This window comes from Paenibacillus tritici (assembly GCF_013204885.1).
GTDB classification, from domain to species: domain Bacteria; phylum Bacillota; class Bacilli; order Paenibacillales; family Paenibacillaceae; genus Paenibacillus_AQ; species Paenibacillus_AQ tritici.
This window is the reverse complement of sequence record NZ_JABMKX010000007.1, coordinates 286,170-383,609: the sequence shown is the minus strand read 5'-3', so window position 1 is coordinate 383,609 and position 97,440 is coordinate 286,170. Positions and strand designations below refer to the sequence as shown.

General features: G+C 49.5%; 85 protein-coding genes, 1 tRNA gene and 1 rRNA gene. 63 read left to right on the top strand and 24 right to left on the bottom strand.

The genetic code is table 11. The features are described 5' to 3' along the window. From HQN87_RS15230 to gyrA, 3 genes are all read right to left on the bottom strand, one after another. Positions 1-124 (bottom strand): 16S ribosomal RNA (locus HQN87_RS15230); the annotation flags it as partial. 373 nt (positions 125-497) lie between these two features. Further along, positions 498-1,598, bottom strand: a complete 1,101-nt coding sequence (locus HQN87_RS15225; protein ID WP_173134734.1) for an HD-GYP domain-containing protein — start codon at positions 1,596-1,598, stop codon at positions 498-500. 163 nt (positions 1,599-1,761) lie between these two features. After that, positions 1,762-4,302: a DNA gyrase subunit A gene (gene gyrA, locus HQN87_RS15220; RefSeq protein WP_173134731.1), complete on the bottom strand. Its 2,541-nt coding sequence runs from the start codon at positions 4,300-4,302 to the stop codon at positions 1,762-1,764. A gap of 297 nt (positions 4,303-4,599) precedes the next feature. Here gyrA and HQN87_RS15215 point away from each other — a divergent pair, with 297 nt between their 5' ends. Next, positions 4,600-5,499: a YheC/YheD family protein gene (locus HQN87_RS15215; protein WP_173134727.1), complete on the top strand. Its 900-nt coding sequence runs from the start codon at positions 4,600-4,602 to the stop codon at positions 5,497-5,499. Positions 5,500-5,564: 65 nt separating this feature from the next. Here HQN87_RS15215 and gyrB read toward each other — a convergent pair whose 3' ends face one another. The 6 genes from gyrB to dnaA form a co-directional block, all read right to left on the bottom strand. Next, positions 5,565-7,475: a DNA topoisomerase (ATP-hydrolyzing) subunit B gene (gyrB, locus tag HQN87_RS15210; protein WP_173134724.1), complete on the bottom strand. Its 1,911-nt coding sequence runs from the start codon at positions 7,473-7,475 to the stop codon at positions 5,565-5,567. 46 nt (positions 7,476-7,521) lie between these two features. Beyond that, positions 7,522-7,770, bottom strand: a complete 249-nt coding sequence (gene remB, locus HQN87_RS15205; protein ID WP_036728071.1) for an extracellular matrix regulator RemB — start codon at positions 7,768-7,770, stop codon at positions 7,522-7,524. A 16-nt stretch (positions 7,771-7,786) separates the two neighbouring features. Further along, positions 7,787-8,905, bottom strand: a complete 1,119-nt coding sequence (recF, locus tag HQN87_RS15200; protein WP_173134721.1) for a DNA replication/repair protein RecF — start codon at positions 8,903-8,905, stop codon at positions 7,787-7,789. Positions 8,906-8,928: 23 nt separating this feature from the next. Continuing rightward, the gene (gene yaaA, locus HQN87_RS15195; protein WP_173134718.1) at positions 8,929-9,156 is read right to left on the bottom strand and encodes a S4 domain-containing protein YaaA; all 228 of its coding nucleotides are present in this window, start codon (positions 9,154-9,156) and stop codon (positions 8,929-8,931) included. A 47-nt stretch (positions 9,157-9,203) separates the two neighbouring features. Next, positions 9,204-10,346, bottom strand: coding sequence for a DNA polymerase III subunit beta (dnaN, locus tag HQN87_RS15190; RefSeq protein WP_173134714.1), 1,143 nt, complete (start codon positions 10,344-10,346; stop codon positions 9,204-9,206). A 196-nt stretch (positions 10,347-10,542) separates the two neighbouring features. Continuing rightward, positions 10,543-11,889 (bottom strand): chromosomal replication initiator protein DnaA, encoded by a 1,347-nt coding sequence (gene dnaA, locus HQN87_RS15185; RefSeq protein ID WP_173134711.1) that lies wholly within the window; start codon positions 11,887-11,889, stop codon positions 10,543-10,545. Positions 11,890-12,630: 741 nt separating this feature from the next. On the opposite strand from dnaA, the gene rpmH reads away from it, so the two are divergent. The 12 genes from rpmH to HQN87_RS15125 all read left to right on the top strand — a co-directional run bounded on the left by rpmH (position 12,631) and on the right by HQN87_RS15125 (position 24,355). After that, on the top strand, positions 12,631-12,765 hold the full coding sequence (gene rpmH, locus HQN87_RS15180; RefSeq protein WP_039295761.1) for a 50S ribosomal protein L34: 135 nt from the start codon (positions 12,631-12,633) through the stop codon (positions 12,763-12,765). A gap of 395 nt (positions 12,766-13,160) precedes the next feature. Then, positions 13,161-13,511 carry a ribonuclease P protein component gene (gene rnpA / locus HQN87_RS15175; protein WP_173134708.1) on the top strand — a complete coding sequence of 117 codons (351 nt, stop codon included), beginning with the start codon at positions 13,161-13,163 and terminating at the stop codon, positions 13,509-13,511. Between the two features lie 87 nt (positions 13,512-13,598). Continuing rightward, a complete protein-coding gene (locus HQN87_RS15170; protein WP_173134705.1) occupies positions 13,599-14,522 on the top strand; it encodes a YidC/Oxa1 family membrane protein insertase in 924 nt (307 codons plus the stop codon). Next, complete coding sequence (gene jag / locus HQN87_RS15165) at positions 14,519-15,253, top strand: RNA-binding cell elongation regulator Jag/EloR (protein WP_173134703.1); 735 nt, start codon at positions 14,519-14,521, stop codon at positions 15,251-15,253. The genes HQN87_RS15170 and jag overlap by 4 nt, the downstream gene beginning before the upstream one ends. Before the next feature lie 112 nt (positions 15,254-15,365). After that, complete coding sequence (gene mnmE / locus HQN87_RS15160) at positions 15,366-16,742, top strand: tRNA uridine-5-carboxymethylaminomethyl(34) synthesis GTPase MnmE (protein WP_173134700.1); 1,377 nt, start codon at positions 15,366-15,368, stop codon at positions 16,740-16,742. Positions 16,743-16,758: 16 nt separating this feature from the next. Beyond that, positions 16,759-18,645, top strand: coding sequence for a tRNA uridine-5-carboxymethylaminomethyl(34) synthesis enzyme MnmG (gene mnmG, locus HQN87_RS15155; protein ID WP_173134698.1), 1,887 nt, complete (start codon positions 16,759-16,761; stop codon positions 18,643-18,645). Between the two features lie 3 nt (positions 18,646-18,648). Beyond that, positions 18,649-19,371, top strand: coding sequence for a 16S rRNA (guanine(527)-N(7))-methyltransferase RsmG (rsmG, locus tag HQN87_RS15150; protein ID WP_173134696.1), 723 nt, complete (start codon positions 18,649-18,651; stop codon positions 19,369-19,371). 341 nt (positions 19,372-19,712) lie between these two features. Beyond that, positions 19,713-20,528 (top strand): nucleoid occlusion protein, encoded by an 816-nt coding sequence (gene noc, locus HQN87_RS15145; RefSeq protein WP_173134695.1) that lies wholly within the window; start codon positions 19,713-19,715, stop codon positions 20,526-20,528. 206 nt (positions 20,529-20,734) lie between these two features. After that, entirely contained in the window at positions 20,735-21,496 is a 762-nt protein-coding gene (locus HQN87_RS15140; RefSeq protein WP_173134694.1) for a ParA family protein, read from the top strand. After that, complete coding sequence (locus HQN87_RS15135) at positions 21,489-22,331, top strand: ParB/RepB/Spo0J family partition protein (protein ID WP_173134693.1); 843 nt, start codon at positions 21,489-21,491, stop codon at positions 22,329-22,331. The genes HQN87_RS15140 and HQN87_RS15135 overlap by 8 nt, the downstream gene beginning before the upstream one ends. A gap of 93 nt (positions 22,332-22,424) precedes the next feature. Next, positions 22,425-23,588, top strand: coding sequence for an aminotransferase class V-fold PLP-dependent enzyme (locus HQN87_RS15130; protein ID WP_173134692.1), 1,164 nt, complete (start codon positions 22,425-22,427; stop codon positions 23,586-23,588). A 266-nt stretch (positions 23,589-23,854) separates the two neighbouring features. After that, positions 23,855-24,355, top strand: a complete 501-nt coding sequence (locus HQN87_RS15125) for a DUF4446 family protein (RefSeq protein WP_173134690.1) — start codon at positions 23,855-23,857, stop codon at positions 24,353-24,355. On the opposite strand, the gene yyaC is transcribed toward HQN87_RS15125, so the two are convergent. Beyond that, positions 24,327-24,935, bottom strand: coding sequence for a spore protease YyaC (gene yyaC / locus HQN87_RS15120; RefSeq protein WP_173134688.1), 609 nt, complete (start codon positions 24,933-24,935; stop codon positions 24,327-24,329). The genes HQN87_RS15125 and yyaC overlap by 29 nt on opposite strands. Before the next feature lie 200 nt (positions 24,936-25,135). On the opposite strand from yyaC, the gene HQN87_RS15115 reads away from it, so the two are divergent. The 4 genes from HQN87_RS15115 (at position 25,136) to HQN87_RS15100 (ending at position 26,818) form a co-directional block, all read left to right on the top strand. Then, the gene (locus tag HQN87_RS15115; protein WP_173134685.1) at positions 25,136-25,411 is read left to right on the top strand and encodes a putative Se/S carrier protein; all 276 of its coding nucleotides are present in this window, start codon (positions 25,136-25,138) and stop codon (positions 25,409-25,411) included. Further along, positions 25,404-26,438, top strand: a complete 1,035-nt coding sequence (locus tag HQN87_RS15110; protein WP_173134682.1) for a mechanosensitive ion channel domain-containing protein — start codon at positions 25,404-25,406, stop codon at positions 26,436-26,438. Before HQN87_RS15115 ends, HQN87_RS15110 begins: the two co-directional genes overlap by 8 nt. Next, on the top strand, positions 26,438-26,650 hold the full coding sequence (locus HQN87_RS15105) for a DUF951 domain-containing protein (RefSeq protein WP_173134677.1): 213 nt from the start codon (positions 26,438-26,440) through the stop codon (positions 26,648-26,650). Before HQN87_RS15110 ends, HQN87_RS15105 begins: the two co-directional genes overlap by 1 nt. Positions 26,651-26,727: 77 nt before the next feature. Next, a tRNA-Ser gene (locus HQN87_RS15100) sits at positions 26,728-26,818 on the top strand. 371 nt (positions 26,819-27,189) lie between these two features. Here HQN87_RS15100 and HQN87_RS15095 read toward each other — a convergent pair. Continuing rightward, positions 27,190-27,387 (bottom strand): YjzC family protein, encoded by a 198-nt coding sequence (locus tag HQN87_RS15095; protein ID WP_173134674.1) that lies wholly within the window; start codon positions 27,385-27,387, stop codon positions 27,190-27,192. Between the two features lie 247 nt (positions 27,388-27,634). Here HQN87_RS15095 and rpsF point away from each other — a divergent pair, with 247 nt between their 5' ends. The 21 genes from rpsF (at position 27,635) to HQN87_RS14990 (ending at position 50,938) form a co-directional block, all read left to right on the top strand. After that, a complete protein-coding gene (rpsF, locus tag HQN87_RS15090; RefSeq protein WP_036699842.1) occupies positions 27,635-27,919 on the top strand; it encodes a 30S ribosomal protein S6 in 285 nt (94 codons plus the stop codon). Between the two features lie 49 nt (positions 27,920-27,968). Continuing rightward, positions 27,969-28,484, top strand: coding sequence for a single-stranded DNA-binding protein (ssb, locus tag HQN87_RS15085; RefSeq protein WP_173134671.1), 516 nt, complete (start codon positions 27,969-27,971; stop codon positions 28,482-28,484). A gap of 21 nt (positions 28,485-28,505) precedes the next feature. Then, entirely contained in the window at positions 28,506-28,778 is a 273-nt protein-coding gene (rpsR, locus tag HQN87_RS15080) for a 30S ribosomal protein S18 (protein WP_036699837.1), read from the top strand. A gap of 170 nt (positions 28,779-28,948) precedes the next feature. Next, positions 28,949-29,323 (top strand): VOC family protein, encoded by a 375-nt coding sequence (locus HQN87_RS15075; RefSeq protein WP_173134668.1) that lies wholly within the window; start codon positions 28,949-28,951, stop codon positions 29,321-29,323. A 465-nt stretch (positions 29,324-29,788) separates the two neighbouring features. Further along, positions 29,789-31,750, top strand: coding sequence for an endonuclease MutS2 (locus HQN87_RS15070; protein ID WP_173134665.1), 1,962 nt, complete (start codon positions 29,789-29,791; stop codon positions 31,748-31,750). Positions 31,751-31,980: 230 nt separating this feature from the next. Beyond that, positions 31,981-33,702 carry an oligopeptide ABC transporter substrate-binding protein gene (gene opp4A / locus HQN87_RS15065; RefSeq protein WP_173134662.1) on the top strand — a complete coding sequence of 574 codons (1,722 nt, stop codon included), beginning with the start codon at positions 31,981-31,983 and terminating at the stop codon, positions 33,700-33,702. Between the two features lie 394 nt (positions 33,703-34,096). After that, positions 34,097-35,149: an LCP family protein gene (locus tag HQN87_RS15060; RefSeq protein ID WP_173134659.1), complete on the top strand. Its 1,053-nt coding sequence runs from the start codon at positions 34,097-34,099 to the stop codon at positions 35,147-35,149. A 189-nt stretch (positions 35,150-35,338) separates the two neighbouring features. Beyond that, on the top strand, positions 35,339-35,764 hold the full coding sequence (locus HQN87_RS15055) for a CBS domain-containing protein (protein WP_173134656.1): 426 nt from the start codon (positions 35,339-35,341) through the stop codon (positions 35,762-35,764). Positions 35,765-35,971: 207 nt separating this feature from the next. After that, positions 35,972-36,274 (top strand): MazG-like family protein, encoded by a 303-nt coding sequence (locus HQN87_RS15050; protein WP_171717780.1) that lies wholly within the window; start codon positions 35,972-35,974, stop codon positions 36,272-36,274. Positions 36,275-36,301: 27 nt separating this feature from the next. Next, a complete protein-coding gene (locus HQN87_RS15045) occupies positions 36,302-37,198 on the top strand; it encodes a DUF2232 domain-containing protein (protein WP_367272727.1) in 897 nt (298 codons plus the stop codon). Positions 37,199-37,209: 11 nt separating this feature from the next. Continuing rightward, positions 37,210-39,213 (top strand): DHH family phosphoesterase, encoded by a 2,004-nt coding sequence (locus HQN87_RS15040; protein WP_173134650.1) that lies wholly within the window; start codon positions 37,210-37,212, stop codon positions 39,211-39,213. Continuing rightward, positions 39,210-39,656, top strand: a complete 447-nt coding sequence (gene rplI, locus HQN87_RS15035; protein ID WP_173134647.1) for a 50S ribosomal protein L9 — start codon at positions 39,210-39,212, stop codon at positions 39,654-39,656. Before HQN87_RS15040 ends, rplI begins: the two co-directional genes overlap by 4 nt. Position 39,657: 1 nt before the next feature. Then, positions 39,658-41,019: a replicative DNA helicase gene (dnaB, locus tag HQN87_RS15030; RefSeq protein WP_036699821.1), complete on the top strand. Its 1,362-nt coding sequence runs from the start codon at positions 39,658-39,660 to the stop codon at positions 41,017-41,019. A gap of 287 nt (positions 41,020-41,306) precedes the next feature. Continuing rightward, the gene (locus HQN87_RS15025; RefSeq protein WP_173134644.1) at positions 41,307-42,593 is read left to right on the top strand and encodes an adenylosuccinate synthase; all 1,287 of its coding nucleotides are present in this window, start codon (positions 41,307-41,309) and stop codon (positions 42,591-42,593) included. Positions 42,594-42,808: 215 nt separating this feature from the next. Then, positions 42,809-43,477, top strand: coding sequence for a hypothetical protein (locus HQN87_RS15020; protein ID WP_173134641.1), 669 nt, complete (start codon positions 42,809-42,811; stop codon positions 43,475-43,477). Between the two features lie 247 nt (positions 43,478-43,724). Beyond that, positions 43,725-45,278, top strand: coding sequence for a M23 family metallopeptidase (locus HQN87_RS15015; RefSeq protein ID WP_173134638.1), 1,554 nt, complete (start codon positions 43,725-43,727; stop codon positions 45,276-45,278). 156 nt (positions 45,279-45,434) lie between these two features. Then, positions 45,435-46,166, top strand: a complete 732-nt coding sequence (gene yycF / locus HQN87_RS15010) for a response regulator YycF (protein ID WP_173134635.1) — start codon at positions 45,435-45,437, stop codon at positions 46,164-46,166. After that, on the top strand, positions 46,166-47,998 hold the full coding sequence (walK, locus tag HQN87_RS15005; RefSeq protein ID WP_173134632.1) for a cell wall metabolism sensor histidine kinase WalK: 1,833 nt from the start codon (positions 46,166-46,168) through the stop codon (positions 47,996-47,998). The genes yycF and walK overlap by 1 nt, the downstream gene beginning before the upstream one ends. Next, positions 47,995-49,287, top strand: coding sequence for a YycH family regulatory protein (locus tag HQN87_RS15000; RefSeq protein ID WP_173134629.1), 1,293 nt, complete (start codon positions 47,995-47,997; stop codon positions 49,285-49,287). The genes walK and HQN87_RS15000 overlap by 4 nt, the downstream gene beginning before the upstream one ends. A gap of 87 nt (positions 49,288-49,374) precedes the next feature. After that, on the top strand, positions 49,375-50,115 hold the full coding sequence (gene yycI, locus HQN87_RS14995; protein ID WP_173134626.1) for a two-component system regulatory protein YycI: 741 nt from the start codon (positions 49,375-49,377) through the stop codon (positions 50,113-50,115). Positions 50,116-50,131: 16 nt separating this feature from the next. After that, on the top strand, positions 50,132-50,938 hold the full coding sequence (locus HQN87_RS14990; RefSeq protein WP_173134623.1) for an MBL fold metallo-hydrolase: 807 nt from the start codon (positions 50,132-50,134) through the stop codon (positions 50,936-50,938). Here the strand turns inward: HQN87_RS14990 and HQN87_RS14985 are convergent. After that, positions 50,907-51,113 (bottom strand): hypothetical protein, encoded by a 207-nt coding sequence (locus tag HQN87_RS14985; protein WP_173134620.1) that lies wholly within the window; start codon positions 51,111-51,113, stop codon positions 50,907-50,909. The genes HQN87_RS14990 and HQN87_RS14985 overlap by 32 nt on opposite strands. Positions 51,114-51,469: 356 nt before the next feature. Between HQN87_RS14985 and HQN87_RS14980 the strand changes: the two genes are divergently transcribed. The 7 genes from HQN87_RS14980 (at position 51,470) to cydC (ending at position 59,837) form a co-directional block, all read left to right on the top strand. Continuing rightward, positions 51,470-52,717 (top strand): S1C family serine protease, encoded by a 1,248-nt coding sequence (locus HQN87_RS14980; protein ID WP_173134617.1) that lies wholly within the window; start codon positions 51,470-51,472, stop codon positions 52,715-52,717. Between the two features lie 393 nt (positions 52,718-53,110). Then, a complete protein-coding gene (locus HQN87_RS14975; RefSeq protein ID WP_019914582.1) occupies positions 53,111-53,311 on the top strand; it encodes a cold-shock protein in 201 nt (66 codons plus the stop codon). 91 nt (positions 53,312-53,402) lie between these two features. Beyond that, complete coding sequence (locus HQN87_RS14970) at positions 53,403-53,633, top strand: cold-shock protein (RefSeq protein ID WP_173134614.1); 231 nt, start codon at positions 53,403-53,405, stop codon at positions 53,631-53,633. A 233-nt stretch (positions 53,634-53,866) separates the two neighbouring features. After that, positions 53,867-55,255 carry a cytochrome ubiquinol oxidase subunit I gene (locus HQN87_RS14965; RefSeq protein WP_173134611.1) on the top strand — a complete coding sequence of 463 codons (1,389 nt, stop codon included), beginning with the start codon at positions 53,867-53,869 and terminating at the stop codon, positions 55,253-55,255. A gap of 3 nt (positions 55,256-55,258) precedes the next feature. Then, positions 55,259-56,272: a cytochrome d ubiquinol oxidase subunit II gene (cydB, locus tag HQN87_RS14960; protein WP_173134608.1), complete on the top strand. Its 1,014-nt coding sequence runs from the start codon at positions 55,259-55,261 to the stop codon at positions 56,270-56,272. After that, positions 56,272-58,041: a thiol reductant ABC exporter subunit CydD gene (gene cydD, locus HQN87_RS14955; protein WP_173134605.1), complete on the top strand. Its 1,770-nt coding sequence runs from the start codon at positions 56,272-56,274 to the stop codon at positions 58,039-58,041. Before cydB ends, cydD begins: the two co-directional genes overlap by 1 nt. Beyond that, positions 58,038-59,837 carry a thiol reductant ABC exporter subunit CydC gene (gene cydC / locus HQN87_RS14950; RefSeq protein ID WP_173134602.1) on the top strand — a complete coding sequence of 600 codons (1,800 nt, stop codon included), beginning with the start codon at positions 58,038-58,040 and terminating at the stop codon, positions 59,835-59,837. Before cydD ends, cydC begins: the two co-directional genes overlap by 4 nt. A 215-nt stretch (positions 59,838-60,052) precedes the next feature. Here the strand turns inward: cydC and HQN87_RS14945 are convergent, their stop codons facing one another. Next, a complete protein-coding gene (locus tag HQN87_RS14945) occupies positions 60,053-61,390 on the bottom strand; it encodes a DUF2252 domain-containing protein (RefSeq protein ID WP_173134599.1) in 1,338 nt (445 codons plus the stop codon). Between the two features lie 228 nt (positions 61,391-61,618). On the opposite strand from HQN87_RS14945, the gene HQN87_RS14940 reads away from it, so the two are divergent. Together HQN87_RS14940 and HQN87_RS14935 are read left to right on the top strand one after the other, a co-directional pair. Beyond that, positions 61,619-63,406, top strand: a complete 1,788-nt coding sequence (locus tag HQN87_RS14940; protein WP_173134596.1) for a M3 family oligoendopeptidase — start codon at positions 61,619-61,621, stop codon at positions 63,404-63,406. Positions 63,407-63,509: 103 nt separating this feature from the next. After that, positions 63,510-63,677, top strand: coding sequence for a CxxH/CxxC protein (locus HQN87_RS14935; RefSeq protein WP_063776434.1), 168 nt, complete (start codon positions 63,510-63,512; stop codon positions 63,675-63,677). Positions 63,678-63,795: 118 nt separating this feature from the next. Here HQN87_RS14935 and HQN87_RS14930 read toward each other — a convergent pair whose 3' ends face one another. After that, a complete protein-coding gene (locus HQN87_RS14930; RefSeq protein WP_173134593.1) occupies positions 63,796-65,208 on the bottom strand; it encodes an MFS transporter in 1,413 nt (470 codons plus the stop codon). Positions 65,209-65,378: 170 nt separating this feature from the next. Here HQN87_RS14930 and HQN87_RS14925 point away from each other — a divergent pair, with 170 nt between their 5' ends. After that, positions 65,379-65,732, top strand: coding sequence for an ArsR/SmtB family transcription factor (locus HQN87_RS14925; protein ID WP_173134590.1), 354 nt, complete (start codon positions 65,379-65,381; stop codon positions 65,730-65,732). A 151-nt stretch (positions 65,733-65,883) separates the two neighbouring features. Here the strand turns inward: HQN87_RS14925 and HQN87_RS14920 are convergent, their stop codons facing one another. Both HQN87_RS14920 and HQN87_RS14915 read right to left on the bottom strand, forming a co-directional pair. Continuing rightward, complete coding sequence (locus tag HQN87_RS14920; protein WP_173134587.1) at positions 65,884-67,557, bottom strand: type 2 periplasmic-binding domain-containing protein; 1,674 nt, start codon at positions 67,555-67,557, stop codon at positions 65,884-65,886. A gap of 12 nt (positions 67,558-67,569) precedes the next feature. Then, on the bottom strand, positions 67,570-69,915 hold the full coding sequence (locus HQN87_RS14915) for a helix-turn-helix domain-containing protein (RefSeq protein WP_173134584.1): 2,346 nt from the start codon (positions 69,913-69,915) through the stop codon (positions 67,570-67,572). Positions 69,916-70,130: 215 nt separating this feature from the next. Here HQN87_RS14915 and HQN87_RS32740 point away from each other — a divergent pair, with 215 nt between their 5' ends. The 5 genes from HQN87_RS32740 (at position 70,131) to rlmH (ending at position 77,339) form a co-directional block, all read left to right on the top strand. Further along, positions 70,131-72,707 carry an S-layer homology domain-containing protein gene (locus HQN87_RS32740; protein ID WP_436836470.1) on the top strand — a complete coding sequence of 859 codons (2,577 nt, stop codon included), beginning with the start codon at positions 70,131-70,133 and terminating at the stop codon, positions 72,705-72,707. A gap of 238 nt (positions 72,708-72,945) precedes the next feature. Next, complete coding sequence (locus tag HQN87_RS14905; protein ID WP_173134802.1) at positions 72,946-73,353, top strand: BlaI/MecI/CopY family transcriptional regulator; 408 nt, start codon at positions 72,946-72,948, stop codon at positions 73,351-73,353. 2 nt (positions 73,354-73,355) lie between these two features. Beyond that, on the top strand, positions 73,356-75,443 hold the full coding sequence (locus HQN87_RS14900) for a M56 family metallopeptidase (RefSeq protein ID WP_173134581.1): 2,088 nt from the start codon (positions 73,356-73,358) through the stop codon (positions 75,441-75,443). Positions 75,444-75,533: 90 nt separating this feature from the next. After that, complete coding sequence (locus HQN87_RS14895) at positions 75,534-76,691, top strand: DUF4179 domain-containing protein (protein ID WP_173134578.1); 1,158 nt, start codon at positions 75,534-75,536, stop codon at positions 76,689-76,691. Positions 76,692-76,859: 168 nt separating this feature from the next. Further along, positions 76,860-77,339, top strand: a complete 480-nt coding sequence (gene rlmH / locus HQN87_RS14890; protein ID WP_173134575.1) for a 23S rRNA (pseudouridine(1915)-N(3))-methyltransferase RlmH — start codon at positions 76,860-76,862, stop codon at positions 77,337-77,339. A gap of 137 nt (positions 77,340-77,476) precedes the next feature. Here the strand turns inward: rlmH and HQN87_RS14885 are convergent, their stop codons facing one another. Beyond that, a complete protein-coding gene (locus HQN87_RS14885) occupies positions 77,477-78,466 on the bottom strand; it encodes a PD-(D/E)XK nuclease family protein (RefSeq protein ID WP_173134572.1) in 990 nt (329 codons plus the stop codon). Positions 78,467-78,641: 175 nt separating this feature from the next. On the opposite strand from HQN87_RS14885, the gene HQN87_RS14880 reads away from it, so the two are divergent. The 3 genes from HQN87_RS14880 (at position 78,642) to HQN87_RS14870 (ending at position 81,477) form a co-directional block, all read left to right on the top strand. Continuing rightward, positions 78,642-79,424 (top strand): hypothetical protein, encoded by a 783-nt coding sequence (locus tag HQN87_RS14880; RefSeq protein WP_173134568.1) that lies wholly within the window; start codon positions 78,642-78,644, stop codon positions 79,422-79,424. Then, positions 79,402-80,550: a helix-turn-helix domain-containing protein gene (locus tag HQN87_RS14875; RefSeq protein ID WP_173134565.1), complete on the top strand. Its 1,149-nt coding sequence runs from the start codon at positions 79,402-79,404 to the stop codon at positions 80,548-80,550. Before HQN87_RS14880 ends, HQN87_RS14875 begins: the two co-directional genes overlap by 23 nt. Before the next feature lie 102 nt (positions 80,551-80,652). After that, positions 80,653-81,477, top strand: coding sequence for a hypothetical protein (locus tag HQN87_RS14870; RefSeq protein WP_173134562.1), 825 nt, complete (start codon positions 80,653-80,655; stop codon positions 81,475-81,477). Positions 81,478-81,794: 317 nt separating this feature from the next. Here the strand turns inward: HQN87_RS14870 and HQN87_RS14865 are convergent, their stop codons facing one another. Continuing rightward, entirely contained in the window at positions 81,795-81,950 is a 156-nt protein-coding gene (locus tag HQN87_RS14865) for a hypothetical protein (RefSeq protein WP_216857304.1), read from the bottom strand. Between the two features lie 65 nt (positions 81,951-82,015). Further along, the gene (locus HQN87_RS14860) at positions 82,016-82,636 is read right to left on the bottom strand and encodes a recombinase zinc ribbon domain-containing protein (protein WP_173134554.1); all 621 of its coding nucleotides are present in this window, start codon (positions 82,634-82,636) and stop codon (positions 82,016-82,018) included. 395 nt (positions 82,637-83,031) lie between these two features. Here HQN87_RS14860 and HQN87_RS14855 point away from each other — a divergent pair, with 395 nt between their 5' ends. From HQN87_RS14855 to HQN87_RS14840, 4 genes are all read left to right on the top strand, one after another. Then, positions 83,032-84,597, top strand: a complete 1,566-nt coding sequence (locus HQN87_RS14855) for a DUF6119 family protein (protein ID WP_173134551.1) — start codon at positions 83,032-83,034, stop codon at positions 84,595-84,597. A 62-nt stretch (positions 84,598-84,659) separates the two neighbouring features. Then, on the top strand, positions 84,660-84,974 hold the full coding sequence (locus tag HQN87_RS14850) for a hypothetical protein (RefSeq protein WP_173134548.1): 315 nt from the start codon (positions 84,660-84,662) through the stop codon (positions 84,972-84,974). 257 nt (positions 84,975-85,231) lie between these two features. Continuing rightward, positions 85,232-86,470: a Shedu anti-phage system protein SduA domain-containing protein gene (locus HQN87_RS14845; protein ID WP_173134545.1), complete on the top strand. Its 1,239-nt coding sequence runs from the start codon at positions 85,232-85,234 to the stop codon at positions 86,468-86,470. 237 nt (positions 86,471-86,707) lie between these two features. Continuing rightward, on the top strand, positions 86,708-86,968 hold the full coding sequence (locus HQN87_RS14840) for a hypothetical protein (RefSeq protein ID WP_173134543.1): 261 nt from the start codon (positions 86,708-86,710) through the stop codon (positions 86,966-86,968). 103 nt (positions 86,969-87,071) lie between these two features. On the opposite strand, the gene HQN87_RS14835 is transcribed toward HQN87_RS14840, so the two are convergent. Both HQN87_RS14835 and HQN87_RS14830 read right to left on the bottom strand, forming a co-directional pair. Further along, positions 87,072-87,800, bottom strand: a complete 729-nt coding sequence (locus HQN87_RS14835) for an SDR family oxidoreductase (protein ID WP_173134540.1) — start codon at positions 87,798-87,800, stop codon at positions 87,072-87,074. Between the two features lie 145 nt (positions 87,801-87,945). After that, complete coding sequence (locus HQN87_RS14830; RefSeq protein WP_173134537.1) at positions 87,946-88,848, bottom strand: helix-turn-helix domain-containing protein; 903 nt, start codon at positions 88,846-88,848, stop codon at positions 87,946-87,948. A 301-nt stretch (positions 88,849-89,149) separates the two neighbouring features. Between HQN87_RS14830 and HQN87_RS14825 the strand changes: the two genes are divergently transcribed. Further along, the gene (locus tag HQN87_RS14825; RefSeq protein ID WP_367272729.1) at positions 89,150-89,320 is read left to right on the top strand and encodes a hypothetical protein; all 171 of its coding nucleotides are present in this window, start codon (positions 89,150-89,152) and stop codon (positions 89,318-89,320) included. A 70-nt stretch (positions 89,321-89,390) separates the two neighbouring features. On the opposite strand, the gene HQN87_RS14820 is transcribed toward HQN87_RS14825, so the two are convergent. The 3 genes from HQN87_RS14820 to HQN87_RS14810 form a co-directional block, all read right to left on the bottom strand. Further along, positions 89,391-90,233, bottom strand: coding sequence for a sialate O-acetylesterase (locus tag HQN87_RS14820; RefSeq protein WP_173134534.1), 843 nt, complete (start codon positions 90,231-90,233; stop codon positions 89,391-89,393). 736 nt (positions 90,234-90,969) lie between these two features. Beyond that, positions 90,970-91,686, bottom strand: coding sequence for a hypothetical protein (locus HQN87_RS14815; RefSeq protein WP_173133736.1), 717 nt, complete (start codon positions 91,684-91,686; stop codon positions 90,970-90,972). 388 nt (positions 91,687-92,074) lie between these two features. Next, positions 92,075-92,995 (bottom strand): helix-turn-helix domain-containing protein, encoded by a 921-nt coding sequence (locus tag HQN87_RS14810; protein ID WP_254075509.1) that lies wholly within the window; start codon positions 92,993-92,995, stop codon positions 92,075-92,077. A 229-nt stretch (positions 92,996-93,224) separates the two neighbouring features. On the opposite strand from HQN87_RS14810, the gene HQN87_RS32075 reads away from it, so the two are divergent. Both HQN87_RS32075 and HQN87_RS14800 read left to right on the top strand, forming a co-directional pair. After that, positions 93,225-95,699 (top strand): glycosyl hydrolase family 8, encoded by a 2,475-nt coding sequence (locus tag HQN87_RS32075; protein ID WP_216857303.1) that lies wholly within the window; start codon positions 93,225-93,227, stop codon positions 95,697-95,699. Positions 95,700-95,766: 67 nt separating this feature from the next. Continuing rightward, positions 95,767-97,350 carry an AraC family transcriptional regulator gene (locus HQN87_RS14800; protein WP_173134528.1) on the top strand — a complete coding sequence of 528 codons (1,584 nt, stop codon included), beginning with the start codon at positions 95,767-95,769 and terminating at the stop codon, positions 97,348-97,350. Positions 97,351-97,440: the final 90 nt, after the last annotated feature.

The window sequence follows — 97,440 nt, the reverse complement described above, 5'->3', positions numbered from 1 at the left end:
CGTGTTACTCACCCGTCCGCCGCTAAGTTAATCCGGAGCAAGCTCCTTCATAACTCCGCTCGACTTGCATGTATTAGGCATGCCGCCAGCGTTCGTCCTGAGCCAGGATCAAACTCTCCAATTAGTATTAGAAAGAGCGATTGCTCATTTTGAAACATCTGACGAGAATTTACATTCTCTATTTTGGATCTCACCGAAGTGATTTCCGATACTCACTCGTTGTTCAGTTTTCAAAGATCAAGCTCGTTGTCAGCGCCGCTTACTGCGTCACCAGCAACTCTTATAATATATCACATCCAACCGATCAATGCAAGCTCTTTTTTTCAACTTCTTGTTCGAGCTCGGCGTTGATGTTTCGCGGCCAGAAATAGAATATATCACGGATAGAGGTTCATTGCAAGCATTATTTTGAAGCTATCATCCAAGCTATGCTCATCATAACCGTCCTAAGAGGCATCAAGTTAGCATAGCTCTCTGATGATCTGCCAGTAAAGTACTTAAGCAATGATCTCCTGAATATGCAGCTCCCGTTCATTGACCAGATTTACGATGTTCCCCTCCACCTGAACCATGGGTCTTGTCGGGTTATTGCGGTCGGTAAATATGATTTCCCCATGACGTCCGTCACTGAGCCGTATTCTTGTACCGTTGTATAAATCTGTTGTTTTCTGAATGAAGGTTTGTACGATAACCGGATCGAGCTTACCGAAGCTCTCCTTCTGAAGCTGCTCCAGTACCAGATAAGGCGACTGTGCTTTTCTGTAGGCTTTCCCGAGCGTCATGGCATGGAAGATATCGGCGACTGCAACAATTTTGGCGTAGAAATGAATTTGGGTGCCATCCAGCCTAAGCGGATAACCTGAGCCGTCTATTTTCTCATGGTGCTGCAGAGCGGCTAACCGGACTCCTTCGTTAATGGCGGTGACATTGCGCAGTAACTGATAACCGTAGGTTGTATGCCTGCGTACTTCGTCTATCTCTGTGCCGCTTAGAGGAGTAGGCTTCTGCAGCAAAGCTTCATCCACCTTAATGTTACCTATATCATGCAGCAAGCCGGCGAAGGCAGCCTGCATCCAGTCCTTCTGCGGATATCCGCACCACTGGGCAATTCTATATGAAGTTAGGGCAGACAATACAGCATTATGATAATTATATTCCTGGTCAAGCAGCACACGTGGAGCAAACTTTAAGACATGGTAATCCTTCAAATGGGTAATTAACAGCTCAAGCTGGCTTCGTAATTCAAAGATCGGAAGAGCAGCGGCGGCAGCCGCGCGATAGCTCTGCTTAATAAGCACCAGCATCTTCTCATATTCATCATGAAGCGGAGAATTACTTTTGGCCAGGACCGATTCATTGATCAGGGCACCTGTCTTGGCTGCTTGCTGCTTCACTGACGGCTTGGACCCCTCTGGTGCCTTGTCCTCCCCTTGAGCGCCTTCCACTTCAACCTGCCCGATCAAAAAAGCCTGCAGGATCTCAATATCCCGAGGAAGAATGATCTTGCCTTTGCCGAATAATACTCCTCCTAAAGGAGTGATTACATCCTTAATAATCTTTGACCCCGCTTTAATCTCTCCAACGGATATGTTTGGCATAAGTCCAGCCCCTTTATTTCGGTGACACCTGTAATTCTCTAATTATAGTACGGAACCCGGGAAGCGGCTAGATAGCAAGTCGAAGGATAAGTTATCGTGTGAACATATAGAAAAGAGCATGGGCTTCTGAAAATCAGAAACCCATGCTCTCCCTGTACAAGGATTATTCGAGATTGCCGTCTTCATTTCCGGCATCCGCTTCAGGCTGGCTAACTTCGCCATCGCCTTCAACCGGAGTTTCTTGCATTTCTTCGCCGTCCTCAAGCTCTGACAGTTCCTCGTCCTCTTTATCCGCTCTACACAGCGTAGCCACTGCATCATCCTCACGGATGTTAATCAGTTTAACCCCCTGCGCGTAACGGCCCATCGTAGAAATCCCGTCCATACTGGTCCGGATCAGGGTACCGCTGGTCGTAATGATCATCAGGTCCTCGTCCCGCTTGACAACCTTCAGCCCGACAACCGGCCCATTCTTGTCTGTAAGGTTAATGGTCTTGATGCCCTTACCGCCGCGAGTCTGGGAACGATAATCGCTGGCAGGTGTCCGCTTACCATAACCCTTAGTGGTTACAATCAGCACCTCAAGCTCCTGGTCCACGCAGTCCATACCAATGACATGGTCATTGCCATCAAGCGTGATGCCCTTAACCCCGGTAGCGCTGCGGCCCATAGAGCGGACATCATTCTCCGAGAAGGTAATGGACATTCCGCGTGCCGTACCGATAATCAGGTTCTGCTCACCGTCCGTCAGCTTCACTTCAATCAATGAATCTTCTTCACGGAGATTAATTGCAATCAGGCCGCCCTTACGGATGTTGTTGTAGTCTTCCAGAGGCGTCTTCTTCACGATTCCCTCACGGGTAGCGAAGAACAGGTATTTGTCGCTGTCCGCTTCCTCTACCTGGATAACCGCACTGATCTTCTCACCCTGTTCAATCTGGATCAGGTTGATGATCGGTGTTCCCCGGGCGGTGCGTCCAAGCTCCGGAATCTCATAGGCCTTAATCCGGTACACCTTACCCTTATCGGTGAAGAACATCAGGTAGTTATGGGAGTTACTCACGAAGAGATGCTCCACAAAGTCCTGGTCCTTGGTGTCCATCCCGATTACACCGCGGCCGCCGCGCTTCTGGCTGCGGTAGGTGTTGACCGGAAGACGTTTGATATAACCGGTATGAGTAATTGTGATAACAACCTCTTCACGCGGAATCAGATCCTCGTCGAGAATGCTCTCTTCCCCAACCGTAATTTCCGTGCGCCGGTCATCGGAGTATTTATCACGAATCTCCTGCAGCTCATTGCTGATGATATCCAGCACAAGATGCTCGTTAGCCAGGATCTCACGGTATTCAGCGATCTTGGCCAACAACTCGTTATATTCATTCTCGATCTTCTCGCGTTCCAGACCGGTCAGGCGCTGCATCCGCATATCGAGAATCGCTTGCGCCTGCTCCACGCTTAGACTGAAGGTCTCCATCAGGCCTTCCCGGGCAATATCGGTTGTGCGGGAGGCGCGGATCAGGGCAATAACCTCATCCAGATGATCCAGGGCAATACGCAGACCTTCGAGAATATGCGCCCGTGCTTCAGCCTTCTTAAGGTCGAAGATGGTCCGGCGGCGGATGACTTCAATCTGATGCTGCAAATAGTGATACAGCACATCACGCAGGTTCAGAATCTTCGGTTCTTTGTTGACAATAGCCAGCATGTTGATCCCGAAGGTTGACTGCATGGAGGTATGCTTGTAGAGATTGTTGAGTACGACACTTGGATTCACATCCCGTCTCATTTCAACCACTACGCGCATTCCGTTACGGTCAGACTCATCACGCAGATCCGTAATCCCTTCGATACGTTTCTCACGCACCAGTTCAGCAATCTTCTCCACGAGCCGGGCTTTGTTGACCTGATAAGGAAGCTCATGCACAATAATCCGCGCTTTGCCGTTATTCTCTTCAATTGTCGCTTTGGCACGCATCGTAACCGATCCGCGTCCCGTGCGGTAAGCCTGACGGATTCCTTCCCGACCCAAAATAAAACCAGCCGTCGGGAAATCCGGGCCTTGAATATATTCCATAAGCTCCATAGGCGTAATATCAGGATTCTTGATCATCGCCTGTACACCATCAATGACCTCACCCAGATTATGGGGAGGAATGTTGGTGGCCATACCAACCGCAATCCCGCCTACTCCATTAACAAGCAAGTTGGGATAACGGGCAGGCAATACTACAGGCTCGTTCTCTTCGCCGTCATAGTTGGGAGCGAAATCAACCGTTTCCTTGTTCAGATCGCGGAGCATTTCTCCAGCAATTTTGGATAGGCGCGCTTCGGTATAACGCATCGCAGCTGCCATATCTCCGTCAATGGAACCAAAGTTACCGTGACCGTCTACAAGCATATAACGCATGGAGAAATCCTGAGCCATACGTACCATTGTTTCATAGACCGCTGAGTCACCGTGAGGGTGATACTTACCGATAACCTCACCGACGATTCTCGCTGATTTCTTGTGAGGCTTATCCGAGGACATTCCAAGTTCCGACATCGCAAACAAAATGCGTCGGTGAACAGGCTTAAGTCCGTCCCGCACATCCGGCAAAGCCCGGCTTACAATGATGCTCATTGCGTAATCCATAAAGGATTCGCGCATTTCCACGCCAATGTCCCGATCCCTGATTTGCGGGTTATTTTGTTCAGCCATGAGTTGGTGGACCTCCTTCAGTTAAAAACCGCTACCCTATATTATATTACTTTCACAAAAGCAGCACAATTAAACATGATAGCCTATTATCATCTATATTGATTTTCTTTTAGTACGGATAAGGGTATACGCCCTGTCCGCTGATGTCTTCAGTACATAGACTGTTAAAGACAAGAAGAATGGCTTCATGACCCTGTTTTCGTCCCAAAAAGCATAATCTCATATCCTTATATTATAACATTATTTAGTTAGCTTGTCCTGAAAATTCGCTATGCGTAAAAGAAACGGAGGCACAAAATGAGAATTCAACGCGTATCCAGCAAGTGGGCTAAAACGAAAGTGATTCTGCAGAACCGTCAACTCTCGGTCTTCATTCCGGAAACGCGCAAATACAGCCTGAATGATCTGAAAGAACTGCTGAATCTATACCACACCGTGTATATTAAACCGGACCGCGGTACCTATGGCAGCGGAGTGATGCGGGCTGAACAGCGGGTAGTTCATTTGAGCCCCAGTGAGCAGCAGCCGGAGTTCTTCAATCCTTCAGATCCGGTAGCCAGCGACAGTGAATCAGAAGCACCAGCTGAGCCCATAGAGCCGAAGCTGATGTATATTCTGAGATATGCGAAGGATGCCGAGGTTTTTAATACACCTGAGGAGCTTCACGCAGCTCTATTGCCCCGGATCAAAGAGCGCACATATCTGGTACAGCAAGGCATTGATCTGCTCCGGCATCAGGACCGGCCCTTTGATCTCCGGGTGCTTACGCAGAAGAACCTTCAGGGGAGCTGGGAGACCACAGGCATGCTCGGCCGGGTAGCCGCACCGCAAAAGGTAATCACGAATTATCACAGCGGAGGCAGTGTTTTCCCGGTAGAGGCCCTGTTCAAAGAGCATATGACGCCAGACGAAAGGAATGTAACCCTTCAGGAGCTAAAATCACTGGGAGTCAGAATTGGGGCCCAGCTTGAAACGGCTTACCCCGGCCTTAAAGAGATTGGACTAGATGTAGCTATAGACCAGCATCACGATCTGTGGCTGCTTGAAGTGAACACCCTGCCGTCCATCATTGTTTTCAAAATCTTCCCGAACAAAGCGATTTACCGCAAAATCTACCGTTATGCTGTAGCCTATGGGCGTCTGAAGCGTACCCGGACCGTTGTTCCCCGCCGCCGTAAGCGAACATCCAGCCTGTAGACTTATTGTAAAAAAACCTCCGGCCTCACCCGCAAGGGATGAACCGGAGGTTCGCTGTAGGTTGCTTAAATATCAAGATTCTTAACAGATTGCGCATGCTCCTGAATGAAGTCGCGGCGCGGCTCTACATTGTCCCCCATCAGTGTATCAAAGATGCTGTCAGCCAGCATAGCATCCTCAATGGTCACCTGCAGCATGGTGCGGGTCTCAGGGTCCATGGTAGTATCCCATAGCTGGGCAGCGTTCATCTCACCCAGACCTTTGTAGCGCTGAACGTTAACTTTCACATTCTCACCGAAGGTCGCGATAATCTCATCGCGTTCCCTCTCGCTCTGTGCATAGCGGACGACCTTGTTGCGCTCGATCTTGAACAGCGGCGGCTGGGCGATATAGATATACCCTGCATCAACAATCTTCCGCATGTAGCGGTAGAAGAAGGTCAGCAGCAGCGTTCTGATGTGGGCACCGTCAACGTCCGCATCGGTCATGATGACCACCTTGTGGTAACGCGCCTTCGAGAGATCGAAGTCATCGCTGATCCCGGTTCCGAGTGCAGTGATAATTGCCCGGATTTCCGCATTGGACAAGATCCGGTCCAGCCGGGCCTTCTCTACGTTCAGAATCTTACCGCGCAGCGGCAAAATCGCCTGGAAATGACGGTCCCGGCCTTGCTTCGCTGATCCGCCCGCCGAGTCACCTTCGACGATGTACAGCTCACTGATCGACGCATCCTTGGAGGAGCAGTCCGCCAGCTTACCCGGGAGGGCGCTGACTTCAAGCGCACTCTTGCGGCGGGTCAGCTCACGGGCCTTTTTGGCCGCTTCACGGGCACGGGAAGCCTGCAAGGACTTCTCCAGCACCTTACGCGAGACAGCAGGGTTCTCTTCAAGGAACTCCTGCAGCTTCTCGCCGAACAGCGATTCTACAATCCCGCGGACTTCACTGTTGCCGAGCTTGGTCTTGGTTTGGCCTTCGAACTGCGGCTCGGGGATTTTGACGGAAATAATCGCCGTCAGACCTTCACGGACATCGTCCCCGGTCAGATTCTGGCTGCTATCCTTGATCACGCCAGCCTTGCGTGCGTAATCATTAATGATCCGCGTCAAGGCGCTCTTGAAGCCGGATTCATGCGTTCCGCCCTCGTGGGTATTGATATTGTTGGCGAATGAATAGATATTCTCTGTATATGAATCGTTATATTGGAGAGCTACTTCAACCGCAATCATATCCCGTGAGCCTTCCACGTAGATCGGATCCTCATGAAGAGCTTCTTTTTTCTCGTTAAGGTATTTCACATACTCCACAATACCGCCTTCATACTTGAACGTATTGTTAACTCCGGTCCGTTCATCCAGCAGTGACAGCTCAATGCCCTTGTTCAGGAAGGCCAGCTCCCGGATACGGGTAAGGAGCGTGGAGTATTCAAAAGTAGTGGTTTCGGTAAAAATATCCGGGTCCGGGTGGAAGGTGGTAGTGGTCCCCGTCTCCTCTGTATCCCCGATCACTCGGATGTCATATTGCGGCACGCCGCGGTTGTACTCCTGCTGGTAGACATGCCCGTCACGTTTGACAGTGACAACTACCTTTTCGGACAAGGCATTAACCACAGAGATGCCAACGCCGTGAAGACCGCCGGACACCTTGTAACCCCCGCCGCCGAACTTACCGCCTGCATGCAGGACAGTCATGACCACTTCAAGCGTGGACTTCTTCAGCTTGACGTTCTCACCGACAGGAATTCCCCGCCCGTTGTCAATAACGGTCACACTGTTATTCTCAGTAATTATGACTTGAATCCGGTCGCAAAAACCTGCCAGCGCCTCATCGATACTATTATCGACAACCTCCCAGACCAAATGATGCAGACCTTTGGCGCTAGTGGAGCCAATGTACATGCCGGGACGTTTCCGAACTGCTTCCAGCCCTTCCAGTACCTGAATCTGGCTCTCATCATATGTCGGTTGATTCATTGACATGCCTTCACCTACTTCTTTCAGATTATCTCATGTAACTTGTGGAACCTTATATTTCTAACAAGATTTTGGCTCTTTTTTTGAGAGTGGAGGAGGAGATAGGGGAGTAGTAGACAGTATTCCTGGTTACGACAATAGACTTCGCTTCCTCTTCACCAATGCGTTCCAGCTTCTTATCCTGCTGGGAATGAGTCATAAATTGCTTCGATACCTTGGAGGATTTCTCAATCGATATATCAAATATAGCAATCAGCTCTGAGGATCGAATAATTTTTTCTCCGCCCAAATGAATATACATGGTCTTCCTCCGCTCTTTATAGCTCCACTTTACCGCCATGAACATGATACAGGACTGCACCCTTTAATTTGTCAGCATTCAGCCCCTCTACACCGGTGGCGGTGATGAAGGTCTGCACCTTACTCTGAAAGGTCTCGATAAGCTGGGTCTGACGATAGGGGTCAAGTTCGGACAAAACATCATCAAGAAGCAGCACAGGATATTCTCCGATCTCCTCATGAATCAGTTCAATTTCCGCCAGCTTGAGCGATAAAGCTGCCGTACGTTGCTGTCCCTGGGAACCGTAGACCTGAGCTTCTCTTCCGTTGATAAAAAAGGACAGGTCATCCCGATGGGGACCCGTCAGCGTCATGCCGCGCCTGATTTCCTGATCTCTTGTTTGTGATAACTTTAACATAAAATTGTCTAATAAGACAGCTTCATCTTCCTCTTCACGCTCACCGAACGAGGGAACATAGAGCAGTTTGAGCTCTTCTCCGCCGTTTGTGATGCCCCGGTGGATGCTTTCTGCCCATATTTGCAGCTTCTTTATGAATTGTTTCCTTTTTTTGACGATTTTAACACCATGTTCTACAAGTTGGGCATCCCATATGTCCAGAAGCTCCCTGCCGCCAGCCTCTTTGCCCCACAGCTGCTTCAGCAGATTGCCCCGCTGAACCAGAATCTTCTGGTACTGCTGCAGATGAAACAGGTAGCTCGGCTGAACCTGGCCAATCTCCATGTCGAGGAACCGGCGCCGGATTCCCGGAGTGCCTTTGACAATCTCCAGATCCTCCGGAGCGAACATCACCACATTCAGCGATCCAACGAATTCACTTAGCCGGCGCTGCTCAAGTCCGTTGATTCTGGCTTTTTTGCCCTGGGGGGACAGGGTTAGCTCCAGCTTAAGGTCCCCGTATTTACGCTCCACTTCGGCCACAATCTGAGCAGAGCCTGACGGGGCATCAAAGGAGATAAGCTCCTTTTCCTTGGAGGTACGATGGCTTTTGGTCATGGCCAAGACAAACAATGCCTCCATGAGATTGGTTTTGCCCTGGGCATTCTGGCCGAGAATGAGATTCACATCGCCCAGATTCGTAAGACGCAGCAGCCCATAGTTGCGATAATCCTGCAGACCGATATTTTTGACAAACAATCCCCTGTTCCTCCTTGGGTGAACTACTCTTTGACTCCGCCGCCTTCAACTTCGAACACGCCGTTATCCTGTACCTCTACTTTATCACCCGGATAGAGCTTCCGGCCACGGCGTTCTTCTGGTTCCCCGTTCACGAGTACATGACCTTCCTGCAGCAGCGCCTTCGCCATCCCGCCTGTGGATACACAATCGGAGAGCTTCAGGAACTGGTCGAGCTTAATATATCCACTGTGGATAACTATTTTTTTCATGATTTTAGTCCTTTCCGCCACTTATCCACATGTTCATGAACCGGGCGTTAATTAGTTGTCCGATACGGCAAAATAACATACAGGCTGCGGCTCTCATCGAGCGGCCGAAGAATGATCGGGCTCATCATGCCGGTGAAGGCGATTACGAGCTGCTCGCTCTCTACAACCTTCAGCACATCAAGCATATATTTGGAGTTGAAGGAGATCCGCAGCGGCTCGCCTTTGAAATCAATCACTTCCAGCTCCTCACGGACCTTACCCAGCTCTGACGAGCTGGAGGAGATCTCCACATCGCCGTTCTCCAGGGTCTGCATCCGAACGATGTTCGTTTTTTCTTCACGGGACAGCAAATAAGCGCGGTCAATCGATTCGCTTAATTTTTTTGTGTCCAAAGTTAGTTCTGTTTTGTAGGTGGTTGGAATAATTCTAGAAGTATCCGGATAAATGCCGTCCAGGATGCGCGAATAGAACAGCACTTTGTCGATTTTGAACAGGACCTGATTATCGGCTACGACAATATCCACCAGCATATTCTGATCGGGGATGATTTTGCTGAGCTCGTTCAGCGTTTTGCCGGCGATGACAATATTCGCAAACTGGATACTCTCCGTGCCTTCCAGATGTGCAGCTCTGGTCGCCAGCCGGTGGCGGTCGGTCGCAGTGAACTTGAATTCATTGTCAGCCAGATTCCACAGAATGCCGGTCAGAATCGGTGTTGTCTCCTGTGTAGAGATGGAGAAGGCGGTTTGTTTGATCATATTCTTCAGCAGGTCACCAGGCATGGAGATGGTCTCATTCTCCTCAATGCTTGGAAGAACAGGGAACTCTTCAGGGTCAAGACCGACAATCTGAATCTCCGTAGAGCCGGAAGAGATGTAGGTCTGGAAGCCTTCTTTTACTTCCATGTGTATTTCTTTGGAGGGAAGCTTCTTGATAATCTCGACGAAGAATTTGGCGGGGAGCACGACACTGCCCGGCTGTTCTACCTTGACGATCGTCTGGCTGTCATTCTCGGCAGGGATGAAGGATTGGATAGAAATATCCGTATCGCTTGCAGTCAGAGTAACTCCCTGGTGGCTAACCTCAAACTTAATTCCTGTCAGAATAGGGATTGTTGTTCGGCTTGAGATCGCCTTAGAGACATGTCCTATGGATTCGTTGAGTTCGTTTTTGAGAATGCTGATTTTCATGATTTCACTCCTAGCTGAAAAATTGGGAAATGGGTGTACGTAATTCCTCTTTGAAACGTGCTCTTAGAAGATGAATTATTATAGTTATTTAATAGTATTAGTAGTAGGGGCTCCGTTTATGTGGATAAGTCGCAAAACAGCATAAAATTAAGCCTACCCACATGTGTATAGATTGTGTATAGGCTCTTTGTTCCTCTTAGGAAGGATTTTTAATTTTCTCCGCAAGATTATTTACCACTTTATAGAGCTCCTGGTCCACCTTTAATTGCTGCGTAATCTTCTCATGGGCATGAATAACAGTCGTATGATCGCGTCCCCCGAAGGCTTCACCGATCTTAGGCAGCGAATAATCAGTTAATTCACGGGAGAGATACATGGCAATCTGCCTTGGAAAAGCAACAGCCTTCGTGCGTTTCCGCGCTTTGAAATCCTCCATGCGCAAATTGTAGTATTCGCCGACTTTTTGCTGAATATCGTTCATGGTGATCATCTTCGGACGGCTGGAAGGAATGATATCCTTCAGCGCTTCCGCCGCCAGATGCGTCGTCACATCCTGATTGGTCAGCGATGAATAGGCTACAACACGAATCAGTGCGCCTTCCAGCTCCCGGATATTCGTATCGATCTGATTGGCGATATACATCATCGCTTCGTTCGGGATGTCCAGGTTCTCCGCTTTGGCCTTCTTACGCAGAATGGCAATCCGTGTCTCCAGATCCGGAGGCTGAATATCAGTGATCAGACCCCATTCAAACCGGGAACGCAGCCGTTCCTCCAGCGTGGGAATTTCCTTGGGAGGCCGGTCGCTTGAGATGATGATCTGTTTGCGTTCTTCATGAAGTGCATTGAACGTATGGAAAAATTCCTCCTGCGTCGACTCCTTGCCAGCCAGGAATTGTATGTCATCAATCAGCAAAATGTCAACATTGCGGTACTTGTTACGGAAGCTCTCGCCGCGGTTATCACGGATGGAGTTGATGAATTCATTCGTGAATTTCTCGGACGAGATATAGATAACCTTATTGTTGGGGTTATGCTCCAGCACATAATGGCCGATCGCATGCATCAGGTGAGTTTTGCCGAGACCTACGCCTCCATACAGAAATAAAGGGTTATAAGCTTTGGCCGGCGCTTCGGCTACAGCCAGTGAGGCTGCGTGCGCAAAACGGTTGCCCGAACCGATCACGAACGTATCGAAAGTGTATTTGGGATTGAGCAGATGCGTCTGTGCTTCTTCGCGTGAAACGACAGGAGAGGGTGCGCTTTGTTGAACAACCGGCTCTGAGGGCTTGTTCTCCTCAATTACAAATTTGACATCAACCTGCTGTCCGGTGACTTCATATACCGTTGCTCCTACCAGTTTGGTATAGCGACTTTCCAGCCATTCTACGGCAAAGGTTGTTGGCGCCGAGATGATAAGAGCCTGGGAATTGAACGTCATGGCCTTGGTGGCCTTGAACCAGGTATCGAAGCTCGGCTTGCTTAATTTGGTCTGAATAATCGATAATATTTGCTGCCATAATTCGGAAGTATGGCTGTCCACAGACTGTCACTCCTTTAAATCTTCCAAATGTGGCATCAGCCATGAGTGGAAATGTCGAAGAAAATGGGTTGGTGCTGAATCTTATCCCCAATGTGCAAGATCAAGAGACAAAAAAATATGGATAAATTTGAATTGTTCACAACTTTATCCACAGCTTGTTGATAAGATATTGAACAATCAAATCTATTCACATTCAAAAGTAATACTATCATAGCAAAACGCCCCTTGTTTTTCAATGAGCCACGCCATTTTATCCACAAATTCAATCACTTGTGTATAATTTTTAGGCACACCACTACATATTGTTGATAATTTGTTTACCGTTCGACAGATTCTGCAATTGCTCCGATATTTTTATACACAGGTTGTACTCACCTGTGAGCAACCTGCATCACTTTTTAATCACAGGTGGATAACTATCCGGGCCTGTGGATTATTATTTTTGAAGTGCCGGAGTGTGGATAAGCTGTTTCAGTGATCATTTTGAAGGCCGGGTGCAGCCTGGGGATAAAATTTCGGAGGTCAAGGTCAGAGGCTGAGAAATTTAAAAAAGAGGGAGGAAGCCAACAAGGTTGACTTTTGCCTGAATTATGTGTTTAAATATATAAAGGTGTTTTCTGTGAGGATATGTCTCCAAATTTAATTGATAATACTTGTAGATACTGTCCCTACTCTAAGGGCGGCTTAGTCCGTTTCTGCTTATATGACAGTAATTAAGTTCCTGTAAGGGAGGTGCAATACATGAGACCGACGTTCAGACCGAATGTGAGCAAACGCAAAAAGGTGCATGGTTTCCGCAAAAGAATGAGCACGAAAAACGGCCGCAAAGTGCTGGCAGCCCGCCGCTTGAAAGGCAGAAAAGTTTTGAGTGCGTAAGTTAGGCCACTTAGGGACCACTGCGGTGGTCCTTTTTTACGCTGAATTTGTTCAACTATAAGGGATGTAATGAAACGGAGACCGTCTTTTTATTAGAAGAAGGCGTAACCGTTTCTGCTTCTCTTCTATATATAGCGCAGATTTGGATGCTGCTCCGTGAGCGGACAACCAGCCATTGTATCTGCCGCTGCAACAAGATAAATGATCGGCTCTGCAGGGGATGTTAACGCTACTGCGGGGCTTTTTTTAAATATAAGTATTTATACTTCATTTAGCGGGGTGTCCCGAAGGCCGTAACAGCTGCCGTTTATGGCATCCCTTGAATGACTATACTAATTAGAAGATGAAATACCGGGGCCTGGAGACATTCCGGTATTTGAATAGGAGATTTTCCCGTGCACAAAAGTTTACGATTACGAAACCGTGCCGACTTCAGCCGCGTATACCGCCATGGGAAGTCATTTGCGAATCATCAGTATGTGGTGTATTGGTTCCCCAGAAGAGAGGTGGAACGTTTCCGTGTAGGCATATCCGTCAGCAAGAAGGTCGGGAACGCCGTGGTCCGCAACCGGATGAGACGGCTGGTTAAGGAAATTGTCCGCCACCATGAGCCGGAAATTGCAGGGGGGCTGGACATCGTGTTCATCGTAAGAAAAGGAGCGCTTTCCAAGGATTACGCCGAGCTTGAAAAAAGTGTGCTGCATGTGCTGCGCAAAGCCAAGCTGCTAAAGGCTTTACGCAAGTAAAAGGGCCGGAAGAGGGCTTGTTTATTTGTATCCATAATTATGTTATGATTTACGGTGCAATGGAATGTTTATGAGAGGGGTTTTGAAGTGTCTCTAATGAAGACTAAGCGAGGAAAAATGTTTCTTCTCCTCGGGTTAATGGTTCTAATGATCGCTGTTCTGTCGGGATGCTCTCCGTCTGCGGCAACAGTGACGCACACTACGGAGGATTTGAAAAATGGAGGCTTCTGGCAGAGTAATGTAGTCTATTATTTCGCCATTGCCCTGGATACTTTCGCGAAGTGGTTTGATGGCCAGTATGGATTAGCCGTTCTTGTAATGGTTATCATTGTCCGTACGCTGATTCTGCCGCTTACAATGAAGCAAGTGAAGAGTTCACGTGCGATGCAGGCGATCCAGCCGGAACTTGAGAAGATTAAGAAAAAATATAAAGATGAGCCTGAAAAGGTACAACAGGAAACGATGCGCCTGTTCCAGGAGAACAAGGTTAACCCGATGGCGGGCTGTCTGCCGCTGATCGTGCAAATGCCGATCTTTATCGCACTATACAATTCAATCTACTACAACCCGGATCTTAGACTTCATGACTTCCTGTGGCTGCAGCTTGGCAAGCCCGATCATCTGTTCATCCTGCCGCTTCTTGCAGCTGCTACGACATTCATCCAGACCCGTATGATGACCAAAATGAACCCGGTACAACAGCAGGGTCCAATGCAGTTCATGATGATGGTATATCCGGTTCTGATCTTCATCATGTCCTACAACTTCCCGTCTGCACTTCCGCTGTACTGGTTCTATAGCAATCTGTACACTATTATTCAGAACTACTTCTTGTACCGCAACAATGATAAGCACAAAGCGGCAATTGCTGCCTCCAGTGCTGCTGTAAGCGCCAAAGAAGTGAACCTGACGAAGAGCAAGAACAGCAACTCTAACGCCCGCAAAGATGTTACTCCTAATGCAAGAGCCAACGGCAGCAAAGGGAAGAAGGGGGTCAAAAAGTCAAAATGAGCAAAGTCGTCGCAACAGGGAAAACCATTGAAGAAGCTGTAGAACGCGGACTTAACCAGCTTGGAGTTCACAAAGACCGGGTAACGGTCAACGTACTTGAACAGCCGTCAAAAGGATTCCTTGGATTGATCGGTGCGAAGGGAGCCAAGGTAGAATTAACCTTGATCTCTGAAGCCGCACCGGCATCAGCGGCGAGTGCTCCGCTACTGTCTCAGCAGTCAACCAGAGAGAGCCATATAGAGGCGATCAGCGGCGTACCGCGCCAGGATTCCGGACACCCGGTGGAGGAAGCTTACGGACAGGCCGTTCAGTTCATTGTAGATGTCGCCAAGAGCATGGGGCTTGAGGTGGAAGTTGAAATCGTTCATTCCAAGGAATCAACTATTCTGCAAATATCCGGTCCGGATCTGGGGCTGCTGATTGGCAGAAGAGGACAAACTCTCGATGCTCTGCAGTATTTGGCTAATATTGTGGCCAATCGTTACTCAGACAGCTTCATCCGGCTTGTGCTGGATGCGGAGAACTTCCGTGAACGCCGCAAGAAGACGCTCGAGGAACTGGCTGACCGTCTGGCTGGGCGTGTGGTGAGGACCCGTAAAGAGGTTGTCCTTGAACCGATGTCCCCGCAGGAACGCAAGATTATTCATTCCAGATTACAGGATCACCGGCAGGTTAACACTCTCAGCAAGGGTGAAGAACCGAACCGCCGCGTCGTTATAACTTTGAAGTAGAACCATATGCCGCAATGACTCCTTGACCTATGCGAGGAGTCATTGTTTTTTTGAAATATAAGGATATTAATAAATTACGTTGACATAGATCAAGCCAGAGGTGAATAACAACATGCTTAGTGACACTATTGCTGCTGTATCAACGGCCCTGGGTGAGGGGGGGATTGCCATCATCCGGGTTAGCGGACCGCAGGCGATCAGCCAGGTGGCCCCCTTGTTCAAAAGCCGGACCCCCTTAATGGAAGCTGAATCCCATACGGTACATTATGGACATATCGTAAGTCCGCTGGACGGGGAACAGCTCGAAGAAGTACTGGTGACGGTAATGAAGGGACCGCGTTCGTTTACAACGGAGGATGTGGTAGAGATTAGCGCCCACGGCGGTGTGATCTCTGTAAGAAGAATAATGGATCTGCTGCTGCAGCAGGATATCCGGCTGGCCGAGCCGGGGGAGTTCACCAAACGCGCTTTTCTGGGCGGGCGGATCGATCTGTCACAGGCGGAGGCCGTCATTGACCTGATTCGTTCCAAGTCAGACCGGGCATTCTCGGTTGCGCTCAAGCAGGTTAGCGGATCATTATCCGCACGTATTCATGAGCTTCGGCATACCCTTATCGAGACCCTGGCCCATATTGAAGTAAACATTGATTATCCCGAACATGATGTGGAATCCTTAACGTCCGAGTTCATCAAGGATAAGAGCCGGGAAGTAATGACAGGCATTGATAAGCTGCTGCGAACCGCCAATGAAGGAAAGATTCTGCGCGAAGGCATTACCACGGCGATTGTGGGCCGGCCCAATGTAGGCAAGTCCTCACTGCTTAACGCGCTTGCCCGTGACAACAAGGCGATTGTAACCGATATTCCGGGAACAACACGTGATGTAATAGAAGAGTATGTAACGATTAATAATATCCCGCTGAAGCTGCTGGACACTGCCGGAATCCGTGAAACAATGGATGTGGTGGAAAAAATCGGTGTGGAGCGCTCGAAGGCTGCCTTCAGCGATGCGGATCTGATTCTGCTGGTGCTGAATGCAAATGATGAGCTTCATGAGGATGAATTGGCACTTATGGAACAAATCCACGGTAGACAAGCCTTGGTCATCATGAATAAAATGGACTTACCGTCCCGTCTGGACACGGGGAAGCTGCGCTCATTTTTTGATGAAGCCAGTATTGTCCCAATGTCTGTACTGGAAGAGGAAGGACTGGATAAGCTGGAAGAGGCGATCTCTGCACTCTTTTTCGGAGGCAAGCTGGAATCGGGTGATCTGACTTACGTAAGTAATGTAAGACATATAGCACTGCTTAAGAAGGCGCATAGATCCCTGCAGGATGCCTATGAAGCGGCGGAGATGCTAATTCCTATAGATATGATACAGATTGATGTACGTCTGGCTTGGGAGCAGCTCGGGGAGATTATTGGAGATACGGCTGCCGATTCTCTGCTGGATCAGATTTTCTCACAATTCTGTCTAGGTAAATAAAAAGGAGGGAACAGATATGAATTATGATGGAGGCAGCTATGATGTTATCGTCATTGGCGCCGGACATGCCGGCTGCGAAGCGGCTCTGGCTGCTGCACGGATGGGCTGCCGCACACTAATGATCACAATTAACCTGGATATGGTGGCCTTCATGCCATGTAATCCATCCATTGGCGGACCCGCCAAGGGCCATGTGGTACGTGAAATTGATGCCCTGGGCGGTGAAATGGGCCGCAATATAGATAAGACATTCATTCAGCTGCGGATGCTTAATACAGGCAAGGGACCTGCTGTGCACGCATTGCGTGCCCAAGCGGATAAGTTCCTCTATCAGCATGCGATGAAAGAAACGATGGAAAAGACCCCTAACCTGACTCTGCGCCAGGGCATGGTGGAGGAGCTGATTGTGGAAGACGGACGCTGCGCCGGAGTGGTCACGAAGACCGGAACGGCATACCACAGCAAGACTGTTATTCTGACGACCGGAACTTATCTGCGCGGCAAAGTGATTATGGGTGAGCTGACGTATGAGAGCGGGCCGAATAATCAGCAGCCGTCCGTACGGCTGTCCGAGAATCTGCGTGAGCTTGGATTCGATCTTGTCCGCTTCAAGACAGGAACACCGCCGCGGGTACACAAGGATACCATTGACTTCTCCAAGACGGAAATTCAGCCGGGGGATGAGAAGCTTAAGTTTTTCTCTTTTGAAACGAAGTCATCGAATAATGAACAGCTGCCATGCTGGCTCACCTACACCTCACCGGTCACCCACCAGATTATTAATGACAACCTGCACCGTGCACCGATGTTCACCGGAATTATTGAAGGAACAGGTCCGCGTTATTGTCCATCCATCGAAGATAAGGTCGTCCGGTTCAGCGATAAATCACAGCATCAGATCTTCCTGGAGCCGGAAGGTAAAAACACATCGGAATACTATGTTCAAGGTCTGTCTACGAGTCTTCCGGAGGATGTACAGCTGGCGATACTGCGTTCTATCCCCGGTATGGAGAAGGTAGAGATGATGCGCAACGGCTATGCTATTGAATATGATGCGATGGTTCCAACACAGCTCTGGCCGTCTCTGGAAACCAAACGTCTGCCCGGACTATTCACAGCGGGACAGATCAACGGTACCTCTGGATATGAGGAAGCTGCGGGACAGGGTATCATTGCCGGCATCAATGCCGCGCGTAAAGTACAGGAGAAGGAACCGGTGGTGCTTGACCGTTCGCAAGGGTATATTGGTGTTCTGATTGATGATCTGGTCACCAAAGGAACCAATGAGCCTTACCGTCTGCTGACTTCACGTGCAGAATACCGGCTGCTGCTCCGTCATGATAATGCGGATCTGCGCCTGACTCCCATCGGATATGACATCGGACTTATTCCAGCGCAACGGTATGAAGCCTTCCTCGATAAGAAAGAACGGGTGGACCGCGAAATCATCCGCCTGCAGGAAACGAAGGTGAAGCCTGTTCAGGTGAATGAAGCTCTCGCCGGTTATGGATCAGCACCGATTGTTGACGGAAGCAATCTGCTGACTCTGATGCGCCGTCCGGAGATTGCCTATAGCTTCGTAGATATGATCTCACCTTCTCTGGAAGAACTGGATGAAGATATGAAGGAACAGGTTGAGATTCAGATTAAGTATGCCGGATATATCGAGAAGCAGCTCCTGCATGTGGAGAAGCTGCAGAAGATGGAGAAGAAGAAGATTCCTGAGGATATCAACTATAACGAGATTCATGGACTGGCGATGGAAGCCCGGCAAAAGCTGACCAAAATCGCTCCAATCTCCATAGGCCAGGCTTCCCGTATCGGGGGAGTTACACCGGCGGATATTTCGATTTTGTTGGTATATTTGGAGCATTACAACCGTGTCACAGCGGCGAAAGGATAATCTATGGATAACACGACAGCCCAGTTCACTGCTCTGCTCAAGGAGCATGGACTACAGCTCTCAATGAAGCAATTAGAACAATTTGAACTATATTTTCAGGAACTGATCTCCTGGAATGAGAAGATGAATCTAACGGGGATAACAGAGCGGAGCCAAGTCTATACGAAGCATTTCTACGATTCTTTGTCCTTAGCTTTCTACATTAATATGGATGAGACGAAGAGTCTTGCCGATATTGGTTCAGGGGCGGGATTCCCTGGAATCCCGCTGAAAATATGCTTCCCTCACCTAAAGCTGACGATTGTGGATTCACTTAGCAAACGCATCTCATTCCTGCAGCATGTATGTGATACCCTGGGGTTGACCGGTGTACAGCTTATTCATGGCCGGGCAGAGGATGTTGCCAGACAGTTTGTTCATCGTGATGCTTATGATGTTGTAACTGCCCGTGCAGTTGCCCGCCTATCGCTCTTAAATGAATTTTGTCTGCCGTTCACCAAGAAAGATGGAATCTTCGCCGCGATGAAGGGCAGCGACCCGACTGAGGAATTGGCAGAGGCCAAACGCAGCTTCAAGGAACTGCGTGCAGAACTGCATAAGGTTGAATCCTTTAGCCTGCCTGTGGAAGAATCTTCCCGCCACCTTATTCTCGTTCGTAAAACTGGAGCAACACCCTCCAAATATCCGCGCAAACCAGGTGTTCCTGCCAAATCGCCGCTGATCTAATGTTTCACGTGAAACAAAGAATTGGCAGCGTTAGGTTTAAGATCAAGCTCATGATGATATGAGCTTGATCTTTTTTTTGTTATCATTCTCACCGGATAGATTCCTCTATATAAGATGAAATGCAGGAAAAATAGGTCACTATGGAGAATAGGATTATTAGCAGAAAAGTGATAGAATACTATAGTAAGACTTTCAATAGATATGAATGGCCGTTAAGGCCAACAACCGGGTATATCGTTTGTATCAATACTGGATATACTTTCTTACGCTGTACGATTAGCTTTTCGCAGGAAAGGTTTATGAGGATCGTACTATAACGAAATTAGGTGGTTATGAACGGAATGAAAGAACAATTCACCAAGCTTTTTGGATTTACCGAGCGGAGCAGCGGAGAAGAGATCAAACAAATCCCGGTTCATGAGGTCATCAGCAGCCCGTATCAGCCGCGGACCATTTTTGATGATGACAAGATAGATGAGTTATGTCAGACTATCAAAACTCATGGAGTTATCCAGCCGATCGTTGTGCGTATGCGTGATTCCCAGTATGAGATTATTGCAGGTGAGAGACGCTGGCGGGCGGTCAAGAAGCTGGGCATGGAGACGATTCCAGCGCTTGTCCGGGAGTTCAATGATTCACAGGCAGCTTCCATTGCACTGATTGAGAATCTGCAGCGTGAGGGCTTAACTTCTATAGAAGAAGCCATTGCCTATCAGAAGCTCATTGATCTACATCAATTGACCCAGGAAAGTCTAGCACAGCGGCTTGGCAAAAGCCAATCCACGATAGCCAACAAAATCCGCTTGCTGAATTTGCCGGAGCAGGTCAAGACTGCATTGATGGAAAGAAAAATCACGGAGCGTCATGCACGTTCGCTCTTATCTCTGGACAGCGAAGAGATGCAGCTTAAGGTTCTGGCTGAAATCATCTCCAAAGAGTTAAATGTTAAGCAAACGGAAGCACGTATCGCCTTCTATAAGGCCGTTACCCAGACCAAAAAATCAAAACGGACCTCCTATACCAAAGATGTTCGTCTCGCTCTTAATACAATTCGTCAATCTATAGACATGGTGACCGGTTCAGGCATGGAGATCAAAACCTCCGAGAATGATCGTGGCGATCATTATGAGATTGTTATCCAAATTCCAAAAAGATAAATGGTTTCAAAAGCTGAAGGCGGCCCTGAGGTGTTGGCCGCCTTTTCTATGACCAGCCCCAAACGTTATCACACATACATTCTAAGAATTAGTTTATGTATATTTGTCAACATTTCGCAAATGTGATGCCGTAGATCCAGATGATTATGCCGTCAACAGCTATGAACTACAAGATGATTCTTTCTAAACAATTCGAGGTGAAATAAGTGTCCAAGATTATTGCCATAGCAAATCAAAAAGGCGGGGTCGGTAAAACAACAACCTCTGTGAACCTGGGTGCCGGTATGGCTACTCTGGGGAAGAGAGTGCTGCTCGTTGATATTGACCCCCAAGGCAACACTACGAGCGGCGTTGGCGTCAACAAAGCGGATGTAGCAAATTGCATTTATGATATTCTAATTAATGAAGTAGACCCGCAGGAGACGATATTGGAGACCCGGATCGAAGGTCTTCATATTATTCCGGCAACTATTCAACTGGCAGGAGCCGAGATCGAACTGGTCTCCACGATTTCCAGAGAACTGAAGCTGAAGAAGGCACTGAATGCAGTTAAGGCCAACTATGATTATATTATCATTGATTGCCCTCCATCCTTGGGTATTCTTACCATTAACTCTCTGACAGCAGCAGATTCAGTGATCATTCCTATCCAATGCGAATACTATGCGCTTGAAGGACTAAGCCAGCTTCTCAATACCGTACGGCTGGTCCAGAAGAATCTTAATCCGCATCTCAAAATAGAAGGCGTATTGCTTACCATGCTTGATGCCCGCACCAATCTGGGGATTCAAGTTATTGAAGAAGTGAAGAAATATTTCCAGGAAAAGGTATACAGAACGATTATCCCGCGTAATGTACGCTTAAGTGAAGCTCCTTCACACGGACAATCCATTATCACTTATGATTCCCGTTCCAAAGGGGCGGAAGTATATTTAGAGCTGGCAAAGGAAGTGATCTCTTATGAGTAAGCGTTTGGGGAAAGGCTTGGATGCATTGATACCTTCTCTGTCGATAAACGAGGATGACAAGGTGGTTGAAATTCCGCTGACGCAGCTGAGAGCCAATCCCTATCAGCCGCGGAAGGACTTCAATGAAGAGGCTATCCAGGAGCTTGCAGAATCCATAAGACAGCATGGGGTAATTCAGCCAATCATTGTTCGTAGTGTCTTAAAAGGGTATGAGATTATTGCCGGGGAACGCAGATTCCGGGCATCGCAGTATTGTGGTAAAGCTACTATTCCAGCAGTGGTACGCAGTCTCAGTGATCAGCAGGTTATGGAGATAGCTCTGATAGAGAATCTGCAGCGTGAGAATCTCAACGCCATGGAAATCGCAGTAGCCTATCAAGGCTTAATGGATCAATTCTCGCTGACCCAGGAGGAGCTATCACTTAAGGTCGGAAAGTCCAGATCACATATCGCTAACTTTTTGCGGCTGCTTAGTCTGCCGGAGGAAGTGAAGGATTATGTTTCACGTGGAACAATTTCAATGGGACATGCCCGGGCGATTGTCGCTCTGAAAGACCCGGAGATGATCAAGCAACTAGCTGAGCAGTGTGTAGAGCTTCAATGGAGTGTTAGAGAGCTTGAAGAGGTAGTGAAGAATCTTGACCGCAAACCGGCTAACGGAATCAAGGCAAAGGTCGTCAAACGTGATCCTTATATTGATAATGTTGAGGAAGTATTGCGGGAGCGCTTCAAGACAACGGTCAAGATCAAACAAGGCAAGGAAAAAGGGAAAATCGAATTAAACTATTACAGTGCCCAAGACCTGGAAAGATTACTGGAGCTGCTGGGGAACTGATGTGGATATTTGTGCCGAAAACATATCCTGAGATATCCTTAATACGGATATGGAGGGATATGTTTTTTAAACCGGAAAAACGGAGGTGGAGAAATGGACAGGCTGGTATATCTCGATCATGCAGCTACTTCATGGCCTAAGCCGCCTGAGGTGGCGGCAGCGATGATGGAAGCCTTGCAGCAGTCAGGAGCAAATGCCGGACGCGGAAACCATTCGCTGGCTATTGGAACGGGAAGGGTGCTGGTGCGAGCCCGGGCGTTCCTGGCAGAGCTGTTCGGTGTATCTAATGCCCAGGATATTGCCTTTACTCATAACACTACTATGGGGCTAAATATGGCTATTAAGGGTACACTTCAACCAGGGGATCATGTCATCTCCACGATGACGGAGCATAATTCTGTACGCAGACCTTTGGAATATTTGCGCCGGACGATCGGGATTGAAGTGGATTATGTACAGGTAAGCCCTGAGGGTCAACTCGATCTACAGGAGCTTCAGCGTTCTCTACGGCATAACACCCGGATGGTGATCTGCAACCATAGCTCCAATCTCCTTGGAAGTATTCTGCCTATCGGGGATATTGGTGATATTGTGAAATTACATGGGGCGGTATTTCTGGTCGATGCTGCGCAGAGTGCAGGGGCGCTGGATATTGATGTGTCCGCAATGAATATTGATCTGCTGGCATTTCCGGGACACAAAGGGCTGCTGGGACCGCAAGGGACCGGTGGTCTGTATATATCTCCCGCGCTGGATCTGGAGCCTCTAATGCATGGAGGGACGGGCAGCCAGTCAGAGAACAGTGATCAGCCAAGTGTTCGTCCAGATCGTTATGAGGCGGGGACACAGAATGCAGTGGGGATAGCCGGATTACTGGCTGGCGTGAAGGCAGTCAAGGTTTTGGGAATAGAACAGATTCATAAGCAGGAATGGAAGCTCACGCAGCTGCTGATGGAGGGACTAGCTGCTGTTCCGGCCATTCGGATTCTCGGCCCGGCGCCGGGTGCTCAGCGCAGCGGAATTGTCGCTTTTACTATTGAAGGACAAGAATCGGCCAATATTGCGCATCGCCTGGACCGCGAATATAATATTGCCGTGCGTGCCGGTATGCATTGTACGCCGCTGGCTCATAAAGCTGCAGATACCTTGGATAGCGGGGCGGTAAGAGCCAGTGTCGGAGTGAGTTCAACGGAAGCGGATGTGGATAGGCTGGTAACGGCCGTGAAGGAGATGTTCGGCGTATTACGTGCAAAATAACAAGCTATATAAGAAGTGCTAAAGAAATAAACAAAAAGCAAAAGAAGCGGAGGGGGAATTTGGAACTGGAGGAGCGGTAGCGACCGCCTTTGTCACCGGATTTCCACCGCGAAGAGCGGAATAAATCGAGAAATCTGGGGACAACAGCGGCCGAAAGTCCAAATGTTCACCGCAGTGACGATGAAGCTTCAAGTTCAATCTTAAGTGCGTCTTATATATCATGTGAAACCAACGAATTCTTATATTTGTATAAAGGATGATCCATAATGTCGGAACTAAATGAAATCATAAGTGAACAATTATCATTGTTCATCATGGGGTTTGCCGTGGTAATCGTGCTGATGGCGGTGATGATTATTGTCCAGGGAGCAAGGCTTCGCAAAATGCGGCGGAAATATGAAGCAATGATGAGCGGCAATGGTATAGAGGATCTGGAGAGTCTTCTGGTCAATCTGAAGAATCAGGGAGATATGCTGGAGGAGGCGCAGCAGGAGCAGAAGGTGCTTATTGAAGCGGCACACGCCAAAATGCGCGGCATGAAATCGAAGGTGGCGATTAAGCGCTATAATGCTTTTGGAGAGCGCGGCAATGACCTGAGCTTCTCGCTTGCCATACTGGATGACAACCATAGCGGAATTGTGCTGAGCAGTCTGCACAACCGCGAGAACTCATATATCTATGCCAAGCCCCTTGAAAAAGGGGAGTCGCCATACCCGCTGTCTCCGGAGGAGAAGGAAGTTATTGCTCTCGCGTTGCAGCAGATTTAGAGTGAAGATTCCATTGCTTCAAGGCTGAGTAGAGGCTGGAGGCAATGATATCCGACAATCGCATCACAAGGCTTAATCTTGTGTTCTGTAATACGAAGTATTCCATGAATCCCCCGACATTTACAATACCCGTCAAATGGATATCCCCAACCGGCGGAAGCTGCTTATTGACCCCCGCGCCCGGCCGTAGAGGCCCTTCAACGACTTGAATGCAGCCGACACTGGTGGATTGGCCCAGACAGGCATCAATGGCGATGATGAATGGGTTATGGTGCTTCTCATACACGAGGGAGAGGGTCTCTTCCAGGTTAATGGCATGTACCGGATCTTCCAGCGTTCCATAAAGATGGAACAGGGGGCTGTGAAAGCGGGCCAGGGTAGTGCCGACCAGCGGGCCGAGTGAATCGCCGGTAGAGCGGTCCGTTCCCACGCAGATAATCACAATGGGCGTATCGGGACGGGTCCTTGAAATGTGAAAAAGCAGCCGATGGGTAATAGCAGAATAGATATTGGGGTCAGCATGTGATATTTTTAAACAGGATGGCTCTGGCAATGACGGAGCTTTAGAAGAGAAATTCATATAATCGTCCTTTCTGAGGCGGCGACTGCGAATTACGGGAAAGATCAGCTGATGAAGAGGCTGGCAGCAAGGCTGCTGATCACGCAAAGTTTAAGTCCGCGGAAGAGATTTCTGATGATCCTAGTATATGGATAAGAGTGGTTTTTTATACTATGGCAGCAATAGATAGGACGAATAGCCCAGAAGGAGGCGGCCTGAAGTTGGAAGAGGAATTGTTGATAGCCTTTGATTCGACCCAGCAGGCGCTGCGCGCTGAGATGCTGCTTGAATATGCGGAGATTGAAATTGATATATTTCCTACACCCAAGGAGATCACTGCCGGCTGTGCGATGTCGATCCAATTCTACCGGAATGCTCTGGAAGAGGTACGGGTCCTTGTGTCAGAGCAGAATATAGAAATCCGCGGAATCTATGCCAAAGCCGCTCATGGTGATGGTTATGTAGAGGTGGAGGAGAAGGAGGGGTTCGATGAATAACTGGATACTGGAAACAACTGGCGGAGAAGCCCTCAAGGATGCAGTCCGCTTCAAGGATAGAATATGGGACTGGATAACCAATATGGATATGTGGGCCGCCGTGCTGTTTGCGGGGATACGGATTCTCCTGATCTTCATTCTGACCCGGGTGATTATCAGAGTGGTCTCGGGCGTTATTGACCGTTCCCTGGAGCGGGAGACGAGGGGGAGAATGTTAGCAAATAACCGCCGTTTCTCCACGGTAGGCGGGCTGATGAAGAATGTGGTTAGCTTCTTCTGTAACTTCACCATGATTCTGCTGGTTCTGTCGGAGTTCAACTTCGATCTGAAGCCGCTGCTCGCCGGGGCCGGGGTTGTCGGACTGGCTATAGGGTTCGGCGCGCAAAGTTTGGTCAAAGATGTGATTACCGGATTCTTTATCATTTTTGAGGATCAATTTGCAGTCGGCGATGTCATCCAGAGCGGAACCTATAAGGGGACGGTGGAGATGATTGGCCTGAGAACGACAAGGCTGCTAAGCGCTACGGGAGAGGTACATATCATTCCCAATGGCACGATTGTTAATGTCACGAATTATTCGCTGGCGAATGCACTGGCAGTAGTCGATGTTCCGGTCAAAATAGAGCGGGGACTTGAAGCTACCCTCTCATTGATCGGTGAGGCGCTTCAGGGAATCGAGGAGCGGAGTTCAAGCGTCATTGCCTATCCTAACATTCTGGGAATCCAGTCGATGAGCACATCGGAGTATGTCATCCGGGTAGCGGCGAATTGTATGCCTAATGCCAGGGATGCGGCTGAACGGCAGATTCAGAATGATATTAAGCAGGCGCTGGAGAAGCAGAGTGCCCTGGAAGCGGCTAAGGCCGAGCAGGAGGCCCGTGAGCAGGCGGAAAGAGAAGCAAGGGAGGCACAAGCGTTGCGTGAGCAGGAACTCGCAGATGACGCCCGCAGAGCCCGTGAGGAGCATGAGGCAGGCCCCAGAAGACAGGTGGCTGCTGCGCAAGAGGGAGAAGAGGGGGAAGAGTGATGGAACGCAAAGTATTCGGGCTGGGTGATATAGTACAGATGAAGAAGCAGCATCCCTGCGGAACGAACGAGATGGAGATCATCCGTATGGGGATGGATATCCGGATTAAGTGTACAGGCTGTCAGCATAGTGTCCTCATTCCCCGGGCCAAATTCGAGAAGAATATGAAGAAGGTTCTGCATTCAGCGGAGGGCGGAGCAGAGAATAATTAAGCTTGCCGCAGGAGGCGAAACGTTAGTACAATAAGCTTGCAATTGTAATGCTGGCATGATACAATAATTCTTGCTGCGGAGAGGTACCCAAGAGGCCCAAGGGGGCTGACTCGAAATCAGTTAGGCGTGTCACAGCGTGCGTGGGTTCGAATCCCACCCTCTCCGCCACTTCAGCAATTATATCCTTAACTACGAGCCCTCCGTTCTGATACGGAGGCTTTTTTGTTGCGTCATATAGCGTCTTATCATCCTTATACGGGATGCAAAAAGAGAGACCGGTTAAGGTCTCTCTTCAAGAGGCAGTACATCAATGATGTTCGGAAGTCTCTGTCTGTAGCTACTACTGTGATTGGGTCATACCAAAGCTGATGCCTTTTTTATCGGGCCAGCTTCACTCGTCCCGGGTTACGATAGTTGCTGATTCAGAATCCCTGTGATCGTGTTCGTCTGCGACGTTCAACGGAACCACACCTCTCTTTTGTACTGCCTGGGTATAGTATGTGCAGACTGGATGGTTTTATACCTGTTGCCTTACTAAATTAATGGACGCGTGCCTTCTCGACTTTTTTCCATTTACGGTTCTTGTTGGAGGTCTCGGGAAAAGTGTCGCCCTTCTCCATTTCGATCCGTTTCGGATTCTGAATCTCGGTATGGAAGCTGCGGGCTTCGCCTACTTCAGTGTAGACACCCGGGTTGGGGGCCTTGTCGCCCTTTTCGTATTCTGTTTGTTCGCCCATGGTATGGATACCTCCTGTTGTAAGATGATGAAGCTGTTATATTGTGGCCCCGTCCACCCGGGATTACTCAGGCAGCTTGAGGGGAACAGGGAGCATTATCTTTCTGTAGCACCAGCATCTGGATGCTTGAATAAGACTTGCATTCATCTATATAATTTGGTATATTGATTTGGTGCGAGTCTATGTTTGTGCTCGTTCCTTGCTCCTGACCTGATTAGGGGCCTCAGACCATAAGGAGGTGAAAATTATGCGCAAATATGAAGTCATGTACATTATTCGTCCTGACATTGAACAAGAAGCCGTTCAAGCAGCAGTCGAAAAATTCCAAGGCATCATCTCCAACGGCGGAGAAATTACAAAGCACGACGTACAAGGTAAACGCCGTCTTGCGTATGAGATCAAGAAACATCGTGATGGCGTTTTTGTTTTGGTTAACTTCAGTGCAGAACCTGCAGTAGTTACTGAACTTGAGCGTATCATGAAGATTTCTGACGAAGTCATTCGTTATCTCATTACGAACGACGTTGCCTAAGATATTGACAAGCTTTGTAACGAATCGCGCTTTTAAGGAGGGGACCTAATTGTTGAACCGTATCATTCTGATCGGTCGGTTGACCCGTGACCCGGAACTTCGTTATACTCCCGCTGGTGTTGCCGTAACGCAGTTTACGCTTGCCGTAGACCGCAACTTTACGGGCCAGAACGGTGAACGCGAAGCGGACTTTATCCCGGTAGTAACCTGGAGACAGCTGGCTGAGACCTGTGCCAATTACTTGCGCAAAGGACGACTGGCAGCCGTAGAGGGACGCATCCAAGTACGGAATTACGAGAATAACGAAGGCAAACGTGTATACGTTACTGAAGTTATTGCCGATAATGTCCGTTTCCTGGAATCCGCGCAGAGCCGTGAAGGCGGAAATGCATCAAGTGGTGGAAGTATGCCTGAAGAGCCAGCCTTAGGTGGCGGCGGTAACGGTGGGAACAGTGCTCGCGGAAATGGAAATAACAATAATTTCTCGCGTAACAACAATACCCAAGATCCTTTTTCGGGCGATGGAAAACCGATCGATATATCGGACGATGATTTGCCATTTTAATAAGGAAGGACTGAACTGAACATGGCTTTCAAACCAAGAGAAGGTGCGGACAACGACAAAAGACCGGCACGTCGTGGTGGACGCAACAAGCGTAAAAAAGTGTGCTATTTCACTGTGAACAAGATTACTCACATTGACTATAAAGACACTGAGCTTCTTAAGAAGTTCATCAGCGAACGCGGAAAGATTTTGCCGCGTCGTGTAACTGGTACAAGTGCAAAATACCAACGCGCTCTGACTATTGCTGTAAAACGCTCGCGTCAAATCGCGCTGCTGCCTTACACAACGGAATAGGACGTTTTCTGAAGCAGCCGGCTTAGCCGGCTGCTTTTTGTCTGGGTGTGGGGATAGTCCCTGCAAAACGCCTGAATAAACACCTAAGCTAAGGCCCCACTATGTGGGGTTATTTTGTCAATATATATGTATCAGCTAAGCCATTTAAATTCAACTTGGAGGAATGACAAATGATCAGTGCAAGTCCTTACATTATTATTGAGCACGTGCAGGAGTCTGTGGAGTACTACAAGAGCGTTTTTGGCGGAGAGATCAAGGTTCTGAATGAACATAATGGCAAGTTGCTGCATGCTGAGCTGCATTTGGGGCAGACTCTGATTCACTTCTCCGATGATTACGGCAAAGGTGCCAAGACAGAGAATGTAAGTGTTATTCTGGGGTTGGACAATGAGGATGAGATGCGGGCGATTTATGAGAAACTGAGCTCAGAGGGCGGGCAGGTTAAGGTCGAACTGCAAAAAACGTTCTTCGGAGCACTTCATGGACAGGTCGCTGACGGTAAAAACGGTATTACATGGGTAATGAATTGCTTTGCCGGCAATTGACAATCCTATTCCAGATGTAGTAAATTACAGGTATCCTATAACTAAAGGGGAAATTTTGATGTTGGTGAGCGTTCTTAACTAAGCAATTTCATATCGTTCCGGCAGTTAGCCGCAGCATGTTCTGATTATCGCTATGAGCATGTCTTGTTAGAGTATGTCCCGGTGACATGCCTGACCTGGGGAGATAACGGGCTGCAGGAATGAATGATTTAGTTAAGAACACACGCGAAGCGTCATGATGGCCTCTTTACGGCTATTATTCTCTTTGTGATGAACCGTGCTCTTTGCAGCACGGTTTTTCTGTTGTTCAGGAGTATCCCGGGGAGGGAAGGGAATCCTGGAGCCTAAGAGAAGAATAGCACCTGAAGGAGGGCGAAGACTGCCGTAGTGGCGGTCTTCGCCCTTTTTTTGCGTTAGGATTCATTCGGCCTCAAGATAAGGCCGCACATAAAGGGAGGAATAGCAGTGAATGTACAGAGTATGAATACCTTGGAATACGGGACGATCAAGCAGGAGCTGATGCGTCACGCTGTATCGTATGAAGGAAGAAGATATGTAAGTGAGCTGGAACCGATGGTATATCTGCCGGCCATACACCGGGCGCTCGAAGAGGCGCAGGAAGCGAAGGAGCTGCTGGAACGGGGGGCGAGCGTGCCGATCCCTTCGCTGGAAGGGATTGAATGGGTGCTGTCACTGCTGGGGACCGGTTATATGTACAATGAGCAGGATTTCACCGCAGTGTCGCTGTTCCTGAACAGCTGCGGACAATTACGGAAGTACATGGCCTCCAAGGAGCAGATTGCTCCGCGCATTGCGTCATACGGCGCTTCTCTGCAGGAGCTGAGGGCTGTCCGGGAAGAGATCGAACGGTGTATCCGGCTGGGCGTCATTGATGACCAGGCCAGCAAAGGGCTGGAACGGGTGCGTAAACGGCTGGCGGTTGCCAAGGAGCGGCTGCACAGGAAGCTGGAGAGTATCATGAACCGGCATAAATCCATTCTGCAGGACAGCCTGGTCAGTATGCGCGGCGGCCGTTATGTGATTCCGGTGAAGCGGGAGTATCACAAGCAAATCAAAGGCTCGGTACTGGACCAGTCTACAAGCGGGCAGACGGTATTCGTTGAGCCGGAGGAGGTGGCCTCGCTTCAGGGGGTGATAGAGCTGCTGACAGCCGACGAAGCCCGTGAGGAGGGAATTATCCTGAGTATGCTGACCGGGCTGTTAGAGCAGGAGCAGGCCGTCTTGCGGCTAAATATCGAGGTAACGGGCACTTATGACTTTATTTTCGCCAAAGGAAAGTACGCCCGGGCTATAGATGCGATGCCTGTCTCCCTGAACGAACGAGGAGCTCTGAGGATGAATGGAGGCAGACACCCGCTGCTGAAGGATATGGTGCCGGTTAGTCTGGAATTCGGCCAGGGGTACAAATCACTGATCGTAACCGGGCCGAATACGGGCGGTAAGACGGTTGTGCTCAAAACACTGGGTCTACTCGTATTAATGGCACAGTCAGGCCTTCTGGTGCCGGTTGACCCCGGCAGTGACTTCGCTGTCTTCACCAATGTAATCAGCGTGATCGGCGACGGCCAGAGCCTGACACAGTCCCTGAGTACCTTCTCCGCACAAATGAAGAGTATTGAAGGGATGCTCAGCGATGCGGGCAGAGGCGTGCTGCTGCTGATCGACGAGCTGGCAGCCGGCACAGACCCCGGTGAAGGCTTCGCGCTGTCCATCGCCATACTGGAGGAGCTGAACCGTAAGGGGGCCAACATCGTTGTAACCACCCACTTCAATGAATTGAAGGCATTTGCTGCGGCGACGCCGGGATTTCAGAATGCACGGATGGAGTTCGACAAGAACACTCTGCAGCCGCTGTACCGGTTGACGATTGGCGAAGCGGGCGAGAGTTATGCCTTACAGATCGCTGCGAAGCTGGGGATAGTCCCGTCTGTAATTGAGCGTGCCAGGGAGCTTGTTACAGTGCAGCGGGAACACAGAGGCAGCCACAGCCCGTGGAAGGACACATTGGAAGAAGCACAGAGGGGTAAAGCTGCTGAGGCTCGGGCAAGTGCAGGAGCTGACGATATGGCTGGTGGAGAAGAGGGAGCCGCTGCGGTGCAGGAGCCAACGGCTCTGAAACCTGAATTTGAGGTAGGGGATGCCGTCTATGTCAGCTCTCTGGGGCGCACCGGCATCGTCTATGAGAAGAAGGACAGCCGGGGAAGGGTCGGAGTGATGATCCAGAAGCAGAAAATGATCATTAACCATAAACGGCTGAAGCCATATCTGTCCAAGGAGGAGCTATATCCGGAGGATTATGATTTTGATATTATCTTCGAGAGCAAGGAGACGCGCAAGAAGCGTAAGCTGATGCGGAAAAAGCATGTCGAGGGGCTGAGCATCATCCATCCCGGGGAGGAAAAATAAGGTGTTGTGATCACCGGAGTCTGCCCGTCAGGGCAGGCTTTTTGTCAAATATAAAGCGATGCTGGCACTGCAAAAATAAATAAAGGGCTTCACTTTGCAGCCAATATTGGTTATCCTCTATAATGTGGAATATTTATTTGTCCATAATCTGCATAATAGGCATTACAGTAAAATCTAGTGTAGAAACCGCTTACATTACTGTGTGATCCAACCCGGGAGGGAAGAAATATATGTCAAACCAACTCATCGGCAGACTAATGCTACCGCTTGTACTCGTGGTGGCATTGTCGGCATGCAGCGGGTCAAGCCCGGCCGTCCAGAATGTTGTGGCGCGCTTAAGCCAAACCGCCGATGAACCCATTACAGGCGGGACTGTGAATTACGGCTACCCGTCAGCTTTTCAGGGGATTTTTGAACCGGCTTTTTTTGAAGGGGAAGATGATTCGAATGTACTGGAATTCACCACTGAAGCTATGTTTACGGTGAATGATGACTTGACCACGGCTCCTAATATCGCGAGCTGGCAGGAATCTGACAATCATACGGTATTTACCTTCACAATCAAGCCCGGGGTCCGCTGGCATAACGGCGATGAATTGACGGTTGAGGATTGGAAATTTGCCCTTGAGACGATTGCCAGCCCGGATTATACGGGTTCCAGATATTACAGTGTTGAGATGATTAAGGGCGCAGAAGCCTATCATCAGGGTCTGGCGAAGGAAATCACAGGGATTAAGGTGATGGACCCTTATACGCTGCGCATTACAATGAATGCCGCACGGGTGAACGTGATTGATAATCTGTGGGCTTACCCGATGAACAAGAGGTACTTCGAGGGTGTCGCCGTCAAAGACATGATGAACAGTGACCAGGTACGCAAGCAGCCGATCGGGATCGGCCCGTTCATGGTAACCAGCATTGTGCCGGGCCAGCGTGTCGAGATGACAAGATTCGACGATTATTATAAGGGCAAAGCGCTGCTGGACGGGGTAACGTACCAGACTATCGACAGCAAGGATATCACGGCTCAGCTCGAAGCGGGCAGCATAGATATCGTCACTGTGCCGCGTGATGCCTACCCGGCTGCCAGACAGCTGGATAATGTTGAGATCCAGGTGACACCAGGGCTGACTTATGAATATATCGGATTCAAGTTCGGGCACTGGGATGAAGCAAGCAATCAGGTGGTCATGGATAATCCCAAATTCCGGGATAAAAGGCTCCGCAAAGCGATGTATTATGCGCTTGACCGGCAGGGAATTATTGATGAATACTCCTACGGTCTCGGAACGCTTATCGAGACGCCTGTTCCCAGCTCAAGCTGGGCTAAGATAGAGGACGGGGAGATTGATACCTATCCGTATCTTCCGGAGAAGGCCATGCAGCTCCTGGATGAAGCGGGATATCTCGACAGGGACGGGGACGGACTCCGGGAAGATCCGGGCAGCAAGAAGTTCATCATTCATTATGATGCTATGAGCGGAAGCAAAACCGCCGAAGCGCGAACAGCAGCCATTCTGCAGAACTGGCGTGATGTGGGACTGGATGTGCGGCTGAACGGAGGAAGCCTGAAGGAGCTGAACACCTTCTATGAAGCAGTGGAGTCCGATGATCCGTCAGTAGAGCTGTTTAACGGGGTCTGGGGACTGGCCAGCGACCCTGATCCTTCGGGGTTATGGCGGGCGACGGATTCGTGGAATTATCCCCGGTGGACGTCGAAGCTCAGCGAGGAACTGATTCGTGACGGAGTAAGCCTGAGAGCCTACGACAAGGATTTCCGCACAGAGGTCTATTATGAATGGCAGAAGCTGATTAATGATGAGGTTCCGATGATCTTTTTCTCGGAACGGTCCAATATCACCGCCGTGAATAAGCGTGTCCAGGGTGTGACGATGAACGCCATAAGCAATATCCGGGACCCGCAGAACTGGTGGATTAAGGATAATCAATAACCCCTTAGGGTGGTCTGATCTGCAGCGTTCGGCTTGCAGCGCAGACTGCCCTATTTTATTTTTTTGCGAAAATAAGAATCAAAACGGAGTTTGCTGCGTCATATACTTTATGGAATATAAGCAGCAAAGAGGCTGAAGTTGTCGTTATTTGTTGTTTCTTTTTAGTTGTGAAGTGATTACAATAGAAATATTGTTTATGTGTCAAAGCCGTTTACCATGTTTATTCTAAAATTAGAACGACCCGAATCCCGGAAAGGGGGAACAATACCATTTGAAGCAGGGCGGCGCATAGCAGTAAGAACAGCCCAGTCATGACTGTCCTGGGAACCCAGGCGGGCATTGTAAATAGATTAAGGCAATTATATGTACAATCCACCACAAAGAAGGAATCAAAATGATGAAAAAGATCAAAAAAATAAAGAAAAGATACATTGCGCTCATTATTGTACTGGTAATTGCTGCTGGAGGGTTTCTGTTCCAGAAGCCGCTCGCTGTGCTGGCCTTTGACCTCTTTTTGTCAGATCAGGTTGAGACTAAGCTGGCGCAGGAATCCTATCAGCCGCTGGATAATGATAACAAGACTACTACAAGTACAGTGAAAGCTGAACCGGTCGTGTACAAAAGCGATCCGTTCTCCCTGATGCTTCTGGGTACAGATCAGCGGGGCAATGAAGTGGCACGGTCTGATACCATGATGTTTGCAGTCGTCCGTCCGGAGGATTATAAGATCCTGCTGATCTCCATTCCCCGGGACACGTACACGGAAATCATCGGACATAGCGGCAATAAGAAGGACAAAATTACACATGCTTACGCTTTTGGCGGCCAGCAAATGTCCAAGGATACGCTGGAAGCGCTGCTCGGCCATGATATTCAGTATTATGCCACCATTAACTTCCAGGGGCTGAAGGATGCCGTGGATGCGATTGGCGGCGTTCCGCTTCCGATTAAGAAGGATATTGTCAACAAAGGCGCAGACCATGATAAGTTCACCATCAAAGCTAATAAATCGAACTACAGTGGTGAAGAGGCGCTTAACTATACCCGCTACCGGGAGGATAGTGATTTCAACCGGACCAAACGGCAGCAGGTCTTTATTGATGTTGTAGCGAATAAAATGTTATCGATCAGCCAAATCGGCAATATCCCGGAGCTGCTGGATATTATGGGCGACAATTTCAAAACGGATATCCAGCCTTCCATGATTATCAGTCTGGCCAAGAAGTTCATGGGCGGCAAGGATATGGATATCTCCAGCTTCACCGTCATGGGAGAAGGCAAGCGCATCGGCGGTGTCTACTACGATATTGTGGATGAAGAGGATCTGAGCGAAGCCCAGGCCATGATCGACAACTGGATGAATGCCAACACCCCGGTTGACCAGCTTATTGAACCCGGCAAGGCGGGGAACGCGCTGGAGCCGGCGGCTACATCCGCAGCGCAGTAACGGTTAATCCGCCACTCCTGTTCTTATTAGATACAGCAGCCATTGCTTAAGGTTAATGGCTGCTGTTTACTGTCTTCATGGTATAATGGAGTGGAACTAATTGCTGCCGGAGTCGTATAACTACGATGGGCCTTATAGCAAGGAAGGTAGAGCATCATTCCTTCGGAACTCTTTGAGGAGGATCAAGAGATGAATATTGCGTTTTTTTTACTTCCTAAACAGGAGGTAGCCTGCGTTACAATGGATTCGACGCTGCGTCAGACCCTGGAACGGATGGAGTTTCACCGCTATACTGCAGTGCCGATTCTGAACCGGAACGGAGAATATGCCGGAACGGTTACAGAAGGGGATTTGCTCTGGTACATGAAGGAGTCAGGTGGCGCGGTCACTTTTGAGAATGCTTCCAAATTTCTGCTCAAGGATGTGCCGCTGCGGATGAATAATCTGGCGGTCTCGATTGATGCGGATATGGAGGATCTGATCAATCTGGCCAAGGTGCAGAACTTTGTACCGGTGGTCGACGATATGAAGCGGTTCATCGGCATTGTACGCCGGAGTCAGATTATTGAATACTGCGAGAAATTTGTCTCACGGCAATCCCAGGAATCGTTATAACCACATCATGAGTTAACCATGCTGAAGGAACCAAGGCCTGTATTTCCGGCGTAACGGAATGCGGGCCTTTTTTGAAAGATTAGCGGAGCGGTAACCTCACTGAATGAGGCCAGGTTCCGGGGTGGCAGGCGTCCGTGTGGCTCGGAAATTTTTATGCTATAATGGAGAATAATGCTTTTTGCCGGAGGTAGAGAGACAGTGCCCAATGTGCCGAAGGACCTGGATGTGGCCAAACGTGCCAAGGTAATCGAGTGGTTAAAGACCGAAGTAATTGATCAAGTCTCAAGGTTATTCAAAGCGTTGTGGGAAGGCAGCACCGCCCGTGTTGGCGATAGTCTGGCCAGCCTGATTATGAGCTCTTATATACTGGGGCGCAGACTGGGTATCCCTTATCGTGAGCTGGATGATTTACTGATGGAGAAGCTGAGAAAGCACAGGCAGGAAGGCCATCAGCTGGAAGAATGGTACCAGGATATATCTGCGTTAGAAGAACATATGCGTAAGAGGTGAATACTGTTGAAATTTCGCTGGACATCTGTGGCTTGGAGCATAGTTTATTTATTGCTGCTGTTATCCCTGTCAACCCCGTTGCTGCTTATTACGACCCTGTTTATGATTATTCCGGCCATAGTGCTCTACACTACACTCAGCACTAAGCAGTTTATTCTGCATCTGTTACCGGTCCTGCTGATTGTAGGCCTGATTACACCCATGTATCTGTTGATTGCGGCCTATTTCCTGATCCCGGCCCTGGTGATGGGGCGCTGGTACAGGAAAAGGGCATCAGCGATCTCAACCCTGGTTGCCGGCATGGTCGCTATATTAGCTGAATTCCTGATGATCCTGCTAATCAGCACTGCGTTCCTCAAGTTTAATTTATATGACTATGTCTACGATGTTCTGAAGACCTATGCGGATTGGCTGGCAAGTATGGGAGCGAGCAATCCGCTGCTGACTGAAATCACCATCTCATCCGATCAGATTGGCCAGATGAGCTGGCTCACCATCCAGGCGATTCCAATGACGCTGATCCTCAGCGCATTCGTCATGGCTGTCATTACCCATTCCATTGTCCGCCCTATTCTGAACAGCATGGGATATGCGGTACCCAAGCTGAAGCCTGCACGGGAGTGGAGACTTGCCAGATCCTTCATCTGGTATTATCTGCTTGGCGTGGTGATCAGCCTGCTGTTCGGCGGTGCAGACAGCGGCTTCATGCTGATGGTCTCGGCCAATCTGCTGCCGCTGCTGCAAATTGCGTTCAAGATTCAAACCATCGGTTTCCTCTTCTTCCTGGTGCATGAACGGAAGTGGAGCAAGATTATAGCACTCCTGCTGGCGATACCTGTTATAGCTCTGCCGGGATTCTGGATTATCGGTGTGGTGGACCTGGCGTTTCCGCTGCGGGAGCTTGTCAAGAAATCGAAACGATAGGGTGAGAGCTCATGCCAAAATTTCTGCAAAGACGCTGGCACGGCTATCATACCGTGTGGGCGTTCTTGCTGCTGCTGGTCCTGATTATAGTGGTAAGCATCTATAACTGGGTCCTCGGCGTTGCCAGCCTCTTTCTGGCCGGGACACTGTGTTTCACCATGCTGCAGGCCGAGCTGTCGTTCCGCCGCAACCTTGTAGAGTATATTAACGGCCTGTCGTTCCGTATTAAGCGGGTGGAGGGGGAAGCTGTAAGTATGCTTCCGCTCGGAATTATCCTGTACAGTGAGGACCGCGCCGTAGAATGGCATAACCGGAATGCCGGCAATATTTTCTCCCGCAAATCTCTTGTAGGCGAGAGCATGCAGGAGCTGATGCCGGATGTCATGGCTTCTCTGCAGAATATACCGCATAAGCGGGAACAGGCCAAGGACGGAGTGCTGAAGGATCACCGCCATGAACTCTCGGTCGATGACCGTTATTATCAGGTCGTGGTGATTCCAAGCGAACGTCTGCTGTATTTGTTCGATATTACAGAGCTTGTTGTCCTGCGTGAACGGTATGAGGATGAGAAGCTGGCGATCGGTATTGTCATGATGGATAATCTGGATGAGGCCGCCCAGGGCATGGATGATCAGCAGCGTACTTCGCTGATTGCCAAGGTAGCCAGTGAGATTACGGAGTGGAGCAAGCAGTTCGAGGTGTATCTGCGCCGCTTGTCTTCAGAACGGTATCTTATGCTGCTGAACCACCGGAGTCTTCAGGCCCTGGAGGAGAGCCGGTTTGTGGTGCTAGATGAGGTCCGCGAGATGACAGCGGATCTTAAGGTGCCTATGACGCTGAGCATAGGCCTTGCGTATGGGGCGGAATCAGCCAGTGAGCTTGGAGCGCTGGCCCAGTCGAGTCTGGATATGGCACTGGGCAGAGGCGGAGACCAGGCCGCCGTGAAGGCGGGCCAGCGGCTCTCCTTCTACGGCGGCAAGAGCAATGCCGCAGAGAAGCGTACCCGGGTGCGGGCGCGCGTGATCGCCCATGCCCTGCGGGATCTGATGCAGGAGAGTGACCGGGTGCTGATTATGGGGCACCGGATACCGGATATTGATGCCGTGGGAGCGGCAATCGGTCTGCTCAAGGCGGCACAGATGTACAATGTGGAAGCTAGTATTGTGATGGAGACACCGAATCCTTCGATCACCCGGATGCTGGAGGAGATCCGCAAGGATGAGGCGCTCTACAAAACCTTCATCACGACAGAGCAGGCGCTCCAGGTGATGACGGAGCATACGCTGCTGATTGTTGTAGATACACACAAGGCCTCCATGACTATGGAGCCGAGACTGGTGCAATATGCCAGCCGGATTGTGGTCGTAGACCATCACCGCCGGGGTGAGGAATTCATCAATGACGCCGTGCTTGTGTACCTGGAGCCGTATGCTTCATCGACCTGTGAGCTGGTAACTGAGCTGCTGCAGTATATTCACGACAAGATCAAACTCAGTCCGCTGGAGGCAACGATGCTGCTGGCGGGCATCACGGTGGATACGAAGCATTTCGCGCTGCATACGGGATCGCGCACCTTCGAGGCTGCCGGCTTCCTGCGCCGGGTCGGGGCAGACACGATTCTGATTCAGCGGATGCTGAAGGAGGATCTGCAGGAGTACATCTCCAAGGCGGAGATCATCAAGCATGCACGTATGGTATATGACCAAATCGCGCTGGTTGTCACTCAGCCTGGAATGAAAATACCGCAGCTGTTGATTGCCCAGACGGCGGATACGCTGCTGGGGATGACGAATGTGGTAGCGTCCTTCGTGATCAGTGAGCGGCCTGACGGCCTGATCGGCATCAGTGCCCGGTCTCTGGGACGGATGAATGTGCAAGTGGTGATGGAGAAGCTGGGCGGCGGCGGACATCTGTCCAACGCGGCTGTACAGCTTGAAGGAACAACCAAAGAAGCAGAAGCCAGACTGCTTGCAGTATTGGCCGAAATTGAAGCGAAAGAGGGGTTATTTGAATGAAGGTCATTTTCATTAAAGATGTTAAGGGTCAAGGCAAGAAGGGACAGGTCAAAGAGGTATCGGAAGGGTATGCAGCCAACTTCCTGCTCCCGCGCGGACTGGTTCGTCCGGCTACAGACGGCAACGTGAAGACACTGGAGAATCAGGCGGCCGCAGAACAACGCCGCAAGGACCAGGAGAAAGAGGAGGCTGTACAGCTGGGCAAGAAGCTGGATGAGCTGACCTTGACCCTGAAGGCCAAAGCGGGTGAAGGCGGCCGTCTGTTCGGCGCGATCACAAGCAAGCAGATCGGTGAGGCGCTGGCAGCTACGCAGGGGATCGTCATCGACAAGCGCAAAATTGAGCTGAGCGATTCAATTCGCCATGTAGGCACATTCCAGGTAACAGTGAAGCTGCATACTGAAGTAAAGGCTAACCTCACGGTTCAGGTAACGGAGGAGTAGAATGGGTGGAGATCTCTTTTTCGATCGGGTTCCCCCGCAGAATCTAGAGGCGGAACAGGCCGTACTGGGTGCAGTTCTGCTATCGGATGAGGCGCTGATTACCGCGATGGAGCGGGTGAATACCGAAGACTTCTACGACAAACCGCATCAGATGATATTTGAGGCGATGGTGCAGCTCGGAGAAGAGAGCCAGCCGATTGACTTGATTACATTGACTTCCCGGCTCCAGGATAAGGGGGAGCTTGAGGATATCGGCGGTGTCAGCTATCTGGCGAAGCTGGCACATGCGGTTCCGACTGCGGCCAACGTCGATTATTATGCCCAGATTATAGAAGAGAAGGCGATGCTGCGGCGGCTGATCCGCACAGCGACGCAGATTGTCAGCGAAGGCTATACCGGCGGCGAAGATGTGGGCATTATGCTAAGTGATGCCGAGCGGCGAATCCTGGAGATCTCGAACCGCCGCAGCGGCAGCGGGTTCATCGCGATCCGTGATGTGCTGATGCAGGTATTCGACCGGGTGGAGCTGCTCCATCAGAACAAGGGCGGAACTTCGGGGATTCCCACCGGCTTCGTTGATCTTGATCATATGACGAACGGTTTTCAGCGCAACGACTTAATTATTGTGGCTGCCCGTCCTTCTGTCGGGAAGACGGCCTTCGCCCTGAATATCGCACAGAATGTGGCGGTCCGGGCGAAGGAGACCGTAGCCATCTTCAGTCTGGAAATGTCGGCGCCCCAGCTGGTTCAGCGTATGATCTGCGCCGAAGCCAATCTGGATGCCAATATTATGCGTACCGGTGATTTCAAAAGCGATGATGACTGGTCCAAGCTCACCATGGGCATCCAATCCTTGTCGGAGTCTGAGATTTACATTGACGATACTCCCGGAATTACAGTGACCGATATCCGGGCGAAATGCCGCAGGCTGAAGAAGGAAAAAGGCCTCGGAATGATCGTCATCGACTACCTGCAGCTGATTCAGGGGCGCGGGAAGGCCGGGGAGAACCGTCAGCAGGAGGTATCCGAAATCTCGCGTACCCTGAAGCAGATTGCCCGTGAGCTTGACGTTCCCGTTATCGCCCTGTCCCAGCTCAGCCGGGGTGTGGAGCAGCGTCAGGACAAACGCCCGATGATGAGTGACCTTCGTGAATCGGGCTCCATCGAGCAGGATGCCGATATCGTAGCGTTCCTGTACCGTGATGATTACTATAATCAGGATACCGAGAAGAAGAATATCATTGAGATTATTATCGCCAAGCAGCGTAACGGTCCGGTAGGGACGGTGGAGCTTGTGTTCCTCAAGAACTTTAACAAGTTCGTCAACTACGAGCGGGCACATGCAGAACCGTTCGCAGGTTAGGCAGAATTCGCACAATACACGAACGATCGCATATATTAACTTGTGATCGTTCGTTTTTATTTGACTTTAAAAAGTGCCGCTGTTACACTGATTATTGTGCTTTGGCGGGTCTGCCCGCCTGGTGTCCGGAGGGCTGCGTACATAATGAAGCGCGTACAGAGCCCTTATTACAAGTGGAAACGGCTTCCTGTCCTTATACAGGGACAGTGGGTTTCAGCGGGAAATAGAAGGATATTCTTCTATTTTGAAAAATAATGGTGCTTGCTTGCACCTACGGAGGAATGAACATGTCAACGGTAGTCGTCGTGGGAACACAATGGGGAGACGAAGGCAAAGGGAAGATCACGGATTTTCTGGCGGAAAGTGCAGATGTGGTCGCCCGGTATCAAGGGGGGAACAATGCCGGTCACACGATTCTGATTGACGGGAAGAAATTCAAGCTGAGCTTGATTCCATCTGGTGTATTTTATAAAGAGAAGACTTGTGTTATCGGCAATGGAATGGTTATCAATCCGGAAGCCCTGATCCAAGAAATTAATTATATTCATGAAAATGGCTTCGATACGAAGAACCTGGTTATCAGCGATCGTGCCCATGTCATTATGCCTTACCATATGCTGCTGGATGCGCTTGAAGAAGACCGCAAGGGCCCGAACAAAATCGGCACAACCCGCAAGGGGATCGGCCCGTGCTACATGGACAAGGCTGCCCGCAATGGTATCCGGATCGCCGATCTGATGGATGCCGAGGAATTCGAGCTGAGACTTCGTCCGCTTATGGAAGAGAAGAACCAGGTCATTACTCAGGTATACGGGGCAGAGGCGCTGGATGTGGAAGAGATTCTGGCGAAATATCTGGGGTATGCAGAAGTGCTGCGCGGCTATGTAACGGATACCTCGGTTGTGCTGAATGAGGCTATTGATGCGGATTCCAGAGTATTGTTTGAAGGTGCGCAGGGCGTCATGCTGGATATTGACCAAGGTACTTATCCGTTCGTAACTTCATCGAATCCGTCGGCAGGCGGCGTCTGCATTGGCTCGGGGGTTGGCCCGTCCAAGATCAAGCAGGTTATCGGTGTAGCGAAGTCCTATACTACCCGTGTCGGCGACGGTCCATTCCCTACTGAACTGAACGATGCCACCGGTGATTATATCCGCGAGACCGGGCATGAGTACGGTACAGTAACCGGACGCGCCCGCCGTGTCGGCTGGTTCGACAGTGTAGTGGTGCGCCATGCCCGCCGCGTCAGCGGAATCACCGGTCTGTCGCTGAACTCGCTGGACGTACTGAGCGGCCTCGAGACGGTTAAGATCTGCACCGGCTACAAGTACCGCGGGGAGATCATTACCCATTACCCGGCGAGCCTCAAAATGCTGGCAGAATGTGAAGCGGTCTATGAGGAGCTTCCAGGCTGGAGCGAGGATATTACCTCTGCAAAAACTCTGGATGATCTGCCGGCGAACACCCGCAAATATGTGGAACGTGTATCGGAGCTGACGGGTATTCCGATCTCGATCTTCTCCGTGGGCCGCAACCGGGAACAGACCAATCAAGTGCTGCCCATCTATATCTAGATTGAAGCAGTGTGAATAGGAAGTACAGGAGCAGGGACCTCGTTGGAGGTGCCTGCTTTTTTGTATTTTCAGGCTAATGTACAGTGGATGGACCACTTTTCTATACCTCAGGCACGTTTCCCCAGCCTTGTTCTAGTCAATACTGTGAGAATGGGATCACATCCGGACTGATTCTTCAGGGAATGAATAGAGCAGGCTGTAAGGGAGAGATGATGATGAGAATAGTGAAACGCGCGCTTGGCATCTGCCTGATTGTTGTGCTGGCCAGCGGATTGTCGATGCTGACGACTGCATATGTTGTGAATACGTATATCCAGTCGGTACTGGCGAGCTTGGATATTAAGCTGGATGGACCGGGTCCGGGGATCGGCGGCTTCGTGAAGGGTCTGACCGGGATGGGGGGCGGCAGCGGGGCGAATCCCAAGGACGAGATATCCAAGGAGACAACCACAGAGACAGATTCAGGCAAGACGGACGGCGAGCAGGGCAATAGTGGAGGGAAGACGGGCAATACGGGCAATACGGAGAATCAGTCAGTGGATGAAAAGGTGCCGGAGAACGCGCTGCCTGTAATGGGACAAGCTGCGGCTGGGGAAGAACAGAGCGAAAGTGCCCTGGACCAGAATCTGGTGATGACACCGGAGGCGATGAATGACCTGAAGGAGAATCTCCCTGCGAATGAGAAATCCAATATTTTCAATATTCTGATGACCAAGCTTCCGCAGGAGGAGATGATCAAAATCTCCGCTGCCCTGGAAGGCGGGTTGACAGAGAGCGAAGTAACGGAATTGCAGGGAATCATTGAGAAATATGTAGATGCAGATGAATATAAGGCTCTGATGAAAATGCTTACACCCGACAATGCGGAGCCGAATCAGAATTAAAAAATGTCACTTTTTGGACACGACATCGTGGCTTGAGACGCATATTTAGGCCATAAACCCGCGAATTTCGCGGGTTTTGCTGTAGGGACAAAGTTGAAATTTTTCTGCAGGCTATGGTACAGTAAAAAAGGACTATTAAGGGTTAATTTTTTGTAACCTTTTTCGTGTCCTCAATAGAGCAATATTCGTACTCATGCAAATAGACAATAAAATTCGATGTGAAGCATAGACTGAAAGGGAGAGTTTCATGAAAGGATTTAAGTTCATGCGCCGGATGGGGAACCTGCGGAGCCGTGATGAAGCATCCGCAGAATCCGGTGCAGCAGGTCTACAGGATAAGGAAACCGCCGGCGCGGGTGAGTCCCGTGTCTTTCAGCCGGTGACGAAATCACGCAGACGCCGGCGCTCATGGCTGCTGGCTTCAACCGGTCTGGTTCTTCTGACCACCTTCCTGGTGGGGGCAGAGAAAAGACATGTTACGGCGAATACCGTAACCTATTACAAAGTGCTGGTGAACGGCGAGGAGATCGGGAACCTGGACCAGCAGGCGGACTTGAATAAGCTGTTCGAGGATAAGAGACGGGAATATCAGCTCAAGTATCCTGACTCTGTGATGGTACTGCAAACGGGCGGCATCACTACAGAAGCACAGCGGGCTTACAAGCCGGAGGTTGACAGTGAGGCTACCCTGGACAAGCTGGATGGCATGCTCAAAGCCTATGCCGTAGGTGTGCAGCTGGCCGTGGACGGAGAGCCGCTCGGAATCGTCAAGGATCAGGAGACGGCTACAGCAGTGCTTCAGGCCGTGAAGGAGCATTATGCTCCGCAGACGGCTGCAGCTTCGGGCGGGAAGCTGAAGAAGACGGCGGCCAAGGCGGGAGCCGCTATCCCGGCAGCTAAAGACCAAGTGGAATCGGTCAAGATCCGTGAGGAAGTGAACATCATTCCGGTGAAGGCAGACCCCAACAAGGTGCTGAGTGTAGAAGAAGCGGTGAAAGTGCTGACCGAAGGCCGGGAAGCTCCGCTTCGCTATTCGGTTCAGGAGGGCGATACGGTCTCTGCGATTGCTTCCAGGTTCAACATTAACCAAGCGGAGATCTTCCGCAACAATCCGGAGGTTAAGGAGCTTAGCCTGCAGATCGGCGATACTTTGCAGTTAACAGTCCCGCAGCCGGATCTTACGGTTGTGACCGTAGAACAGGTGACCGAAGAGGTAGTCACGGAGCCTGAGGTTATTATCCGCAAGAGCGATCAGCTGCCGGCAGGCAAAAGAAAGGTTGTCCGCCCCGGACAAACCGGACTCAAAACGATGCAGTACAGGCTGACCAAAGAAAATGGACAGGTTGTCCAGGAAGAGTGGCTGGGGCAGAGTGTAGTGAAGGCCGCCCTGCCTGAAGTGGTCTATTCCGGCACCAAGGTTGTGGGTGAAGGCACAGGGATGTTCGCCTGGCCCGTTAGCGGAGCCATGATATCGAGCAGTTACGGCGAGCGCTGGGGACGCGCCCATAAGGGAGTGGATCTGGTATCCGGCAATCGTACGATCAAGGCTGCGGATGCCGGGACGGTAAGCTTCGCCGGTGTGCAGAGCGGATACGGCAATGTGGTTATCGTTGACCACAATAACGGATATGTCACTTACTACGGGCATTTAAGCCGTATCTCGGTCTCGGCCGGACAGAAGCTGGGACAGGGCAGCCAGATTGGGATTATGGGCAGCACCGGCCGCTCAACCGGTACGCATCTGCATTTTGAAATCCGCAAGAACGGAACAGCTATCAATCCGATGAAATATCTGAAATAACAAATAAATATATAATTTCTACTATTCATATGTAATTTTCTGCCGTCCGGATGATTTCGGGCGGTTTTTATTTCGTTAGATGTGATGCCCCCCGCAGGTATGTTAAAATAAAGGAATCAATGACCTGAGTATCGTTAGAAAGGTGAAGCTGAGCATATGCAAATGGGAACGATTCTGGTAGTGGATGATGAACAACCTATTGCTGATATATTGAAGTTCAATCTGGAAAAAGAGGGCTATGAGGTCATCTGCGCATTCGACGGCAACAGTGCGGTTGAGCTGGCTCTGTCCAAACGTCCCGATCTGATGTTGCTTGATCTCATGCTGCCCGGCAAGGACGGGATGGATGTCTGCCGTGAGGTACGCTCTGCACATCTGGATATTCCCATTATTATGCTTACCGCGAAGGATGGAGAGATTGACAAGGTGCTGGGTCTTGAGCTTGGCGCTGATGATTATGTAACCAAGCCGTTCAGCACACGTGAGCTGCTGGCCAGAGTGAAGGCCCAAATGCGCCGCCAGCATAAGCCGGCCCAGTCCGAGGCACCAAGTGAGGCTGCGGAGAGCAAACAGGGTGTTTATCATTTCGGGTTATTCATTGATACGGATATGTACATGGTCTACAAGGACGGCGAGCCGCTGGATCTGACGCATCGTGAATACGAGCTGCTCTATTATATGATCCGTCATGCCGGCAAAGTAATGACCCGGGAGCATCTGCTGCAGGCTGTATGGGGCTTCGAATACTTCGGTGATGTGCGGACGGTGGATGTGACGATCCGCCGGCTCAGAGAAAAAATTGAGGAGAACCCCAGCAAGCCGGAGTATATTCATACCCGGCGCGGACTCGGTTATTTGATGCATAGCCCCAAAAACGGAGGATTGTGATGAAAGCACTGTCCTTTTTCCGGACGATTCAGGCCAGGCTTATTGTAATTTATGTGCTGCTGATTCTGATTGCGATGCAGCTGATCGGCGTATATTTTGTCAGCTCCATGAAGAACTCGCTGACGGATAACTTCACCAAGGATCTGAAGGCCCGGGCAGAGATGCTCTCGATTCTCACCGCCGACAAGTTCGGGAGTGAGACGGGGACGGCCGATGAGGAATCGGCTGTGGAAAGTCTGCGCGGCATGGTGAACAATCTGTATATCAATGGTGCAGAGATTCAGGTGCTGGATGCGAGCGGCAAGATTATTACCACCTCGATTCCTTCCCAGAATGACTATGTGGGCCAGCGGAATACGCAGACCGTGGTCAGCCGCGCCTTGCAGGGCATTAGCGATAATGAGGAATATATCATCGCGGATGATAATGTGCGCAAGAAGGTAGTAGCGAAGCCGGTGATCTCTGGAGATAAGGTCGTAGGCGCTATCTATATAGCCGCTGATATGAAAGACTTATATGCCACGATGAGCCGGATTAACAGTGTATTCCTCTCGGGGCTGCTGCTGGCGCTGGCGTTGACAGCAGTGCTGGGGGTGATCCTGGCTCATACCATCACCCATCCGATCAAGGAGATGACCAAGCATGCTACTGCGGTGGCAGAAGGCCGCTTCAACCGGAAGGTTCCCGTGTTCGGCAATGATGAGATTGGCCAGTTGAGCCAAGCCTTCAACTACATGACGGACAGATTGCGCGAGGCGCTGCTGCAGAATGAGGAGGAGAAGGAGAAGCTGTCCTCCATTCTTGCCAATATGAGTGACGGCGTGGTAGCGACGGACGAGAGCGGGGCAGTCATTCTGATGAATACACGCGCTGCCCTGATGCTGGGTGCCGAAGGGCCGCTGCCGGAAGGGGCTCCGCTCGGCGGCCTGCTGGGTCTTGACCCTGAGCAGACGGTCTCGGTGACACAGGGTGTTGCCCAGTCGGCCATGCTTCACCTGTCTCCTCTGGACGGAGAAGACCCCAATATCGTGAGGGTGACCTTCACCCCGATCCACCGCCGCGAAGGCGGACGGGTTGCCGGGACGATTGCGGTGCTGCAGGATGTGACAGAGCAGGAGAATCTGGAGGAGTCACGCCGGGAGTTCGTGGCGAATGTATCGCATGAGCTGCGGACACCGCTCACTACAATCAAGAGCTATGCGGAAGCGCTGGATGACGGTGCACTGGAAGATCCGCAGCTTGCGGTGCGGTTCGTCGGGGTGATCCGCAATGAGACGGAGCGCATGATCCGGCTGGTTACCGATCTGCTGCATCTGTCGCGGCTCGACTCCAAAGAGTCCAGTCTGCGCATACAGCAGACAGACATCTCCGAGATGCTGGAGGATGTGGCCGACCGCTTCTCCTTCCAGATCCGCCAGAAGCGGATCCATATCAGCACGAGAGTACGCAAAGAGGTATCCACAGCTTGGCTGGACCGTGATCAGATTGATCAGGTGCTGGGCAACCTGGTCTCCAATGCCCTGAAATATACGCCGGAAGGCGGGACGATTCAGCTGGAGGCGCATAAGAACGAGGACGGAATGCTGGCCGTTTCGGTGCGTGATTCCGGTATTGGGATTCCGAAGAAGGATATTGAGCGCATCTTTGAACGCTTTTACCGGGTCGACAAAGCCCGGTCGCGGAATATGGGCGGAACCGGTCTGGGGCTGTCCATTGCCCGGGAAATTGTCAAAGCGCACGGCGGCTCTATCTCCCTGCAGTCTGAGCTGAATGAAGGCTCGCTGGTCACGTTCACGCTGCCTTTGATGAAGCAAAGGGGGAGTGAGGCGTGAAGGAGAGAATCAAGTCATGGGTGCTGGTCGTGCTGATACTCGGCAGCCTCGTGGAGAGCTATTATTTGATCTACAGGCTGCCGGGCAGCGATTCAGCAGTGTTGTCCAAGAACTTGTATGTGAAGACGGATAATATGGGACCGGAGGAAAAGGTGGAGAATCTGCTCTACCCGGATAAGATGATCATCCATATGGGCGGGGACAAGCATACGCTGTTCTATCCCAGCTCCACCTTCTATAATCTGATTATGAACCGCCTGAAGGGCCGCGGCTTCGAGAGCTTCCAGCGGCGGTCTGTCCAGGACTTCGACTGGGACAAGATCCGCAGCGAGAATCCGGGCATTGAGCTGTCGTTCGGGGCAGGAATTCCGGTATCACTGCTGCAGCGGGTCATGCAGATCTCGCCGGATTCACTATTTGAAGGGGAGAGCATTGACCGGATCTGGATTTACAACATTAAGAATGATTCCAAAGCCCATGCCGTCTTCTTCAGCACCCGCGGAGATATTGTGTACGAGGCGGCCAAAGCCGATCTTACGGTACAGGATGTGCAGCAGCACGTGGACTTCGGCAAGAATCTGACCCTGTATACTGCCGTGAACGGAGAGTATTATGTCCCTGAGGCCAATGTTCCGCTGGTTGAAGCAGTTATGCCTGCGGGCATGTATACCATTGAGCAAATGCAGAGCAATCTGTTCTTCGATGCCGGCAGCACCAGATACATTCCCGAGAAGGATGGCTCCAAAATCTACACAGACAGCAAACGCAGTCTGCAGGTGGATCAGGAGCAGAACTGGATGAGCTACAGCGATCCGGCAGCACTCCCGGATGGCGACAGTACTCCGGCCAAGGATGCACTGGAGGCGGTGGATTTCGTCAACCGGCACGGCGGCTGGAACGGAACCTACAGGCTGGCGGCTACAGAAGAGGGGCGGCAGGACCGCAAGGTTTCTTTTCAGCAATATTATGGCGCGTATCCGTCCGGCTCCTATCCGGTTATGAGCAATCCGCAGCTCCAGTACGGCGTAATCCATCTGGAGCTGCAGCAGGGGACGGTCTCTTCCTACGAACGCTCCCTGCTGTATATGGATGAGGAGAAGTCAGAGAAGACCATTGTTGAGCTGTCCGGCGGCGAAGTGCTGAAGCAGCGGCTGGCGGGGATCAGCAGTACCCTGCGGATTATTGATCTGACACCTGCCTATCTGCCTGCGCTGACAGGGGAGAAGCTGAAGTTCCGTCCGGTCTGGCGGGTTACGCTGAGTGATGGAACTGAGCTTACGCTGAATTAGAGCAGGATGCAGGAATACAGAGTATAGGAATGAATACAAGGCGTAGGGACGTCTTAGCCTTAAGCTGTTATCCGGGGAGGGAATGTTATGGACTGGGGAAGGGCCAAAAGTGTAATGATCTATGCCTTTCTGGTGCTTAACCTGCTGCTGTGCTATCAGTTATGGATTGATGTGCGCGATCAGGTCAGCGCAGGACTTGACTTCACTTCCCTGTCCGCAGAAACTCAGGCGGTGATGGAAGAGAAGGGCATCCGGCTGCTGTGTCCGATTCCGGCTGCCACTCCGGAGCTGCCTGATATCACGTACCGTTACTCGGGAGAAGAGCAGAATGAAGTGCCTGTGAAGCTCAAGGAGCCGATTGACAGCAAGCTGATGTACTCCTCGTTCTCCGAGCTGAGCAACCTGCTGAAAGGCCAGATCCCGGACATTGCCAATTACCGGTTCGATTCACAGGAGAGCGAGGTTGGCAAGTTCGTGCTGCATCCGCTGGTGGACAACAAATGGTCCCTGTTCAGAGTGAGGCTGGAGCTGATTAACAGTGATCAGAAGATTGTAGCGTACCGCTGGCCGCAGATTGAGATCGGGGCGAGCCGGAGCGATGATCTGCAGAAGGTGCTCCCGGCTTCACAGGCGCTGAGCAGTCTGATCGAGAAGTATTTTCCGGCTGATGCCGCGGTGAAGGAGATTGAGCTGGGCTATTACGGCGAGCTGTTCAACTCCGAGAGCCAGGTGGCTTCGCCGATGTGGCGGTTCATGCTGGAGGACGGCAGCGCCTACTATATGGATGCGATCAGTGCGGATATTATCAGTCCTAAGACAACAGAGTAGAGGGAGCAGGAGAGATATGGGGATTTCATTTACAGTACTGTCCAGCGGTTCTACCGGGAATGTGACAGTGGTGCGTAACGGCGAGACCACGCTTATGATTGACGCAGGTCTGAGCGCGAAGCGGATCGACGAGCTGCTGGCCATGCGTGAGCTGACAGGAGAGGATTTGGACGGGATTCTGGTGACCCATGAGCATTCCGATCATATTAAGGGGCTGGGTGCGATGGCCCGCAAGTATGATCTTCCGATCTATGCGAATCCGAATACCTGGGGAGCCATAGAGAAGGGGATTGGCAAGATTCCTGAGCATAACCGGGTCATTCTGGAAACCGGGCAGCACCGGGATTTCGGCAGTATGCGGGTGGAGTCATTCGCCATCTCCCATGATGCTGCGGAGCCGGTGGCTTACAATTTCTATGACGGCAAGGAGAAGCTGTGTGTGGCGACAGACCTTGGGTATGTCAGCGACAAGGTTAGAGCAGCGATATCGGATGCCGATGTGCTTGTGCTGGAATCGAATCATGATATTGAAATGCTGCGGATGGGGCGGTATCCCTGGAACACGAAGCGGCGGATTCTCGGCGATTTGGGGCATCTGTCCAATGAGGCGGCAGGCACAGCACTCAGCGAGATTCTGACAGGACGGACCAAACGCGCCTATCTCGCCCACTTAAGCAGAGACCATAATATGATGGATCTGGCGAAGATGTCCGTGCGCGGAGCCATGGAGGACCGCGGCTGCTTCTATAGAGACAGCGAGTTCAGGCTCTGTGATACCTACTATGACCGGCCTACGCCATGGGATAAGGTGAGCCAGTCATAAGGCGGTCAACCTCGGTGATCTTATGCTCCAGCTCCTGGCGGGAGAATAATCCTTTATCAATAAGCAGCTCGATCATTGCATGCTGGACAAGAATCAGTTGATAGTGTTCATCCTTCAGATCCCCCAGCTTGCCGATAAACTGTACCAGGTCATTACTTGTTGAAAAAGACTCCATAGTCCGGGCCTCCTTAGTAATTGAATTGTAGTGGTAATGTAAAAAATTCACATCTTTTTTAACATTAAAAAAATGTGGGCGGCACTGCTGCCTGTGATACAATCATAAAGAGCGTTCTAATCCTATTGTAGTCTTTTAAGTTGCAAAATATTCCGGATACAGGCTGTTAAACTTTTTAGTAGCTTACAAGAATAAGAGACATCCCTTGCGCTTAGAACCCACAGAAATGTGGTGAATAAATCAAGTGAAACCTTTTAGTACTTCGTGAAGTCTAAGAGATATAGCGGTTAAGCTCGGGCGTGGTTGCTTGGCGTTCAGTCCTGAATGCGGTGGCAATAGAGGGGAGAGAGTGTAACGTGGGATTATTCGATGATGATTTCTATTCAACCAAGGTGTCGCGGCGCAGAAACGGCAAATCTAAACCATCCGGTGGATATGCTGACGGCAAGTGGGCGGTCCGCAAATCCAGGCGTTCCCTGGCAACCTGGCAGATATCGCTGATCAGCTCTGTATGCAGTGCTGTTGTGGCTGTGCTGCTGTTCAGTCTGGTAACAGGACAGTTCGCCCAGGAGAAATCCCTGGCTCCGGTAGTTATTGATAAAGTGGCTGTGAGCAGCTCCGATCCGTTCGACCGGATTATTCAGGCTGCCGCACATGTCCGCCCTGCGGTAGTGAGCATCATTAACCATAAGGAAGACAACAAAGAACTCAATATTCTCGATGAATCGGCATTAGGCTCGGGAGTTATCTATAAGAAGGATGATAATAAGGCATTTATCATTACCAACAATCATGTCATTGAGGGTGCCGGCAAGCTGGAGGTTGTTACAGTAGACGGCAAGACGCACAAAGCGGAGCTGGTAGGCGCCGATAAGGTGAGCGACATCGCAGTGCTCTCCATTAGTGACAAGGGTATTAACACGATTGCGGAGATCGGCGATTCCTCCAAGCTGCGCCTGGGCGAGACGGTGATTGCTATCGGCAATCCGCTGGGGCTTGGCGATACGCTGACTTCAGGCATTGTAAGCTATACAGAGCGGACGATCCCTGTGTCACTGAATCAGGATGGTGTGTACGACTGGGAGCAGGAGGTTATCCAGACCGACGCGGCCATCAATGAAGGCAACAGCGGAGGTGCGCTGGTGGATCTGGACGGCAAGGTTATCGGTATTAATACGATGAAGATCTCCGATACGGGCGTGGAGGGACTGGGCTTCGCTATTCCCGCCAACCATGTGGTGGATACAGCCAATGAACTTACAGCCAAAGGGCGGATTGCCCGTTCTTACCTGGGAGTGTATTCTGTTGATTTGAATAATCCCTATGTGCCGCTGGCCGATGATCAGCGTAAGGAGCTTAATCTTCCGGCCATAGTAACCGACGGGGTTGTGGTCCTGGATGCCGTAGGCCCTGCTAAGGATGCAGGCCTGCAGCTTAACGATGTGATTACGAAGTTCAATGACAAACCGATTACCTCGACCCTGTCGCTGCGCAAATATCTGTACGATCATACCAAGATCGGAGATAAACTGGAAATCACCTTTTACCGCAATGGTGAAGTGAAGCAGACAACGGTTAAGCTTCTGGAGAAGCCCGAGGAATAAAACTGGAAACAGCCGTATATAATAATGAGGCAGTAAAGATAACGGAAACGGTTCAAGCCGTCCTCTTAGCAAAATATAAGAGGATGGAGCCGTTTCAAGGCTGAAATCACGGGGTAAATGGTAGTATTGACTATAAATATTACTATTCAACCCAACTGGTAGCCCTTACATTGGGAAGAGGACCTAATAAGGGAAGAAACGGAGAAATTTAGGATAGAATAGCTTGCCTTTGTTAAAAAGGTGTGGTAACATGAAATTACTCATACAATTGATACCTTATTCTCCTATTGAAAAGGGCTGTCAACTGAAATACAACCTTTCTCAATGTGTGAATTTTTTCTTTGTCTGAAGATAAAAAGAACATATTAATTTAAATTTGTGGAGGTAACACACATGCAAACAGGTACAGTTAAATGGTTCAACGCAGAAAAAGGATTCGGTTTCATCGAAGTTGAAGGCGGAAGCGACGTATTCGTTCACTTCAGCGCAATCACTGGCGACGGCTTCAAAACTTTGGACGAAGGCCAACGCGTTGAATTCAACGTTGTTCAAGGCAACCGCGGACCACAAGCCGAAAACGTTGTAAAACTGTAATTAATAGAAGGTACCGTCCCCGCTTGTGAAAGTTGGGACGGTCTTTTTTTATCGTTACTGGCCTTGCAACATAAAGGAAGGAGGAACGGCAATGAACTACCGGAAGAAGCCTTTGGAGGAAGTACCAGAAGAAAATACCGCAATATGGGCATGCACCAACGATGAGTGTAATGGATGGATGAGGGATAATTTCGCATTTGAACATGCGCCTTCCTGCCGTCTCTGTCATTCCCCAATGGTTCGTAGCATGAAGATGCTGCCGCAATTGCTTAATTCAAATGGCGATCTCAAATCGCTTAAGAAGGGTACTTCGATTACCTAGACCAATGCCTTTATGAGCCAAGACAACTATAGATGCTATATATGAGAGTCGAAATGTAAGACGGTGAAACCGTCTTATTTTTTTTGCTTTCCAAGCGCAATATTGTGATATTTGTCACAAATTTATTGTTTTTTATGCCTAAACGGGGTGTATAATGTGATAATTATCACACTTTGAGTGATGGAAATTTGACAAAATAGACATAACGAATGGGGAGAAGGAAGGGGAGAAATATGGATACAGTCATGCTGTCACGTATACAATTTGCGTCGACGACAATTTTTCATTATTTCTTTGTGCCGGTATCAATCGGACTAGCGCTCTTAATTGCAATTATGGAGACTATGTACGTAAGAAAGGGCAATGAAGAGTACAAACGAATGGCGCAGTTCTGGGGGAAGCTGTTCCTCATTAACTTCGCAGTAGGCGTAGTGACAGGGATATTGCAGGAGTTCCAGTTCGGAATGAACTGGTCTGACTATTCGCGCTTCGTCGGTGATGTGTTTGGAGCGCCGCTGGCGATTGAAGCGCTGCTTGCGTTCTTTTTGGAGTCAACCTTTATCGGGATCTGGATCTTCGGCTGGGATAAGGTATCCAAGCGTGTCCATCTCTTCTCTATCTGGATGGTTGCACTCGGAACGATGCTGTCGGCATTCTGGATTCTGCTGGCTAACTCGTTCATGCAGCATCCGGTAGGCTTCGCCATCAATAACGGGCGGGCGGAAATGAATGATATCTTCGCACTGATAACAAACGGGCAGCTGCTGGTGGAGTTTCCGCATACGGTGCTTGCCGCATACGCTACAGGCGCATTCCTGGTAACGGGGATCAGTGCTTATAAGTTACTTAAGAAGCAAGACGTTCCTTTTTTCCGCAAATCCTTTGAAATCGCGGCAATTGTAGGTATTATTTCTTCCTTCGGCGTAGCTGTTGCGGGTCATGCGCAAGCTCAGTATCTCGTTGAGACCCAGCCGATGAAGATGGCGGCTTCCGAAGCATTATGGGGCGAGAGCGGTGATCCTGCACCCTGGACGATTTTTGCCAATATCGATGTAGATAACAAAACCAACAGCAATGAGATTCAGGTTCCTTATCTGCTGAGCTTCCTGTCCTACAGTAAATTCTCCGGTGAAGTAAAAGGGATGAATCAGCTGCAGGCGGAATATGAACAGGCTTATGGACCGGGAGATTATATCCCTCCTGTCAAAACAACGTTCTGGAGCTTCCGGATCATGGTTGCTGCCGGTACGCTGATGATCGTGCTTGGCGTGTACGCAATCTACCTCATGTGGCGCAAGAAGATGGATAAGCCGAACACCTGGTTCATGCGGTTTATGTTCTGGGGACTGCTGCTCCCGCCGATTGCCAACACTTCCGGCTGGATTATGACAGAGATCGGGCGGCAGCCATGGACTGTATTTGGACTTATGACTACGGAAGACAGTGTATCCCCTAATATTACCAGCGGACAGGTGCTGTTCTCAGTGATTTCATTCAACATTATCTATGCCGTTCTGGGTGCGGTGCTGATCGGCTTGTTCGTCAAAGTAATTAAAAAAGGTCCTTATGCTATGGATAACGAACACGGTGAATCCCACGATCCGTATAACAAGGAGGGCTAACCCATGTCACTTAATGAATTATGGTTTCTGCTGATTGCAGTGCTGTTCGTCGGGTTCTTCTTCCTGGAAGGCTTCGACTTCGGCGTAGGGATGGAGACGCAGATTCTGGCTAAGAATGATACAGAGCGCCGGATATTGATCAATTCGATCGGGCCGTTCTGGGATGCGAATGAGGTATGGCTGATTACGGGTGCGGGCGCGATGTTCGCCGCCTTCCCGCATTGGTATGCCACGCTGTTCAGCGGCTTCTATATTCCGTTTGTATTTGCCCTGCTGGCTCTGATTGCCCGCGGTGTCGCCTTCGAGTTCAGAGGCAAACGCGATTCCAAGGCTTGGCAGAAAACCTGGGATGTCTGCATCTTCTTCGGCAGCTTCCTGCCACCGTTTCTGCTCGCTGTGGTGTTTGCCAGCTTCATTAAAGGCCTGCCGATTGACAAGGATATGCAGATGTATGCCGGATTCTTCGATATCGTCAATGCTTATACGGTTGTAGCGGGAATTACGGTTGTTCTGCTGTGTCTGGTTCACGGACTGATGTTCACCACGCTGCGTACTCTTGGAGATCTTCAGGAACGGGCGCGCAAGCTGGCCCAGAAGCTGCTGATTCCGCTCGCGGCGCTGCTGGTGGCCTTCGTAGTTATGACATACACCATGACGGATATTTTCGACAAACGCGGAACATTGCTGTGGATTGTAGTCGTTCTGGGTGTTGTAGCTTATCTGCTGGCCGGATACTTCATGACTAAGAAGAAGGACGGCTATGCCTTCGGAATGACTGGAGCGGTAATGGCGCTGTCGGTGGCTTCGATCTTCATCGGGCTGTTCCCGCGGGTGATGATCAGCTCGCTGGATCAGGCATTCAACCTGACGATTACGAATGCAGCCTCCGGCCAATATTCGCTGAAGGTCATGACGATTGTGTCGCTGACGCTGCTGCCCTTCGTGCTGGGCTATCAGATCTGGAGTTATTTCATCTTCCACAAACGGGTTCACGAGAAGGAGCATCTTGAATACTAATGGATAAAAATTTGCTTGGGTACAAAGGAGTTAAGCCTGTCTTTCTGCTGGTCGGCTTCCTTACCCTGGTGCAAAGCTTCTCCATTCTTCTGCTGGCGAAGTCGCTGGCAGAAGTTGTCTCTGCGCTGTTTGCGGGAGAACCGCTGAAGGAACAAGGGGCTAGAGCGCTCTTGTTCCTTCTTGCATTTCTCGTGCGTCATGCCTGTGCCCTGCTGATGAGCCGGACGGCTTACCGCTTCGCTGAGGCGACCGGCAGCAGCATGCGGAGACAGATGATGGATAAGCTGTTCCAGCTTGGACCGAGGCTGGCTTACGACCGGGGAACGGGAAATGTGGTCACATTAGTGCTTGAAGGAGTAACCAAGTTCCGTACCTACCTGGAGCTGATTATTCCGCGAATGGTCGGTATGGCCGTAACGCCGGCATTGCTGCTGGTCTATGTGTACACCCAGGATACGTCCAGCGGTGTCATTCTTACCTTAACGATGCCCATCATTATTGTCTTCATGATTCTGATCGGTATGACGGCCCGCAAGCAAATGGACCGTCAGCTGAAGTCTTACCGCACTTTATCGAATCACTTCGTGGATTCGCTGCGTGGCCTGGAGACACTCAAATTCCTTGGGCGCAGCCGCAGCCACAGCGAGAGTATCGCCACTGTCAGCGACCGCTACCGCTCGGCGACGATGCGTACGCTGCGCGTGGCCTTCCTGTCATCCTTCGCCATGGACTTCTTCACGATGCTGTCCGTAGCATCGGTAGCCGTAAGCCTCGGTCTGCGGCTGGTCAATGAGCAGATGACGCTGGTTACCGGACTGACAATTCTGATTCTGGCTCCGGAATATTTCCTGCCGGTGCGGCTGGTGGGGGCGGATTTCCATGCGACACTGGATGGCAAGGAAGCCGGAGAAGCGATGAAGAGCATCATCGACCGTGAGACGGTGCAAGCGAAGCTGCTGGAGCCGGGAGAGCAGGGGGCGATGAAGGAGGATGGCGGACGGTTGCCGGGAACAATTTTCACGTGGAACAATGATAGCAGCCTGCGGCTGAACGCCGTTGGTGTGAAATATGAAGCTGAGGGAGCCGCTTCGCTGGAGGATGTGAACCTTGAATTCAGCGGATATGCCAAAATCGGCATAATAGGGGAGAGCGGAGCAGGCAAGTCTACACTCGTGGATATTCTGGGGGGCTTCCTTCATCCCACCGCCGGAACGATCCACATTAACGGGAACCGGGTCAGCGCGCTTACCGATGAGGAGTGGCGCAAGCAGACCGCCTATATTCCACAGCGTCCGTATATCTTCAGTGGTACGCTCGCAGACAATGTGCGGTTCTATTACCCGGAAGCCTCGAATGAGGCTGTAGCCGCCGCGTTGGAATCCGCAGGATTATCGAAGCTGGTGGCCTCGCTGCCTGAAGGCTTGAACGAAATGATTGGCGGCGGCGGCCGTTCGCTAAGCGGCGGGCAGGAGCAGCGTGTGGCCCTGGCCCGTGCCCTGCTGAGCAGCCGCCCCATTATGCTGCTGGATGAGCCGACGGCCCATCTGGACATTGAGACCGAATATGAGCTGAAGGAAACGATGCTGCCGCTGTTTGAGGGCAAGCTGGTGTTCCTGGCCACGCACCGTCTGCACTGGATGATCGACATGGATCTGATTATCGTTATGCAGCAGGGGCAGGTGGCTGAAATCGGCACACACAACGAGCTGACCGCGCGGAGGGGTGCCTATTATGAGCTTATTCAAGGTCAACTGGAGGGAATCCATTGAACCGTGAAGGATGGTTTGCTCCGTATTACTCCGCCTACTTCTGGCGGTTCGTGTTAATCATTCTGCTTGGCGCATTGACGATCTTCTCGGCTTCGTCGCTGATGTATACCTCGGGCTTCCTGATCTCGAAGGCGTCGATTCCGCCGGAAAATATTTTGATGATCTATGTGCCGATTGTCGGCGTGCGCACCTTCGGCACAAGCCGGGCCGTGATCCACTATGTGGAGCGGCTGGTGGGGCATGATACGATTCTGCGGATTCTCTCTAAAATGCGGGTCCGGCTCTACAACATTCTGGAGCCGCAGGCTTTGTTCCTGTCCTCGCGCTTCCGTACCGGCGATCTGCTCGGTATGCTGGCCGATGATATTGAATACTTGCAGAATGTATATCTCCGCACAGTCTTTCCGAGCATTATCGCGCTCCTGATCTATGCGGTTGCCGTTATTTCACTCGGTACGTTCGATCTGGCGTTCGCTCTGCTTATGGGCTTGTACATGCTGATCCTGGTGGTCGTATTGCCGCTGATCTCCCTGCTGTTCACCCAGAAGCGTCAGCGTCAGGTGAAGCAGGAGCGCAACCGGCTGTATCAAAAGCTGACTGATGCCGTGCTTGGCCTGGGCGACTGGGTCATCAGCGGACGGCAGAGCCAGTTCGTCGATACGTATGAGGCGGATGAGCAGAGCGTAGCCCGTACAGACGGTGCGCTGCGGCGCTGGGCGCGGCTGCGTATGTTCATCGCCCAAGCCGTGGTCGGCCTGGGCGTGCTGTCCCTGCTCTACTGGGCAGCCGGACAGTACGCTGACGGAGCGATTGCCGGAACGCTGATTGCCGCGTTCGTGCTGGTGGTCTTCCCGGTAGCGGATGCCTTCCTGCCCGTATCCGAGGCCGTGGAGAAAATTCCGCAATACCGGAATTCTCTGGAGCGCCTGGAGGGGGTGGAGACCTCAGCGGGAGATGTACCGCTGAGGGTGGAAGCTGCCGGGAATGCCGAAGCTGCAGCTCAGGCAGCCGCTGCCCTGCAGGCTGTCCAGGTCAGCGGACAGGTCCGTATTGAACTGAAGTCGGCGGGTTACCGCTATGCGGCGGGCCACGACTTATCAGTTCGGGGGCTGGATCTTACGCTGCCGCAGGGGCGGAAGATCGCTGTTATTGGCCGCAGCGGGGCCGGTAAATCGACACTGCTCAAGATGATACAAGGCGTGATTACGCCTACGGCCGGCTCCGTGACGATTAACGGAATTGACGCTGCGGCCTATGGTGAGCGGATTCCGCAGCTCATCGCGGTACTCAACCAGAGCCCGCATCTGTTCGACACTACGGTGGCGAACAACATCCGGCTCGGGGAACCGGGGGCTTCGGAGGCAGCGGTCCGGCAGGCGGCAGCCCTGGCGAAGCTGGATACGCTGATCTCTTCGCTGCCGGAGGGCTATGACACTCCGGTACGCGAGGCCGGGCAGCGCTTCTCCGGCGGGGAGCGCCAGCGGATCGCCCTGGCCCGTATTCTGCTGCAGAATACGCCGGTGGTTGTGCTGGATGAGCCAACGGTTGGCCTTGACCCGCGCACAGAGCGCGAGCTGCTGGCCACTATGTTCGAGGCGATGGCAGACAAGACGCTGATCTGGGTCACGCATCATCTGGTAGGCGCAGAGGAGATGGACGAGGTGATCTTCATGGAGAACGGGCAGGTGGAGATGCGCGGCACCCATGCCGAGCTGATGGAGAAGCAGCCGCGCTACCGCAGGCTATATGAGCTGGACCGGCCAAGCCGGTATCTGAAGGATACGCCTGGTAAATAAGAATAGGCGCGCATAGATTGAGCTTGGAAATAGTGAGCAAAGAAGCCCTTTCCACCCGGTTGCCGGGGAGAGAGGGCTTCTTTGCTGTATATACTGTCTCCGCTGGGGGAGTACCGGAAACGAAAGCGGGACGCTGCAGCCCCTTGGCAGATGAAAGTCCGGGCAGCATTCAATCGTTCTAATGGAAGGCAGTATTCCTTGAGCGGCCGTAACCGCTATATACCATACTGTTCCGACACCCAGTCTACGAACATGGCATAGTCTTTCTCCACCTGTCCGGCATAGCCGTAGGCCCACTCCGCAAGATAACGGGCAAAGGCCTCAGCATCCGCGCCCATGGCCTTCGCGATCTCATGCTCACTGTGATAGTCGAGAATACCCTTGTCGACGTCGGAGTCGGCGCGGGCATGGATTTTGGCGGTCAGGCTGCCCATCTGCCGGGTCACTGCGGTCCACTCATCCATATCTGCGAGGCTCCCAGGCTTCAGTCTTTTTTTGTACGGCGAACGTTCTCGGACATAGAACTCCCGGCCATCCATCGTCAGGAAGCCAAGGTAGGGATCAGCCTTATGATGCATGGCCTGCTGGGTCGCGGATACACGTTTGCCCTGATGGGCGAACGCTTGCCAGAAGGAGTCTGAATACGGCAGAAAATAGGCAGGAACGGGAACGCGGACTTCTTTGGCCTCCAGGACGGTGTCGTCGGTCCCTGCCTGCTCCATGCCGCCCTCAATAAGAATATAATAGCGGTTCAGTCCGATGGAGGCCGTCCCCGAGCCGCGTTTGACCGCGATGTCCTTGATCCGGAAATGCTCCTCATTCAGGCTGCGCGTAGTTACAGTCCGGGTATAGAAGCCCCAGGCCTGCTCCAGCTGTGCCTGCTCCGCAGCTCCGGGGATCAGCAGCTCCGAGGTCTCCAGGAACACTCTGCTGGTCTGCATCTGGGCGGTAACCTTCTCCAGGAAATGACTCTGGCGGCGCTTCTCCAGCTTACGGAGCAGCTTACGGACGGGTCCTCTGGCGGTATTCTCATCCACTACATAGCTCCCGGGCTGGTCTTTGTGGTCACAGAAACGGTGGATTTGCCGGTAATAAGCCTCCGTATAGCTGCGGATGAGCCCGCGCTGTTCATCCTGACCGTGGCCAAGGGACCTGGCGACAAGCGCAAGGCTGACGGCCATCCGCAGCAGATCATACAGATAGGACCCGACATACCCCTCGTCAAAATCATTCACATCATACACAATCGCCCCATCCTCACTGCGGAAGGCGCCGAAGTTCTCGAAATGCAGATCCCCTTGAATCCAGGTAGGCCGGCTGGGCGAGCTATGATAAGGAAAGTACTGCCTTGTTGTGTCAAAATAGAACAGATATGCGCTCCCCCGGTAGAAGGAAAAAGCGCTTTGTGCCATTTTGCTGTATTTCTCTCTTCTGTTATCAGGGGACAGGCCCATAATGCTGCCATCGAATTCGTCAAAAACAGAAATCAGCAGATCTCTGCGCAGCTTGGTACGTGTACGTATAACTCCTTCGGTGATCGACTGGTTGACCATATGGCGCTCCTCTCCTGTGAACCGGTGGAATCGTTCTTAACCGGAATGACTTACTCTGAAATCGTAAAGCATCTGGTATAGTTGATTATAGCTGTTATTTCCGTGGACTTCTAACTTGGCGGGCGTGATATACTGGAGGGGATTTTCTTGTAAGGATTCCTAAGAACGGGGTGGAAGCATGTGATTTCGAAACGGCTCCTGTGACTATAGATAAGGAGAGGTTAATCAATGGAATTAACATGGGATCTGAACCGGGTCTATCCCTCCTTCGAATCGGAGCAATTTCAGCAGGATCGTGTGCGGGCGGAGAGACTTGCCGGGGAGCTGAATAGATGGTCAGCCTTGCAGATGAATAACGGGCAGGCTGCGGCCGGTGTGATGGAAGAGTTCCTTAGACAATATAACGCATATCAACATATATACTTACGTCTGTTCAGCTACGCGGAATTAAGGTTCAGCGCGGACAGTGGCAACGTGGAAGCTGTTAATCTCATGGACGAGCTGGAGGAGGCCGGCTATGGTGCAGGTGAAGCTCTGGTCAGCTTCAGCAAATGGCTGGGCAGGGTAAGTGCGGATGAGCTGGACCGGAGCATCCGCTCCAGCAGCTATCTGGAGCAGCACGGCTTCTATCTGCGCGGACTGCGAAGTCAGTCACAGCATTTGCTCAGCGAGGAAGGGGAAGCGGTCTTAGCCCGGATGCAGGCAACCGGCTCCAAGGCGTGGGAGCGGCTGTACATGCGGACGTTGTCAACACTGCGGGCAGATGTGGAACTGGACGGGGTAACCCGGAGTTATACACTTGCCGAGCTGCGGAATCTCGTCTATGACCCTGATCCTGCGGTACGGCAGGCGGCGGCTGAAGCCGAGCAGGAAGCCTGCCGCAGTGTAGCAGAGCAGAGTGCAGCCTGTATTAATGCCGTAAGCGGTGAGGCAGCGGCAGTCTACGGACTGAGAGGATATGCTTCACCGCTGCATAAGGTGCTGGACGCCTCGCGGATGGATCAGGAGACGCTGGATGTAATGCTGCAGGCCATCCGGGAGAGCCTGCCGGTCTTTCAGCGGTATTACGCCCGGAAGGCGGAACGTCTGGGGTATGCGGCGGGACAGCTGCCGTTTTGGGATGTTTTTGCCCCTGTTGGAGCGGCGGAGTCTTCGATGGGCCGGATTCCGTATGCTGAGGCCCAGGCGATGATTATCGCGGGCTTCAGCAGGTTCAGCCCGGCGCTTGGCGGGTTCGCCCGCAAGGTGTTCGAACAGCGCTGGATTGATGCCGAGCCGCGCAGCGGCAAAGGCAATTTCGGCATGTGCGTCGATATTGTCCCAATCGGGGAGAGCCGGATTATTACCAGCTTCCAAGGCTATTATATGGATGTGAGTGTGCTGGCCCACGAGATCGGACATGCCTACCACAGCAGCCGTCTCGCCGGGCACACGATGGTGAACATGGACTACCCGGTTCCTATTGCGGAGACGGCGTCGATTTTTTGCGAGAGTCTGATGACCTATGAACTGCTGATGTCTCTGCCTGCGGAAGAAGCGGATACGATGCTGGAACGGAGTCTCTCGGATGCGGGGTATTATATTGTAGACTTCTATGCCAGGTATTGCTTCGAGAGCGGGTTATATGCCTGCAGGTCATCCGGTCCCCTGTCCGTGGAAGAGTTGAACGATCTGATGCTGGAGTCGATGGTTGCCGCTTACGGGGAGAGTATACTGCCGGGCTCGGTTCATCCTTACCAGTGGATCAGCAAGGCCGGATATTATATGGCAGGCAATGAGTTCCTGAACTTCCCGTATTCCTTCGGGCTCTTGTTCTCCAAGGGGCTGTATGCCCAGTACAAGAAGCAGGGTAAAGTGTTCGTGAACCGCTATGAGCAGTTCCTCTCAGCGACCAGTACCCGGAGTATCGCAGACGCCGCGAAGCTGATGGATATTGATGTGCATTCCCTGGCCTTCTGGCAGGAAGCGCTTGGTTTCATTGCCGGGGATGTCGATAAGTTCACGGGACGGGGATAAGGCGGGATTATTGCGCTGCGGGAGGTTTCCTTTTGCGGGGAAGTGTGGTAGAACAATAGTATGAGTCTACGCCGCAGCGGCACAGAAAGGGATGCTTGATTGAATGTATGTAGTGTGTAAGGAACACGTAGAGCTGGCCATCGACAAATTTGTGGACGAGTACGAGGATGCACCGGATGTAGTCGATCTGAAGGAGACGGAGTTCTCGGACTGGGACCCGCCGGCGAAATGTGCGGAATGTGAACAGAATGCGGAATATCTGGTAGTCTAAAGACTGCCGGAATTATAAACACCCTGCGGCCGGGAAGGGCTGCAGGGTGTTTTGGCGTGCGGGTAAGCGGGCCGGATGGAGCGATCAGAGACTGCTAAAAGAATGCAGAAGCTGTAGTCTAGTAGTCTGCGGCCTCGGTTACGTCGGCCTGCGGGCGGCTCTGGCTGCTCCGCAGGTATATAAATGCCGATACAATGGCGATGATTGCGGCAATGGACAACCCCCAGTAAATATTGGAGTAAGCTGCCTGGAGCGATAAGCTGCGCTGCCACTCCAAGGCGCTTGCCGCCATCGCGACGCTGAAGGCTCCGCTGAAGAATTGCAGCAGCTGGAAGAGTCCCATCCCGGAGCCAATCTGCGAAGCAGGCAGGATACGCGAGATTTCATTCGATACGCTGCTCGACAGCACGGTGAACGATAGGCTCATGATCATGTATACGAGCATGACGGCAACCCAGGATTGCCCGGCAAACAAGGCGAACAGTACGGTAGCGGCCAGGACCAGGAATGGTGCCAGACGCAGAATTCCGGCATTGCCGTAGCGGTCAATAATCCGCCCCACCGCGCGGGAGACGAAGATGGCCAGCAGGGAGCCGGGGAAGATGACAAGCCCGGCATGGCTGGCACTGAAGCCGAAGCGGTGGGTCAGAATCTGCGGCAGCAGGAATAAGGTAGCGAAGCTGCACAGGTAAGAGGCGACTCCGATTAGAGCCAGCACCAGATACGGCCGGTTGCTGAATAACGCCGGCAGCACGAATGGATCTGGGGTGGTGCGGATACGCCCGACAAACAGGGCAATAGCAGCGATTCCGGCGACCAGAGCCACCCACAGTCCGCTGGTCAGGAACAGCAGCAGGCCGGTGGTGCCGACGCCAAGGAATATGCCGCCCAGGATATCGAAGGAACCTCGGGCCGGAATCTCCTTAGGCAGCAGGATCAGGAACAGCGGTACCAGCAGCAGAACGGCCGCTGTAACGGCGAACAGCCAGGTCCAGCCGAGGTATTCCACGATGGAGCCGCCTGCTACCGGACCGAGACCCAGTCCCAGGGAGACGGCCGACATGATGGTTGCCATGGCTTTGCCGCGCCGGGCTTGCGGAATGTAGCGGGTGAACAGGACGAGGGACAGGGACATCACTGCGCCTGCACCAGATGCCTGCAGAATACGCACAATCAGCAGGAATATGAAGTTGGTGCTGAAGAATCCGGCCACAGCAGCCAGCCCTAAGGTGAGCAGCCCGATCACCAGCAGCCTGCGGATCGGCACGAAGTCAGAGAGCCGGCTGTATGTGATTGAGGCGATGGAGAACATAATGGAATATCCGGTCACAATCCAGGAGGCGGATGCCGCTGTGATGCCGAAGGTCTCGGTCACATCAGGCAGGGCCAGATTGAACATTGCCGTATTCATAATGACGAGAACGACAGCTACGCTGAACAGCAGAGTCAGTAGTCCTTCGCGCGGAAGAGCCGCTTGCGGAGCGGCCGCCAAATGCTCTGAATCGCCCTCAGAAGCTTGTGATGAGGTCATGAGAATGCCACTCCTTTATTATTGTATAGTTCGATTACTTACGAACTATTGAAATATAGCATGCGCTAATGTAAAATGCAATTAGGAAAATGAACGAAGAAACCACTTGTTAGAGCATGATTTTGAGAGAGAAATTAAGTACAATTCTGTACTCCGAAGGGGTCTTATTCATGAAGCAGCTCCATCATCCGGACCGCAAGGACATTCAGCTCGCCTCTGTGCTCTATGCGCTTAGCGATCCGATCCGTCTATATGTAGCGTCGGAGATCCGTAAGCATGGCGCACAGGCCTGCAACAGCTTCAAGGTGCCGATTGCCAAGTCTACGCTGACCCATCATGCCCGGACGCTACGCGAAGCGGGTGTCATTCATACGCGGGTGCAGGGGACCCAGCGTATTCTGTCGCTGCGGACAGAGGATCTGGACGAACGGTTCCCCGGACTGCTGGATTCGGTATTGCAGGCTTACGAGAGGTCGGAGCCGGGTGAGGGATTCGGCGAGCCGGCGGAAGAGCAGGAAGAGTAGGGTTAGAGGAACGCCAGGAGTCGCTGGTAGGCTGTGTTAAGGCGATTGCTGCTGTTTGAATATGCCGAATTATTAATAGAAGCCGCTCCGGGGACCCGGGGCGGCCTGTCTGTGAAGGAGAGGTGAGCAATGTAGAAGACTCCGGTCTTTTCTACTGCTCGCCTATTCGGTGTGGAATAAGCTCCCTATACGACTCGTTCGCCTCCTTCAGCACCTCCGCTCCGCCCGCAGACATGAACTCCTCCACGAATTCCCCGAATTCCTCAAGCGGCCGTTCCCCGGTGATGAAGGCAATGTACGCCTGGTCTCTTAGCTTGATCAGCCCGGGACTGTTCCTGATTAGAGAAGGGGTGGCCACTTCAAGGGCATTATAGATGCCGTCGTGATCCAGTCCCAGGGTAGACGCCCATTGGTCTCTGCGGTCTGAAGGAATGACAGGCAAAGTCATGCCGATATTGGCACCGATGGTATTCTGATAGCTGAACATCCGGTTATACGGGGGCAGCAGGATGATGTCCTGCTTGCCCGTTCCGGCCCAGGCCCAATGGGTTCCCTGAATGCCGTATTGCAGGGCAGCGGCTTCATCCGGATCGGGACTCGCGCTGACGTAATCCAGCATCTGCAGTAGGGTCTCCAGCTTGCCCGGCTCTTGGGCGGCGTCCGCGCCAATGGCGGTGAAGCTCATCAGCATATCGTAGGCTTTGGAGCCGCGTTTGCCGTCTGGACCGCTGACCGGCCGGCCGAATACGATCTTGGCCTGCGGATTCTTGGCGGTTAACTCCTTCACGTTAAACGTGGCTTCTGCCGGAACGAGCCTGGCTGTCTTCTGGTGATCCAGGCTCCAATCTAAATAATCCCCATCCTGAACCCAGTGATAATAATTGCCCATGGAGGTCATGCCGATCCGCCCTTTGATGAAGGCATGAGACAGATGCTTGTAGCCTCCGCTGTTCTCCCCGGTGATGAACTCCGGATCAATGATCCCGTCACGGTACCATTTGCGAAGATAGTGCAGGGCCTTCTTCATGTCCGGCTCCAGTGCGCCAATGACCAGGCCCTGATCCTTCCGGCTGAAGTAGAGCTGATCTGTAAAGACCATCTGCCCGAATGCGCCGAAGACAACATTCATTCCTTCCAGCGATAACCCGTAGGTGTCCCGAATGCCGTTGCCGTCAGGGTCCTGATTCGCAAAGGCATAGATGACCTTCTCGAAATCGGCCAGGGTCCCGGGAACCGTAAGGCCGAGCTTATCCAGCCAGTCCTGCCGGTAGACTACGGGGACCCGATAGATATTGGTGGGGTTAATGACCGGAATTCCATAATAGGACCCGTTAATGCGTCCATAATCCTGATATGCGGGTGCGTACTCACGGATAGCCTTAAGGATATTGGGGGCGTGTGTGTTCAGCAGGTCTTCCGGGATGGCGGCGAGCAGGCCCTGCTGCTGATACTTCAGCAGATCCTGAGTCTGCCGGACCCGGAACAAGTCTGGAATATGGCCTTGAACCAGCTTCAGATCGAGCAGCGACTCATAGTTATTGTTCGCCAGATTCCAGAACTCCAGATCTACATTGAACTTCTGCTCCAGAGCCCGGACCATCACCGCATCCTCAGCGACCGGCAGGTTCTGATGCATGGTCCAGGATATCTTGAACTTCGGGACAGTAGCACCAGAATCAGAAGCCTCCTGTGGTCCAGGCTCTTGTACGTGCGAAGCAGCGGACGGAGCGGGCTGTCCGCCGCAGCCGCTGAGCAGTCCCCAGAGAAGCAAGAGCACGGGTGAGGTCAAGAAGGCGCTATAACGCCGAAGTCTGCATGCAATCATAAGTCCCCCTCCTTAACTTAAACGAATCTCCGCCTGCGGCGGCTGCAATGTATTCACGGTGCGCAAGTAATTCCCCGGCGTACAGCCGTAGACTTCCTTGAACCGCTTGATGAAGTAAGCTGTAGTTCCATAGCCGACGCTAGCGGCAACCTGTTCGACAGACATCTTGTTGTTCTCAATCAGCAGCCTGGCCTGTTCCATCCGCCTGCCGGTGATATAGTCGGTGTAGTTGATCCCCAGCTCTTCCTTAAACAGCTTGCTTAGATACTTAGGGCTGATGAAGACCTTGGAAGCTACGGCATCCAGGGACAGATCCTCGGGCAGATGCTTCCCGATATATTCCTTGGCCGTTTCAATAGCCGACAACGCGCGGTCACTATTCCGCTTCTCCGTATCAGCAATGAAGGTGCTGATGGACGCAGCGAACCATTCCTGGAAATGCCGGATATCCGCAAGGGCAATATACTCGTTATAGAGGTCCAGATGCCCGTGAAGAGCAGGGGTATAGCGGACGCTTTTCAGAACATCGGAATACATGAAGACGGTATTTGCCAGAATGAAGTGGCAATAGTCCGCAGGGTAACTGCCTTCCCGCATAGCCGTCACCAATTGCTCCAGGGCTGCCAGGGACTCCTCCAGCTGGCGGGTCTGCAATTTATCCTTGAGTCTGGTTAGGACGGGCTGCGGAATCTCCTCAAGACTCTGCTCCTTCTCCAGCAGGTCCCGGTCCTTCAAGACGGTTACCTCCGGCAAAAAGTAAGCATACTTCATGAAAGTCTGTGCTTCGGTATAGCTGTGATGGAGACGGCGGATGTCATCCACCCAGCAGCCCCGGGAGAGCTGAATCCCGGTCTGGAACTGCTTGCGGGTCTCCGTCACGATATGTTCCGAGAGCTGTTCAAGGAGAATCCCGGAGGCTTCGCGTGTACCGAGGATTACAATAAGCTGCTTGTCCGGAAGCTCTTCGGCGATAATCCGGCTTCCCGGCAGCCGAATCTCCTCAAGCCCTTCGATGATTCCGGTCATTGCCGTTTGCATCCCGCTAAGACTCATGTGAGTATACGCTCCCCGCGTATTCAAGAGCAGGCAGCAGTAACGGGTATACTCCGGCGACAGTCCCAGGAATTCAGGATCTCCCGTCACCTTACCCTGCGCAGGGCTGCCCTGAAGGAGATTCATGATGATATTCTGCCGGATATGCGGACTGCTGGCCAGGAGGGTGTCCTCCAGACTGCTGACTTTATCGTTCAACCGGACGAAGGCAGAGTCAATCAGGCTAAATTCGTTAGCGGCAGGATCTGGCGCAGAACCGGACAGGTCCTTAATCCTCCGGAGGAGCCGTTTGACCGGGCTGTAATTTAGGGTGGCCAGGATTCCAGACAAGCCGATGCCCACCAAGAGGGCGAACAGGCAGAGGGACAGAATGAGCCGCTGGACAACCCCCCATTTCTCATAAAAGAGGTCCGCCGGGGAAGCGTTGAAGATCTTCCAGCCGGTAGAAGGCAGATCCTGATATGAGATCACGTAAGCGCTACCACCAATCTCCTGGCTTAAGCTCCCGGAGGTCTCTGAAGAGGCTAATGCATCAGCAATGCTGGCAGCATAGGTGCCTTCCTGGGCCACCGCATCCGGATGAGAGCCGGCCAGAATTTGTCCGGATGGTGTTGCAATGAAGCTGCTCTGATCCCGGGCTGGCATCATATTCAGCAGAATATCACGTAGTGCGCGCTCCTTCAGGTCAATGGCGATCAGCAGCTCACTGTCAGCACCGGAGGAACGAAAAGGATAGCTGTGCGCATAGGTAATCAAGGAGCTGCCGCTGCCGCCGGGAATGCTGGACACAATATCCTCCGGGACGAAGCGGGCTTCTGTCCATAGTCTGTTACCGGAATTACGCTTCATTCCATTAACCCAATCGCTCCAGTAGGCAGACCCGGCTCCCTGATCGGCATTGAATTTCAGTCCGTATAGCGAGGAGAGCAGGATGTGCCGCCGTGGGGCATACAGATGTACAGCCTGGATCAAGTCCGAGTTACTCGCCACTTGCGCCCTCAGCATGTCCTGGAGACTGCTCACTTTGCTGAGGTTCGATGGAAGAGAAGCATCGGGTAACAGGCCGAGCGCTGCCTGCTGGTTCAGTGAGACCTCCAGATAGATCTGCTGGACCCGCTCAAGGATGGAGGTCTCTATGGTACTGGCTGTATTCTCAAGGATGAGCCGGTTGCGGCTCTGAAGCTCTTCCTTATAATGGTTCGAGAAATAAAGATAGAAGGCAGAGCAGAGCAAGAGGACAATGACTAACACAACAGAGATGTATGAGGCAGTCAGGACGGCGAAAGCCGAGTTCCATTTACGCAAGATGTATTCCCCTCCCAAGCGGATTATACACTAACCCCTAACAGTTATGTTCGTGGCTTGTGTTAATTGAAGGTTAAATGTCCGGAAATGGCTGAATTGTTCCCAAAATCATAGAATTGCGAAATTGTGTTATTGAGTGGCGGCGAAGGCTAGTGCTATATTGAGTCCGATTCGGAACGTCCAATACTACTGGGATAGGGGCTGACACATTGAACTTGAAGTCGAAAAGCAAGCTGTTGTCTGTTACGGCAGGTCTGGTACTCCTCACGAATTCGATCGCGGTACATCCTGCAGAGGCGGCCACGGGTAATTCATTAACCGGGCTGCCGGCTGCTCCGGCATGGGGGCATTTCGTAGATACCTATAAGAATAACACACCTGTTAATCTGGCGGTGTATTCCAACCCCTCGATCGGTGTTCTCTCCGGCTTCCTGGATCTTTGGACACCGGGCGCTACCTGGGATACCGGAACGAAGCTGAACAAGGATGTGCTGGATTACAACATTCAATATGTGGCGGATCTGTCTAAGACCCGTACTCCGGCAGAGGAGGAGGCCGCGTATTACGATGACCGGCGGAATCAGACCTATGGTGCAGTTGACGGTCTTGGTCCGTTGTCTGAGGTCTACCGTACGATGTCAGGAACCTACACTACCATTAACAGCATCCCGGATGATGCAACTACAGTGAAGTACAATGACGGCAATGATTCCAATAAGGGCGGGGATTCTGATTCCCAATTGGGCAAAATGGTTGACCTGATCGGAATCGTCCGCGGCAATTATGCTTCAACGAGTCAGGCCAAGAAATTCTACAGCTACATGCGTCCGTTCCGCTGGAAGGATACCTCTGTCATCGTGCCGACGCTGATGCCGGCCAGAAGCACAACGCCTGCCACAGACGGCGGCTTCCCGAGCGGACATACCAACGCTTCCTATCTGGCAGCCCTGGCTCTGGCGTATTCCGTACCTGAGCGCTTCCAGGAGCTGATGACCCGGGCCTCGGAGATGGGCAACAACCGTGTCGTCGCCGGGATGCACTCACCGCTGGATGTTATGGGCGGACGAGTGACGGCAATGGCCTTCGCAGCAGGTGCGCTGACAGACCCGGATAATGCGGCATTGAAGCAGGCGGCCTATACTCAGGCTCATGAAGTGCTGCTTACACAGACGGGTACCGCAGAAGACCGGTTCACGGATTATGCGAAGAATAAGGCCCTGTACACCCAGCGGCTGACCTACGGATTCCCGCAGATTCAATCCACGGCTGAGCCTGCCGTTGCTCCTAAGGGAGCAGAGGTCTTGCTGGAGACCCGCCTGCCTTACCTGAGTGCGGATCAGCGTAGAGCAGTTCTCGTAACAACGGCACTCCCTTCCGGTTATCCGCTGCTGGATGATCCCGAAGGCTGGGGACGATTGAACCTGTTCGCCGCTGCTGACGGGTACGGTGCATTCGCTGAGCATGTAACGGTAGCCATGGACGCTGCGAAGGGCGGCTTCCACGCCGCAGACCGCTGGCGCAATGATATCTCCGGGACGGGCGGACTGACCAAGGAGGGTACAGGCACGCTTAAGCTGGCGGGCAGCAACACGTATTCCGGTGGTACAGAGGTGAACGCAGGTATCCTGGAAGGAGACTCGGCAACAGCCTTCGGCAGCGGGAATGTGACGAATACCGGCGGTTCTGTAGTTGAGAACGTCTACGGTAAAATAGTAATCGAAGGCAGCTTCACCCAGGCCTCCGCAGGTTCACTGGTTCTGAATCTTGCCGGTGCGGACGATGTGCTTAACGTTAAGGGCGCAGTGAAGGCGGACGGGAAGCTGAAGGTAAACTTCGCGAACAGCTACGTTCCAGGCAGCAGCCTGATTCCGCTCATTACGCATGGCGTCAGCCAGCGCAGCGGGCAGTTTGCTTCCGTGCAGGTTGAAGGACTGCCAAGCAAATATAACGCCCAGGTCATGTACCTGAGCGATCAGATCGCGCTTAGTATTACAGATACGACAAGCGGAGGAACTGGCGGCGGTAATCCGGGCGGAACGCCGGGTACTCCGGCTGGTAATACCGGCACGGTACCAGGGACTACCGGTACCACTCCAGGGAATGGCAGCACTACTCCTGCTGAACCGGAAAAACAGCCACAGAGCGGCGTTAATCCGTTCCAATCCGGAGTGGTCAGCAGAGAAGCGGTATACAAGACCGTGACTGAAGCCATTGCAGCCACGAAGAATCAGAGCATCAGCTTCAAGGATACCGCAGGGCACTGGGGCAGCAGCACCATCGCTACAGCCGTGAAGCTGCAGATCATCAGCGGCTATGCGGACGGCTCCTTCCGTCCGGATGCACCGGTGACCAGAGCTGAATTCGCAGCGATGATCGCCCGTTCCTTCGGGATAGGCACTACATCGGCGGCCTCTAAATTTGGGGATACTGCCTCCAATTGGGCGGCGGGTTATATCGGTGCCTTGGCCGATAAAGGCATCGTAACCGGCTACGCAGACGGCAGCTTCAAGCCGGGAGCGACCATTACCCGCGCTGAGATGGTCACGATGATCGGCCGTGTGCTTGATCTCGGCGTGCTCCAGACTGGCACTCCGGCGAGCTTCAAGGATGTCAGCAGCAGCTACTGGGCGGCCGGCGCCATCCGCCAGGCCACTTCGGCTAATCTGGTGAAGGGCATCTCTGCTTCAGCGTTCGCTCCAAAAAGTCAGGCTACCCGCGCCGAAGCGGTGGCCGTGATTATCCGCGCGCTGGAGAGCGACAGCTCGGTTAAGGCTTTGATTGCGGGCTTGTAAGCTGCAAGTGAGACAGGAGTAAGTAAGTTCTTATGAATAGGATGCAGGAAGTACAAGCCGCTGGCTTGTACTTTTTGCTATGGTTACGGCCACTTAGCCACTTTGGGTGTCGTTTCGCGTTCAATCGTCACAATGTGGGCATATTTGACAAATTAAATCTACAAGTGTAATGTATAGAACAGAGATTGTATTTACACTTGTAGATTGAATGCCGCCGCCACGGAATGGAGCTGTTATGATGAGTACAACCCCGAAGATTTCAGAAGCTGAATGGGAAATTATGAAGATTATCTGGGAGCATCATCCGCTCACCTCGGAACAAATCACCCGGCTCCTGCCTGCACCTGTGGAATGGAGCGAGCAGACGGTGCGCACCTTCGTTACCCGGCTGCTTAAGAAGAAGGCGATAGCGTATGAGAAATCCGGCCGGAGCTATCTCTATTATCCGCTGGTGTCAGAGAATGAGTGTGTCCGGGCCGAGAGCCGCTCCTTCCTGAAGCGCGTATTCGGCGGAGCTACCCAGTTAATGGTGACCAGCTTCCTGGAGGATGTTGAGCTGTCCAAGCAGGAGATTGAACAGCTCGAACAGCTGCTCAAGGAGAAGAAGTCGCAGGGCACCAGCGGCAACTCAGGTAAGCAGGAATGAATATGGTCTACGGATGGTTTGCCGGTACCGCAGAACAGACACTGGCGGCAAGCATGGTGATTCTGGCTGTGTTGTTCATTCAATATGTTCTGCGGAGATTCATCAACGCCCGGGTGCGTTACCTCTTGTGGCTGCTTGTTATCGCCCGGCTGTTATTGCCTGCTGTACCGGACAGCCCTGTCAGCATGTTGCATATTCTCGGCAATAGTAAGCATTTGTTAACAACTATCCTGGACAAGGGGCCGGACACCGGAGCTTCTAAGGGTGATTATCAGGAGCTTGCGCCCGGAGAGGGAGATCAGGTTACATATCCGGCTAATAACACCGCTCGGGATGCACAAGGGCAGACAGACACAGCCCGGCAGAAGGATGGAGCGGCAGCTGTTAACCGCAGCTCTGTGCAAGCCGTAGACTATCCGCTCTGGTTGAAGATAGGCACAGGGATCTGGCTGCTGGGCGTCATGCTTATGCTGCTGAATGGACTCCTGTACATAAGGCGGATGCACCGCGAACGCAGACGGCTTAGACGGGTGAATGCCCCGGAGATTCTTAAGGTGGTTCTTGCCACCAGACGCCAGTTTGGAATCAGGAGAGCGATACCTCTCTATACCGGAGGTTCCGCTAACAACCCATATCTGTCAGGACTCCTGCGTCCATGGATCTTTGTCCCGGAGCAAGCTCTGCGGGAACTGGATGCTTCCCGGCTGCGGCACATCCTCGCGCATGAGCTTGCCCACTACAAGCGGAGAGATATGCTGTGGAACCTGCTAGGGAGCTTAGCCGCAACGATACATTGGTTCAATCCCCTGATGTGGCTGGCGATCCGGCGGATGAAGATTGATCGGGAGGTTGCGTGCGACGCCTATGTGCTGGAGGTATTGGGAGAAGAGGAGGCAATTGATTACGGGCTTACTCTGGTAGAGTTCCTGAAGCGCTTCTCACGAGTCCGGGAGAGGAGGGGGCATCTCTATTTCTCTAACCCGCAGCAGCGGCAACAGATTAGAAGAAGAATCAGTATGATTCAATCTTTTCAAAAAGGCTCCTACCGCATCTCCGCAGCAGCTGTAATTCTGGTCGCTCTGCTCAGCATCGTGACGCTTACAGGTGTCTCTGGAGAAGCGGCAGACTCCGCTGTCACGGAACCTGAGGCCAATTCCGCTGGCACCCATGCAGAAAGCATTGCTGCGGGGGAACGCGTAGAGACGGCAACGGAGCAAGGAGAGACACTGATGCCGTTAACGAGCATAGATGCACAACAGACGGAGTATGTCATCAGGCATAATCTTCTGGTGCCGATGAATGTGGAGATTGAACAAGACGGTTACCAGGTCAACATCACAGGCTTCATGGCAGACAAGAATCAATTGATTCTCTTCTATACTGCGAGAGTGGACGGCGGTAGGTCACTATTCTCTGACGGTCCTCATTTCGTAGAATGCATCATTACGGATGGTATTACCGGCAAGGTGATTAACGGCCGGACCCACGCGCTGGTCAGCAGCAGTAGCCCGGAGCAGCATATTAAAGATGCGATAGCCAGACTTCCGTTCAGTACTCCTTTGACGGACCCGCCTTCAAAGATTAAGGTAGAGTTCCATTTACGCACACTGGGAGCCAACGATTCCAACATTCAGGAGTCTCCGGCACTTCAGACCACCTTCGATGTGAGGGCAAATTACTGGAAGCAGGAGTCGCATACCATCACATCGCAAGAAACGCTTAACGTAGCGGGACACAAGATCAAAGTAAAATTACAATTGACACCGTTAACAACCATCGCCACTTTTTATTCAGATGAACCTTTGTTTAAGAATAAGGAATTTATGAAATCTTTCCATGAGAAGTACGGTTCTCCATTCCTGTGGTGGAGCAAGACTGGAACGGGAGACTATAGGCAGCAGCCAGGCACTTCATCAATTACGTTTACAGACTATGAAATGAAGATGGTTACAGAAAGCTATTATTTGTTGGATGAGCTGCAATCTCTGCGGCTGGATTTCATGAAGAGTCCGGCGAAACCTACTGGAATGAAGGATCTTGAGCATACATACCAGATGACCTTTGATGTCCCCGGACAGGATCAGAGCTGATCCGGATGAAACAACCAACTTGTATTGAAGGAGAGTGTAGTAATGATTAGAATGAAGCGGAATGAACTGGAGATCTCACATACGGTGCAGATGCAGCCTAAACAGGAACAAAAGCAATGGTCAGCGCCAAATAAACGGCGGTCCTCCAGGAACCGGCTATCTACCGCCATCGTCGCAGTCATGACAACCGCAGCGCTGGTGCTTAGCCCTTTTGCAATGACAGGTCAAGCGTTTGCCGCCTCAGCTGCAGCGGCGAATAAGTCAGCAGCGCTCGCACCCTTTGTGAATCCAGAGATTCAGGGTTATCGGCAGCTTGAATATGCAATTAAACACAATCTGGTACAGCCTCTGAACACCGTGGTCAAAAAAGACGGTTACCAGTTGACGGTGAATGGTTTTATCGCCGACAAATATGAGCTGATCGTTCTTTTTACAGCCCAAGCTGACACCAAGAGAGCATTCGTGTTCATGCCGCCCAAAGGTCATAGTCTCCAAATGACTGATGCCGTTACCGGCAAGGTCATCAGCGGGAAGAAAATGAATGAGGCTACCATTCAGAGTGCAAGTCCGGCAAAGAAAAATCATATTATGTATGGCATTGCTAAAATTCCGTTAAGCAGTCCATTGACCACGTCTCCTAAAAAAGTAGCTGCTGAGTTTCAGCTAGGCACATTAACCGCCATTGAGCTGAATCAGTTACAGGCACTGGATGCTGAAATGCTCGCTGTCGCCGAAAAAGCCCGTGCGAACGACCCGGACCAGACCACACCGTTCAGTTGGAGTCCTGAACTGCTTAAGAAGTATAATACACTCAAATCCAACGTGAAATATAGCCCTGTGCTGAAGGTGGCCTTTGATATTAACCCCAAGGCCTGGAAGCAGGAGACCCGGACACTGGCGCCGGAGGAAACTATTGATGTGGCAGGGCATAAGATCAAAGTGAAGCTGGAATTGACACCGTTCACGACTGTAACCACGCTATCCTCCGATGAAGCTTTGTTTAAAAATAAAGAATTTTTAGAGATTTTCAATAATGACTACTCTCCTTCACTCTTGGTCAAGAGCGGAACCGGTGATTACAAAACGGAAGAGGGTACTTCTATCTATACCTATGCAGATCATGAGATGAAAATCGTCTCAGAGAGCTACTTCTTCTTGAATAAGCCGCAGTCGCTTCGCCTGGATTTCACCACTATGAAAGGGCGTACGATTAAACAGCAGTTGATTGTTGACTTGTCTAACCAATAATTGCAGGTATTGTAGGTTATTCGTAGTGTCTTAGGGCCACCCGTGAAGGGTGGCTCTTCTTTTGTCCGGTACAGGGTGTGCGGGGAATGTCTTCTAATGCAGGGCATGTTCTGGACAGGGATGTGATAAAATACAAGGACATGACAAGATCAGACCGATGGAGGAACTATGTTAATTCAACTGATATGCGTAGGCAAACTGAAGGAAAAGTATCTGACGCTCGGCATCGCGGAATATGCCAAGCGGTTAACGCCCTACCTCAAGTTCCAGATGATTGAGGTGGCGGATGAGAAGGCCCCTGATAACCTCAGCGACGCAGAGGTGATTCAGGTGAAGGTGCGCGAGGGCGAGCGCATCCTCGCGCAGATCAAGAGCGAGGCGCATGTCATTGCGCTCGCGATCGACGGCAAGCTCTGGAGCTCCGAGGAGCTTGCCGCCGAGATCGACCGGCTCGGCACCTACGGGACGAGCCATGTCGTCTTCGTCATCGGAGGCAGCCATGGCCTCTCCGATGACGTCATGCGCCGTGCTCAGCAGCGCATGAGCTTTGGCCGCATGACGCTGCCCCACCAGCTCATGCGTCTGGTGCTGGTGGAGCAGGTATACCGGGCGGTGAAGATCAATCGGGGGGAGCCGTATCACAAATGAGGCGAAAAAATCGGCCTTAGGCGTTTACGGCGCACGGAACAGGGCCTCCAGGCTCTTTGGGAAAGGCCAATAAGGTTGCTTGAATTGAATAACGCCTGTCTGCACGTTCAAATTATCACTTTTGATAATTTTTGAAGTTAAGTCGAAGGGTCAGATGCAGCCTTTGCTTGCTCCTTTAAGGAACGAATGATTTCTTTTCCAAAGTGGCGAGTATTTTTAGCTTGACCACTGGGGAAATGAGTGTCCAAACCAAGCCATAATTCTGTATTTATTCTTTTTAGCATCGGCAAAGCAACCTCATTCTCCTGGGTTTCTAGATTGTATACCCTGATTGTTGAACTGTCGTACTGTTCAATGCGGTAGAGGACATCATCCATACGTGCAAGAACGAATTCTTTGATTTCTCCTGGATCATTCGATTTTATTGTGGAGGGATTTCTAAGTTCCTCCTGACTATCAAGAACATGTCGTATGAATGCTTTAAGAGTATGTCTCATGTAGTCAGAGATTGGATCAATATCCCCAATGGACTCATCTTTAAGCACCGAGCGGAGGATGGATATAATAGAGGAGTCACCAGTCCACTTTAACCAAGCCTTCCGATGGTTTTCTAAATCACTATCCAGCAAAGCGCTGAACTCGGATTGTAGTGGCCCAATTGTAATATCAGGGGTCAGGAACACCATAGTAATATCGGTGGTGTTCTGAGCTTGTTGGCTCTTCAAGTCCTCTAATACTGCTAAAAATTCACTCCTTAATTGTATAGAATTAGAAGATTGGGGGTGGATTTTGTTTTCAATAATTATGCGGTGAACCTCATTTTTATCATTTAAGGGGCTTCCCTTGGTATATATTTGGATCACCAAATCTACAAACCACTTCTTACCTAGATGAGAATAAGGTTCTTCAAGTAAGACCTCGGCTTCCAGCGGATTTTTCGTATCTAACACATTATCAAATCTACCGTTACATCCTCCAAAGTTATTAAGCGTACTTAAAAATCTCTTGAGAAACAAATCACCTAATCCATGAGGCTGCCGAGGTGAGAGTAAGTATCCGAGCATCGCACTCATATTTTCTTCGTTTAGTCGTCCTTTTCCCATACTTAGTGCCTTAAAAATATTCATTCTGTCCGCTCCTTTACAATCATTATTATATTAGATTCGATTAATGAGTAATGAATCCTTTAATTAATTGAGTATCAAGAGAAATATTCTTTAGACCTTATTCACTTGACAAATTAATGATGAAAGTAATATATTTAATGAGAATATATTACCAGTGACAAGGGCGGCGGTATAGATGAGACTGGCTTCATTCTACAAGAACAGCTTGGTTCCTACCTATGAACGGATTAATGTATTAAGTAAAGCAACGGTTGAGGTCATCAAAATTTTACAAGAGAATACCCCCAATCCTGAGCTTGTTGATGATGCTAAGCCGTTTGTTCGTCGGCAGGATGTAATGAATGCCATTCTTAAGGCAGTGAATGGTTTGTCAAAGGAATGGAGAATGTCCGCAAGCAAGAAAAGAGCTGGCGGCAATTTTAATTATGTTGTCGTTCACTTTGAAGATCTAAACCTTAATCTCATACCGATCCATCTTCTTTCTCACGCAAAACTTCCTAAACCAAGCCGATATCGTGGTGATATTTCTGCGTTCAATCTTGCAATAATGAAGGATCGCGGAATGGTATCAGAAGTGGAATTTCAAACTTACATTGATTTTGAAAATGAAATTTCGTTAGTAACCGAGCCAGAGATTCCATCAAATATAAAAGACATTCCTTTCGGTTTGCTATTGATATACGACGGCACTGATCCTAAAGCACCGATTCGACTTGCTGCCTTAACTCCTGATCAGGAACGTTATATTTTTTGTGACAACATAGACTTACTGAAGGAGTATAGTCCATCCAGGGACACTGAACTTGAGATTAAGGCACCTATTGAATTGAAGAAGCGGCGTAAGCTGAGAATAGATACTTCTCAAGTGAAGGAATATCAAGATACTCCAAACGTGACCATCAAAAAGGATAAGGATAGAGCGAATAAAATGAGTGATGACGATGCAAACACAATTTAATCCTAAGCGGTTATCCTCGGCAAGAATTGCTCGGGGATACACCATCAAAGAATTATCTGAGCGAATTGGAGTCAGTAAACAAGCTATATCACAGTTTGAATTAGGGCAGGCCATCCCTAAAGCTGAAACGATGATGCTCATTATAAACACACTGGATTTTCCAAAAGGTTATTTCTCTGAAGCAGAAGAGGAGCAATACGTTGGAAACACCTTTTTTCGGGCTTCAACTTCGATTCCGAAACGAGTCAGAGAAATGCAAAAGGAACGTGCTGAGTGGGTTTCGAAAGTTTATTCTGTTCTCAATCAATATGTTGAGTTTCCTTCACTAAATCTGCCTGATCTTTCGGATTTTCCGGAAGGAGAATGGGATTCAGACAGGGTAGAGGAACTGGCAATCACAATGAGAAATCATTGGGAACTCGGCGACAAGCCGATTAATAACTTAGTCAACGTTTTAGAAAGCAATGGCATCATTGTAGCTTCAGTTGAACTGGGAGATGTGAAGGTAGATGCGTTTTGCCAGCCCAGATCAGGTAGATCATTTGTAATACTTGGAGAAGACAAGAAATCTGCTGCTAGACGGCATTTTGATGCTGCTCATGAATTAGGACATTTGCTGATGCATTTAGATATTCATAATCAGGATAGTTTGACTAAAGAAGAGTTCAAGATAATGGAGAATCAGGCCCATCAGTTCGCCTCGGCTTTTCTTTTACCAGAGGATGCATTCTCCTCCATGGTTACAAGTGAAACAACGCTTGATGGTTATACTGAACTAAAGAAGTATTGGCGCGTTTCCATTGGTGCAATGATACACCGTGCCAAGGACTTAGGGATATTATCGGCTAGTCGGTATACATCATTGCAAAAGCAAATCTCTATGCGCAAAATGAGACATAAAGAACCGCTTGACGATGTACTACCTGTTCCATACCCAACGTTGTTTAAAAAGGCATTTGAGGCTATATTACAATCGGGTATCGATGGATTTGAATTGGTTCAAAAACACGTTCGCTTGAATCCTAAGGACGTAGAAGCTCTTTGTGAATTGAATCCAGGGACATTATCCCTTAGGAGAGAAGATTCCATTATCAAGCTGAGATATTTAGGAAATCTTCAAAACTAAATCAGAAGTTCAAAGATATAGAAAAGAGAAGCATGTTGCTTCTCTTTTTTAATGGAACAAAATAACTGGTAAAACGTAATTGTAAATAAAAGGAGTGAGATAATGAGTTATACCATTGAGTTTATTAAATCATTGTTTCCAAATTCATTCACAGCCGCTATCACTATTATTCTAATAGTATTGGTTTTCTGGATGTACAAGGAGCTTAGAAACACCTATCTTGAAAATAACAAGTCAAACCAGCAGCGTATAGATAAAGCAATTGATACCTACTCAGATTTAGAATTTGAAATTTATAAGTTCTTTAACGAAAGATCCGATCTATTTACAGTTACCGAAAAAATATCAAAAGCGATTTCAATCCTACCTTATGAATTTATAAAAAAGTACGTTAAAATTAAGGAAACAACTGATGAAAGCTTGAAAAAAGATTTATTACGTGAGTTTCATAAAGAGATTGAGGAAGAAATAGTGAGCCTCAAGTTAAGACAACTTGATTCAATCACATTAAGGAATGATAAGGACATATTTACGATCGTTGATCGTTACATAAAAACAAAGATTGCTCCATTTGGAGTTCCTTTTATACACACCTATGTCAATATATCTTTTCTTATGTTACTAGTATTGTTTTCAATATCTATACTAAGTGCAACATCACCAAAAAAACAAATTTTGATATTAACTCTTGTATTTTCCGCATTATTTTATCTTGTGTTCTTATACCTCATTATCACAGAAGGCTTTATCAAAAAACGATTTAAACATTCCTTTACAAACTGGATTCTTTTTTTAATATTTGCAGTCGGTTTGCCTTCATCCATGATTTTTATAGAGGCATGGTTTAGAGGTATTGTAATTTTTGTATTGATATTTGCTTATGGAATTTTTGCAGGGAAAAAGTGCATGAGAGAACCTACACTATAAGGTTCAAGCCAAGAGCTGCTTCGGCATACATTCCAAAGTTATGAGTTTCACGCAAAGACAAACAAATGATATTCGGAAAGATACTAAGGACTCTTAGTGATTATTGGAAGGAGATACTGATGAATTAGATGCGAGAAATGAAAAAATAAAAGGATAGAAGAAATAGAAGAGCTAATGAGCTTTGAGAGTAGTTAATCATAGTTTAGATTAAACAGTAATATCGCGAGCATATTAATCCGCAATATTACTGTTTTTCATAACTTGAAATAGTGCTTGGAAATCCTACTTATAGGGTTAAATAATGACCGAAATCTCTCCTAAAGTGTTTTACCTCCCCTCAAAGAAAATGCCCCTTCCGGCGCTTTCACGCCAGAAGGGGCTGCGTTTAAAAAATGCTCTTGGCTCTCCTCATCAAAAGCCAATTCATTCCGGTCAATTCTTTTGTTAGGATCGACTGTTATTTTCTTTACCATTAGCCGAAGTAGCGTACTGCGTTGTTCAGTGTCAGACAAGCGGAGCAGACTCTCCAGATGGCTGATCAAAGTTCGCAACGTGTCGTAATCGATGGGCTCGCTGCCCCTTCCCCCAGATCTCTTACCAATTGGACTCGGCGGTAATCTAACTCGGTAAATTCTTTCTCCAGTTCAGTCAGGCGATGGGAGAACAGCTCCTTGTCTAAATCCTCAGTCTCGAACAGCTCTACATACCTTTGCCGCTTGACCGAGTTATCTTCCAGTTTCGCGGTCAGAGTGATAAGCTCTTGCCGGAAAGGCCCGGAGGCCCCTTTTCTCCGTGCATTGACGTTTTGTAAGATTCCCCGTAGGATGTGGGGCTTGTCGATGACTTCCTTCAAACGATCAAAGACATATTGCTCTGCTTCTGTTTTACGGACACTGGCGCTGCATACGGAGCTTCCCTTACTTCTCATGGCTGAACAGGAATTATAACGACGAATAACCAGATTACCGTTCTTATCCTTATTGTTGGTGCGGCTGGCTGTCATTGCCGAACCGCATTGCGGGCAACGAAGCAGCCCGGTGAGTAGGAAGTCTCCCTGATACTTTTTGAGCGAAACGTGCGATTTTTTCTGCCGGAGGAATTGGACCTTGTCCCAGAGTGTTTGCTCAATGATGGGCGGATGCAGACCATCAGCAATCACGGGGTCATCGTTTCGCCGCTGCTCACTCCAATTAATAAACCGGCAAGTGAGGCTCATATACGTCAAACATATTGCTTATAAAAAGGGTTATGCGTGGCTCGGTAAAGAATTGGCCGAGATACGATTTGCTGTTGAGTAACGTTGACCAGAGTCAACAGAAGCTCTGAAAGTAATTCATTTTTTTATCCATTGTTAGCATGATAAGCCTCCATTCAGACCGACATAAGATAGGTTCAATTATATCAAAGGGAACATATGTGCGATAGATGTCTTAATGATTATATTTTATAGTAAGAAAAACCACCTCCCCTTTTTCGTCAAATTTTGTAAAGACAGGAAGGCCGAAAAAGAAGTATGATATAGGTAAATAATCCTATTTTGACTGAGGTGATTTAATGAAGCTCTCTGTTTACTTGCTCAATGAGGATGTGAAGGATTTCAAACAGGCAATACAACGAAAGTATCTGTCTGGAAAGAATCCATTTGTTGAATTACCTAAAATGAGGAAATTGAGCTATGAGTGTATTGCCTTTGTACAGAGTAACAAAGTTAAGGCACCTAAATGGCTAGATTTTGTGGGAAAAAACTTTGACTTATCAAATCTTGCATTATTGAATGCCTCAAACTCATTCTTGATTATTCTGAGAGTAAGGAGTCGTATATTTGCTGTCCCCTTTGGATTTGCGTACAGCGCTCTAGATAGGTCAAGAATAGAACAGGGTTTCGGTATGCGAGTTACTTTAAATGAGATAGATCCCGAACGTATTGAAACGCTGGATACAAGAAATATTGATTTGGTCACCAAGCAAAGAAGAACACATGTAACGGTAGGAAGTAAGGTTTCTGAATTTGGTTTGAATCAAAATATTGATTGGATTAGGTACGTCAGCGGTAAACCAACAACAAAAGAATTTGCATCTAAACTTTCGGGTTCGGACTCCTTAGCAATTACTACAGACACAACCATTAATGAACTTGGTGAACTTTGTGAAGAACTTTTAGAAAAATTCCAAGCAACTACATACAAAAAGCATTTTGAGTTTATAGATTATCTTCGTCCATTAAAACGTACCGACTCGAAAGTTCAAAAACTAAATATGGAATTAGAAGGATACTTAGATAAAAGGTTGACTCAAAAAGTTACAGTTGCCTTACCTGAAATTCCAGAATCCAATATAGATCATTATAAGATTTTTATAGGAACTCGTAACAGCAAATTGACAGAGGTGACATTGGAGAGTTTTTATGATTTTTTGAATGAAAATCCTGATATTACTGATTATCTTGATAAAGTACATATCATTGGTTTAGACAGTGAGGGGACGCCTGTAGCCACTAAGTATAAAATGAGAGAATTTATTGTGGCAGAAATCACTAACGCTTCAGAAACTTTTGTATTGTCACTGGGTAACTGGTTTCAGGTAGATAATGAGTATGTCAGAATAATTAAAGAAACAGTTAAAAGCATTCCTGATATAACTGACACTCTAAAATTACCTGCTATTAAGGTGGGGGAAAAAGAGGGAGAATATAACGAAAGGGTTGGTAAAATCAAAAACTGGCTTCTTTTTGATAAGGAACTCCTTTACTTTAGTTCAACCGAGAAATATGAGATATGTGATCTTTTAACAAAGGAAATGCAGTACTTATGCGTTAAGAAAATGTACAGCTCTGCAACTCTCAGCCATCTTTTCGCACAAGGAAGCGTTTCTGCAAGGCTTTTAAGAGGAGACCCGAGAGTAGAAAAAAAAGTGGAAAAAGTATACAGCAAAATGTGGTCTAAACAGGATTTTTTAGCCCATAATGCTCCTGAATTTGTTTATGTGATACCTACAACTAAAGAAGGTGCTCTTAGCGAATGTTTATTCTTTTTTAGTCTTATAAATTTGGTTGATCATATACGTTCTATTAAAGAAGTGGGCTATAAGGTTTCTCTTTGTAAGGTCGAATATGAAGATTGATTTAGCTTATAGATATATCAATACAGTAACAGTGGAATTCAACTAAACTCTGGAGGTTAACGATGAATAAGAAAGAATCAGAGGAAATTATAAGACTGGCTAGAGAAGGAAAGCATATTTCAAAAATATGGTCAGAACATTTTCATGAATATGATTATTGGGAAGTTTACATGGAAGCATACGGAGCTGGGGAAAGGAGCTCAGTAGGTGTTAAGAGAATGATAACGGCTAGACTAAACAAACTGGCTGATACTGATTCAAAGGAAACTCGTGAAGAGCTTACAGAAGAAATCAATGAATTAGTCGTTCATTTATACTCAAGATACAGGGCTAGTCAGCAAAAGCTTGAGAAGGTAAGAGGAATTATTAATGATTGATGCAAGAATTCGAATTTAAATGCATAATTCCCTATTCAGATCTTTGAGGAGCGTTTAGCCGAGGAGACATTTCTAGATAAAGAGACAAACTGCTGTGGTTATATACAATACAATGTCATGGAAATGTATATACGATTCATTAATGTGTCTGCTTTAGAGTTATAAAAATATGATAGTATACCTGATCAATGATTATGTTCTTTCCATCTAAGCCAAAATAGGTTATGTAGATGAAATGTCAAAGGAGTTGATGTTGTATGAGTAAAGATAAGTCAAATAATAAAGGCTCCTTAAAGGACTTTGTCACTAATTATGGGCAAATACTGATGACGAACTATTGGGGGGAAATGTGGAAAATAGTTGAATCAGACCCCAAGCTAAAAAGTACCATTCCAGCGTTCCTGTTAAATCCTGAAAAACTTATTTTTTATTTTGGTAAGGATCATTGGGCCATTGAATATGTTGGTCCATCTACTAAGGAGGAGTTAGATGGGAGCTTTAAATTACCAGTAGAAATCAAAGATTACACAACATCTGATAATTTTATGGACGATATAATTGGTTTTGAAATTGGACAAAATGATTTTAGGTTTCCTCTAGTAGGGGAAGTTTATCAAGATCTTTACTTGCCATCGAACGATGCACATGAGATTTTACTTAATAATGGATGGAACTTTGCAGCTCAACAGTCCATGATGATGGGATTTAATGTCTCTGGAATAGATTTAATGAAAGAACAGTACTACAGATTTGTTAATTGCTTTTTTTATGGTACAGATTCTCACGGACTATTAGTAAGAAATATTAAATGGCTCGATGTTTTCCCTCTAGAGATAATTGATTTTGATGAAGAAACTGATCAATTTAAATTTTCTTGCTGGCCAAGCCTTGAAAAGCAAGCAATATTAGATGCCCATTCCGAATATCCTAACCCAGAGGGGTTTCAATTTGAAAGGCTAGTACAGCTTAATCGTTTTGTTGAAATTCTTAGTTCTATTAATACTAGGGAGACAGATATTACTCAGTTTTTGAATCTCCCTGAAAATCAATTCATTCTAAAAATGGCCTTTCTCGCAAAGGACATTCACAATGAAAAGACATGTGACTGGGCGGAGGAAGGTAAAAAAGCTATTAGGCCAGATTTTTTTATCACTGCCCCAAATGGATTCTCTGACATTGTGGAGTTTAAACTCCCAACCTTAAAGGGAGCGCCTGTTGTTGGAAGAGAAAACAGAGAGACTTTTAGTGCAGAATTAAGCTCATATATTTCGCAAACAAGAGTTTATACAAAGTATTTTGAAGATCCAAGAAATAGGCAGCATGTATTGGAAGAGCATGGACTTAAGATTTTATATCCTAATAGATGGTTAGTTATTGGGAGAAGATGGATGTTTGACACAGATGAGTGGAAAGAAATTGAAAATGAATATAAAGGTTTAGGAATTAGGACTTATGATGATTTAATAGATGGTGTAATTTATCAGTTATATAACTGATTAGATTGTTCTAGAGTCAATAATATTTCAAGGTGCCCATTGCGGTGCCTTTTTAATTCCCCTGCATATTATAGCTTGCAAGATTTCCTGAGCAGAGGTTTAAGAAATTTCGCCCTATAACTGATACGGTGAACCGTATCATAAGTGACGGCGAAAATCAATTTATAGAAATCGGAAGTCACTTATGATATTTCGCGGGCATTGGCCGAGGTGGGGCCGGGTCGCCTGCAGCCGCACATGTTAAACACGGGTATTGCTGGTGTTAACAAGCTTTGGTCCGCTTTTGAAGAGGCTGTTCGTTCAGAAATGGGGACTGGATGGCTAACATATGGGGCTCGTTGGAGAGCGTCTCAATGTCAGGTCATTTCCCAACTGGAAGAAGAAGTTGCGAAAGAGGACAGGAAGCCTGGTGTAATTAAAGCATCACTTACGTATCTAAAAAGTCTAACGGAGCTGTTTGAGGAACGTTATCCAATTAGCAAAGGGGAAGAGAATTAAAAGCCTCCCGCGCCTTCGCGAAGGGCGTAGCCCAAGCGAAGGCAACAGCAGACCCTTTTCTCCATTGTCCCGATGGAAATTCCTACTTACACAAAATTTCTGTTTACCAAGCCACAACTCCATGCTCATCAAAAAAGCCACCAGTTGGACCATCACTAGCTATTGTGGCAAGCTCCACTACAACGGAAGCTGCTTGTTCGACTGTACGATAGCCACTATTACCATTTAGATCGGTAGCTGTAAATCCAGGGCAAACGGAGTTGATTTTAATAGGAGAATCGCTTAACTCTTTAGCAAAGGAAACGGTTAAAGCATTTACAGCCGATTTAGAACTATTGTAGGCGAGCGAATTCGCATTATAAAATTCCGACGTTGAGTCTGAATTCAAGGTTAAGGAACCTAATGCGCTGGAAAGAGTAACGATTCTTCCGGCAGAAGAATTTCTGAGCAATGGAAGCATTGCTTTAGTGACAGAAAATACACCGAAAACGTTTGTCTCATAAGTACTCTTGAGAACAGACAATTCCAGTTCACTTGGAGAGGTGTTTCCTTCGAAAAACACACCTGCATTATTAATCAAGATATCAAGCAATCCATACTCTTGCTCAATCCATTCTACTGCGGAGAGAACGGAGCTGGGGTTCGTGACATCAAGAACCACTGTTTTAGCTTTAATTTTCTCCTTTTCCAATAACGTTACGGCCTCATGTCCTTTATTTTCGCTTCTTGCTCCTATTAAAATCTCATACCCCATATTTCCCAATTGTCTTGCTGTCTCAAAACCGATACCTTTGTTTCCACCTGTAATTAATACGATCTTAGATTTATTCATAAAAGTGCCTCCCTACATTCTTGTTTTAATACGGCTGCGTTTACCGCATGAGATAAGAATATCAAGGAGACGAATAAATTTCTTTGCCTACAAGCTCATTCTATTTGTTTATTTAGCTCATTTTTTAGCCCATTTTTTAGCCCCTTTAGGCATCCTTCTTCAACCTCAGCTGCCGTCTAAACTCTGACGGTGGAAGTCCGAATCTTTCCTTGAATACTTTGGAAAAGTGAGCGATATTTTCGAATCCGGTCGAAAAACAGATATCCGTAACAGATAACGCTGTTTCCGCTAGAAGCGCCTTGGCTTTATCCAGCCTTCGATTGCGAATCCATTTGAGCGGTGAGGTGTTGTATATTGCTTGAAAATCCCTTTTGAACGTCGCCAGGCTTCTGCCAGACAAATAGGCCAGGTCGTTAAGGGAAACAGGATTCATGAAGTTCTCCTCCATGATCTTTGTGATGCTGCCTCTGTCCTTGCTTATGGGTTGCATCATTTGATGCAACAAACGATCATTCGAATCTGCTATGTGAAACAGCAATTCCATCAGTTTCACACGAACCAGTCCTTCTTTGACTTCGTCAGGGTGCTCGAAATAGGGTTTTAACGACTCGATATAGCTTCCAATGCGGTCATTGATCGGAAAGACTGTTATCGGAACAACATCATTCACGAGACAAATCGGTTTTAAACCGGCGAATTTGAGGAATTCATCTACTATCTTCTCGTTCAGGAAAAACATCATATAGTCGAGGATGTATTCGGAATCGGGTTCACCCGCTTTCTCGTACTCGACTCCCATTGATTTATGAATAAACATCATTTCGTTGCTCCGCATCGTATATTCTTGATCACCGAAGCGAACTGTATAGACACCCGACTTGACGATTAGCAGAAGATGATCCTGCAAAAAAAAGGTTCCTTTTATGCCTTGCGTGTAAAAGCAGATTTCGATAACGGACATCCCACCCAGCTTCAAGCCCCCTTTTTTATTAGGAAAATTTACCAGTTCATTAGGCACCTTGACCATTTTGCTTGATCTCATAGTCATGGACGTCCCGCCCTACTTGTACCTGCGATTGCTCTAGTTTCCATTTCTTAATCATCCTTTCGGTTATGCCAGTCTGCGCTTACCTGTAGAATAATTAGAAGCCGTTTTGACGTTAACGTTTCAACACTTATCCTTTTAGTATAACTGGAACCCGGCGAGAATACTTTGCTGAAAAGCTCAAACGACTTGTTCATTTAGCTCCAAACGAGCAAGTTTTCCTGGATACTGTTTTCGACTATGAAGATGACCGGGGTTTACTGCGAAAAACTAAATCGTGACTGTTAAGTGATAATAAAGTAACTTGTCCACACTTTGGACAGGCCTGTCGCAGGAGGCGCTTGGGGAGATAGGCGGGTTTCATTTTTCATACATAGGGCAGATTGAACGTGGGGAGAAGGTGAATATCATTCAGTTGTTTACCTACCAGGGTGAGGAGTTCATGGTTACCGCAGCAGAGCGTGACTATTTATAGTATAAACAACAGTGGCGGCCTTCCAGGCCGCCCCTTTGTTTTCGCCGATAAACCCGTTACGCTAAAGGGCTCAAGGCTGCATAACCTTCACCATCTGCGCTTCGAATTCCGCGTAAGTGATTTTACCCAAAGCCAAATCCATGCTAAGAAGGTAGATCTGTTCTGTTTTTGAATAGTCGCGCTCCACTTTCAGCGATAGCTCCTCCCCCGGGAGGGGCTCCAATACATGACACTTGTTCGAAAAAGCTTCGAAATAGCGGTAGCCGAATTTGCGTTGCGAAACCGCGTTTATATGAATGCCATCAGGATTCGCGGTCAACTCTGCCGCCGTTACAAAATAACAATTTTGCTGTTCGTTAGCGAAGCGCTGCAATTGTTCATTGACCTGTCTATACTCTGTCGCTTGCTGCCCAAAACCAGTCTTACCAAGGAAATCACCAAGCCCGCCAATGATCAACGGCACCTCATCAAGATTCAATTCGTTTCTTAGGGTCTCGATGATAAGGGTTAATTTCTCGTAATAAGTTTCATGCAGCGAATGATAACTGTCGCTCTCACCCTGGTGCCAAAGAATTCCGCAGATTTGACTGGACCGCAAGGCGAAGCGAGCTTCGGACAGAGCATGCTGAAAAAGGATGCCCTCCGGATGCCAATCATTCAAAGAACTGCCACCTTCTGCACAAGGAATCAAACCAATTTCTTCATCAGAATTGGCTTTCGACCAGGCATCGGCGAAAGACGCCGCCAGGCTTACACCGGAAACCGGACGGTCATAATTAATCGGCTCTGACATCATCTGCCACTGTCCATTACGCAGCATTTTTATTTTTTCATTATATATAGGGTCGACTTCATGCAAGAATCCACGGCCTGCCATATTAGATTGACCCAACATTAAAAATGATTTTATCATTTAATCTTCATTCCTTTACATACCTAATATAAACTAATTGAATCATTATATAGTCTGATTAGACTAAAATCAATTAATGATCACTATGCCTGGTGTTGGATTCAGCGTAAGAAAAAGGAGCTGGGTTCAGCAATGAATACGAAAGAAACGTTGTGTACTTTTGAGGAAACGGTCAGCATGCAACATGGGATTGGCTTGTGTACTATTCTCCTCGAACAGAGATAGGAGACGGGGAACCGTATCATAAGTAGGGGCAAGTTATTTGAAAAAAACTCGCAGGAGCCTGTATTTCAGCATGACGGCCATCGGAGCAGGGTAAGCCAGACTCCGGTTGGAATGGTGCGTAAACGGGCTCCTGCGAGTCTATTTGTTTAAAGAATTGATGGTATACCTGGCAGGAGACTTTACCGAATCAACAGCAAAAGCCCCTTCCGCCGTTTCGGTAGAAGGGGCCAGTTCCAAAAAAAGCTGTTGCACCTACGGGTGGAATTCCAGTTCGAAAGGCAGGCTTTACCCCAAGAATCGTTTCATGATGGGGAATGCTCAATTGAGCTGCAACAGAATTTTGAAGAGTATCCTTACACTAAGATGGGTTTTTCAGTAATTAAAATCCATCCCGATTCTACCAACCAAATAGGCACCAATAACAATAACAATAATAACAATAGTTAATAGACCGATTTTTTTAGTGAATTTCAAAATTTCACCGCCAATATCAGATAGAGTAAAAGCGAAGTTAATTTGGAGTGGATGTGGCAACTCCGTTTTTCACATCTAAATTTAGATACTGATTCTGTGAGCCTGCTATTGAGGAGAAGATCCAAGTCATTGAAGCTTGAGCACTAAATTGTAAAGATTCAGATGGTCTTGTAATATTTAAACTTAAATTTGAAAATGAAGTGCTAATAAAGGTTCTGACACTTGGCTCCCAGACATTCGAAATATAACTATATCCGCCATTTACAATAGTGAAGTTGGCTAAAAATGATGCAGTAACGACTGTATTGCTGCTATAAATTTTTGTGCTTTGATAATTGCAGTACCCTGAGCCACAAACAGTTCCTGCCCCAGGCGTAACTGATAGAATTGAAATAGATCCATCTGGAAAGACGGTCCGAGTAGTATAACCAGCAGAATTTGTTGATTTGCCTAATACATTATTTTTAGGATTGGAAGATTTAGTTGTAATACCTTCATTTATTTTTGCTGGATTTTGTGAATCTAATAATTCTCCTCTTTCCATTTTCCCCAAAAGTTTTTTTTGTGTATCCACATTAATTCCTAACTCATTAAAATTATCCCTAATAGATTCTTGATCATTAATCACTGTTGGATTAACCGAAATTACCGTAGAATCGGGGTTTGAAGGATCTCCCTGTTCTGCAAAAACACTAGATGATAAGGATAGCATCAATACGCCCGAAATTAATATGGAACCAATTTTCTTGAACATCCTTCTATTCCTCCTAAAATTTGTATTCTGTACTGCGTAATCATAACACAAATTTCCAATTATATCATTATTTTGAGTATTTAGTATACTGGTCAGCGGAAAATCCCACACCACCTAAAAAACTATTAAAAAATAAGCGAGATAGGCGATAAGCATAAAATCCCTATCAGCAAACTAACAGATGTACTAGTGCGTTACATACTACATTACAATGTGTTTATTAGTGTTCTTATATTTGCTGACATGGGTGCACGTATTGAGCGAGTATTTGGCACGGGTGAACCGTACCATAAGTAACGGCAAGTTTTTTCAGGAGATCTCGCAGTATCCAAGAGGACGAATAGGAGCTATAAAAACATTCACTAGAGGAATGGTTCTGCACTTGAAACTACAAGTTCATTTTGTTCCGATATTGTGATGGGGTCATTCCAGTCCACCGCTTGAACTGGCGGCTAAAGTGCGAGACATCATAATAGCCCAGGTTGTAAGCGACCTCTTCTATTGATTTGTGGTCTTCAAGCAGCATGAACTTGGCGTTATCCAGAATTAAGGAGGACAAATATTGACGAGGGGACATGCCAAAGGTTTGACTAAAGATTCGGTACAGATAAGTTCTGCTTATGGCAAGCTCTGCTGCGATTTTGGAAACCACATTCGTAAACTGCCTTTCCATAGAAGGCTCATGACGGGTGATGGATGGAGGGGCTAACTTCATGATTCTTTCGGAGGCAAAGTGCGCCATTTGGATATTGCGAATGGAGGTATCTGGCCTTCGTTTTGTTTCGGAGTCGGACAAGCACTTGCCCATCTCTCTAAACAAGCTGATGGAGGCAGAAACGATATCTAATCGGCTTGCCAAACAATCTTTATTCTTGTCGCCGCAAAGCTGGATTAATTTTTCGATGCTTTGTCGAATACCGTAAGCGTTCTCATTTTCTTTAGGAAAAAAAGTATTCTCGGTATTACACAGCATCTTTCGGAACAGGATGTCATTCAAGTCGAAATGAAGACAGAAATAGGTCAATCCTGACTCAGAGGCACAGAAATTCTCATGCATTTCGAACGGTCGAATAATAATAAAGTCCCCGGCTTGCAAAATATGACGCTGATTATTCAGTTTGCAAAGTTGGACGCCTTCAATGACATAATTGATTTCGAAGATCGACTCTTCATGGGCGGGATAGGACCAACTGGCAGGAACCTTTCGCCAGTGGGCTTCATGTACATATAACGAAGTGTGTATATTGGGCAGGTAATATTCTTCAAATTCATGTGTCCGCTGATGAGAGAATTTGGACTTTATTATCATTACAATCACGCCCCTTCACAGGTTCTCGCTTCCTGAGTTCATCATATCCTCACTGACATCTTCTGTCTTTATCAAAACTAAAGCAGTTTAACAGTAAATTATGGCATCAAATGGACAAATAACGAACGATTTCATACATAGTGTGAACAGATGAAGTGAATTATAATTTGATTCTGTAAGCGCTTACTATAGAGGCGGTTATTAATATTTCTGACAAGAGGGGTGTGTTATGAAAAAGTGTTGGAGCAGTTTGCTGGCGATTGTTATGGTACTGAACATTTTCACCTTCATTGGCGGTGCCGAAGTACAGGCCGCTACATTCATTTCGAAGTATGAGGCGGAGTCGATGACGAAGGCGGGAAGCTATACCAGTAATATTTCGTCGCCATTTACCGGAGTTGCGCTGTATGCGAACAATGATCTCGTCAAGAATAGCACCACCTTCGCGACCATTCCGGGGAAATACGAAATGCGGGTAAGAGGAGCGTCGAGTAATTCGTCGGCAGCAGGTGTCTCCGTCTACGTCGGGGGAAGCAAGAAAGCATCGCTTTCATTCACGGGTACGACCCCTGCTATTCAGTCGGTATTATTCGATGTGACCGGCACCAGCAGTCAAGAAGTGCAACTGAAGCTTGAGACAGACAACGGATCGAATGATACGTTGATCGACTACTACGAGCTTTATTTCGATAGTGCTCCCGCGCTGTTGCCTCCCGCCCCGGTTCCTCCGACCACCGGGGCCTTTAATTCCGGGGTTTACCGTAATCTGTTCAAGGAATTTGGCAAGTCCGATGCGGAGATTGACGCAAAGGTCAATGCCGCGTTTCAGCAGCTGTTCTACGGGGATAACGACACTCAGAGGATCTACTACCCTGTAGGTACGGACATGGCTTATATTCTTGACAAAGCGAGCAACGATGTTCGCAGCGAGGGTATGTCTTACGGGATGATGATCGCCGTCCAGCTTGACAAGAAGGCGGAATTCGATCGTCTCTGGAAATGGGCCAAGACCTATATGCAGAACACAAGCGGAACACAGCAAGGTTATTTTGCTTGGCAGGTAGATGCAAGTGGCAACAAAATCGACACAAACCCGGCTTCAGATGGCGAAGAATATTTCATCACGGCCTTGCTCTTCGCAGCTAATCGCTGGGGAAGCGGTACGGGAATCTACAATTACAGCACTGAGGCGCAGACATTGCTTGACCGGGTTCTAACTCCAAACGGTGATCAGAAGACTTTGTTTGACCTGACGCAGAAGCAAGTCGTTTTCGTCCCATACGGCAGTGCCGCCGGATTTTCAGACCCCTCCTATCATCTGCCAGCGTTTTATGAACTCTGGGCACTCTGGGATAATAACAACAACCAATTCTGGCGCGATGCAGCCGCGACAAGCCGTGAGTTCTTTAAGAAACAGGCTCATTCTACCACAGGCTTAGGGCCGGACTATGCGGAATTCGACGGCAGACCGAATAATACTGGAAACCATGGCGACTTCCGCTTCGACGCATGGCGAACGATTATGAATGTGGCGATGGACTATCACTGGTTCGCCAAGGATTCCTGGCAGACAACCTATGCAGATCGTGTTCAGAGCTTCTTTCATGGTCAGGGCATTGGTGCTTATGCGAACCAATATTCGCTAAGCGGATCATCACTTTCGGCGGACCACTCTCCAGGCCTTGTAGCAACCAATGCAGTAGGGACACTTGCTGCAACAACAACTAAGTCATGGGAGTTCGTAAATGAGTTTTGGAATACGTCCATTCCTTCCGGTCAATATCGCTATTATGACGGCTGTTTGTATATGATGAGCCTTCTGCATGCCAGCGGCAAATTTAAAATTTATAAGCCAAGCGGCGGTGGAACGAATCCGCCATCAAGCGACACTCAGGCACCAACGGCGCCGACAGGTCTGAGCTCGCCGAGCAAATCCGATACGTCCGTATCCTTGACATGGAATGCATCGTCCGACAATATTGGGGTTACCGGCTATGAAATCTTCCACGGCACGACGCCTTGCGGCACGACAGCCTCTACGTCCTTTACTTGTACGGAGTTAAGTCCAGACACAAGCTACAGCTTTACTGTCAAGGCTAGGGATGCCGCAGGCAACATGTCGGCTCCGAGCAGCGCTTTCTCCGTAACCACGAATGTGAGTAGCGGCAGTGGCAGTGAAACTATCGTATGGTCCGATTCCTTTGAGAGTGGGAGCAGCAATTGGTCGAATTTCAGCGGCAACTGGTCTGTTGTCACGGACCTAACAAAAGTGTATTCGAGCGGCGGAGTTTATGACACGGGCGTATCTCGCGTACAAAACCAAAGCTGGAGCAATTATTCATATGAGGCCAAAGTTAAAGTCCAAGCTGTAAATACAGGAAACCGAACCAACCTTCAAATTGGTATTGCCGGCCGTCTGCAAAACCAGAATAATTTCTATATCGCTTACTTCAACGGCAGCCAAAGCCTTGTTCTGGCTAAAGTCGTGAACGGCAGTTGGACTACAATCGGTTCGTATGCCGGCAACTATACGGAAGACAGTTATCACACGGTTAAACTGAGCATGCTCGGAACGGGCATCAAAGTGTCAGTGGATGGAACGGAGCGGATTTCCAAGACAGATACTCAATTTGCTTCTGGAACTATCGGTGTCTTTGCTTCCCAAGGTACCGGTCGATTCGACGATGTAAAGATATCACAATAAAACGGGCAAAAGCGACGGTACGGCAAAAGGTTGGAAGAACAATGCTCACAGACTAAGGAGGGTCAACATGGTTAACAAGGTGCTGCCCTTTCGGGACTTGTTCGTATCTATGCTGGAAATGGGCAGCGGAGTAGTTGGCCCAGGAGAACCGGTCATATGGAAATTGGAAGAGCAGGAACAGTTATTATTGTTCCTGCTGGAGGGAAGCGCCAGTGTACAGGTGGGAGGGGAAGTTCTGGAGCTAGGAAGCGATCAGCTGATAATAGTACAGGGGGGAGCGGGAGCCGGCCTTTTTCATAGAGAAGGTAAGATGGTCCGGTATTGCGTGATTACTTGTGAGATCCACCAGGTGAGCCCACTCCAAATGGCTTCCAACACCTCTTTGTTTCTCTACAATAGGGTGTTGAATCAGACTGCAGCCATTCGTGGCAAGGTCCAAGAATTGAATCGGCATGCTGGAAACACTGACGAAGAGAGCCAGCAGGACAACCATTTTTTGTTTCAAAAACTGATCTACTGCTTGTTGAAGCTGGAGCCTAAGCCTGTGGCACCGCCGCGCCTACATCCGCAGTCTGCAATGGAGCTGACCTTATCCTATCTGGGGGAGAATTATGACAAGCCCGTTTCTGTGGAGAGGCTGGCACAGTTGGCTGGCATGAGCCGGCGCTGGTATACGGAGATGTTCAAGCGGATGACAAGTCAAAGTCCCGGTGATTACGTGGCCGAGCTGCGGATAGGCAAAGCCAAAGAGCTGTTGAATCTAACCGATGACCCGTTATATGAAATTGCACGTAAGGTGGGTTATGAGGACGAGCATTATTTCAGCAGAAGGTTCAAGCAGAAGGTAGGGGCCTCCCCGCGGCATTATCTCAAGCATCGGCGGGTGTTTGGCACTACGGTAACCTATCCCGAGTTCATGCATGTGCTGGGTGTGACGCCGATGGCGGCCCGGGTAGTCGATCAAGGGTTTCCTTTTTATTTGCAGGAGTCTTTTCGCCATGTGGAGAAGCTGGGGAGCGCAGCAGGTCTTCATCTTAGCCAAATCCGTGCGGCCCGCCCCGACTTGATCTTGGCTGCGGAGTGGCAGGACCAGATGGACTATGATGAACTGCGTACTATCGCTCCGACGATTGTATTACCGGATCGGGACGATTGGCGCGAAGAGCTGCGGGATATGGGTGAAATTCTGAACAGGCGCGTTCAGGTCATGCAGGTTATTGCGGCATATGAGCAGCAGTTGGACAAGGCCCGGGAGAGCTTATACCGGCAGGTCTCGGGCAAAAGTGTACTGTATGTGCGTCTGACCTCAGAAGGAGTGGTGGCATTCGGGAATCTCTCGTCGAGAGGAAGGCTGCTCTATACGGAACTAGGCCTGGCAGCACCGGATGATTCCTTGCTTCATGTCGATGGTGAATTGCTGACCCGCGAGCAGTTGGCCGAATATCATGCCGATTATATTATTCTTCAAGCCGACCCCGGTGTGGATGAGCAGGCTCTGCTGCCGGTGCAATGGGAATACAGAGAGCCTTATACGCCGCAGATGCAGCGGGTGTACCGGGTGGGCCATGAGGAATGGTACAATTTCTCATTTTCACCACTGGCGACACAGTATGCGCTGGGAGATCTGGTACGGCTGCTCAAAAATCCATGAACCCTGCCCGGTTGTCCATTCAATAATCTCAACCCATCTATATAATGAGAATGAGAATTATTATTAATTAGAATGTGTGAGAGGAATGGG

Coding starts and splice junctions, on each gene's coding strand:
- mnmE (WP_173134700.1), top strand. CDS start 15,366: ATGCTTAGTGACACTATTGCTGCTGTATCAACGGCCCTGGGTGAGGGG.
- HQN87_RS14940 (WP_173134596.1), top strand. CDS start 61,619: ATGGAATTAACATGGGATCTGAACCGGGTCTATCCCTCCTTCGAATCG.
- HQN87_RS14840 (WP_173134543.1), top strand. CDS start 86,708: ATGTTAAACACGGGTATTGCTGGTGTTAACAAGCTTTGGTCCGCTTTT.
- HQN87_RS15110 (WP_173134682.1), top strand. CDS start 25,404: ATGAATAACTGGATACTGGAAACAACTGGCGGAGAAGCCCTCAAGGAT.
- dnaN (WP_173134714.1), bottom strand. CDS start 10,346: ATGAAAATCAGCATTCTCAAAAACGAACTCAACGAATCCATAGGACAT.
- mnmG (WP_173134698.1), top strand. CDS start 16,759: ATGAATTATGATGGAGGCAGCTATGATGTTATCGTCATTGGCGCCGGA.
- rsmG (WP_173134696.1), top strand. CDS start 18,649: ATGGATAACACGACAGCCCAGTTCACTGCTCTGCTCAAGGAGCATGGA.
- HQN87_RS14830 (WP_173134537.1), bottom strand. CDS start 88,848: ATGACTATGAGATCAAGCAAAATGGTCAAGGTGCCTAATGAACTGGTA.
- yycF (WP_173134635.1), top strand. CDS start 45,435: ATGCAAATGGGAACGATTCTGGTAGTGGATGATGAACAACCTATTGCT.
- HQN87_RS14905 (WP_173134802.1), top strand. CDS start 72,946: ATGAGTACAACCCCGAAGATTTCAGAAGCTGAATGGGAAATTATGAAG.
- rpsR (WP_036699837.1), top strand. CDS start 28,506: ATGGCTTTCAAACCAAGAGAAGGTGCGGACAACGACAAAAGACCGGCA.
- HQN87_RS14925 (WP_173134590.1), top strand. CDS start 65,379: ATGAAGCAGCTCCATCATCCGGACCGCAAGGACATTCAGCTCGCCTCT.
- HQN87_RS15055 (WP_173134656.1), top strand. CDS start 35,339: ATGAATATTGCGTTTTTTTTACTTCCTAAACAGGAGGTAGCCTGCGTT.
- yaaA (WP_173134718.1), bottom strand. CDS start 9,156: ATGAAAAAAATAGTTATCCACAGTGGATATATTAAGCTCGACCAGTTC.
- HQN87_RS14975 (WP_019914582.1), top strand. CDS start 53,111: ATGCAAACAGGTACAGTTAAATGGTTCAACGCAGAAAAAGGATTCGGT.
- HQN87_RS14970 (WP_173134614.1), top strand. CDS start 53,403: ATGAACTACCGGAAGAAGCCTTTGGAGGAAGTACCAGAAGAAAATACC.
- HQN87_RS15105 (WP_173134677.1), top strand. CDS start 26,438: ATGGAACGCAAAGTATTCGGGCTGGGTGATATAGTACAGATGAAGAAG.
- dnaB (WP_036699821.1), top strand. CDS start 39,658: ATGGGTGGAGATCTCTTTTTCGATCGGGTTCCCCCGCAGAATCTAGAG.
- HQN87_RS15015 (WP_173134638.1), top strand. CDS start 43,725: ATGAAAGGATTTAAGTTCATGCGCCGGATGGGGAACCTGCGGAGCCGT.
- rpsF (WP_036699842.1), top strand. CDS start 27,635: ATGCGCAAATATGAAGTCATGTACATTATTCGTCCTGACATTGAACAA.
- HQN87_RS14845 (WP_173134545.1), top strand. CDS start 85,232: ATGAGTAAAGATAAGTCAAATAATAAAGGCTCCTTAAAGGACTTTGTC.
- HQN87_RS14855 (WP_173134551.1), top strand. CDS start 83,032: ATGAAGCTCTCTGTTTACTTGCTCAATGAGGATGTGAAGGATTTCAAA.
- HQN87_RS14865 (WP_216857304.1), bottom strand. CDS start 81,950: ATGGTAAAGAAAATAACAGTCGATCCTAACAAAAGAATTGACCGGAAT.
- HQN87_RS15075 (WP_173134668.1), top strand. CDS start 28,949: ATGATCAGTGCAAGTCCTTACATTATTATTGAGCACGTGCAGGAGTCT.
- HQN87_RS15025 (WP_173134644.1), top strand. CDS start 41,307: ATGTCAACGGTAGTCGTCGTGGGAACACAATGGGGAGACGAAGGCAAA.
- HQN87_RS14875 (WP_173134565.1), top strand. CDS start 79,402: ATGACGATGCAAACACAATTTAATCCTAAGCGGTTATCCTCGGCAAGA.
- HQN87_RS14820 (WP_173134534.1), bottom strand. CDS start 90,233: ATGATAAAATCATTTTTAATGTTGGGTCAATCTAATATGGCAGGCCGT.
- HQN87_RS14920 (WP_173134587.1), bottom strand. CDS start 67,557: ATGATTGCATGCAGACTTCGGCGTTATAGCGCCTTCTTGACCTCACCC.
- remB (WP_036728071.1), bottom strand. CDS start 7,770: ATGTATATTCATTTGGGCGGAGAAAAAATTATTCGATCCTCAGAGCTG.
- cydD (WP_173134605.1), top strand. CDS start 56,272: ATGGATAAAAATTTGCTTGGGTACAAAGGAGTTAAGCCTGTCTTTCTG.
- rplI (WP_173134647.1), top strand. CDS start 39,210: ATGAAGGTCATTTTCATTAAAGATGTTAAGGGTCAAGGCAAGAAGGGA.
- HQN87_RS15125 (WP_173134690.1), top strand. CDS start 23,855: ATGTCGGAACTAAATGAAATCATAAGTGAACAATTATCATTGTTCATC.
- HQN87_RS15020 (WP_173134641.1), top strand. CDS start 42,809: ATGAGAATAGTGAAACGCGCGCTTGGCATCTGCCTGATTGTTGTGCTG.
- cydB (WP_173134608.1), top strand. CDS start 55,259: ATGTCACTTAATGAATTATGGTTTCTGCTGATTGCAGTGCTGTTCGTC.
- HQN87_RS14985 (WP_173134620.1), bottom strand. CDS start 51,113: ATGGAGTCTTTTTCAACAAGTAATGACCTGGTACAGTTTATCGGCAAG.
- HQN87_RS14900 (WP_173134581.1), top strand. CDS start 73,356: ATGGTCTACGGATGGTTTGCCGGTACCGCAGAACAGACACTGGCGGCA.
- HQN87_RS14895 (WP_173134578.1), top strand. CDS start 75,534: ATGCAGCCTAAACAGGAACAAAAGCAATGGTCAGCGCCAAATAAACGG.
- HQN87_RS15215 (WP_173134727.1), top strand. CDS start 4,600: ATGAGAATTCAACGCGTATCCAGCAAGTGGGCTAAAACGAAAGTGATT.
- HQN87_RS15225 (WP_173134734.1), bottom strand. CDS start 1,598: ATGCCAAACATATCCGTTGGAGAGATTAAAGCGGGGTCAAAGATTATT.
- HQN87_RS15060 (WP_173134659.1), top strand. CDS start 34,097: ATGATGAAAAAGATCAAAAAAATAAAGAAAAGATACATTGCGCTCATT.
- yyaC (WP_173134688.1), bottom strand. CDS start 24,935: ATGAATTTCTCTTCTAAAGCTCCGTCATTGCCAGAGCCATCCTGTTTA.
- HQN87_RS14990 (WP_173134623.1), top strand. CDS start 50,132: ATGGGGATTTCATTTACAGTACTGTCCAGCGGTTCTACCGGGAATGTG.
- HQN87_RS15095 (WP_173134674.1), bottom strand. CDS start 27,387: ATGGGCGAACAAACAGAATACGAAAAGGGCGACAAGGCCCCCAACCCG.
- HQN87_RS14885 (WP_173134572.1), bottom strand. CDS start 78,466: ATGAATATTTTTAAGGCACTAAGTATGGGAAAAGGACGACTAAACGAA.
- HQN87_RS14810 (WP_254075509.1), bottom strand. CDS start 92,995: ATGATAATAAAGTCCAAATTCTCTCATCAGCGGACACATGAATTTGAA.
- HQN87_RS14930 (WP_173134593.1), bottom strand. CDS start 65,208: ATGACCTCATCACAAGCTTCTGAGGGCGATTCAGAGCATTTGGCGGCC.
- HQN87_RS32075 (WP_216857303.1), top strand. CDS start 93,225: ATGAAAAAGTGTTGGAGCAGTTTGCTGGCGATTGTTATGGTACTGAAC.
- rlmH (WP_173134575.1), top strand. CDS start 76,860: ATGTTAATTCAACTGATATGCGTAGGCAAACTGAAGGAAAAGTATCTG.
- HQN87_RS14945 (WP_173134599.1), bottom strand. CDS start 61,390: ATGGTCAACCAGTCGATCACCGAAGGAGTTATACGTACACGTACCAAG.
- HQN87_RS14850 (WP_173134548.1), top strand. CDS start 84,660: ATGAATAAGAAAGAATCAGAGGAAATTATAAGACTGGCTAGAGAAGGA.
- rpmH (WP_039295761.1), top strand. CDS start 12,631: ATGAGACCGACGTTCAGACCGAATGTGAGCAAACGCAAAAAGGTGCAT.
- gyrA (WP_173134731.1), bottom strand. CDS start 4,302: ATGGCTGAACAAAATAACCCGCAAATCAGGGATCGGGACATTGGCGTG.
- yycI (WP_173134626.1), top strand. CDS start 49,375: ATGGACTGGGGAAGGGCCAAAAGTGTAATGATCTATGCCTTTCTGGTG.
- HQN87_RS14965 (WP_173134611.1), top strand. CDS start 53,867: ATGGATACAGTCATGCTGTCACGTATACAATTTGCGTCGACGACAATT.
- HQN87_RS14800 (WP_173134528.1), top strand. CDS start 95,767: ATGGTTAACAAGGTGCTGCCCTTTCGGGACTTGTTCGTATCTATGCTG.
- gyrB (WP_173134724.1), bottom strand. CDS start 7,475: ATGTCAATGAATCAACCGACATATGATGAGAGCCAGATTCAGGTACTG.
- jag (WP_173134703.1), top strand. CDS start 14,519: ATGAGCAAAGTCGTCGCAACAGGGAAAACCATTGAAGAAGCTGTAGAA.
- walK (WP_173134632.1), top strand. CDS start 46,166: ATGAAAGCACTGTCCTTTTTCCGGACGATTCAGGCCAGGCTTATTGTA.
- HQN87_RS14935 (WP_063776434.1), top strand. CDS start 63,510: ATGTATGTAGTGTGTAAGGAACACGTAGAGCTGGCCATCGACAAATTT.
- HQN87_RS14880 (WP_173134568.1), top strand. CDS start 78,642: ATGAGACTGGCTTCATTCTACAAGAACAGCTTGGTTCCTACCTATGAA.
- HQN87_RS14870 (WP_173134562.1), top strand. CDS start 80,653: ATGAGTTATACCATTGAGTTTATTAAATCATTGTTTCCAAATTCATTC.
- noc (WP_173134695.1), top strand. CDS start 19,713: ATGAAAGAACAATTCACCAAGCTTTTTGGATTTACCGAGCGGAGCAGC.
- HQN87_RS15135 (WP_173134693.1), top strand. CDS start 21,489: ATGAGTAAGCGTTTGGGGAAAGGCTTGGATGCATTGATACCTTCTCTG.
- HQN87_RS15130 (WP_173134692.1), top strand. CDS start 22,425: ATGGACAGGCTGGTATATCTCGATCATGCAGCTACTTCATGGCCTAAG.
- HQN87_RS15040 (WP_173134650.1), top strand. CDS start 37,210: ATGCCAAAATTTCTGCAAAGACGCTGGCACGGCTATCATACCGTGTGG.
- opp4A (WP_173134662.1), top strand. CDS start 31,981: ATGTCAAACCAACTCATCGGCAGACTAATGCTACCGCTTGTACTCGTG.
- HQN87_RS14815 (WP_173133736.1), bottom strand. CDS start 91,686: ATGTTCAAGAAAATTGGTTCCATATTAATTTCGGGCGTATTGATGCTA.
- HQN87_RS14835 (WP_173134540.1), bottom strand. CDS start 87,800: ATGAATAAATCTAAGATCGTATTAATTACAGGTGGAAACAAAGGTATC.